The sequence below is a fragment of the Mycolicibacterium gadium genome (assembly GCF_010728925.1).
Classification (GTDB): Bacteria; Actinomycetota; Actinomycetes; order Mycobacteriales; family Mycobacteriaceae; genus Mycobacterium; species Mycobacterium gadium.
In genome coordinates this window covers 5,183,684-5,299,026 of sequence record NZ_AP022608.1, presented here as the reverse complement: position 1 = coordinate 5,299,026, position 115,343 = coordinate 5,183,684, and the positions used below count along the sequence as shown (strand labels likewise).

Here is a 115,343-nt window from a genome sequence, read left to right as displayed (position 1 = left end):
ACGTGGTGAAGAGCCAGGGTGACGGTTTCATGGTCGCGTTCGCCCAGCCGGATCAGGCGGTGCGATGCAGCCTCGATATCCAGCGCTCGCTTCGCAGAGAGTCCGAGAACATTCGGGTGCGAATCGGAATCCATGTGGGCAAGTCCGTGCGGCGTGGCGACGACCTGTTCGGGCGCAACGTCGCGATGGCCGCCCGAGTGGCGGGCGAGGCCGAGGGCGGTGAGGTACTGGTCAGCAAGGAGGTGCGCGACGCACTCGTTGACGGGTTCGAGTTCGACGGTGGCCGCGACGCCAGCCTCAAGGGTTTCAGTGGGACGTACCGCCTCTATGCCGTGGCGGCCTAGCTTTCGGTCTTGTCGGCTTCGGCCACGCGCTGGTGCAATCGCTCGCGAATGTCCTCTGGTGTGTACGCATTGCGCCGCCGTTGATCGCGCGCGACCAGCGCCCCGCCCGCCACGACACCGGCGACTCCGGCCAGTCCGACCCACTTCCAAATGCCACGCATACCGAGAGTCTGCCTAAGCTGCTCTCGTGAATCCAAGCTCCGTGTCGCTGGCCAAGGCGCTCGAAGAGACCCGGACCGGCGATCTCTGGCTGTTCCGGGGCACGTCGGGGCCCGACCGCGCCATTCAGACGATGAGCAACAGCCCGGTCAACCACGTCGGGATGACGATCGCCATCGAGGATTTGCCACCGCTGATCTGGCACGCCGAACTCGGCGACAAGCTCACCGACATGTGGACCGGCGGAAATCACCGGGGAGTTCAGCTCAACGATGCGCGCCAGGTCGTCGAGCGTTGGGTGCACAACTATCACCAGCGCTGCTGGATTCGTCAGATCACGCCGTACGCCACCCGCGAGCAGGAGGACCGCGCGCTGAAAGTGGTTGCCCGCATGGATGGCACACCCTTTCCCAGCACGGCGAGGCTCACCGGCCGGTGGTTTCGTGGCCGGGTGAACACCGCCGACTTCACGCGCGGACTTCCGTTCCTGCACCGGAAAGTCAGTGAAGCCACCCAGAAGAAGAAGCAGGCGAAGCTGCAAGGTGGTCTGGAGACCGCATACTGCGCCGAGACCGTCGCGATCACCTATGAGGAGATGGGATTGATGTCGACGGAAAAGAGCTACAACTGGTTCGACCCCGGCGTGTTTTGGAGCGGAGACGAGCTACCGCTGATGCCGGGTTACCAACTGGGCAAGGAAATCTCGGTCGTCGTCGACCCTCCGCGAGAGGGCTAGAGGCGCGCGAAGCACGGGTTGGCGTCCTCGTTGGGGATCGATGCGTTGTGGCTGGAGAACTTTCCGACGACTCCGGTGTCGGTCACGTCGACGCTGTCGGCATGGATCCCCAGCGGGTAATTGTCGTTCAGCTTCTTCGTCAATCCGTCCAGTGCGCCCTGCACGCCATCCTTCGGCAGCGGGCCTGTCACCTCGAGAACCTCCAGGTTCAAGTCACCGTCGGTGACGACGGGCCTGGCGGTGACGCGATTTTCGCCGGCGTCCAGGATCACCGTTCCCGCCGCGGCGTCGGTGCGCACGCCTGTGACGAGATTGCCTACGCCAGGTAGGTTTTCGGCCACGGTGTCCTTGATTCCGGCCGATGTCCAGCTGAGCGTCGCGTTGAGCGATCCGATCGTTCCTTTGGAATCTCCCGATTCGTGCAACCGCACGTCGGCGAGCGTGACTTCGGCCGTCATACCCTTGGCGCTCTGCACGCGGTTGCCGTCAGTGGTGACCGAGATGTTGGTGTAGTCGCCGGTGATGTACTGCCACAGGAAAGGCGGGTTCACGCCGAACGAAATGCCGGCGCCGTCCTCGACGACGCATTCGGCGACCTCGGCCAGAATCGTGTCCGCGCGGTGCCGGGCGTAGAGCTCGGCACCCGCGAGTCCGCCGGCAATCAGAGCAAGAACGATGACGGAAGTGAGGATCATTGTCTGAGGGTTGCGGCGGCGCGGACCGCGGGGGCGGTCGGTGAACGACGGCGGCGCCGCCACCGGCGGAATCACCTGCGTCGGCCTCGCATCGGCAGGTGACGGTGCCCGCCGGATGCGTGCGGTGAGCTGGGACCGGCGCGACGTCGGGAGCCTTTCGGTCGGCGGCTCAGGTCGTCCGGCCGACCGGAGCTTTTCGGTCGGCGGCTCCGCACGTGGGAGCCGCTGCGTCGCCGGATCAGGTGGCGGCGTGCGCCTGTCGCGCCAGTCGGGATGACCGGGACGTTGCGGCGGTGTCATTTGCGCGATTGTGCCCTAACCGGACCAGCCCAGGGGAAGTGCCGGGCGCGCCCTACGCCTGGCCCAGGGTGACCTCGGCCGTCTGATCCGCGCCGGACCGGTCGACGTAGCTGAGGGTGACAGTGTCACCGGGCGCCTTCGACCGCACCGCCGCGATCAAGGCCTCGGGGCCGTCGATCACCCGATCGTCGAGCTTGGTCACCACCACGCCGTCGGGCAGTCCCGCCTCGGCGGCGGGTCCCCCGGCGACGACCCGTGCGATGGCCGCGCCTGGACCGCCGGCGTCGCTGCTGAGCTGCACCCCCAGCGAGCCATGACTGGCCGTACCGTTCGATATCAGTTCCTGGGCGATGCGCCTGGCCTGATCCGAGGGGATCGCGAAGCCGAGGCCGATCGAACCGTTCGGCGCTCCGCCAGATTGCCCGCCGCCGCCACCGAGCGTCGCGATCGCGGAATTCACCCCGATCAGTTCACCGTTCATGTTCACCAGCGCGCCACCCGAGTTGCCCGGGTTGATGGCCGCGTCGGTCTGGATCGCGTCGAGCACCGTCGGCTGTTCGCCTCCGCCCGCGGAGACCGGTCGGTGCAGCGCGCTCACGATGCCGGTCGTCACTGTCCCCTGCAGACCCAGTGGCGAGCCGATGGCGACGACATTCTGCCCGACCTGGACGTCGGCGGACGATCCGATAGTGATCGGCGTGAGCCCGGAAACCCCCTGGGCGCGAACCACGGCGATGTCGCCTGCGGGGTCTGTCCCGACGACCTCGAAGGGCACGGTCTGACCATTGGAGAAGGAGACGGTGGCACGGGCGCCGCGCCCGTACCCCGACGCAGCCTCGGAGACCACGTGATTGTTGGTCAGGATCAGCCCGTCCGAGGTGAGGACGATGCCCGAACCTTCACCACTCGAGTTGCCCGTGTCGATCTGCAACTTGACGACACTCGGCATCACCTTGGCGGCGACCTCTTCTACCGAGCCTGCGGGCGCGCTCGCCGCGGGCCTGGTGGACGGCTCTTGAGTCACCGACTGTGCGACGGGCGCGGAGTCCGACTGACCCGCCACTACCGCCGCCCCGATCCCACCGCTGACCACGGCCACGGCGACGACTCCACCGATCGTCTTGACCCGACCATGCGAGCGACTTTTACGTTGGACCCGGATGGGGCCCGTAATCTCCTCACGCGCACTGTGATACGAATCATAGGGCTGCGTGATTACGGCTTGACCAGCGTAGCGCCAGTCATAGGGAGAGCGGTTCGTTCCTGTCGTGACGTCAGTCGGGTGCCCCTGTCCCCTAGCATGATCCGCATAAGGCGGACGGTAAGTATGTCGCGGGGCGCGCGGCGGGGTGTTGGTCATGACGTCTTAATCGCTCCTGAATCGTGGTATTGCGCAGTTGATTAGACCAGCGTGCCGTCGTCATCTGAGAGTGAACTGAGAGATACCTATGGAGAGTCGACGACTTTCCCTGTCCCGCAGCGGGGATCGAGTGAGGTCGCTCACGGGCCTGCGCGCGGTAGCGGCGCTGCTCATCGTGGGCACCCACGCGGCGTATGGCACGGGGCAGTTATCGAATAGTTATCTCGGAACACTCTATGCGCGTTTGGAAGTCGGCGTCTCCATCTTCTTTGTGCTTTCGGGTTTCCTGCTGTTCCGACCGTGGGTTCGGGCGGCCGCCGACGGAGCACCGCCACCGACGCTGCGCCGCTATGCATTTCGCCGAATTCGGCGCATCGTGCCTGCGTATCTCGTCGTGGCCCTGCTCGCGTATGCGGTGTACCAATTCCGGGACGCCGGGCCCAACCCGGGGCACACCTGGAAGGGTCTGCTGGAGCACCTCACCCTGACCCAGATCTACGAACCGGTCTACTTCTACGTTATGCATCAGGGCTTGACTCAGACCTGGAGTCTGGCAGTCGAATTCGCCTTCTATGCGGTGCTGCCGCTGCTGGCGGGGCTGCTGCTGAGGGTGCTCTGCAACGGGGCCTGGCGACCGCGGCTGGTACTGGCGGGACTTGGTTGCCTGGCTGCGGTCACACCGGCGTGGCTGTCGCTACAACACGGGACCGACTGGCTGCCGACCTCGGCGGGCATGTGGTTGCCCGCGCATCTGCTCTACTTCGCGGGCGGAATGACGCTGGCGGTGCTGCAGGTCATAGGAGCACGAGTGCCGCTGCTCATCGCCGGTGCAGTCGCGGTGGTCGGCTTCCTGATCGTCTGCACACCGACCGCCGGCGACGTCGCCACCGGCGAGGCCGCGCTGTTTCAGACCCTGGTAAAAGTCGCGCTGTACGCGGCCATCGCGTGCGCGGCCGTCGCGGCGCTGGTGCTCGGCGACGGCAACGGGTACGACCGACTATTAAATTCCGCTCCCCTCGTCTGGCTCGGCGAGATCTCCTACGAGGTCTTCCTGCTGCACGTGATCGCGATGGAGATCGTGATGGCGTCGGTACTGGATTGGCCGGTCTTCACAGGAGCGTGGGCCGTCGTCGTGGTGCTCACCGTGGCGATGACGGTTCCGGCGGCCTGGCTACTGCATCGCTGGACGCGGCCGGCCTGGGCTGGCCATAGCCGGGCCGCGAACACGCCGTCGTCGATCGCCGGCGAAGCTGTCCCCGCTTGATAGCGTCCGTGGCGATGGGCAGGGCGAACGCGTGACGATCGTGGTGATGGATGGCCCGACGGCATCCGCGCTGGCGCAGATCCTGCCATTGCTGCTGCTGACCCTGATCATCGAACTGCGTCGTACCGCGTTGCACCGCAAGGTGTCCCGTATCACTCTGGTGGCATTCTTCGTGTTGTTCGGCGTGATCGAGACAGTCTTGGTGCTGTCCATCGACGGTGAGCTCTACCCGTTCCAGTGGGGAGATCTACTGTCCGCGATCACCATCTTCGGGCTGCTCGCCGCGATTCTCGGTATCTCCCTCATGGAACCGCGCGAGTTCTGACTAGTCCAGCCCATCCCAGAACTCATTGAGTACCGCCGCGCTGCGGGCGGGATCCTCGACCATCCACCAGTGCCCCAATCCGTCGAGAACCTCGGTCCGCGCGCCGGCTCGGTCGGCTGCGCGACGGCGGATTTCGGCGGAGCCGACGTAGGTGTCCTCGGTGGCGAGAATGGACAGGCCCGGTCGTGCCGCCGCGTTCTCCAGCTCGCGACCGGCGAGCGCCAACGCCGGCTGCGCCGCCGAGCGGTACACCAGCAGGATGGCCTTGCCCAGGTCCGGGTCCTGGCCGGCAGCGATCTCGATCCCCACCTCGCTCGGCATACCGCCTAGGGCGTAGGCGGCTGCCCGATCTTCAGCAGTGCCGCCGAGGAAAGCCTCGACCATCTCCTCGCCCTCGCCGGGCGTCTGCCACACCTGCGCCAGGTCGTGCCACACGTAGTCGGAGTCGAACATCCCGACTACGTCGCTGACCCAGCTGCGGACGAGCTCGGGCCGATGCATCATCGCGTTGACCACGTGGATACCGCCGAAGTCGTGGCCGACGAGGTCGATCGGCTCGTCGATGCCCTCGAGCTGCTCCTCGAGCCAGTCGCGGTAAGCGAGGTAGGTCGCCGAGAATCCCTCGGGCAGCGGGACGCCGAACCCCGGCGGTGACAACCGCACCACGTCCTCGCGACCCAGGGCTGAGACGAGCGGGCCCCAAAGCGCTTCGGTCTCCGGATTGCCGTGCACCAGAACAATCGTCATGGGCGGCATCCTCGCACGCGCAGCGAGGCGTCCAACGCCGACATGAGCTGTGCCGAGCGGCTCTTGCCGGTGCGCGCAACGGGATACCTGCGCAGAACAGCGATCAGCGTCGGCGTCGCCGCGTCGCGGGCCTGGTCGATGTACCTGGCGCCAACATCGGGATCGTCGCCGGCCTCGATCTCGGCGATGCGGGCGGCGTTCGCCGCGGCACGAAGGATGTGCCCGACCTGGTGGTCCTGCGCAATCGGATGCAGGTAGGCGGCGGCCGCCGCGTCACCGGCGGCCTGCGCGGCCAATCGCGCAGTCTCGGTGGGAGCGGCACTCGCGGCGCGGTGGCCGTCCATGGCGGTCACGCGCTGCAGCCGACTTCTCGGCGCCCCGTTGATGAACTCCCATGCCGCCTCGATGGCCGCACGAGCACGATCATCGTCGGGCATGACACGCTCGAAATAGCGCAACACGCCTGCTGCCGACTCGGCCACGTAGCGCGCAACCTCACGCAGCTCGTCGTCAGAGAGCTCGAAATCGCCTGCCACACAACCGCCTGATTGCGATGTCGGAGCTGTCGGTCGTGGGCTCCCACTTCAAAATATGACAGACCCGGGGGCTTGCGGCAAGACCCCCTTAGTGCTGCAGACTCGTCCGACCAGACCAACCGACGGACGGAGAATGTCGTGCCAAACAGCCCGAAACCCTTTGAGCTACATGAGTCGGGCGCATTCCTGCACGGCACCAAGGCCGACCTTGCGGTCGGCGATCTGCTGGTGCCCGGGCATCGGATGAACTACGACGCGGGACGCAGCGCCAACCATGTCTATGTGACCCAGACACTCGACGCCGCCACGTGGGGAGCCGAGATGGCGGTCGGCGAGGGCCGGGGCCGCATATACCTCGTGGAACCGACGGGCCCCGTCGAGGACGATCCGAACGTGACGGACAAGCGACTCCCGGGAAACCCGACTCGCTCGTATCGCACCCGGGAGCCCGTCAGAATCGTCGGCGAGATCACCGACTGGGTGGGTCACTCCCCGGAACAGATTCAAGCCATGCGCGACACACTGGCCGACCTGGCGCAGCGCGGACTGGACGTGATCTACGACTAGAGGCGGATCCTGCAGACCGACCACGTCGCCGTCACTGACTCACGCGTTCACGATCGACCCATTTCGTCCAAGGCGACGCGCAGAGAAGTACTGGGGATCTTGACCAGCCCGCCGTAGGGCTGATCCATCTCGAGCATCATGAAGATCGGCCCGGCCAGTGCAATCGCAGCGACCAGCAATGCCGCGATCACGATTGCGTTCCGCGGTGCGAACAGCCCGAAAGTGGCAAAGATCACCGTGAGCCACCCTACGACAACAACGAAGAACGCCCATGGGAATCGGCTTCCGATTTGTTCGAAGGTCGTCCACCGCGACTGCGCAATCGTGTTGGTGCTCTCGAGCGCGTTGGAGCGCAGCCACTTCTGTCGTTCCGTCTGCGGTGAGAGTTCAAAGAGGTCCCGCTGAACCAAAATGATGCCAGGCCCACTGCCAAGCGGCGTGAGCGACACCGCACCGCCTTCCTCCGGCCAAATCTGACTTATGCGTTGTGCAAGCAGATCCTTGGCCAATGCTCGGATTGGGGCGGTCTCCGGCCCGTACTCGGCCAGAGTCCGATCAAGCATGATGAATTGTACTCCCGCACTTCGTAATTCACTCTCTTTCTCGGCGAGCGAGCTGATGGATGAGCCAGTGAGGAGCCCCAGCACCACCGCCGATAGCGTCCCGAGCGTGGCCATTATGGTTCTGATGGTGTCTCGTGACTCGCTGCTCATATGCGGGTCGGGAAGGATCTTTCCGAGGAACATCCCCAACAATGAGCCGCCGAAGATGATCGCGAAGACAACGATGCCGATCAAGATGTCTTTCACTTAGCCCCTCAACTCCCCACCGCGAGAACTCGAAGATCGTTTGCGGCCGCATTCAACGTACTGCGTGACATCCGGCGCATATCGATGATCGATGAGGTTGCCTTCTATGGCCTGGACGGTCACCCCAAGGCCCGTTACTCGGGCGGTGGCTTTGCCCCTAGACGTTGAACCGGAACTCCACCACGTCGCCGTCGGCCATCACGTAGTCCTTGCCCTCCATCCGGACCTTGCCGGCAGCCTTCGCGGCGGCCATCGATCCGGCCTCGATCAGGTCGTCGTACGAGACGATCTCGGCCTTGATGAAGCCCTTCTCGAAATCGGTGTGAATGACCCCGGCCGCCTTCGGCGCCGTGTCACCCTGGTGAATTGTCCACGCGCGCGCCTCTTTCGGGCCCGCCGTCAGATACGTCTGCAGCTTCAGGGTGTGAAAACCCGCCCGTGCCAACGCATCCAGACCGCGCTCGGTCTGGCCGATCGACTCCAACAACTCAGCGGCCGACTCCTCGTCGAGCTCCTGCAGTTCTGCTTCGATCTTGGCGTCGAGGAACACCGCATCCGCGGGCGCCACCATCTCCCGCAACTCCGCAACCCGCGCGTCATCGGTGAGCACACCCTCATCGGCGTTGAACACGTAGAGAAACGGCTTTGTGGTCAACAGGTTCAGCTCGCGCAACAGCGCTGAATCAAAACTTGCGCCGAACAACGTTGTGCCGCCGTTGAGAATCTCCTGCGCCGCCACCGCCGCGTCGTACACCGGGCGGCGGTCCTTGTGGGTCCGCGCTTCCTTCTCCAGGCGCGGCAGCGCGCGCTCCAGCGTCTGCATATCGGCGAGGATCAGCTCGGTTTCGATCACCTCGATGTCGGACTTCGGGTCGATGCGGCCGTCGACGTGCGCCACATCGTCGTCGGTGAAGACTCGGACCACCTGGCAGATCGCGTCGCTCTCGCGAATGTTGGCCAGGAACTTGTTTCCCAGACCCGCGCCCTCGGACGCGCCTTTGACTATTCCGGCGATGTCGACGAACGTGACCGGCGCATGGACGATCTTTTCCGAGCCGAACATCTTCGCGAGCTCCGTGAGCCTCGGATCGGGCAACGGGACGACACCCTCGTTCGGCTCGATCGTCGCGAACGGGTAGTTCGCCGCCAGCACGTCGTTTCGCGTCAACGCGTTGAACAGCGTCGACTTACCGACGTTCGGCAGTCCTACGATTCCGAGATTCAGGCTCACAGGGACGACAGTCTAGGAGACTGTGACGCGCTCGCCAGCAGCGCGCTCACAGCCTCGCTAAGCAATAGCCGGTACGGTCTACGTGTGTCAGCACAGCGCGCGAGGTCGGCCGTCGCGGCCGACCATCGTTCCGTGCACCCCAACATCCCGGGTGTCCCCTGGTGGGGTGCGGTGCTCATCGCCGCGACATTGATGGCGGTCGGGTTCGCCTACGACGCCGGCTCGGGCGCCAAAGAACTGACGTCGGTGTTTGCCGGCACCTATGTGGTCGGCTGTATCTTCGCGGTGCTCGCGGTGCGACAGTCCGGCGTCTTCACCGCCGTCATACAGCCGCCGCTGCTGCTGTTCGGCGCCGTCCCCAGCGCGTATTTCGTATTCACCGACAGCACGCTCTCGAATTTCAAAGACATGCTGATCAACTGCGCCTACCCGCTGATCGAACGCTTCCCGCTGATGTTCTTCACATCTGCTGTGGTGTTGCTTATAGGCATGGCCCGTTGGTACACCGGAATGTCCGCACGCCGGGGCGCGCCTGCCGCGACCGATAAGGACGAGACCAGCGAGGGCGGTTTGGGAGCCGCGTTGATTGCCAAGATGTCCACGCTGCTGGCCGGCCTCGGTTCCAAGACCAAAGCCGCCGACGCCGACGAACCGCCGCGCCGCCGAACCGCCGCAGAGCGCCCCAGCCGAGCATCGGGTCGCTCCGGCAGACCCGCAAGCCGCAACGCCCCACCGCGTTCCCGGCACGCCCGACCCCCCGAGCCGGACTACGAACCGGGAAACCGGCCGCGGCGCCCACGCCCGCGTCGACAGGCCGAGCCGCCCATGGAGCCGCCGCGCCGCAAGCCGCGGTCAGGGTCGAGCCAGCGCAGGGCGACGCCGCCGCCGGAACGACGCAGCGGATACGAGCGGCCCGAGCGTCGACGCCGCTACGACGACGACCCGCCGCTGCACGGCAGCAACGTCAGCGGCACGCATCACCCGGTGTCGCGGGTGCGCTACCGGGGATCAGAAGACGGCGACGACTATGCGCAGTACCGGCGGCCACCGCGTTCACGCGACCGGGCCGTCGAAAGCTGGGAGTACGACATCTGACCTAGACGCGGGCGGGCCGGATCTCTCTGGGCAGGGCGAAAACCAGCGTCTCGTTGGCTGTGGTGACCGGCTGCACCGTGTCGTAGCCATGCTCGGCGAGACGCTCGAGCACGCCCCGCACGAGCAGTTCCGGCACCGACGCACCCGATGTGACGCCGACGGTCGTCACCCCTTCGAGCCACGCCGGGTCGATGTCCTCGGCGTAGTCGACCAGATAGGCGGCATCGGAACCCGCGTTGAGCGCCACCTCCACCAACCGCACGGAGTTCGACGAGTTGCGTGACCCCACAACGATCACCAGCTGGCATTCCGGCGCCATGGCCTTGACCGCGACCTGGCGGTTCTGGGTGGCGTAGCAGATGTCGTCGCTGGGGGGATCCTGCAGCGTCGGGAAGCGTTCCCGCAGTCGGCGCACGGTCTCCATCGTCTCGTCCACGCTCAGCGTGGTCTGCGACAGCCAGATGATCTTGTTCTCGTCGCGGATCGTGACGTTGTCCACGGAATCGGGACCGTCTACCAACTGCACGTGATCGGGTGCCTCACCGGCGGTGCCGACCACCTCTTCGTGGCCTTCGTGACCGATCAGCAGAATGTCGTAGTCGTCCCGGGCGAAACGTTTGGCCTCGTTGTGCACCTTGGTGACCAGCGGGCAGGTGGCGTCGATGACCTTCAGATTGCGCTCGGCGGCGGTCTGATGCACCGTCGGGGCCACGCCGTGGGCGGAGAACACCACGATGGCCCCCTCGGGCACCTCGTCGGTTTCCTCGACGAAGATCGCGCCCGCCTTGGCCAGCGTCTCCACGACGTGCACGTTGTGGACGATCTCGTGGCGTACGTAGACCGGCGCGCCGTGCTTCTCCAGTGCGCGCTCCACGGTCTCGACGGCGCGGTCGACCCCGGCGCAGTAGCCGCGCGGCTCGGCCAGCAGCACCCGTTTGCCTGCGACGCCACCGGTGACCGAGCTCGAAGCGCCCGGGATCCCCATATTGATAGTCGGTGGCATGTTTCCAGGGTACTGACCCGCGGGGTAATCAGGCCAACCGTAGGGTGGAGGCCATGGCAACCGCACCATATGGGGTCCGTCTGCTGGTAGGGGCGGCAGTGACCGCCATCGAGGAAACCCGCAAGATTCCGCAGACGATACTCACGTACCCGATGACCGTGGCCAGTCAGCTTGCGCACCTCGTCATGAAAATGCAGCAGGACGTCGCTGACCTGGTGATCAAGGGCGACGAGGCACTCGAGTCGCTCTTTCCGCCGAAGGACGAGCAACCAGAGTGGGCCACCTTCGACGAGGACCTCGAGGACGCCCCTGCGACGCCGGTGGCCGACGGGGAACGCCTCACCGAGGGGCGATTCGCGCTCTTCACCGGCGGCGAACCCGCCACCGACAAGAAGTCCGAGCCCGAGCCGATCGTGCGGACGACGTCGGAGAGCGTGCCCGAGATCGTCGAGGAACTCGAATACGAGACGCTCACCCTGGCACAGCTGCGGGCACGTTTGACGACACTGCGGGTCGCGGACCTGGAGGCCCTGCTCGCGTACGAGGAAGCCTCCAAGGCTCGCGCACCCTTCCAGACGCTGCTTTCCAACAGGATCACTCGCGCGACCGCGAAGTGACGACCCCAGCCGCGCGGGAATATGACGGACGCCGAGCCGGGTAAGTCCCCCGACAACCCCTGGCCTGTTCGCGCGGTTTCCACCCGCGTCGCCAAGTACATCGACAAACTCGGCACCATTTGGGTCGAGGGCCAGATCGCCCAGCTGAACCTACGGCCCACCGTCGCGTTCATCATGCTTCGCGACCCGGCCGCTGACATGTCGCTGTCCGTGGTGTGCCCACGGGACCTGGTAGCGAACGCGCCGGTCCAACTGGCCGAGGGCGTGCAGGTCATCATGTTCGGCAAGTTGGCGTTTCACACCGCACGAGGCTCAGTCTCTTTGCGCGTCAGCGAGATTCGCGCTGTCGGCCTCGGTGAGCTGCTCGAGCGTATCGAACGATTACGCAAACTACTGGAGGCCGAGGGCCTGTTCGATCCGCGCCTCAAACGGCCGCTGCCCTTTCTGCCGCACACCATCGGACTGATCACCGGACGCGCCTCAGCCGCCGAACGCGACGTCGTCTCCGTCGCGCAAAGTCGTTGGCCCGCAGTGCGGTTTGCGATCCGCAACACGGCGGTACAGGGCCCCAGCACGGTGTCGCAGGTCGTGGAAGCGCTGCGTGAGCTAGATGCCGACCCCGACGTCGACGTCATCGTGATCGCGCGCGGCGGTGGTGACATCGACGCGCTGCTGCCCTTTTACGACGAAACGCTGTGCCGCGAGATCGCCAGGTGCACAACGCCGATCGTGAGCGCCATCGGTCACGAACCCGACAATCCGCTGTGCGATCTGGTCGCGGACGTACGCGCCGCCACACCGACCGACGCGGCCAAACGCATCGTTCCCGACGCCGCCGCCGAACAGGCCGGCATCCGGGATCTGTGCCGGCGCGGCGGTCGTGCACTGCGAAACTGGGTGCACCGTGAACAACACCACTTGGACCAGTTGCGCAGCCGGCCGGTGCTCGCCGCACCGCTGGCCGCAATCAACGCCCGCTCCGAGGAGGTACATCGCGCCCGTGCGGCGGCCCGCCGCGACATCGCCCGTCTGGTGGCTGCCGAAGCCGACCGGGTCGAGCACCTGTCGGCGCGACTGGCCACACTGGGACCCGCGGCGACCCTCGCCCGCGGCTACGCGGTGGTGCAGACTCTGCCGGATGCCAGGGTGCTGCGGACCACCGCCGACGCGCCGTCAGGCGTCCGGCTTCGGGTGCGGGTGGCCGACGGCGCGATCACAGCGGTCAGCGACGGCCCAGAAGGGGACATTGAATGAAGCCCATTAGTCAGCTGGGGTACGAAGAAGCCCGCGATGAGCTGATCGCCGTGGTGCAGCAGTTGGAGCAGGGCGGGCTCGACCTGGACACCTCGCTGAAGTTGTGGGAAAGGGGTGAGGAGCTGGCCAAACGATGCGAGGAGCACCTCGCGGGAGCGCGTAAGCGGGTGGAGGATGCGCTGGCGGCCAAGGACGCGGGAGAAAGTTGAGATCGGAACCATTTCCCGCATTGAGGGTCGAAACTGTAACACGTTTCAGTTATTCTGCTCGGCATGGGTGATTCAACGTTGACCACCGAACTCGGCCGCGTCCTCGTCACCGGTGGCTCCGGATTCGTCGGCGCCAACCTGGTGACCGAACTACTCGAGCGCGGACACGACGTCCGCTCGTTCGATCGCGCCCCCTCGCCGCTGCCCGCACAGCCGCGGCTCGAAGTCCTCGAGGGTGACATCTGCGACGAAGAGACCGTCGCCGCCGCCGTCGCCGGCGTGGACACCGTGTTCCACACCGCCGCGATCATCGACCTGATGGGCGGCGCGTCGGTCACCGAGGAATACCGCAGGCGCAGCTTCTCGGTCAACGTCACAGGCACCGAGAACCTGGTGCACGCGGCGCAGGCGGCCGGGGTGAAGCGCTTCGTCTACACCGCATCCAACAGCGTCGTGATGGGCGGCAAGAAGATCTCCGGCGGAGACGAAACCCTGCCCTACACCGAACGCTTCAACGACCTCTACACCGAGACGAAGGTGGTCGCGGAGAAGTTCGTGCTGTCGCAGAACGGTCAGGGCGGTCTGCTCACCTGCTCGATCCGGCCCAGCGGCATCTGGGGCCGCGGCGACCAGACGATGTTCCGCAAGGTTTTTGAAAGCGTGCTCGCCGGACACGTCAAGGTGCTCGTCGGCGGCAAGAACGTCAAGCTCGACAACTCCTACGTGCACAACCTGATTCACGGTTTCATCCTCGCCGCGCAGCATCTGGTGCCCGGCGGGAGCGCACCTGGGCAGGCGTACTTCATCAACGACGGCGACCCGATCAACATGTTCGAGTTCTCCCGGCCCGTCGTGGAGGCGTGCGGTCAGAAGTATCCGAAGATCCGCGTGCCTGGCCGGCTGGTGTGGTTCGCGATGACGGTGTGGCAGTGGTTCCACTTCAAGTTCGGCATCCCCAAGCCGATGATCGAACCCCTCGGCGTAGAGCGGCTGTACCTCGACAACTATTTCTCCATCGCCAAGGCGAAGCGCGACCTCGGATACGAGCCGCTGTTCACCACCGAGCAGGCGATGAAAGAGTGCCTGCCCTACTACGTGGACCTCTTCCACCAGATGAAGGCGGCGGGCAAGGAACCGGTGGTCTCCGCAGTCACTCCAGCAGTGCCGGAGGGATAGCCCCGCGGGCCGCGCCGCCTGTGCGCGCGCACATGAATATCTCCTGAGAAGCGCAGCTTTTCCAGCACGAATTGCCTTGAGACGGCATAGCGTTCGCCTTGGCCGCGCTGGAAGGAGTGCACTCATGCCGAATGGCAAACCCAACATCCTGGTCATCTGGGGCGATGACATCGGAATCAGCAACCTGAGCTGCTACAGCGACGGCCTGATGGGCTACCGCACCCCGAACATCGACCGCATCGCCGCCGAGGGCATGCGATTCACCGACTCGTACGGCGAGCAAAGCTGCACCGCAGGCCGTGCCGCTTTCATCAGTGGGCAAAGTGTCTACCGGACCGGCATGAGCAAGGTGGGCATACCCGGCGCGGACATCGGCTGGGCCGCCGAGGACCCGACGATCGCCGAACTGTTGAAGCCGCTGGGCTACGCCACGGGGCAGTTCGGCAAGAACCACTTCGGCGATCTCAACAAGTACCTGCCGACTGTGCACGGGTTCGATGAGTTCTACGGCAACCTCTACCACCTCAACGCCGAGGAGGAACCGGAGAGCTACGACTATCCGCACGAGGACCGCTACCCGCGTCTCTACAACCTCGCCAAACCCCGCGGTGTGATGAAGTGCCGGGCAATCGACGAGGTGTCGACGGAACCCGACGACCCGAAGTACGGGCCCGTTGGCAAGCAAACGATCGAGGACACCGGACCACTCGACACCAAACGGATGGAGACCATCGACGACGACATCGCCGACGCGACCGTCGACTACATCAAGCGCCAGCATGACGAGGGCAATCCGTTCTTCGTCTGGTGCAACTTCACCCACATGCACCTCTACACCCACCTCAAGCCGGAGAGCCGGGGACAGGCAGGGCTGTGGCAGTCCGAGTACCACGACGCGATGATCGACCACGACCGCAACGTCGGCACGGTGCTCGACGTCCTCGACGAACTCGGCATCGCCGAGGACACCATCGTCATCTATTCGACTGACAACGGTCCACACCGCAACACCTGGCCCGATGCAGGCACCACACCGTTCCGTAGCGAGAAGGACACCAACTGGGAGGGTGCGTTCCGGGTACCGGAACTGATCCGCTGGCCCGGCAAGATCGAGGCTGGCGCAGTGTCCAACGAGATTATCCAGCATCATGATTGGCTTCCCACCCTGCTGGCCGCGGCCGGCGATCCGGACATCAGTAACAAGCTGAAGAAGGGTTACACCATCGGGGACACCGAGTACAAGGTCCACGTCGACGGCTTCAACTTGCTGCCCTACCTGACCGGCGAAGCCGATGAGAGCCCGCGGCGCGGATTCTTCTACTTCTCCGACGACGGCGACCTGGTCGCCATGCGGTTCGAGAATTGGAAGATCGTCTTCATGGAACAGCGCTGTCAGGGCACGCTGCGGATCTGGGCGGAGCCGTTCACCCCGCTGCGGGTGCCCAAGCTGTTCAACCTGCGCACCGACCCCTTCGAGTACGCGGACATCACCTCGAACACCTACTACGAGTGGTTACTGCGTCACGACTACTTCGTGTTCTACGCGACTGCGATGGCGACGAAGTTCCTCGAGACGTTCAAAGAGTTCCGACCGCGGCACGCTCCGGCCAGCTTCAGCGTGGACCAGGCTGTCGAGAAGCTGCACGAATTTCTAGCGAAGGATTGAGACATACCCGATTCGAAACCGAACATTCTCGTCATTTGGGGCGACGACATCGGCATCCAAAACCTGAGCTGCTACAGCCGCGGCATGATGGGCTACTTCACGCCCAACATCGACCGGATCGCGGATGAAGGAATGCTCTTCACCGATTCGTACGGCGAACAGAGCTGCACGGCGGGGAGATCGTCGTTCATCACCGGACAGAGCGTGTACCGCACCGGTATGAGCAAGGTCGGCATGCCGGGTGTCGATGTCGGCTTGCAGAAAGAGGACCCGACGATCGCCGAGGTACTCAAACCGATGGGGTACGCCACCGGACAGTTCGGCAAGAACCACCTGGGCGACCTCAACAAGTTCTTGCCGACCGCCCACGGATTTGATGAATTCTTCGGAAACCTGTACCACCTCAACGCCGAAGAGGAACCCGAGCACGAGGACTATCCGACGGCCGAGGAGGCGCCACTCCTGCGCAAGGCACTACTGCCTCGCGGCGTCATCCACTCGTGGGCGACGGAGGAGGACTCGGGCGAGGTCGACGAGCGGTACGGCCCGGTGGGCAAGCAACGCATTGAGGACACCGGCCCGCTGACCAAAAAGCGGATGGAGACCGTCGACGACGAAACCACTACGGCGTGTGCCGATTTCATCCGACGTCAACACGAGGCGGATACCCCGTTCTTCGTCTGGATGAACATGACCCACATGCACTTCCGGACCCACACCAAGCCCGAGAGCCGCGGACAGGCCGGTCGCTGGCAATCGCCGTACCACGACACGATGATCGACCACGACCGCAACGTCGGCACACTGCTCGATCTCCTCGATGAGCTGGGCATCGCCGAGGACACCATCGTCATCTACAGCACCGACAATGGGCCACATGCCAACAGCTGGCCGGACGGTGCCACCACGCCATTCCGCAGCGAGAAGGCCACCAACTGGGAGGGCGCATTCCGCATTCCAGAAATGATTCGCTGGCCGGGAAAGATCAAGCCGGGTTCGGTGTCGAACGAGATTGTGCAACACCACGACTGGCTACCCACCTTCGCCGCCGCAGCGGGCGACCCCGACATCGTCGAGAAGCTGAAGAAGGGCCACAAGGCCGGCGCCGACGGAAACACCGAATACAAGGTGCACATCGACGGATACAACCTGCTGCCGTATCTCACCGGTGAAGTCGACGAGAGCCCGCGGCGCGGATTGATCTACTTCTCCGACGACGGCGATGTGCTGGGCATCCGGTTCGACAACTGGAAGATCGTCTTCATGGAACAGCGCTGCCCCGGCACGCTGCAGGTGTGGTTTGAACCCTTCACCAAACTCCGCGCACCGAAACTGTTCAATCTCCGGACTGATCCATTCGAACACGCGGACATCACGTCGAACACGTACTGGGACTGGATGATCGACCGCCTCTTCCTGATGTTCTACGGATCGGCCCTGGTGAACCGGTTCCTGGAGACGTTCAAGGAGTTTCCGCCGCGCCAGGAGCCGGCGTCCTTCACGATCAACAACGCCGTCGAGGAGCTGGAGAAGTTTCTCGCGTCTCGGGGCGGCTGATGCTCGACACGTGGACCGACGGACCCACGAAGTCGGCGATCGTCGACTTCGTGGGACGGGTCACCACCGAGGGCCCGAATTTCGTCGTACCCGAAGAGCGCGTCGCGGTCTTCGACAACGACGGCACGCTGTGGTGCGAGAAGCCGATGTACATCCAGCTCGACTTCATCGTGCGCCGGCTCGCGGAGAAAGCGGCGGCCGACGGGTCGTTGGCCGATCAGCAGCCGTACAAGGCGGCCGTCGCGGGTGATCTGCAATGGTTCGGCGGGGCCATCACCAAGCACTACCAGGGCGACGACACCGACCTGAAAGTGCTTGCGGGCGGGATCATGTCGTTGCATGCGTCGATGACGGTCGACGATCATGCGGCGCTGGTCGGCAAGTTCTACGCCGAGGCCAATCACCCCACCCTCGGTCGCCCATACCTGAACTGCACCTACACCCCCATGGTCGAACTGCTGCGATACCTCGAGACCAACGGGTTCACGTGCTACATCGTGTCGGGCGGCGGCCGAGATTTCATGCGCCCCGTCACCTCGCAGATTTACGGCATACCGCCTGAACGCGTCGTGGGCACCGCGCAGAATCTGAAGTTCGAGGGGGCGGACGGTCACGGTGAGCTGTTGATTCAACCGGCACTCGATGTGTTCGACGACGGACCCGAGAAGCCGGTTCGCATCTGGAGCCGGATCGGCCGCCGCCCCATCTTGTCGGCCGGCAACTCGAACGGCGACGACGAGATGCTGCACTATTCCGGTAAACCGGGAGCCGCGGCTATGCGACTGGTGGTGTTGCACGACGACGGCGAACGCGAGTTCGACTACACCGCGGGGGCAGAGCGCATCCTGGACCATGCCGATCAGTTCGGCTGGACCGTCGTGAGCATGAAGAACGACTGGACGACCGTCTTCGGTGACTGACGAACTCGTCTGGATTCCAGCGCAGACGGCAACGCTGGGCTCCGATCGTCATTATCCGGAGGAAGCGCCTGCGCGGTCCGTCGGTGTCGACGGCTTTTGGATCATGACGAAAGCCGTTACGAATGCTCAGTTCGCCGAGTTCGTCGATGCCACAGGATATCTCACGGTCGCTGAACGGCCCGTGAACGCCGCGGACTATCCGCAGGCACCGCCGGAGAATCTGCAGCCGGGATCGATGGTGTTCACCCGGACGACGGGACCTGTGGACCTCCGACACCTCAACCTGTGGTGGACCTGGACGCCGGGGGCGGCGTGGCGCCGTCCCGTCGGTCCGCTGTCTTCGATCGACAAGCGCGCAGATCACCCCGTGGTGCATGTCGCCTACGAAGACGCAGAAGCCTATGCGGGGTGGGCGGGCATGTCCCTGCCGACCGAGGCCGAATGGGAAACCGCCGCACGGGGTGGGCTGAGCGAGGCGGAATACACGTGGGGCGACGAGGCGGAATCGCCGGGCGAGCCGCTGGCGAACTACTGGCACGGCGATTTCCCCTGGCGGCCCGACAAAGGCTATGGCCGCACCGCACCGGTCGGCAGTTATCCACCCAACGGTTACGGACTTTTCGACATGGCCGGCAACGTGTGGGAGTGGACCAGTGATTGGTACGGCGAGACCCGTGACGATCAACCCTGTTGTGCTTCGGACAGTTACGACCCGAGGCAGCCGCAGTTTCAGGTGCCTCGCAAAGTGGTCAAGGGTGGCTCTTTTCTATGCGCCGACGTCTACTGCCTTCGCTATCGCCCCGCTGCGCGGCGTCCCCAAGCCGTCGATACCGGCATGAGCCACATCGGCTTTCGGTGCATCAAGCGCTAGTTTCCCCACGCTCGATCCATGCGCGCCCAGCGTCGACGGCGTCCTCCAACGCGCCGAAGACCTTGGTGCTCGCCGGTATCAGACCGTCCTGACCCACCACGTCCCCGATGCCCGCGCGCTGCATTACGTGTAGCGCGGCAGGGCTGAGCCCGGCGATGATCAGGCGGCCGCCGCGCGAGTGCAGGTCGGTGGCCCATTTGTTCAGTGCATGGACGACTTTCGATGACGGAACGTCGGGCAGGGCGGCCATGCTCAGCACCACGACCGCATTCCGCGACCCGGACACGTCGGGCCACTCCTCGTCGATGCGAGGTACTTCAGCGAACAGACCGACGCCCGCGTAATGCAGGACGGCGACCTCGTTGTTCGGTAGGGCGGCGGGTACCGGTGCCCGCTCCCATCCATACCCGACAGGCCGTAACGCGATCAACTGTGCCGACTGCGCGGCCTTTACGCAGTAGAGCACCAGCGACGTGATCGCTCCGATCAGGATCGCGGTGTGCAGAGGCAATTGCGTGGTAGCGGCGAAGGTGATCAGCATCGCCACTGCCGACAACGGTGCGGTGCGCAGCACCAGCACGATATCGTCCCGGCGCCCCATCACCAGCTCCAGCCCTATGACCAGGATCAGGCCACCAATGACCGGCATCGGTATCAGTTCTGCCAGGGAACCGGCAACCAATACCAGTGCGGCCAGCCATATTCCGGCGAAGATGCCCGTCCATCGGGTTTGGGCACCGGCGGAGACGGCCACTCCGGTTCTGGACAGCGAGCCGCCCGTCGGCAAGGCGCCGAAGAAGCCGCCGGCCAGGTTCGCCGCCCCTTGGGCGACGAAATCGCCGTTGGTACTGGGCCGGCGGCCGTCCGGATTCGGGACGGCCGCCGAGATACCGGCGGCTTGTGCGAGTCCGACAAGCGCGACGGCCAGCCCCCGGCCAACAGCTCAGGCATGGCGCCGAAGTTCGGCATCTGCACGGGCGGCAATGCATTTGGAATCGACGCGATATCGCCGACGGTCTCGACGTCGACGGCGATCACCGACACCACGGCGGTCACGACGACCAACGCGATCAGTGTCGCGAACGCCTCCAGCGCCTTGATGAAATAGAACACGGCCCAGACCGCGACCGTGCCGAGCGCCACCAGACATGGCGCCAACTGCCATGAGCCGAAGTGGATCAAGGCATCGACGAACTTGCCGACGGTGTTGTGACTGTCGGGCCGGTAGCCGGTGGCGTCGTGGATCACCCCGGCGATGATCTGCAGTGCGATACCGGTGGTGAAGCCGGTCATCACGGCGTTCGAAACGAAGTTCATCATCGCCCCGAAACGCAACAGACCGAACAGCAGCATGACGGCGCCCGCGACGAGCACCAGCGCCGCGATGTTGGAGGGATCGGTCGGGTCGAGTCCCGCTGCGCTCAACACGCTCTGCGAGGTCAGGGCCAGCGCGCTGGTCAGCGTCGTGACCATCAGGACCGTCCGGGCGAACATCGACCCGACGATCGTGGATACGACACCTGAGTAGAGACCGGCGACCGGGTTGAACCCGCCGATGCTGGCGTAAGCCATTCCTTCGGGAATCGAGAACAGCCCGGTGACCAACCCCGCGATCACGTCACGAAATCGTGGGCGCCCCCATGACCGAAACCGGCTCACTCATCACAGCCTGCCACCGCGGTGAGTTCTGTCAGCCGCTTTCAGCCGCCCTCTTGATTGCGGCGAGCGTGGCGGGGATGCCGCTCTCGGCCGCCGCCCGACGCTTCTCGATCTCGGCGTCAGCCTGATCACCGAACCGCTCGCGGAAACCCTCGATACCTGCGGGCAGGAAAATCCATTCCTCGGTGAGCAGCGAGCCCGCTCCGTAGGGCGCGAAGGTGAAGCACCAGTACACCCAGCCGTTGTTGACCTCCCATGCGAACCTGCGCCCGGGCTCGGCGGCCACTACCTGACTGCGGGTCTCCCAGGTCCGTTCCGGAGTCTCGTTGCGGCCCGTGAACCATGCGCCTTCGCGCGGGCCTGCGCCCTCGTCCCACCAGCATTCCCGGCAGACGGGACTCCACTCCCCCATCCGCGTCACATCGGACACCATCTCGTAGAGGTCCTCGGGTGTGGCTGCCACGTGGACTGTCTGCGACATATTGAGATCGCTCATGGGTCGAGTGTGTCAAAGAGCTAAGTTGGAACGCGTTCCACTGCGTCGAAAGGGCAACTGTATGAGCAACGGGCGAGTGGCTGTCGTGATCGGTGGTGCGTCCGGCATCGGCTGGGCCAGCGCACAGGCGCTCGCGGCCGACGGCTGCCGCGTCACGATCGCCGACCTCAACGCCGACGGCGCGCGAGAACGGGCCGCCGAACTCGGCGAGCCTCACACCGCTGCACAGGTCAACGTCACCGACGAGACCTCGGTGCAACGCCTATTCGAAGAGATCGGTCCGCTCGACGTCGTGGTGAACTGCGCGGGATTCGGCAGCCTCGGCCTGATCACCGACCTGTCGGTCGACGAGTTTCGCGGAGTCGTCGATGTATGCCTGAACGGATCGTTCATCGTCGCCAAATACGCCGGACAGAAGCTGCGAGCGGGCGGCTCACTCGTGTCGATCAGCTCGCTCAACGGTCGCCAGCCTGCCGTCGGGATGAGCGCCTACTGCTCGGCCAAGGCCGGGCTGTCGATGCTGACCCAGGTCGCGGCGCTGGAGTGGGGGCCGCGCGGCATCCGGGTCAATGCGGTGGCGCCCGGTTTCGTCGATACGCCGCTGACGGCGGGCTCGTCGCTCATCCCGGGCCTCGTCGAGGACTATGCGGAGAACACCGCGCTCGGGCGTGCGGGTAAGCCGGAGGAGATCGCGAACGCGGTGGTGTTCCTGTGTTCGCCGCAGAACTCGTGGCTCACCGGTGAGGTGCTTGATCTCAACGGCGGCGCACACCTGAAGAAGTACCCGGATGTGCTGGGGCACGTGATGAAACTGGCGGAGGCTCAGTGAGTTTCGCCGGCAAGCAGGCCATCGTCACGGGCGCCGGGTCGGGGATCGGCGCAGCGTTGTGCCGCGCGCTCGTCGGCGCAGGCGCGCATGTGGTGTGCACCGACATCGACGGTGAGGCCGCCGAGCGGACCGCCGCTGCACTGGGTGGCGGGGCCCGCGCAGCACGACTCGACGTCACGGACGCGGGGGCGGTGCAGGCCGTCGTCGACGACGTGGTCGACCGCGCCGGCCGACTCGACCTGATGTTCAACAACGCGGGAATCTGTTGGGGCGGCGACACCGAGTTGCTGACGCTGGACCAGTGGAACACGATCATCGACATCAACCTGCGCGGCGTCGTCCATGGCGTCGTGGCGGCCTATCCGCTGATGCTGCGCCAGGGCCACGGCCACATCGTCAACACCGCGTCGATGGCGGGCCTTGCCGCGGCGGGCCAGATCACCAGTTACGTGACGACCAAACATGCCGTCGTCGGGTTATCGATGGCGTTGCGCTCCGAAGCGGTCCCGCGCGGCGTCGGCGTGCTCGTGGTGTGCCCGGCCGCCGTCGAGACGCCGATCCTCGACAAGGGCGCCATCGGCGGATTCGTCGGCCGTGACTACTTCCTGCAAACTCAGGGCGGCAGGCCGTACGACGCCGACCGGTTGGCGCAGGACATCCTGCGCGCGGTCGAGAAGAACAAGGCGATCCTGGTGAAGCCGCGGATCGCGCGCGTTCAATGGTTGTTCGCCAGGATGGCCCCCACTCTGCTGAATCGCATGTCGATGCGGTTCATCGAGGGTCAACGGGCCAAACAGGTCGAGGCGCGAGCGAAAGTTCTGTAGAAATAGCGCGTGAACACCGAATTCACGCTGACACAGAAGCGTGCGCTTGCGGTCGCGACCGTCGTCGCGATCGCCTTCGGCGCGTACTTCCTGCGTGGGTATTTCATTCTGATCGTGGTCGCCGCGGTGGCGGCCTACCTGTTCCAGCCGCTCTACACACGGCTCAACAAGAAACTCGGCGCGGGATTGTCGGCGACGCTGACGCTACTGGCCGCCTTCGCCGCGGTGATCGTGCCGTTGAGCCTGTTCGTGTTCCTTGCGGTCATCCAGATCACCAACATGGTCGAGCGGGTCGCCGTCTGGGTCGAGAACACCGATCTGTCGGCCCTCGGCAACCGGTCGTTGGCGTTGGCCAACGAATTGCTGCACCGCGTGCCGTTTGTCGACTACACGATCACCCCTGAGTCACTACAGAATTCGATGACCACCGTCGCTCAGGAAGTGGGCAAGTGGTTGCTCGGCCTACTCCAGGGCGCCGCCGGCGGCGCATTCGGTGCGATCACGGCGGCCATCCTGTTCCTCTACGTGTTCCTGTCGCTGCTGACCAACCGGGATAAGGTGCTGCTGCTCATCCGGCGACTGAATCCGCTGGGCGAGGAGATCACCGACCTGTACATGTCGAAGATGGGCGCGATGGTCAAGGGCACCGTCATGGGCCAGTTCGTCATCGCCGTCTGCCAGGGCGTCGCAGGCGCCGGGTCGATCTACCTCGCCGGATTCCACCAGGGCTTCTTCCTGCTCGCCGTTCTACTGTCGGCGCTGTCGGTCATTCCGCTCGGAAGCGGCATCATCACGATCCCGTTCGGTGTCGGAATGATCCTGTTCGGCAATATCTACGGCGGCATATTCGTGATCCTGTTCCACCTCATCGTGGTGACGAACATCGACAACTTCCTGCGCCCCATACTGGTTCCCCGCGCTGCCCGCCTGGACTCGGCGCTGATGCTGCTGGCGGTGTTCGCCGGAATCGCGATGTTCGGCGCGTGGGGCATCGTGATCGGCCCGGTGCTGATGATCATCATCGTCACCACCATCAGCGTGTATCTGGCCGTTTACAAGGGTGTGCCGATGGATCAGCCCGACGAGAAAGACACCAAACCCAAGAAGCGAAACCCGGTGTGGCGGTTGGGCCGCCGCATCAAGCAGAAGCGTGAACAGGCCAAAGAAGAAGCCGAGACCGAGTCCGAGTCCGAGTCCGAGAAGGACGAAAAGTCGCCCGCGGCTACGTCAAGCGCTGATTGAAGAACTCGACGACGCGCTTCATCGCGTCGTCGGTGGGGTGGCCTTCCTGCTCGCGGCGCTCCAGGGTCAGCACGGAGTGCGCCATCTTGCCGAACCCGTGCTCGTTGCCCTTCTTCGAGTTGATCTCGATGACCTCGAACGCATCGCCGAGCCGGTCTTTGAGAGTCTTGAATCGTTCGGCAGGCACCAGCGGGTCCTCGCTGAAGCGCAATCCCAGCGCGCACAGTCCCTCGTTGGCAGCGCGCCGCTGCACGATCTTCAGCTCGGCTTCCGACAGGCCCGGGTCGCGCCGCTGTTTCGGCGTCAGCGGAAACGGCAGCGATGGCTGGCTGAGAACGGGCGCGAGCACGCTGTCGTCGACCGCAGCCGCCAGCGCGAAACCGCCGGTGAAGCACTGCCCGATCACGCCGACGCCCTTGCCCGGTGTCTTCTCATTGAGATCGCGGGCCAGCGCACGCAGGTAGTGCGCGACCGGACGGTCGGCGTTGGTCGCAAAACCCGCGAATTCCTTTGCCACACAACCACGCAACATGACCGGGACCGCGCCGGGACGCATCGCCGGCGCTCCGGGAGTGCCGAACAGCGACGGTATGGCCACCGTGAACCCGTTGTCCACCAGATGATTTCCCAGCGCGAACACGCCAGGATGGGCGCCGGGCATCTCCGGGATCAGCACCACTCCGGGACCCTCACCTCTGCGATACACGTCATGGGTGAAGCCCGCAGCGGCGAACGGCGAAACGGTCCAGCCGGTGAGGTCTGCTTCGAGCATGGCCATGACGTCTCCTACTTGGTAGGCAGTGGAGCGGCGGTCTGCGTCGCCGCAGCCAGCGTACGGAACTCGTCGGTCGTAGCGGCCCCGGTCAGCGCAACCTGCGCCGGCCCCGTCGGGCCGTTCAGCCGCGTCGTCCACAGGGGCTCGGCGGGCCGCCCCTCCCGATCTCCGCCCTCGTAAACCACCCACGTCACGCCGTCGACGTCCTCGGCGCCTGTCGGGCGCACGTCGGGTCGCAGCGAAGCGACGAGCTTGTCCTCGTCGGCGTTGCTCTGCGTCAGGCTCACGTACATGCCGCTAGGCGCCAGAAAACCGACCGTCGAGCTGACCGCTCGCAGGGTCTCCCCCGATGTCGGATCGATGCGGCCACCGTCGATGCCGTTCCTGCTGCCGGAGTTCGGTTGCCAGCCCTCGGGCAGCTGCGGCACCCTGATCGGGATCTTGAGGGCCTCCGCGTCGGCTTGAAGCGCGCCGGGTGCGTCGTAGGTCGGCACGGGACCCTCGGCGGGTCCGCTGGCCTGAAACGAGCACATCCCCAGCACCCCGGCCAGCACGACGCAGGCCACTATGAGCGGTGCGATCGACCAGAACATATCCCGGCCGTCCTGCAGTAGCCGCGACTTCGCTGGCCGCGGAGCCGGAGCCGGTTGGGTGGTCATGGTCGCCAGTATCCCAGGTCCCAAAGGGCGGGGGGCTAATGGGACAATCTGCCCATGACACCCGCGCGCGGTGAAGCACCCGACCGTAACCTCGCCCTTGAACTCGTGAGAGTCACCGAAGCCGGTGCGATGGCAGCAGGACGATGGGTAGGCCGCGGCGACAAGGAGGGCGGCGACGGGGCCGCCGTCGACGCAATGCGTGAGCTGGTCAACTCGGTATCGATGCGCGGTGTCGTCGTGATCGGCGAGGGCGAGAAGGACAACGCGCCCATGCTCTACAACGGCGAAGAGGTCGGCAACGGCGACGGGCCGGAGTGCGACTTCGCGGTCGACCCGGTCGACGGCACCACCCTGATGAGCAAGGGCATGCCCAACGCCATCTCGGTGCTCGCGGTCGCCGAGCGCGGCGCCATGTTCGATCCGTCGGCGGTCTTCTACATGAACAAGATCGCCGTCGGCCCCGAGGCGGTGAGCGCGATCGACATCACCGCGCCGATCGGCGAGAACGTCCGCGCCGTGGCCAAGGTGAAGGGACTGTCGGTGCGCGACGTCACCGTGTGCATCCTGGACCGGCCGCGCCACGAACAACTCATCGCCGACGTCCGCGAGTCGGGCGCCCGTATCCGGTTGATCTCCGACGGCGACGTCGCGGGTGCCATCTCCGCGTGCCGCCCCAATTCGGGTACCGACATGCTGGCCGGCATCGGCGGCACTCCCGAGGGCATCATCGCCGCCGCCGCGATCCGCTGTATGGGCGGCGCCATTCAGGCCGTGCTGGCACCCACCGACGACAACGAGCGTCAGAAGGCCATCGACGCGGGCCATGACGTCGACCGGGTGCTCGAGACCGAGGACCTGGTGTCCGGGGAGAACGTGTTCTTCTGCGCCACCGGCGTCACCGACGGGGACCTGCTGCAGGGCGTGCGCTACTCCGGCGGCGGTTGCACCACCCAGTCCATCGTGATGCGCAGCAAGTCCGGCACGGTGCGCATGATCGAGGCCTACCACCGCCTTTCCAAGCTCAACGAATACTCTGCGATCGATTTCACCGGCGACAGCAACGCGTTCTATCCGCTGCCGTAACCGCAAACACACCGAAGAACAGGGAGCACAAATGCCCGACAGCGCTGCGGAAAGCACCGAATACCGCATCGAGCACGACACTATGGGCGAGGTCCGGGTGCCGATCAACGCGCTCTGGCGGGCCCAGACCCAGCGTGCGGTGGAGAACTTCCCGATCTCCGGTCGTGGGCTCGAGCGCACCCAGATCCGCGCACTCGGCCTGCTGAAAGGCGCTTGCGCACAGGTCAACAAGGATCTCGGTCTGCTGGCGCCCGACAAGGCCGACGCGATCATCGCCGCCGCAGGCGAGATCGCCGACGGTCTGCACGACGACCAGTTCCCCATCGACGTCTTCCAAACCGGTTCGGGCACAAGCTCGAACATGAACACCAACGAGGTCATCGCAAGCGTCGCCGAGCGCAACGGCGTGAAGGTGCATCCCAACGATGACGTCAACATGTCGCAGTCGTCCAACGACACGTTTCCCACGGCAACGCATATCGCAGCCACCGAAGCCGCGGTACGCCACCTGATCCCGGCGCTCGAGGTCCTGCACGAGTCGCTCGACTCCAAGGCTCACCAGTGGCGCACGGTCGTCAAGTCCGGCCGTACCCACCTGATGGACGCCGTCCCGGTCACGCTGGGCCAGGAGTTCAGCGGCTACGCCCGCCAGGTGGAGGCCTCGATCGAGCGGGTGAAGTCGACGTTGCCGCGGCTGGGCGAACTGGCCATCGGCGGGACCGCGGTGGGCACTGGCCTCAATGCCCCCGATGATTTCGACCAGCGCGTCGTCGCCGTCCTCACGGAGCTGACCGGCCTGGCCGAACTGCGCGTCTGCGCAAACCATTTCGAGGCCCAGGCCGCCCGCGACGGGCTGGTCGAGGCGTCCGGAGCGCTACGCACCATCGCGGTGTCGCTGACGAAGATCGCCAATGACGTCCGGTGGATGGGCTCTGGTCCGCTGACCGGCCTCGGTGAGATCCAGCTCCCGGACCTGCAACCCGGCAGTTCGATCATGCCGGGCAAGGTCAATCCGGTGATTCCGGAGGCGATCACCCAGGTCGCCGCGCAGGTCATCGGGAATGATGCCGCGATCGCTTTTGGAGGCGCCTCGGGTGCTTTTGAACTCAACGTCTACATCCCGATGATGGCGCGCAACCTGCTCGAATCCTTCAAGATCCTGACCAACTCGTCCAAGCTGTTCGCGCAGCGCTGCATCGACGGTCTGGTCGCCAACGAAGACCGCCTGCGCGAGCTGGCCGAGTCCTCGCCGTCGATCGTGACGCCGCTGAACTCCGCGATCGGCTACGAGGAGGCCGCCGCGGTCGCCAAGCAGGCGCTCAAGGAGAAGAAGACCATCCGTCAGACCGTGATCGACCGCGGGCTGATCGGCGACAAGCTGTCCCTCGAGGAACTCGACAAGCGTCTCGACGTGCTGGCGATGGCGAAGGTCAAGGACGGCGAGCGCTAAGGGAGTACAACCGCTGCGTAGGGGGTACAGACACACTGCCACCGCCGCGACCTGGCCTGTCCTGGGCGTCGTGCGGTGCAGGGGTTGTGTCAGTTGTCTACGTGCCGGGAATTGTGGATGCCGGAGGTTGGTCTACGAGGCCGCCCGACGGAGGATCGTTCGGTCAAGACGTTCTTGACCTCGACGACCGTCGGGCCATCCGCGCTGCTAATCGAAGGCGAGCCGGGAATCGGCAAGACCACGCTGTGGTTGGCCACCCTCGAGGAGGCAGCGGCTCGAGGGTTCCGGGTGCTGTCCACGCGTGCCGCGGCCGCTGAATCCGTTCTTGCGTACACCGCCCTGGCGGACATGCTCGACGACGTCGACCCCCGCACGTGGGCGGACCTGCCCGCACCCCAGCTGCTCGCGGTGGATCAGGTGCTGTTGCGGGCAGGCTCGGGTGAGGTGACCGACCAACGCGCCGTCGCGGCCGCGTTCCTCGCCGTCATCGAGCGCTACGCCGAAACCGGCCCGTTGCTCTTGGCCATCGACGATCTGCAGTGGCTCGACCTGTCCAGCGTGCATGTGATCGCATTCGCCGCGCGGCGCCTCACCGGACCGGTCGGCATACTCGGCAGCGTGCGCACCGAGGTCCACGACGGCGCCAGCGCGGCATGGCTGCAGTTGCCGCACCCCGAAGCCCTGACCCGTATTCGCCTCAGCCCATTGAGTATTCGCGAACTGCACTCCGCGGTTTCGTCGCGCCTACAGCGGCCCTTCGCACGGCCCGTAATGGGGCGTATCCATCAGGTGTCCGGCGGAAATCCGTTCTATGCCATCGAATTGGCCAGGGCGCTGGACGACGTGGAGCGGCCGGCAAAGACGTTCCTGAGCTAAGCGACACCGCCAAGAAGTTCGAAATCCAGTCCCGCGAGGAAGCCGCCGCCTATCTAGCACACGAGGTCCTTGGTCCACGACTGCATCAATGTGCGCAGTTGGTCGTCCGGTCCGGAGCGGTCAACGCGAACACGCTGATGGGCGGCTTCCCCGACGACCGCAAGCTCAGATCGTCGATGACCTTGTTCGCGGAGGTAGCCAAGAACGGCGGGGACGACGCGGACTTCGTCGCGGTCATGCTCAAGTACTTCCGCGGCGAGCGGGACGCGAATACACTGCGGCTTTTACAATCGGCGTCGGCAGCAACGCCCGTCGAGCCGCAGAATCCGCCGACGCGAAAAGGCCGACGACGGTGGTGGCCATTCAGTCGCTGCACAGACTGATCGGCGCAAAGCTCCCTACACCTGCACAATCGCGCTCCGATCGAACCTGCACCTCCATGAACGGGTTACAAGACGGGCCCGGCAGCGCGACAGGCATTCTGTCGTCTTGGATCCAAGCCGCTGCCAGACCGCTACAACCGGTCGGCGCATCGAGACGGATTGCTTCACGCGGCTGCTTTCTGGCGGGGTCACCCGATAGCCTGACGGAGGCGCAAGGGGGGCAATGGCGGGCGAGAATGACCTATCAGATTTCCCGTTGAACCGGCTTGGGGTGTCAGCATGAGAATGTTGCTGCCTCGGCCCTTCGTTGAAGCCGCATTGAACGGGCGTCACGATAAGCCAGTGTGGGGCGACATCGGTGCTATCGAGAACGCCGAGTGGTGCCTGACAGTCAACTATCCCAAAGAAGTTGTCCAGTCAGCTCGCGACCAGATGGCACAGCAGACGAGTGAGCTGCGCGATCTTGTATTCACCGCACTCGACCCCAAGTCAGCGGCGGGTCGTGCGCGCACCGAGAATCGTTGAGATCGCTAGGGTACTGATGTCAGACCGGCTCGTCACTCCAACCAAGATCACTGCGTGGCTCGACTGCCCTCACTACCTAACGCTCCGCAACCAAGTCGAAGACGGGCAGCTACAAGCACCGCCTCCCACCTTCGGTTCGTTCGCGCGACTTGTTCAGCGCAAGGGCGAGATTCACGAACTGGACTGCTTGGCCGAGTATGAGCTCCAAGGAAAGCATGTTTATCCGGTTCCAGGTAGACGGACGAACGAACATGAATCGTTCGAAGCTTGGGTCAAGCGTGTAGGTAATCCGCTCGCCGATGGTCATGACGTCCTGTACCAGATGCCTTTTATCCACGACAGTATCCGCGGGATCGCTGACTTCGTCGAGCGGGTCGAAGACCCCGAAAGCGGCGATGTCTCGTATGAGCCGGTCGACGCGAAGTTGTCGCGTTCCGCCGCCAAACCAGGCCACGTATTACAGCTGTGCTTCTACGCCGACGCCATTAAGGCATTGACCGGAGCGGACCCTCGTCACATGCACATTTGGCTGGGATCGGGGCGACGGGAAACTCTGCGGGTCAATGAGTTCCGACCCTACTGGCGCCGCTTGCGTGCACAGCTTGCGGTGGCGATCTCCGCGGATGTCGCGGCAGACACGCATCCCGAGCCGTGTTCGCACTGCGAATTCTGCGAGTTCGCAGCTTTGTGTGATGCCCAATGGCGCGAGGAAGACTCGCTGACCTTCATTCCCGGCATTCGGCCGACGGAGCGCACGCTCCTGAGTGGATCCGGCGTGACGACAGTGGCGGAGCTGGGTGTGCTCAACCTGCAGCTATCTGGAATTCGTCCCGAACGACTGCATTGGCTTGTGCAACAAGCGGCCCTGCAGGTGGAAGCAAGGCTGAACGATCAAGCGACTCCGCCCTTCACGATGATCGATCTTGGCGAAAACCCCCTGAGAGATCACGGATTCGCGAATTTGCCTAAACCCGACGACGGCGATGTGTTCCTCGACTTCGAGGGGCACCCCTTCTGGCGGGCACACGCTGGACTCTTCTTCCTATTCGGACTCATCGAACAAAGGCAGCCAGGAGGCTGGGCCTACCGAGCGTGGTGGGCACATAATCCGGATGAAGAAGCACGAGCAGTTGTTTCGTTGATTCAGTACCTCACGATGCGCCGTTCCGATTATCCCGGCATGCACGTCTACCACTACAACCACACCGAGCGCTCCGCGCTGCAAGGGTTGACCGCCATCCACGGCGTCGCGGAGCAGGAGTTCGGTCGGTTGGTTCGGGCTGGGTTGTTCGTGGACCTCCTAGCAGTGGCCCGCAAATCGTTCCAAGTCGGTGTGGAGTCATACAGCCTCAAGTTTCTGGAACGCCTCACCGGCTATCAACGCAGCCACCTCATCGATAAGGGCGCTGGAGCAGTTGTCCAGTATGAAAAGTTCATGGCGACAAACGATCCCGACGATCTCACCAGCATCGCCGCGTACAACGAGGACGACGTGCGTGCGACGCGGGCGTTCCGCGACTGGCTTATCACGCAGCGGCCCGTGACGCTGCCGTGGCCGGAGCCCAACGAGAGCGACAACGATCTACTGGAGAAGATCGACGAGCAGATCGCGGAATTCCATGCGTTCGAGAAAGAGACGCCCGACCACCTGTTGGGTGATCTTCTTGGCTACTGGACCCGCGAGTGGTGGGCCTACCTTATGCCGAAACTCGCCGACCTCCAACGGGATCTCAGCTCGCAATTCGATGACCGCGAAATCATCGCGGCATTAAAGCCCTTGGGTCTGCGCCCCAGGACTGGAAAGAACGGGCAAGAGCTGGAGTCGCCTGCGATGCGCTTCTTGTTCCCGCCGCAGAGGGTCGACGGGTTCCCGCACGGCGATGAGAGTCTGCTGTACTCGCTGCCCGACGGAACCTGGAAAACGACAAGAATCGATCGGCTGGACCTCGAAGCCAGAGAAGTTGACTTGGTGTGGGCCGATCAACAAGCCGAATCCGAACACGTCCCTACAGCCGTCGTCCTCCATACGTGGATTCGTACAGAGCCAAAGCGTCTCGCCCTGTCAGACTTCGCATCACGGCTACTGGAGGGCGACAGGGCTAATCCCGCGACCGAGGCGCTCCTGCGGCGCGAACTGCCCCGATTCGCGGAATCGGGCGGCCCGCCCAACGCGTTATTCACCGACGACCTCGCCGAGATGAAGAACTGGGCACGGAATCTCGACAATAGCTACGTCGCAGTGCAGGGGCCGCCGGGCACCGGTAAGACGTACCGCGCAGCTCACATGGTGCACGCGCTGGTAAGTGCGGGCAAGCGCATCGGCATCACGGCGTTCAGTCACCGAGCGATCGAGAACCTGCTCCGCGAAATCGTGAAGGTGTTCGGTGAGTACGGCGATCTTGAACGACTGTGCGGCGTGCGAAATCAGACCGGTGACAAGATCGTTGGCTTCCGAAAGGGCAACGCAGGTGTCGCCGCGCAACTGAAATTCAACGTCGTGGCCGGAACGCCGTGGCTGTTCTCCAGCGAGAAGCTACGCGCTTCGCCGGTCGACGTGCTGATGATTGACGAGGCAGGGCAGCTTGCGTTGGCGGACGCGTTGGCGGCATCAACGTCCTCACGAAGCATGATCCTGCTCGGCGACCCGTCGCAGCTCCCGCAAGTTATGCAGGCGGTACACCCGGGCGGAGGCGGCCGTAGCGCGCTCGAGCATGTTCTGGGTGACGAAGTGACGATGCCAGCTGATCGGGGCCCTTTCCTCGCGGAGACTCGGCGTATGCATCCGGACATCTCGAATTTCATTTCCGAGGAGATCTACGGCGGACGGCTGACGTACCACGAGAATTGCCGGAAGCAGACGACCGTCGCGGGTACCGGACTGCGCTGGGTTGCAGCCGAGCATCTGGGCAACAGCACGTCTTCGGTCGAGGAAGCGGTACTAATAGCCGACGCAGTGACTCGACTGGTCGGGACGCCGTGGACCAACTTCAACGGTGAGATCAATCCGCTGACCGTGCGCGACTTCATGGTCGTAGCGCCGTACAACGACCAGGTCCGGACCATTAAGCGCCTGCTCGACAGCAACGCGCGCAGCGCCGGAGTGCCCGTTGGCACCGTGGACAAGTTTCAAGGCGGGCAGGCTGCGGTCGTGTTCTTCAGCATGGCCACCTCGTCAGGAGCGGACATGATCCGTAGCGCCGACTTCTTGTTTTCGCGCAACCGCCTGAATGTCGCTATCAGCCGGGCCCGGTGTTTGGCGTACCTCGTGTGCACAGAGGGACTGTTGAATGCTCGAGCTCGAACGGTGGAGGAGATGCGACTCATTTCGACACTCAATGCGTTCGTGGAGCGGGCTCAGCGGTAGACGAACTGGTCACCACGCCAATCGGCTCCTCAAAGACCTTGCGAGGCCTCGATCAGTCGCCGATAAATTCGAGCGGCATTCGGGTTATCCTCAGACCGCCACCCACGCAAAATGCGAAGGTGTCTACATGTACCCGCAGTGGAGTTACTTCCCTCGGAATACGCGCTCGCCGGAGTGGGGTTGGCAAGATCCTTTCCGTCGTCGGAGCCGCTGAGTCGACGATTTCCACGATCGACGCTGCGACCGGCTTCAAGAGCGACGACGTGCTGAAAGCGCTCGGCGCCGGGTTGGCGGAGCTCGGGTTCGCTGTCGAGACGGCTAAGACCAAGGACGCGAAGATACGGCGGCCAGTCCTTTTCGGCGAAAACGGTACGTCGAGGGTGGCGTACGAGATCGACGCATTCCACGACGAACTCGGAATAGCTGTCGAAGTCGAGGCCGGCCGAGGAGCCCACAACAATGCCGACTACCGGGACATAGTGAGAACATCCCTGATTCTCGACGCGAAGTTCCTCGCACTACTGATGCCGATTAATTACCGATACTCCTCTTCGGCCACACCCGCCTACCGAAACACGCTCGGCCAACTCGACGCGATCTATGCATCAGACAGGTTGAAGCTTCCCTTTCACGGAGTCCTTCTCGTCGGCTACTGATCCGTGCCTCGGGAACGAGCAACAGCAACCCGACCGCGTGGCAATCGCGCAGTGATGTCCCCCTCCCCAGCTATCGTTACAGCGTGGCGACGCCTCCATCCAACCCCCGCAAGCACACGGGGTACGGCGTGCGCCTGGTCCGAGGGCCATTCCTCAAGCTTCCGCCCCACCAAGAGCACACCGACGACGCCGAAGTCTTTCTCAAATATGCGAAGCGCCTCAAGCGCACGGGGGCGCCTTTGGCGGCTGATTTCTTCAGCGGTGCCGGCGGGCTCAGTCTCGGGTTGGAGCAGGCGGGGTTCAAGGTGATCTTGTCAGCTGACCACGAACCTTTTGCCATCCGGACCCACGCCCACCACTTCGGCGGGATGTCTGTCGACTGGGACCTGTCGGATCCCGATGTAGTCAAGCGGGTCGCCGAATTGGTCACGGCGGCTGGAGTGGATCTCGTCGCCGGTGGCCCGCCCTGTCAGCCATTCTCGAAGGCTGGGCGTTCGATGCTGCGATACCGGGTTCAAGAGGGCCTGCGTGATCCACACGACGAGCGGCGTGATCTTTGGCGCTCCTTTCTGGAGATCATCGACCGGTCGCGCCCGAAAGCAGTCTTGATGGAGAACGTGCCGGATATGGCACTCGACCGAGAGATGTTCATTCTCCGGAGCATGGTCGAGGAGCTGGAGCAGATTGGATACTCAGTCGAGGAACGGGTTGTAGATACCTGGCGGTATGGAGTGCCTCAGTTCCGCCAACGGCTGATTTTGGTGGCGCTGCGCGACAACATCGAGTTTCGGTTCCCCGAAGAGACGGAAGACAAGGTATCGGTCTGGACCGCCATCGGTGACCTGCCGGAGGTCGAGGGCGGCTGGCGCCCAGAGGGTGGCGAGTACGGCTGGGCCGAATATTCAGGGCCCGTGACCGATTTTCAGAAGGAAATGCGAAGCAAGGTTGCGCCGGCCGACGAGAACAAGGTATTCGACCACATAACTCGCCCGGTTCGTGAGGACGACCGCTTGGCATTCGAATCGATGACTCACGCATCGAAGTACACGGACCTCAGCAAGGAACATCAGCGCTACCGCGGCGACATCTTCGACGACAAGTACAACCGCCTCAACGAGAACGACCTTTCTAGGACTATCACCGCGCATATCGCGAAGGACGGATACTGGTACATCCATCCCCGCCAAAGCCGGACTCTGACAGTTCGCGAGGCGGCACGTCTTCAGACCTTCCCCGATCATTTCCGGTTCGACGGACCCCCTTCAGCGGCGTTCCGCCAGATCGGCAATGCCGTTCCACCCCGTCTTGGATACGTGATGGGAGCGGCAATTCGCGACTCGCTTGGCTCGCCGAAGGACGCCGGAATCAGTACGAGGGAGACGGCGGAGCGGCTCGCCAGATTCTGGCTCGATGGCGATCGCGAACAGGCGCTACCATGGCTTCGCTCATCATCCCGCTGGCTGCTGATAGCGGGCGAAGAACTGCTCGATCGCGCGCCTCGGAACCTCATGAAGCCTGTGTGGAAGCTTCTGCTGAGCAATGATCGCCCGTGGAAGTTGCGAAAGCGCCAACGGGATGAGTTCGCCGACGATCTGGCGCTCTTCATCAACGGTTCCGGTCGAGAACAACGGCTCGCACGAATTCTCGCCTTATTAGGTGAATTGTCGAAGACCCCTGAGGCGCTGGACGGACCAGCAGAAACTCTGCGCTCTGTCCTGGGCTTGGCTGAGTCGGTTGCGGACCTGGCGATACTCGCGACACCTCGTGAGTCAACAGCCGACCGAGACTCCGGGCCCGAAGAGCCAGTTCTGGTCACCAAGGGAGTGCTGCGGGTAGCGAGCCGTTTTCAGGAAAACGACGTCGATCGTAGGAACCGGCTCACCGATGGTCGCCTTGCCGTCGCCCGGATGATCGGGATGGGAGAACATTCCCGCAATGCGCACCTAGGACTGATCGAACTGGCGAATCTCTGGTGCCGCCCCGTCGATCCAGTGTGTCCCGAGTGCCCGATCAATGCGCACTGCCGCGATGGGCAACGCAGGCGCGACGACAAGCCGACGCTGTACGATTGAGTGTCAGAGCCCGAGGGATTTCGCGATCGCCGGCTCGGATTTCCTGAGCTCAGCGGCAATCTTCTTGAAGGCGCGAATCTCGCCCACTTCCAAGGCAGCGCCTTTCAACGCTAGGCCCACGTCGCTTCCCCCAGAGAAGCTGTCAGTAATCGACCGGTCACGTTCGTGCTTTGAATTCGTCGACTTTCTGTACAGATCGTCTGCGAGGCTACAGATCTCATTGATGGGTCGCTCGATCATCTGACGAAGTTGTCCTGGCACAGAAACGCGCATCTTGGCGACGTTGATGTTGAATGCCTCATCGAGGTCGGTGTCGAATTCGACACTCGCACGCGCCAGCTTCGTGTGTTCGTCGATGCTCCGGATTCCAGCCCAACCGCCCCATTGCACTAGCCGCCCAGCGCGATAGATATACAGCCCCTGCTGGCGATTCCATTTCAAAGGTCCGGAAAGCCGCTCGAACTCATTGATAGAACTGAACTTGTCGCGCCCAGGGAGCACAAAGCGTCGAAGCGTGACCGTGCCGGCGATTCCGCCGTTGTCGATCTCGAATCTCTGCTTGGGCAGCTCTCGAGTTTCCATCTCTCGCCGCGCATACGGATCCCACGGCTTGAGCTTCTGGCCGTTGACGGTGATTACGAGCCGCTCTCCCGATGCCTCGCCGCTGAGAAACTTGTGAAAAACCATGGCCAGATGCTCGATCACCTTCTGCGGCAACGTCTCAAATCGGCGCCTAGCCCATCCACCGCTGGCATTATTCGTTGGCAGGACGCGGTCCAACTTCTCCCAGATCACCACTGTGCCCGGTGCATCCTCCAAGAGGTTGCGCGCCCGTTCTATGGCGACGTTTCGGTCAGGTTCAATGATGAGCCAGTCGTCGTACTCGGCGACCAAGTCCAAGTCGAGCTGTCGAGCCTGGATCACTCGCCGGCCGTTCGATGTTCGAGTCACCACAGTAAGGCACCGCCCCTGCGACAACGAAGCCGTCTTGAGACCGAGCCCGTAGCGTCCTAAATCGCCCCTCCCGTATGAACGTCGACTTCCGAACCGCATCGCCTCCGTGAGACCGTTGAGCGTCATGCCATGGCCGTTGTCCGCGATGAAGACCTTCGACGACTCGCCCTCAAACTCGATGAGCACGTCTACTTCTGTCGCTCCAGCCGTGATGCTGTTGTCGACTAGGTCGGCCACCGCTGAGCTGAAGTCGTACCCGATATCGCGGAGCGAGTCAGTCAGGCGAGCGGCCGACGGAGTTACACACGTAGTACGGCGTGGCATCCGTCTCTCCCTTCGTTAGGAACAAAATCTCACGACGGTCTGTCATATTTCTTTTGACCCGCCGGAGGACTTAGGCGTTCCCTCCACTTTCGGTGGATCTCGGCCGCGGCCGCCGTAGGGTCCTCGTGTTCCCAGACGTGGATGGCAACCCATCCGATCTCTTCAAGCTCCCGATCCTTGCGTCGGTCACGCTCGACATTGCCAGCGAGTTTTGTCGCCCACCACGACGCGTTGTTCTTCGGAGCCGTCCCGTGTTGCGGGCAGCAATGCCAGAAACAGCCGTCGACAAAGACAGCAATCCGGGCCTTAGTAAGAGCGATATCCGGCGTCCCAGGCAGTCCGCGAAAGTTCACCCGAAACCGAACACCGAGTCGGTGCAACTCGCGGCGGAGGGCGATTTCGACGCCGGTGTCTCTACGAGGCATCGCACGCATCTGTCGCCTGACGACATCATTCAGCGGCGCTGGCACAGCCTTACTCGAGCCGTCAGTCTTCCCGAAGTTTCGCCGTGTAATCACCGAGATCCATTTTGCACCGCGAACACTGCATGCAGACCCGAGGAGTGCCCTTGTGCTCGAAGAACGTCTGTACCGGAATGATCTTGGACCCACGCTCAATCCGCCGCGCGCATCAGTAACGTTGACTATCGTTGCTGGAGAGGATGAGGTTACCGCCAGGGGCTGACCGGGTAACCGAGTTCTTTAGTCTTTGTGTGCTCGATCGGGTGGAAATCTTTTGGACTGGGAAATAGCTGAACCGAGTCCCGATGCGCTGGTGGAATCACTCCGCGCGTTCGGGTACTCGCCTGAGGCTGCAGTCGCCGACCTAATCGACAACAGCATCTCTGCAGGTGCGCGCGAGATAGACGTGCATTTTCACTGGAATGGCACGGCGTCAGCGGTGGCAATCCGCGACGACGGGCGAGGCATGGACGAGCGCACTCTATTCAATGCGATGCGTGCAGGGAGCACGAACCCGCTCGAGGAACGGGCCGAAGCAGATCTGGGCCGATTCGGCCTAGGGCTAAAGACGGCTTCCTTCTCGCAGGCTCGTGAACTGACCGTGCAGAGCCGGACCCGTGGATGCAAAACCACTGCTGTCCGTAGATGGGACTTGGATCTAATTGCGAAGACAAGTGAATGGCGCCTCCTGCTCACAGAGCCACCTGAAGTTTCAGTTCCTCAGCTGACAGGCCCCTCAGGGACCGTGGTCCTGTGGACGAAGTGCGACCGGCTCGTCGGCGATGCCGACCGCCACGAGTCGAAAGCGCATGCACGGTTCAACGCCACTATCGACCGCGTGGCGAACCACCTTTCCGCGGTATTCCACCGGTTCATGATCGGACGCGGCAAGGTTGCCATCGCAGTCAACGGTGTGAAGCTCCACCCATGGGATCCGTTTATGGAGGACAATGACGCGACGCAGCACCTAGGCGTTGAGCGGCTGACCCTCCGCGACTATCCGGTAAAGATCACTCCGTTCGTGCTCCCGCATCGATCGAAGTTGACAGCCGCCGAACAGGCAGTCGGCGCTGGGGCCGCCGGATGGAACCAACAGCAAGGTTTCTATATCTACCGCAGCAACCGTCTCTTGTTGCAGGGTGATTGGTTGAGTCTCGGGTTTTCGAAGGACGAACACACGAAGCTGGCACGGATAGCCGTGGAATTTCCGGCATCGCTCGATCATGACTGGCAGGTCGACGTCAAGAAATCGTCCGCGCGCGCCCCAGGCCCACTCCAGCAGGATCTGAAGCGAATTGCGACAGCAACACGGCGACAAGCCGAAGAGGTCTACCGACACCGCGGCAAGATCATCGCCAGGAAGGCGTCTAAAGACTTCGTGATGGCGTGGCATCAGATCAAGACACGTGACGGCGAAGTTAAGTACAAGATCAACCGGAAGCACCCAGTAATAGAGACACTGCTCCAGTCGAGTGGCGACAGACAAGAAACCGAGCGAGGGCTCCGCTTCATTGAAGAAACCATACCCACGACCCTCGTAGGCGTGGCGATTGCCGATGCACTCGACCAACAACCAGCCCCGTTCGGCCAGAGCCGTTCCGAGCTAAACAATATATTGCGCTTTGCGTTCGATGGGTTAGTTCAAACCGGCCTGAAACCGGGTGAGGCGCTCGACCGCATTGGCGCTGCCGAGCCGTTCATCCAGTATCCGGAGGTAGTGCAAGCATTCAGGGATGCCGCCGATGGATAGCGCGCTTCAAGATGTCCGCTCGATGACGATCGTGATGCTTGATCGTGCAGTTGAAACGAAAGAGCCGATCACTGAGGTGCTCGTTCGCAACTGGGTCTCGAAGTTCGCCGACATGCTGAAGGTGGATGTCAGCGACAACGGTCCGGCTATGCAACTCGTGGAGGAGCTGCTGCGCGACTACCGAACCCATGTCGGAGAATGGAATTCACTCGGAGACGACGCTAACCACGTCCCATGGCTCACGGAGCGAAAGGAGTCCGTCGTCGAGTGGCCGTTTTGGGACCGGTATGCACGGTATCTGCGTGACCACGTCGGCCTACCCTCTTCCGCAGTTCAAAACGTCAATGATGTCACGGATGACATTCTCAGTCGGCTCGAGGCACCTGACCGTCCAGGATTCTGGGACAGACGAGGTTTGGTGTCAGGGCAGGTGCAGTCCGGTAAGACAGCCAATTACACGGGACTTGTTGCGAAGGCGCTCGACAGTGGTTACAAGCTTGTCGTCGTGCTGGCCGGGGTCCACAACAGCCTCCGCAGCCAGACACAGTCACGAATCGACGCCGGCATCCTGGGTTTCGATACCCGAAATCAGTTGCGATTCGACCAGGGCACGGAGAACAGCCGCATCGGCGTAGGCCGGTTGGTCGGCCCCTTCCTGCCGGTAAGCTCGTTCACCTCGTCGAGGGACAACGGCGACTTCAAACTCAATGTCGCACAAAACGTCGGCGTCGTCCCAGGCGGCAGCGATCCGATCATCCTCGTCGTCAAGAAGTACAAGTCGATCCTCGAGAATCTGTACAAGTGGGCTACGGCGCTACGCATGGAGACCGATCCCGCGACCGGCAAACCCACTGTCCGCGACGTGCCGGTCCTGGTCATCGACGATGAGGCCGACCACGCGAGCGTCGACACCAGCACTAATAAGCAGGACCCAGAAGCTGCAGAGACCGATCCGACGACGATTAACAGGCTGATTCGCCAGTTTCTCAACACTTTTCAGAAATCGGCCTACGTCGGCTATACCGCAACTCCGTTCGCCAACATCTTCATCGACCCCGACGCATCGCATCGGCATGCCGGCGAAGATCTTTTTCCGCGAAGTTTCATCATCAACCTTCCGGCACCATCGACCTACGTCGGTCCGGCGCGCGTCTTCGGTCTGATGCAGGATTCCACCAACGCGATCGATCGCGTGGATCCTCTCCCTATCGTGCGCGAGATCATGGATAACCAAATATGGTTGCCCGACACCCACAAGTCGGACTTCGGGATTACGTCCCAGATTCCGCCCAGCCTCCGCAGAGCGATCGTCGCGTTTATCATCGCTGGCGCGGTTCGAAGTCTTCGAGGCCAAGCGTCGGTGCACAATTCCATGCTCATCCACGTCACACGGTTTACCCGTGTTCAGGCACAAGTGCGTGATCAGGTATCCGAAGTCTTGCAAGACATGACCGCCCGGCTGAAATACGGCGAAGGCGCGCAACCTGAGTTGTACAGCTTGGCGAAGAACATCTACATCGAAGACCATGTTCCGACGACAACGAAGATGTCAAGCAGGGCCGACGTCGCCGATCTCGTTGGGGCTTCACTGCCCTGGGAAATAGTCTGGTCCGAAATGAGCGACTTCGCCAGCCAGGTACGCGTTCACGCAGTGAACGGAACCTCAGCGGATGCGCTCAACTACATTGACCACCCTGAGGGCTTCAATGTGATCGCGATCGGCGGTGACAAACTCTCGCGAGGCCTCACCCTCGAAGGTCTCACCGTCAGCTACTACCTCCGCGCGAGCAAGATGTACGACACTCTCATGCAGATGGGACGGTGGTTCGGATACCGGACTGGCTACCTTGACGTATGCCGCCTCTACACCACGCCTCAATTATCGAAGTGGTACACAGCGATTACTGCGGCGGCTGCGGAGCTCCAGGCCGAGTTCGATGTCATGGCGATGTTGGGGCGCACTCCTGAGGACTTTGGACTCAGGGTCCGGCAACACCCAGACGGACTGCTGGTGACATCTCCGACGAAATTGCGTGGGTCCAAGTCGGTGGCGATCAGCTACTCGGCCACAACGACTTCCACGGTCACTTTCAGCCTAAAACACGTCCAACGGAACTGGGCTCAATTGGAATCGCTCCTCGAAGGATTGCCGGGCGACCCACACGACAGGCGCATCGGCTTGCAGATCTGGCAAGACGTACCACCAGAGGTGGTTCTCGATTTCCTAGAGGGCTACGGACCCGACGACGCAGCGATCCAGTCCAACCCGAACGCAATCTCGCGCTACATCGGTGACCGCCTCTCCGATGATGAGCTGACCTCCTGGACGGTAGCGCTAGCTGACATCCAGGGTGATGAACAGGCGCCGCCGTTCACCATTGCTGGCCGGAAGTTCTGTGCGACAAGGAGAAAGCGCATTCAAGCCGGCGACGGGCGGATGACGTTTCGTGTCATTACAACGCCGCGTCACGAGCTTGTCGATCTCGAAAAAGACTCTCCGAAGTGGCACAAGCTTCTCGAACAGACGGTGGCTGCTTGGGAACATAGCGCGCGAGTTAACAAATCCGCGAAACCGCCAACGATCCCAAGCGGTCTTCTCGAGCGTCAGGCGCGAGATCCGAGACGCGGCGTCTTGCTCCTCTATCCGATAGTGCCGCTCGGCATCGACGAAGGCCTCTGGAATGACGGACAAATGGACTCGACAACGCCCTTGGTGGGCTACGGCGTCGCTTTCCCAGGTTCGGACAAAGCAAAGCCAGTTGTCTACCAAGTCAATAAGGTCTTCCTTCAGCTCGAGTTCGGCGTGTCAGATGAGTGACCACTTTGAGATACCCACTCAGAGCTGGCAACTCACGCGTCGCGAGATTCCCGCGAACATCCACAACTCATCGAGGTAGTAACTGAAGCAATGTCGAAAACCGTTGAGAAGTTCCATGAGGATCTTCAGCAGTCCATCCTGTTGGTCGCGTCAGGCGAAGGCACAGAACAGACCCTCGCTTCAGCCTTCACCGACTACATGTTCGAAGTCCTCACGGACGCAGGGGAGGTGGAGGCCCCTCAAAGCGCGGCTTACGAGCGACGCGGCGCACGCGCGTCAGGATTTGAGATCAGCGATGACGGCACAACACTGCACCTATTCCTGACAGACTATTCCCCAACCGACCAAATCAGGGCACTTGGCAAGCCGGACGTCGCCAAGCACTTCAAACGGATGACCGAGTTCGTCACGCAGACCGCCGAGGGCCTATGGAAGAAGTTGGAAGAATCCGCACCGGCCTGGGAAATGGCTCGACAAATTCACGAATCATGGCGCGAGATTGTCGAACTCAGATTCACCGTCTTGACGAACGCGGAGCTCAAGACTGATATACCGTCGTTGGACTCCTTATCAAAACGCCGCGTGCAGACCGCCGTCTGGGACATCGACAGGTTGTACAAGCTCGACTCAAGTGGTCGGGCGCAAGAGCAGATTGAAGTCGACGTCGAGGAGATCTGGGGGGAGCCCCTCCCCTTCCTCGGGCCGCACGGTGCATCTGCCTCTTACGACGCCTATTTGCTCGCACTTCCAGGCGAATTCCTTGCAGAGGTCTATGAGCTGTACGGCCCTCGGCTGCTCGAGCTTAACGTCCGCTCATTCCTTCAAGCGCGCGGCAAAATCAACAAGGGGATCCAGCAGACAATAACCGAGGAGCCCGCCAACTTCTTTGCGTTCAACAACGGTGTCTCCATGACTGCCGCGAAGGTCGACATCGTCGCCCTCCCAGACGGGGCGAAGGGGATAGGAAAAATCTACGACCTCCAGATAGTGAACGGTGGCCAGACGACGGCTTCGCTCTATTACGCGATGGTCAAAAGTCGAGCAGACCTCTCTGATGTCGTTGTTCAAGCGAAGCTTTCAGTTATCACCCCTGCTAATCGCGACAGTTTCGTGTCGCAGATTAGCCTGTACGCAAACAGCCAAAACCGCGTGAATATGGCCGACTTCACATCGAACGATCCGTTCCATGTCGAGCTCGAACGCCTCTCACGCACCGTTTGGGCGCCGCCGCAAGGCAACAACAATCATATGACTAGGTGGTTCTACGAGCGCGCTCGCGGACAGTACGCGGACGCACATGCCCGCGAGCGCACCCCAGCAAAGCAGCGAGAATTCAAGAAGATCCATCCGTTGAACCAGAAGTTCACAAAGACCGATCTTGCTAAGTTCGAGAACACTTGGGACCAACTGCCGTGGCTCGTCGCGTACGGAGCAGAGAAGAACTTCCGTGAGTTCATGCTCAGGCTAGACAAGCGTGGCAGGTTCAAGCCGTCGCCAGAATATTTCGAAAAGCTTGTCGCTAAAGCGATTCTGTTTCGTTCAGCTGAAAAGCTCATAGGAAAGCTCGCCCTCGGTGGCTACCGCTCGCAGACAGTCACCTACACGTTGGCGAAGCTGTTTAATACCACTGGACAGAGGATCGATCTGCAGCCGATATGGAAGGCACAGGTGTTGCCCGACGCGGTAGCGGACGCGATCACTGACCTCGCTCCGCAGGTGCACGCCACTGCTTAAGGCGGCCGGCACGAGAAACATCAGTGAATTCGCCAAGAAAGAGGACTGTTGGAAGGCAGTCCTCGATGTCGAGTGGGCGCTCAACGCAGCGTTGGATCGTGAGCTCATAGCAGGTTCCGGGCCGCGCCCGAAAGCGATTGACAGCATCGGCGAGGTTCTGACTGAAGACGAGGAAGCCGCCAAAAGGCGCGTGGAGGATACTCCTGCCGAGACCTGGTTCGCACTCTCCAAGTGGGCCAAGCAGACCGACAACCTCCAAAGCTGGGAGCGCAGTCTCGCATTTAGTCTTGGTCGCAACGCTTCCCAAGGAAAGCCGCCATCGCGAAAGCAGGCCAACCACGGGGTCCGGATCCTCGACCAGGCTGAAGATCTCGGCTTCCGGGGGGCGCCCTAATGCAATGACATGGCGTAGCACTGCTGCTCGGCGACACGTCCGTTGTGGCGAATGAAGGCAATTTCCAGGAGGGCTGAACGAGTATGGACGACGCGATTCGCTATGCACTCAACAATTTTTCGAATCTGTTGAAGGAGGGACACAACCTCGAAAGCGCCCGCGACTTCCTCCTCCATAAGATTGGGATGAACGCAAGAGTCGTGACCGCGGCGATCGCCGAACACCACCGGTTGGCGCGCGGATATAGGGAGTTCTGGGAGCCACGCGTACTCGCCGACGGCACCGCGATCCCCGAACCTTGGTATAAGCCATCAGAAGACGACATTTTCTGGCCGGAGCTCTACGCCCATCTCAATGCGAAGGAGGGGTGGAATGGTGCGCCGTTGACGGCGTTGGACCAAGGGTCGTCGAAAGTCGTCTCCTACGTCCAACCACCCTACGCGGTGCCGATCAACACACGAGGTCTTGTAGTCGGCTATGTGCAGTCCGGCAAGACCTCCAACTTCACCGCCGTCATATCAAAGGCAGCAGACGCCGGATACCGCTTATTTATAGTGCTATCCGGACTACACAACAACCTGCGTCGCCAGACGCAGCTCCGCCTCGAGGAGCAATTGGTCAACCTCAACGAGCACCGCTGGCTTCCCCTGACCTCGGAGACCGGAGATTTCGGCGACCCAGTGAAGGCAACACCACTGCTGGCGCAAAAAGATCTCCGACTGCTCGCCGTCGTGAAGAAACATAGCCTCCGCCTCAACAACCTCATTGGCTGGCTGAATCGCGCACATGAAGCGCACGTCCTCAACAAGTGCCCGATATTGGTCATCGACGACGAGGCTGATCAAGCGAGCCCAAATACTCGCAAAGCTGAGCAGAAGCGTGCGGTTATCAACGAGTGCATCATCAAGCTGCTCAGCTTCCCGAAGGTCGCCTATGTCGGCTATACCGCCACACCGTTCGCGAACTTCTTCATCGACCCCACATTTCCTGAAGATCTCTACCCTCGGCACTTCATATGTGACCTGCCGATGTCGCCTGATTATTTCGGACCCGAGTCACTGTTTGGGCGTGAACCACGTACAGCGGACGAGCCCGAGGTAGCCACCTTGGACATGATCCGGCTCGTCGACCACAGCGAGCTAGCCGAGTTGGTGCCTCCCCGGAAGAAGGGCGCATCAACTACATTTCAGCCGGCGGTGACGGCCTCGCTTCGGCTCGCCTTAAGGTGGTTCCTTCTTGCCGCAACGGCACGCCGAATCCGTGCGGGCGAGCCGAAGCACACCACCATGCTGATCCACACAAGTGACCGCGTCCTGGCTCACAACGCCATGTGGCAACCGGTTGCCGACGAGTTGAAGTCACTCAAGCATTCGCTTCAGTCAGTCGACAAGACGGTGCTCACGGAACTGAGAGAGCAGTGGGAGAGCGAGAGCAAGAAGGTTGATGGCGCCGCTTGGGGTCATACGCCCATTCCGCCCAATCCCGTAATCGATGGCATGGCCGATACCATTGCACTCCTTGGTAATCTAGACGACCGCGATTCTGAGGAGTGCGGACTGGTCGTCGACAACTCTTACAGTTTCCGACGCCTAGTTTACGACGACGAGAAGCCGCTGCCGCTGATCGTTATTGGCGGCAATACGCTATCCCGCGGCTTGACCCTCGAGGGACTCGTTTCGAGCTTTTTTGTTAGAAGAGGGGCTACCTACGACACTCTCCTCCAGATGGGTCGCTGGTTCGGCTATCGTCGGGGCTACGAAGATTTGCCGCGGATGTGGGTCACGGCGGAACTGAAAAGACAGTTTCGTACACTAGCAACTGTCGAGGACCAGATACGCTCAGAAATCACACGTTACGAGGAACTGGGCCTCTTGCCCATCCAAGTTCCTGTCAGGGTGCGGAAGACCAAGGGACTAGCAATAACTGCGCTGAACAAGCGTTACTACACCAAATCACTCAAGATCTCTTACTCGGGCCAACGTCCGCAGACCATCCTCTTCAGCCCGGATACCGCTTGGCTGCAGCGAAACCTGAAAGCCACTCGAACACTTCTGAAGGCGTGCGTCGACGAACGTCGCGAAATGGCGGATCATGGCAACCGCGTGGTCATTCGCGACGTACCTGCCAGTGCCGTTCTCGAATTCTTCGATAAAGAGAGCGGGTACCAGTTCCATGAAGGAAGTACCGAGCTCAACACGGAGTCACTACTCAATTATGTTGCAGGACAGAACAAGCACGGTCAACTCGGCGTTTGGAACATCGCCGTTATCAGTCGCCATGAGCCGTTGCTAGACAATACGGATTGCAGTATCGAGCTGGGACTGAAACGAAAGATCAACCTCATCGGCCGATCCAAGCTCAGTGACGCATCAGACAGCACGACCGTGAATATCGGAGTTCTGACGAACCAAGTCGACTGGGTTGCCGACCTCGACGTCGTCGGCGGAGCCGCCTCGAAGTCTCTGTCTGAACTAAGGCAAATGCGAAATAATTCAGGTCGAGCAGTCCTATTGATATATCCAATCGCGAGAAATTCGCCAGCCAAGACAACATCACGCACCGACGACGAAAAAGTCCAGCTCGACGTCGATGAAGACGTGATCGGGGTATCGGTCGCTTTCCCGTGGGGAATTACGTCCGACGACGTCGACGACGGCTACGAGGTGGTCAAACTTCCAGAACATTCGCCAGATCTTTCAGCAGAGGGTGACGAAGAGGAGGACGAGGACGACGAACCGGGGTCCGAAACGGACGACGGGGAGGGCAACTTCGACGACACCGTGATCAAGTCATGAGGGGCTTGGATCTAGACCCACTCTGGCAAGTCGCCGAGGCGCAGCCGTCCTTGCCGGGCAGGGGCCGTGCACACGGAACCGACTTTTCAACTGCCTGCGGCGAGATCCTTATCGCGGTCAATGAAGATGGTTCGCGGGCAGTGCTTTTCCCGACAGAATCGGACGATGCGTTCGCATCGGACACAACGACCAAGGTCCAAGTGACTAAACGGACTCTTCGGTTCGACGGTGACGAGGCCGTATACGTCGCGGTCTCGTGCAGTGCCGATAGACTCAACGGAGTATTCACTACGCTCGCCGCTGAGATGATTCAAGCCTCCGAAGGTGTCAGTCGCCCTAGTGCGGTAATACTCGCCACCTTGGATGAATGGCGCGACCTTCTGTCCGGTGAAAAGAGTGAAATACTTACGGAATCCAAGCTCGTCGGTCTGGCGGCGGAACTCCTCACTCTACTGGCAGTTCTGTCAAGCGATCCGCATCGCGATGTGACGGTCTGGACAGGGCCTCAGGGCGCATTGCACGATATTCGCCGCGGGCCGGAAGCACTCGAGGTCAAAGGGACCTTGAGTCGAGAGGGACTATCGGTCGAGATTCACGGCCTACGTCAACTCGAACCTCCGACAGACGGCAGATTGCACCTAGTGGTGTTTCGCCTGGAGCGAGATGTAGAGCATGGCTTTTCAGTACCCGACCTCGTTAGGTCGATTCTCGACTTGGGAGTAAGCCGCCTAGAATTCGTGAAACGGCTTGGGCACGTTGGATACGACCAAGCCGATGAAGCTAACTATGCAGAATTGCGCTACGCCGTCGTCGATAGATACGTATACGCGGTAGACGGTACCTTCCCTCGAATCGTGCGGGCCTCGCTCGTCGCTGGCGATGCTCCAGCGGGGGTGACGCTGCTCCGTTACACCGTAGATCTCGCCGGCGCGACACCCACGCCTCTGTCGACAACGGAGGCGGATGCCGCAGTGCAAACAGTCGCAGGAGTCTCATGAAATCATTGGCGTGGTTTCCGGAACCGGTACCGGCTTGGGGGTCGTTCTCCGCCCAAGGGCTTCGTGGCGTACTCGGTCGTCCCCGGCTTCATCCGCTTGCGATTCTAGTACGTGAGACCGCTCAAAACTCCTGGGATGCAAGGCTCTCACGGAAGACGGTGAACTTTTCGATTCGGGGAATGGAGCTCAACTCCGACCAACGCGCTGCGCTCTCCGAGAAGGTTTTCGTTGAGAGGCCATCCCGAGGTTTAAAGCTTGCGAAACCTCTGGCTAAGAAAGATTTACGTGTTCTCGTAATCCGCGACACCAATACGGTCGGACTTGGAGGCCCAGTTCGAGCCGACAATGCCAAGGAGGGGTGCGCGAATCGCTGGGTTAGGTTCTTGCTTGACATCGGAGTCGCGGATCGCGTCAGGATCGACGGCGGCACTTATGGCTTCGGGAGATCAATCGCCTACAACGTCAGTTCGTTCAACACATTGCTCGTCTACAGCCGCACGCAGGACGAGCTTGCGACGGCCGAATCTCGGCTTATTGGGTCTGCGCTAGGTGCCCCTTTCAGCGCCGGCGGCAAACGGTACACTGGGCGGCACTGGTGGGGCCGCGAATCGAGGGGCGCCATTGAGCCGGTCACTGGGACCCAGGCCGATAAGCTTGCCACCGCAGTCGGTTTCGAACCGTTCTCGAGCGACGAGACTGGAACTGCAGTGATGATACTCGATCCGGTTTTGCGCTCGGCTGATCCAGAGCAAGCAATGCAATTCATCGCAGAGAGCATCACCTGGCATCTCTGGCCGAAAATGGTTCCCGTAAAACGGAGAAGACCAATGACCTTCTCGGTGAGCTGGAATGGCAGGGATATTCCGGTACCCGACCCAGGCAGACTTCAGCCACTCCCAGGTTTCATCAGGTCACTCCAGTTGCTGCGAGAGGATGCACCGGAGGGAGTCACGCCAGACGGCGTCGAAATCGTGACGATTGCCGCACAGCGACCGAAAACCACGCTCGGGAAGCTGGCACTCAGCAAGTTCGCTTATAGGACTCGACAACAATCTGCGTCGCACACTGACGACGATGCAGGAGATGCGATTCCCGTTCAGGCAAGCCCATTCACAGGTCAGTCTCATCACGTGGTGCTCCTGCGCAAGCCCGAACTAGTAGTTTCGTACATGCCTGGTCCCTCGTTGCCTGACGGCGATCTCCAATGGGGCGGCGTGTTTATGGCGGCGCTCGAACACAACGAAGCATTTTCCAGGGCCGAGCCGCCGACGCACGACTCGTGGGAGCCAGAAACTGTCGAAGATAGGACGCAGCGCCGAATCGTAAATATCGCACTGCGGCAAATCAGTTCACATGTCAATCAGGTGTATCGTCCTCCTGCCACTGAGACCAGCAGCAGTGGGAAATCCGTCGTCCGCGTAGCGAACGCACTCGCTCCGCTGTTCTCCGGCATATCCGGTCAAGGCGGCAGCAGTGGAAGCGGTGGTGGATCTAGCGGATCGCCTGCAGGTAGACGAGACCGTCCGAGGGTGCACATCGAGAGCGCTAAACCCCTGTTGCACAACGATGTCCGCGCATCCGAGATCCGATTCAAGGTAACCCCGAGCGCGAAGAGCTCGGTCACGATTGTCGATATCACGGTGGACGTTGCGGTAGGCGACCGAGGCGTCAACGAAGGCAAGAATCGCCCTGTCGGCGCACCGGTACCCAGCATTCTCGAGGTTGAAGGGCCGTTGACCGTTACGATTCACGATGCTGATGGTTGTCCGCTCACCAGTGCGGCTGGGGAACGCGCGATTACCCTCGTCATCGATTCAACTGAAGAGACGGAGTGGCGAGTTCTCTCGACAGCACCGAATGAAACCGCGGTGGCCTTCACTGTCGAGGCGGACCCAGAATCGCGGACTGCGTCAGCAGAGGCATCGCTATGAGAGCGTCCGTGACTCCTTTTGCAACGGCGGATGATCGCTGCGTGTGGTTCGCCAACGGTTGGATGGTCGTACGCGAAGGTGTTTCACAGATACTGGGAGAATTTCTCAGCGACTGGGATTACATGAGCTCACTGCACCTTGTGGCTGAGGTCGAAATCAACACCCACGCCACACGGAATAGTACTCACCAGGGCGACTCGGCGCGCTTCGCACTCGTTGTTACCGCGGCATCGAGCTCTACGCGTTTACGTGGACCCGTATGGCAGACCACAATCCCGGCGGTCGACAGCTCAACCTTCACCGTTGATATTGAGCTGGCAGGCTATGAGCTCGGGGGGCGGCTGGATTTAAGCACCAGTCTCACTCTCATCGAACCCGACCCCACCGATGCTATCGGCGCTTCGGAGCGCGGCGCGATCCTCTGGAGGAGTGTGTACTCCGTTGCGTTGGAAGGCGACGCGACGCAGTTTCCCACCGAGAGTGCGGATCTGTCCAAGTATCCGTACAACAGCCCCGCTACCGCTTGGAGGCTCGAAGCGGATACTGACGATTTAGATGCAATTGCGGCCGCAGCTATACGGTTACTGGTCAACCACACCCATCCCGTTATGGCGGCGGCGCTAGACGGTGTCGACTCCCGAGAGGTATCAATCGCGATACATGCTATGCGCTGGGATGTCACTCGCCAGCTTATCAATCTCGCCCTCGACAATTCAGAGTTCATTGAGCGCCACGGCTCTTTCGACGAGGACACCTTGGGCTGGACACTGTCAAACATCGTGCGGACCCACTTCCCTGACGAAACACCGTCGTCGCTGCGCACGATGCGTCAGGCACTCCCGAGCGCGTTCGAAGCCGCGCTACAGAACGCATCGAGGATTCTTGGATGACCCCTAGATTCTTCGCGCCGAGCGAACCCATTGGCTCGTACGTTTACCCACGCTTGCCGTGGAGCGCCGCCCAGGCGCTAATCGACGAACGTACCCACCTCAGTCGCACCGAACTCGAAGTGGCCAGCGCTACAAGCCATCCATCCGCGGCACCGGCGCGAATCGGGACTGTGGTGTCCGAGTCGACGCTAGCTACACTGCGCGATCGCGTCAGGTCTGCACTAAATGGCGTCCATCCTGGCTTCGCATGGCCGGTGTCTCGGACCCGAGTAGCAGAGTTCGACCGAATCCTCGGAGCGTGTCTGCTCGAGAACATGCGAATCGTGCCGTCCGACGCGGCCGCCGAGGGCGTGTGGTCCTTCTTGACGCTCGTCTTATTGCCAGAGGTAGGTCCCTGGCGCTTCCCAGACGCCGGCGCCAAACGATATCGAGGTGTCCACCGCAACGTGCTTCGTCGTACGTGGTGGCGAGCGTATGTGCTGGGGTCGGACCTGGGCGGGGCGACGAACACCTCCCCGCACCTCGGGGAAGACGAGCTTGTTCAAATTTTTGAGCGCTCGAGTCTCGCGGCGAATCACCATATCGCTCGCGCTATCGCTGCTGCAATTCACCGTAGCGCTGGCGATCTGCCCGTTGGCCGGTCGGATTTCGTAAGGGACCTCACAAGACGTCTATTACGACTGATGCCGTTTATGTCGTTCGACGCATTAGCGATAGAGGATTTCGAAATGGTGATTGACCAACAGATTAACGCAAGCCTCGCCGCGTTCGCTACAACGCGCGCTGGGCCTCAGTAAGGACGGGCGCAGCGCCAAGAGCGCCGCACTCGAACGTGTCCGTCGAAGAATTAGATCGGGTAGCTCCAGCGTTCCGTCAGAAAACGATGCTGGGTACCACTTCCGCTCTCTAGCTTCAATCATCCCTATAGGGGGATTCGATCGCAGGGCATGCTACATGTTGTCGATGCCTCTCAGAAGTTACTCGGATGTCCCGAACAGGATCGTGAGGTTGTTCCTTCAGGAAGCCGGGCGTCAGTACGACGCGAATCGTGGATACCCCCGCTTTGGATCAATGCCTAAGAGTCTCATCAATCGCTTCGCAGGCCAGTGCGCGTATTGCGGAGCCCCAGTCTCGAAGCCCATAGAAGAACACTTAGTGCCAATGAACCGCGTGTCGGTCGGCCTACACGCTTGGGGCAACGTCGTGCCTGCCTGCAAGCCGTGTAACGATGCGAAAGCAGACAACGCATGGGCCAGCCATCCTCGTCTTGACAACGACCGCCGCGCGATGATTCAGGCGTATATCGACGAGTTTGGGTATGCGCCGGTTGTCGATGAGCTCCGAGTGGTGATCGAAAAGCTCTACGAACTGGCCGATAGGCAAACCCGTGCATTGATCGAGTTTGGTTTGATAGCTTCCCAGCCTTACATCGCAGGTCTTCACGCGTCACCCCCCGGCAGTCGCGAGAACCGAATAGGGTAAGAGTCTTCGGTCGACTAGCGGTCGTTAATCCGACTCCGCGTCGCAGAGCGGCCGCCTTGGATGACTTGGTGCGCGCATTTACCGGTTACCTCACCTCCACCACAGCCAAGTGCAATGTGCATCGGTGTCCTGAGACATTGTTCCGATCCCACTCGTCGCGCATTGGTTTCGCACATCCGAGCACGCCAATGAATTAGCCGTCAATGCTGCGACTCGGCTCCTCCACCTGGGCAACGACGTGAAAAGCGCTAGCCGAACCGATTGGTGGGGGTTTGTTCTCGTGGCTTGGCGCATCCTCACCTGATTTGACCGAGACCCGAGCCCGACGATTTTCAAGTCCGGACCGCCTCACCGCCCGCGTCGGGACCATCACCCCCGCCTACCGTTGTCACTGCAATCGACGACAACACATGGCGTCCGATGGATGTCGCCGAACGAGCAGTCACAAGACCCGAAACCTCCTACATGACGCGCCCACGTCTCGGTACGCTGCGATGGTGGCAAAGGAGGACGTGACAAGGGGCGATGTGCTGGCAGCGCTCAGTGAATTCGACACCTTGCAGCAAAAAGCATTCCTCCAGAAGTACGGCATGAAGAAGGCCACTAAGTACTTCGTCAAGCACGACGGAAAGCTCTACGACTCGAAGGCCATACTGGCTGCCGCCCATGGACACCACCAAGATTACGCACCGTTGGTTTGGGAAGATTTCTCGGGCGGCAAGGCCGACGCGGTCAAGTTTCTGCAGGATCTAGGCTTCGAGGTGGCCGAAGCTCGCGACTTCAACTGGGCAAGAGACGAGCTAATCCTTGCCTGTGACCTGATGTGCGACAACGACTGGAAAGCCGTCCGGGCACACGACCCTCGAGCAGTTGAACTCTCAGAGTTGTTACGCCGCATGCCACTACACCCGGTGGAGCTCCGTAAGCCAGACTTCCGCAGCCCGAACAGTATCCAACAGAAGACCTTCAACATCGAGACCAGCTTTGGCAACGACGGCATGGGCGGCAAAAAGGCGACTAAGGGCGGTGCACTAGACCTCGTCGTTAGGAAGGAGTTTCAGGATGACGAGAAACATATGCGTGCCGCGGCGAAACTCATTCGCGACGGTCTGCTCTCCGGGATACTGGCCGGCGAGTCGCTCGGGCTGCCCGATTTAGACGAAATGGAAAGCACCGCAGTCGAGGGCCGACTACTTGAGCGGCGACATCTGTCACGCGAGAGGAGCCGTAAGCTACGGAAAAACAAGATCGCAAGCCACCTCAAATCACACGTAACCCTGGCATGCGAAGTTTGCAAATTTGATTTTTCCGCAAAGTATGGCCCACACGGCGACCGCTACATCGAATGTCATCATGTTATCCCCCTCGCCAAATCAGGCGCGAAAGAAACGAAGCTGCAAGACCTCATTCTAATCTGCGCCAATTGTCACCGAATGATCCACCGTCGTAGCCCTTGGCTGACTCCGGACGAACTCCGAAATCTCATCGCGGACAACGCGAATAAGAAGTGACAGTTTGGCGACCGATTGCTCGGTAGGTCTTCGCGAGCAAAGGAACCATTTAGCGAGCCTCCGCGAAGAGACGGGCTCATTCGTCGAACGCAGATACGAGGTCGAGGACGAAAGGAAGTTTATTTTTGGCAACCGAAATGCTACGTTCTGCGGTAGTGAAGGCTGCCATGGGCGGTAAGCAGGCGTCCGTGGCGGGGCTACGTCATCTGGTCGCAGGCAGTCACGAGCTCTTGGAGCTCCGCATAACGCAGAGGGCTGATGTGTGCCAGTTTGTTTCGGGCATCATGCAGCCGCCGCGCGGCCGATCGCAACTTGGGGTTGGTGCCACCGATGCGCGCATCAACTAGCAGTCGGAGTGGACCGACTTCGATTGAATCTAGATCCTCGATTGGCTGGTCTACGAACATATTCGTCGCCGCCTCGCGGAACCTGGCCCTCCCGAGCAGTTCGATCACGCGGTTTTGCAACATCAACCGCCTCTCCTCGATCCAAGGTAACAGAATGCGGGCCTGTGCTGCCCACACCATTCGGTCGATACCCCTTGGCACCGCAAGAGCGTGAGCCGTTACCGAATGCGTATTATGCCAACCGTCTACGCGATAAAGATCCCAATGACCTAGGGCAGCATCTGTAGGTTGGGCGCCGAGAGCGGCACTTCCATGCAGATTCGAATCATGAAAGTGAATAGGCATCAACTCCCGCTGCAGCGTTTCAGGATCTCCTGACCAGGCATCCGAAAGACGCTCGGCCAGGCCGAGGTCCCAGCGCGCCACCTCCACGATAGTCTCGGTTCGTATGTCTGCAAGCACGCGGGACCCCGAGGGCCGCGGATCAAATTGCGATATGTGTGCAGCCACATCCCATCGAGCTACACGCTTCCACCACCAAACCGTCGCAATGTTGACATCTGAATTCTCACCGCCTGCGAAGTTGGGGAGATGCTCGTGGCTACCAATCACGATAATCGTCAGGCGCTCATGGCTTGGGGTAGAACGTGACTCGGTGTTCAGGCGACGAAGAAACTCAGGAAGTTCCTTCTTATGAGTCTCGGGGTGGTCGGCAGCAACGATCACACCCGCCCATCCCCATGCGTCTCGATGCTGCATCAAGCCAGGGATCGTCACCGGTGGATGCTCGTCCCATATAATCGACCGTCCGATGGCCTCGACTAAGGTGCCCGATGCGGTATCCGCGACCACGTACTTGGCATCGACGGAATGACTCAGCTCGAAAATCAACTCACGTGCCAGCGCCGTGGTCAGGTTAGTATCCGATGCTAACTTTTGCGGTAGCACGATCACCACATGCCGGCCCCTGCCATGCTCACGCAGCGCATCCCATATCAGTGAGCGCGGTCCGGGTAGGCGCCAAACCCGTTCGTCCACAGTTACGTTGCGACCTTAGCGGCGGCGGTCAACACAATTCGATCGAGCTTCCAGCCATCGTTGTCCTTTGTCACCAAGTCAAGTGATTCGAGCGTATCGAGCACGGGCTCTGCGTCACGTCCGAGCGCTTCAGATAAGTCAGCCACGGAAACCGGCAGAGATTCAGTTAGTCCGTCCTTTTGCGATCTTGTTGTGAACCAAGTAACCCATGCGTTTGCAACCGCTCCATCGACCGCACTTTGCGTCACGAGCGTTTGGGCCGCTTCCGGCGCATCGAGATAACGAGCCAGCTCCATCAGCGCCGCGTCGGTTGAGCGACGGTCATTAACCAACCACATGACATGCTCAACGACTTTTGGCCATCCGGATGTAGCCCGAAAGAGCTTCTCACGCAACAGCGGTGAATCGAACGGAGATTCGGACCAAGCTCGGAGACCGTCCATCGACCACCGTCGCAAATAGACTACCGGCACATTGAGTGCGCCGACCGCCGATAACAGTCTAGGTCCTGCGATGATCGTTGCACTAAGATTGCGCCGGTTTAACAGCGGTTCTGTCAAGGGTGCGAGATCACCCCCACCGGCTAGGCGAGTCAAATCAACGACGAGATGTGCCCGCTTCCCATATCGCTGCGCAGCTAGGTCTGCAATGTCACTACCGTCGCTGCGAATGATCCGAATACCCTTTATTTCAGCTGCTTTCGCGATTACCGCAGCTGCACGCTCGATACCCAAGGCCTCGCTGCCGACCACAAAACGAATCCGATGCTGGTCGTCATCAGCCAGCAGTTGTGCGAGGTCGTGATCAGTCAACGGGGATCGCGGTGACCAGAAGCCTGCGGCGTCACCAATAACTTGTCGAGCCATGGTGGGGTTGTACTCAAAGGCCGATTCCAGGTGCAAGCTTGCGTCTTGGAGTTCCTGGTCAAGTGCGTCTTTACTGCCTAGCATCCGCACGATGTTCGGGCTGCGGAGCCCGAACAAGTCACCTTGGCGATGCAACACACCGAGGCCTACCATTTCGTTCAAGTAGCGTTCAAACTCTTTGCGGCTGAGCGTGTCTCGGCTAAATCCTTGTTGCCAGAAAGTCTCACAGTCCTCACGAAGGTCATCAATCGAGTAAGCTGAAGCGGGTTGATTTATTGCTCTGCTCCTCATCGCGACGACGAGTGCGATCACGCGATATCGACTGTCCAAGTTGATGGTCCAGCGGAAACGCTGCGCGATTAAGTCTTGGACCGCCTTCTTGTCGCAGACCGCACGCACATCGTTTTCGTCGACGAGAATTCGGCCACCGTCAGCTGGCAGAGGTCTTGCCTCGAGGTGGCGCACAAGCGCCTCGCACACGATTTGAACGAGACTCGCCTGATAGTTTGTAATTAGTAGCATCCGCCAGACCAGCTCTGGGTTATCGAACGCATAGCCCAAGGCGTTCATTGGATCCACGACCAGCGAATAAGCGTCACTACTCTTCAGCGGCCCAATCAGAATATCTTCTCCGCCGTGGGCTACTGGGGTGTTGGACGTGTCATGGAAGCGCTGCACTTGGTGCAGCCCGGCGAACACGGGCTTAAAGCGCCGTTTCGAGGACTCCATAAGGCCCTTGAGGGCCTGCAGCACTGGGAACGCCCCCCGCGTCGAGGACCCGCCCGCGTTTGAGTCAACGGTCAGGAAATTGTCCGCTTCGTCGAGGAGAAGAAGCAAGCGGTTATCAGGCTCGGCATCAAGCCAAGACATCACTTGGTTAGTGACATCGGCTGCGCTTGATGCACGGACAGTTTTTTCGCGAATCACTCCGGCCTTCTTGAGCCTCTCACCGAGCAGTGGCCACAACGCTGCTGGCTCTTGAGCCTCGCCGATGCCTGCAGCTTTCAAGTCTATGTACACGGCGACATTACCCACCCGCGGACCGTTTTCGCCGTCGTGGGGTGAACTATCATTAAATAGGCGCTCCACCCGCCTCAACAGCGCAGATTTGCCCAACTGTCTACCGCCGTATACAAACATCGATCCCGTCGGACTCTCGATCCGGCGGCGTTCCTCGTCTCGGCCAACGAACACTTCATCCGGGACCTCGCCACCGGCAAAGGGCGTGTACGGATTAAAGGTTGTGAAAGGCAACGTCACTCGCTGTGTGAAGCGCCACCCCGGTTCCGGTCGAGTCGACAGCCACGCGATGACGGCTTCATCAATTACGAGCGGTGAAAAGCCCTTTCCCCGCCCAGGCAGCGTAAGACTTCGCAGGGCTGCTCGGTCGCGAACGCTGAGCACACCGAAGTAGAAGATGACATTTGGCTGACTGCGGGCGCGCTCGTCGATGAAGTCGAACAGGCGGGCAGGCGTTACTTTATCCCAAACGAAAGTCACGTCGTAACTGCTGAGGGCCTGCGTCCCCAGTTCTGGAACATACGACCTATCGACTGGCGAAGCCTTTACCCGAAAGGTCGCATAGCCTGACCGTTGAATGCGGCTCATCTCTCTGATCCAGTCCGTCGAACGCGGAATCAGGCCCACCATCCTCAAAACCGAGGCGACACCGAGGCGAAATTCGTTGCGGTCGCGGCGCTGACCGCTCTTGATGGTCCGCCAGCCATCAAGTCCGTGACGCAGTTGGCGGTCATCAGGTTGCTTCGCCGCCGATAACGCCTTTCGCGCGGCTTTCAGCGAATCCTCGCCCTCGGCTTGCGCCTGCGCGGCGGCCTCGACGACTGCTGGATAGAATTCCATGAAGTCGTCTCCGTGATGGTTCTCAACATCCGGCAGCGGCTGGCCGGCCTCAACCATCGTTAGAAATTCGAGGGCAAGCACTTCGTCACCCTGCTTGAGCAGTTCAAGAATTCGAGCCTCGACCTCGTCAGGCGCTTCGGCAGCGCGAGCGCGAGCCTCTAGGTCGGTGCGCACGATGGAGAGCTCGTCTTCGGCCTGCACAGTGACTGACCTCAAATCGGCAATCGCCAAATCGAGCCGGTCGACTGGTGGTGTGTGCAGGGCGTCGATGCGGGAAGATAGTTCCCGCGCCAAGTCGTCCTTATACAAAGAACGTAGTCGGGCGGTGGCTCGTTCGGCCGCGGTCAGCGCATCGTTATAGCCCCGCTCAGACTCTCGGGTGGCTTGCAGTATGTCATCGTCGAACCCGTGCAAGCCATTCGCATCGATATAGAGGCGCGCGGCCGCGATGTCGCCCTTCGCTAAGTGGCCCGCCACGACATCCGAATGCGGGACTGCCCTTAGGAGCCTTGCGACTTCTCGTTGAGTTGGCACCCGAGCCGGGCGCCCATCCGCTGTGCGCGGTATCTCGAAGAGGGCCAGCAGCTCCCGGTCAAGGACCTCATCGAGTGATTCTGACATTGGAACGACGCTCGCCTCCTTGCGCCAAGTGATCAACCGTCGCAGTGCCGCTTCCCCGACGGTCTTCGCCGGCGCGTCAAACGCCGGCGCCTGTGCCATTGCGCGGTCTAGGTCCTGTGCGCTCTCCACTCCTTTGATGTCGTCGGCGCTGAGTATTGATCTCCTTGCAGCACGCACTCTTTCGAGGAAGCCACCCACTGCCGTGAGTTCGTCGTGCAACTGCGTCCTCGCCCCGGACTCGATTGGGTGGCGGCGTTGAGGGCCGGTGCTCACCTCACGTTCAGCTTTACTGATTAGGCGGTCTCGCTTGCCGTTGTCGAGAAGATCATCGGAAAGCCTCTCTACCTCTTCCCATTCGGGCCCAATCGCTCCGTCGATACCTCGCCCCGTTAACTCCACAATCTGCGCCAACACCCGGCCGACGGTTTCCGTCTCTCTTGCAAGGTGCTGAAGAACCTTTGACGACTTGTGATGCATCAGCTTGCGTAACCGAAGTCTGTCGGGCAATCCTTGGGCTTCTCGGCGGAGTTCGGCCCATAGGCTTGCGAGTTGCTCGCCCGCCGCTACAGACTGATCGTTCTCGCGGGTGCGGCCTCGCTGAACTGCATCAGCTAGCGCTTCCACAACCGAGCCGAGTCCACTGTCGCCGAGGTCGGCGCGGTCTATCAGCCCGGCGAAGCCCAGTGGTGGATAGCCGAGTCGCAGCCCGGCTCGAAGCGCTGCAGCTAGAAGTACTCTAATCTCGTCGACGCCGAAATTTTGGATCGTGGAGTCGTCCGGAATGAATTGCGGCAGTGTCACTTCGAGCGCCGGTATTGCACAGCGTGCAGCTGCACATGTCAGCTTGAGCAGGCGTTGCCGCTGCTCACTTTCATTGGTTGCCGCAGCGACATGACAAGCGAGCGCATAGCGGCTGTCGCTGATGAGATCGGCGATCAGAGGTGCGTTGCTGTCGTCCCATGGAAAATCTGGTAGACCGTCTTCGCGGGCACGCAGGTTGATCGAAATCTCATCTTCAAGTTCATCGGAGTCGGCAAACTTCGGCGCCTCGGTCTGAGGTGAGTCCGAAGCTATCGGCGACCTCGGCGTGCACCCGTCGGACGGGGGTTCACTCGCGTGCTCGGGCACAGCTGGTCCGTCAACTGACGTGCTTTCACCATCTTCGTCGCTCGAGCCGATTGCTCCCGGGTTCTCCGACGCCACGTCGGATACATCGCCAGAGACTCCTGGGGTAGCAACAGCGTCCGTTTCGCCATCGCCCGCCGCCGCTTCATCGACATCAGCCGCGCTCGCCGCGGCGTCGCCCCCTAGTTCTCCATATCCGAGTCTGGCGATCAACTCCGCCTCCTCAACCGATGCGAATCCCAACTCCTGAAGGGTTGAGGCGACAACACCGTCAAGGCCCTGACTGCGCAAATAGTCAATCGTTTCCAAGGCTTTACGAGCATCTGCGAGTCGCGTCGATTGAGCCTCCGCGGCCGAAGCGAGCGCATCGTGCAGAGCGTCAAGGTCGTCTGCGACAGCGAAAGTGACGGCCGACTCCAAGTGTGCGCGCACGGCAGTGGACCAGTGGTCGATGGCGTCCACCGAGTTCGTGGGCAACCCTGCCTCCGCGGCATCGGCCGCGGAACGCAGTTGAATGGCGAGGTCGACACCTTCTCGCCGCAATGTCAGAGTCCGTTCGATTAACTGCTGCAGGGCCGAAATTGGGTCGGGCACGGACGTTATGATCTCAGGCACCGTTTCACCGTCCTCGTCGGAATTGTCCTGTAGTGGCTGGGTCGCGAGCTCCGTCAGCTCATCCAGCCGCATCGCGATCTGGTCGCTGACGTCAAGATCGGACGCAGCTACGCACGCCAGCAGAGCCTGCGCGGCGGGAACACCCAAGTGATCGGCGGCAAGCTGGGTGCCGAGACCCACCTTGTCCTCTATTTCCTCAGCATTATCGAGAACGCGGTCGATGACGTTTGTCCAGTACATCGCCAGTTCCCGCGCGAGCGTCCGTGAATCGCGCAGCAGTTGCGCTTTGAGTGCCCTAGTGCCCCGGCTCGTTCCGCGCGCGAGTTCGAGCGGACTAATCTTTGCGGTTCTACCCCATGCTTCTGCCAAGCCACTAACCGCCCCAATCGCAGCTACGTCGCCCTCGTCGAGCGCGAGCAGTCGCCTTCGCGCTTCGCGATCTTCGCCTCTCACTTCGTCTCCCTGGGTCATTGCACTGCCCGACTTTATCGATGACGTCGCACAATGGAGTTGACTTCGCCACCAGAATCAGCTCGCAACATTTGGGTACCCGTTATCCGTCAGCGCACCGCCCATGTGACCAGCACGGCGCTCACAGCAACGATCGTGCGCCGACCTATGACAATTCATCATTCCGATGCCTTCCCATCGGATCATCGAGCTCACAATCGGGTGATCTTTCGCAAAGTCCGCTTCGGCCTGGAGAGCTTGAGACCCTAGTTCGTTAACTGCTCAGTTGTACTGACGCGTTGGCTGCACCTGACCCATATTGGCTCGGCTCTGGCCTCCGCGATCCTCTGTGGGGCTTTAGAAGGGTGGGCTGTAGCGCTGCGCGGGCTATCCAATTTGAGTACGTTCGGATGGCTAGCTCCGCTGCCAGTCCCCAGTCCTCTCATGCTGTGGCCGACCCCTTCAACCTCGACGGCTTCGTCTTGGCGGCCTGTCCAGGCACCCGCGACAACTACGAAGCAGCGATCAGAGAACTGCGCGCGGGGCGTCTATGTAGGTCACCCGGCTACGAACCCATCAGCACACGAGCGAGATTCCGATCTCTGGCCTTTAGATCCGCGGGACACGGAGCACTGGCTCAGTCATAATCGCGATCGTGACTGCCGACCCAGCCGGCCACGATGCCGAGCAGTTGATTCAAGCTTTCACGGCCGACCGCCCGACATTCGAGACACTGCGCGAAGAAGTGGAGTACATGCTCACGACCGCTGTCGGAGAGGCAGGGTTGAAGACAGATCGCATCGAAAGCAGAGTCAAAGCACCTAACAGCTTCCGGGACAAACTGCGGCGGAAAGACTATACCGATCCTCTCACAGACATGCCCGATATCGTCGGTGCCCGCGTAGTCTGTCTATTCCCCAGCGACCTAGGGATAGTCGACTCGATCATTCGCGATACTTTCGACGTTCTGCAGTGTGATGACAAGGCAAAAGAGTCACCACCGGAAATGTGGCGTTACGTCTCTGTCCATTACGATTGCGTGATCAAGGGAGAGCATCGAGGTCCTCGGTATGATCGAATCAAAAATCGGGTCTTTGAGATTCAAGTGCGCACGATCTTACAGCACGCTTGGTCTACCGTCGAGCACTATTTAGCCTACAAGGGTGCAAATAGTATTCCTTCAGAATTGAGGCGCGACTTTAGTGCTCTTGTCGGCCTTTTCCACGTCGCGGACAAGAGCTTCCAGCAGATCTACAACACGTCCATCGAACTCGACGAGCAGGCTCGACGCAACGTCCACGTCTTGAAGCTGGACAGCGGCGACACCTTCGAGCCCCGAGCTACAACCGATTGGCTACCCATTGATAGGAGCACGGTTAAGGCTCTGTGTCGTGAACTCTACCCCGACTGGGAGCCGTCGCCGGACTCCGCTTATTCAGAATTCGCGGAGGAACTGGCTGGCGTAGGGATCAATCGAATAAGTCAGCTAGAGACCCAATTGAGAAAAGGTCGTACGGAAGCGGAGTCGGAAGGTCAGCAGAACAGCCTCCGGACTTTCCTCGACGGTACCGGAGAATCTAGATATCGTGATGTTGAGTTGGCCCGAAAGACGCTAATGCTTACGGTGCCGAGATTTCGGGATCAGGCCAAACGAAGAATGGAACAGAACCAGTCTTCGAAGAAGTTCAAGCGGCTGGGCCGTCCTAGGCGTACGTAACACTGCATCAGAGGTATTCCGCGCAAGCGCACCGTTGGACTGATTCAAAATGAGGGGCGTTTGCAACAAAATGGCGACGTTGGGCGTACATCGCCTGCAGATAGACGGACCGGACAATCTCTTCTCCCGCGCCCTGCGCCGCGGATCCAGCGCTGCGAGCTGTTGCCGAAGCGACAACTTGCAGCCCCAAGTCTTGACAGAACTAGCACCACTCAGCCGGGCAGCTGGTCGATTCAGTCCGATTCCCCGTCGAAAGGTCCGCCATCGATCACGACGAGCGGGACACCTGGCTCCGGAAACCCCTGCAGGGCTGCAAGGTTGTTGGCTTTGTGGCGACGCTAGTTGCTGGCCCACCGTAGGCATTGGCGGTGGCCGTTGCGGCGCCGGCGGGGATGTCAATCATTCGAATTCCGTAGGTGGAGCGGAGGTGGGGTCCAGAGGGCACAGGTTTCGTTCATTCGTCGCACTAGCGCACTCAGCACCGAGGTTTCGTCACCGTGCGCCTCGTCTCTACCCAGCGCCTGCCAATAACCTGAGCGCAGCTCCTCGCGACAACCGCTCGTGCTCTCGTGAGTTCCGGTACGTCCGTATGCATCCATAGCACGACGTCTCCTCGCCACAGTCGCAGTTCGTGACCCGCTGTACCGCCGTCTTCAACACCGGTCCGATGTTCTCGGCGATGCGCTTGGCAGCACCAGCCCCACCAGGGACAGTGTCAAAGAGCACAAGGCTGCGCTGAAGATCGGTACTCCACGCCAGTGCGCCATCGATGTCGTCGCGGCTGATCTCTAGTGACTCGGAAGCTCCCTCGATCAACGCGTACAAAGCCGAGAGCCAGACCGATTCATCGACGACGCGCGGGGTGGTGCCACCGAAGGTGAACTCGGCGACGTCCGACTCGTACTGGTGGCCGAGCGACAGGATGTCGAGCGGCCCGCCGCAATCCTTCCCGTCCTCCGGGCGCTGGTGCTTACCGCGCCGGGGTGTGCGGTCGTTCAACTGCGCCCAGCCACACCACTGGCACACCTGGAAACCGGAGCCAATGCCATCGGATAGCACCGCCAACCGTGCCCGCGTCCCGGCCCGCGCGGTCACCGTCATGCCGCCCGCACCGGTCCACGTGTAGCTACCGATCTCGTCACCGACGCTCTCCACGTAGCTCGACCCGTGGCGGCGTCGCTCGGGTGGCGCGGTGCCAACGTCGCGCGTTTCGCGGTCGGCGATGAAGCCAAACTCCGGTCGCACCAACCGGCGTGCCGGCTTGAATGCGCTGCTGCATGTCGGGCACACGACCGAATCGTCCAGCACGTGACCGCTTTCGAACCGCTTGCACACCTCGCAGACCCGGTAGCTTAACGGCACCAGTTTGCGCCCAGGTACCTGGCGGATCCCCGCCGACGTCCACACCTTGCCTCCGGCGACCACCTGATTGCCGGGAGCATAGTCATAGATGGCCAGCCCAAGGTCACGACCGAGCTCGAGCTGACGTCCGATCGGCTCGGCGGCGTGCAGGGTGCGCAACTCGACGGTGTCGACGGGGAACCCGTACTTGGGAAGCACATTCTTGCCTGCGAGAAAGCCGAGCAGTTCCCGACTTTCGATGGTCCGCAGCGTCTCGGTAAGCCTCTTGCCGAGACCGAACTTGCGCTCCCGCGCCGCCGCATCGATCTGCTCGTTGTAGAGGTCGATGTCGAATCTGACTTCCGCTTCCACGCTCGCAAGGAGGTCGACGAGGACGTCAACCCAACTCCCGTCGTGTACGCCGAGCTCCACCTGCACCTCGGGCGGCAGCGCTATCCGCAATGCCTCCTCGACGGGGGCGGGTACGGGATCGAGGAAGTGCTTCACGCGCGCCGCGGGCGACTCCTGATCGGGGGCGGGTGGCGAGAAGAACGGGCCCGCATGCCGCCACGTTTCACCGTCACGCTCCGCGCGGTGCCGAAAATAGGCCGCCATTGCGATCGAATGTGCGTGCCTGCGGGCGATTCTCGCGTTGTCGACCGGCACCCACGGGATGCGCATGTGGCCGGCGATCATGGCTGCCGGCTCCTGGTACTTCGCCAGGTCGTGCGCCGTACGGTTGGCGTAGGTGACGACCAGCGCGGCTGACGCTGCCCGCCGACCAGCGCGGCCGGCCCGCTGGACATAGTTTGCCGTCCTGGGCGGCATGTTTCGCATCACGACGGACTGCAGGTCACCGACATCGACGCCGAGTTCGAACGTGGTCGAACAAGACAGCACGTTCACTTTGCCGTCGATGAACTGCCGCTGAATCTTCGCTGCCTCCTTGGCATCCCACTGCGCCGTATGTTCCTGGGCGGTCAACGGAGCTGAGTTCATGGTCTGGTACATCACTCGGTAGTGGTTCGTGTCGGCGTCAATCCCGGGCAGGTCGAATGGCCGCAAAGCACCGACGCACCGACTGTTCGGACAGACCCCGCGCACCGAGTACGCCGTGAGCGTCCGGCACGTGTCGCACAGGAACCACGCGCAGGACCACCCCTCGGTCAAGCTCAGTCTGGTGTGGTCCAGCTGGAACACCGGGCCCAGCACGCGGTCGGACTCCATGGTCAGGTACTCGCTGGATTCTAGGAGCTTCCAGCAGCCCTCGAGAATCGTCGCGGCGGGAGTCGGGTTACCCAGAGCCGTGAGTACCTTGTCCAGGAACACGATTCGGCTATTGGAGGTTCCCGGCCGGCCACTGGGATTCCAGCTGATGACCGACTTCTTGGCATCCGAGCCTGTCGAGCGCATGCGCACCACTGTGTTGCGCGGCGCGAATCGCTCATCCTTGATGTCCACGCGCTCCAGCGGACTCAACGCTCCCTGCATCCGTGCGGTCTTCACCAGGACGTTGAGCAGCGCCCACGCCTCATCCTCGTCGAGACCGAGCGCCGTGAACCCCCGCAGCGGCACCCGGGAGTCGCGCTTGAGCCCGACTGTCATCAACCCAAGTCCTTCGAGCGACTGGCGCGTTTCGGTGGTGATCAGCTCGCCCATCACCCACTGGTTGATCTCTTGCTTCGTCTCGATAGCGCCCATGGTGCGGGGGAAGGTCCCGGCGGCTTGAGCGCGTTCGCGCGTCAGGATGGCGAGGTCGCCGGTCGTGATCGGCTCCCCTCGTCCGGCGTCGCGAAGCGCCTGCGCCATATAGCGCCGCTCGAGTAGGCGGGCGTACGTCCGGTTGAGGTAGGGCGCCGCGAACGCCGCACCCTGCCGAGAGTCGGAGAACATCAGCAGTTTTCGGCCCGCCCCGACCTCGTCTGCCCTCTCGCCGACCGCCTCCGGTAGCTGCTGGTACAGCGCTGTCGTGACCACGGCGGGCGCCGCATTGGTATCCGTGCGTAGGCGGCGAATCCCCTGGCGCGACAGGGCGCCGCACTCCGTGCACCGGGTCATGATCTTCTTGGCTCGCGGATGCTCGCGGACCGTGAGCATCGGACCGCCCTTGCACTGCGCGGTATCACACCGGTCCATCCCGGCGACGCCCAGTTGCCCGCAGCCCGTGCACAATGTCCGCGTGGTTGGGTCTGATCCCTTGCCGTGCTCGTCGTCGAAGGTCGCCTCGTCCTCGTCGACGAACGCATCGACGTTCGCGTCGGCAAGCACTAGCCAGTTGACCGCACCCTCTGCCTTCTTGGTCGGGACGAAGTACTCCTGCCGACCACGCGCTTCGACCTCGCCCGAAAGGTGCACCGCTCCACAGCGACCGCACGTGCCGAACTCGAAGACCGCTCGACCCGTGTCGGGGTCAACTTCGTGACGACCCAGAAAGATTCGTGGCCCCCCTTCGGCAAAGCTGACGAACGCACCTTCGGTAGCCCGAACAAAGAGGTGGTAGCGAGCCGACAGCACGGGGTGCCCAGTGTCGTCCTGGGTTCTACTGCCGAGCAGCACCAGCGCATCCAGCTTCTCGGACGCCGCGGAGTCGCCCGGCCACAACTGTTCCTGCAGGACGCGCACGTCACGCGGTCCTCCGCTCAGTGCAGACTTCAATTCGATGATTGCCCGTTCGGTGTGCAGCGCCTCAGCGGCCGACGCTGCGTCTCCGAGCCGGGCAAGCTCGTCGTCGGCCGGCCGCACGGCGTGCTGGAGAATCTGCTCGCCGGTCAGTTGCCAGCTGGGCTGGTCGATGTGCTTCTTGCGCGTGGGCTTGACCAAGTCTTGCCGAGTGTTGTCGCTCTCGTCGTACTCGAATTGCGCGTCGAACAGGTTGCTTGCGAACTGCATTGCCTCGCCGATGGGGTCATTGCGCACGCTCCCAGTTAGTGACGCCGATGTCGCGATGCACTGAACGCTGGACTTTGGAGCGACGCGCTGCTTGAGCCGGCGCAGCAGCAGAGCGACTTCTGAGCCCTGTGCACCGTCGTACACGTGTGCCTCGTCCATGACGATGAATCGCCACGTGCCGGCATGTGGCCCGTCGAACAGATCGATGTCGGCGGGGCGGATCAACAGATACTCGAGCATCGCGTAGTTGGTCAACAGCAGGTTCGGGGGCGTCGACCGCATCTCCTCGCGGCTGAGAAGCTCATTCGGGAGCCGTCGATCCCCCGGATTGTTGTGCAGGAAATCGTTTTCCGCGTCGGTCGGCTTCATCAGAGTCTCGCCGGTGTACCGGCCGAAGGTGATGTCGGGGACGGATCGAAGTATCGAACGGAGTCGCTTGAGTTGGTCGTTGGCGAGTGCGTTCATCGGGTAGAGCAGTAAGGCGCGAACACCGGGGCCCAGCGTTCCGTTGGAGCGCTCCTCGAGTAGGGAGTTGAGGATCGGAACCAGGAAGCTCTCCGTCTTGCCTGATCCCGTTCCCGTGCTCACCACGAGGTTGCGGCCAGCGAGGAACTTGCGGATCGCGGCTTCCTGATGGACGTACAGCGGCTGGTCTGCGGGGATGCCCAACTGCGGAAAGTCCGGGTGGAGCACGCCTTGCTCGACCAAATCCCTTGGTGTCGAGCCAGTCTCGTAGGGTGGCGTCAGTTCGAGGAGCGGGCCCCTGGTGAGCATGCTGGTGGCGTCGATCTCGGCGTCGAAGGCCTCAGCGAGTTTGCCATCGCGAGGCGACAGGAGCGTCTTCAGATAGCGCTTGTAGCTCTCCTTGATCTGCCGCGACGTCTCGAGTGGATCGAGCCGGTCGGTCATAGTTCTCCTCCGATGAGGTTCCCCTTACGCTCAAAGAGCGTCAGCGCTTCTGCCATCAGAAGATCGGTGGCAACCATGGTCGGGCACAGTTCTGCAAAACGAGTCCAGACAGTGAGCAAGCCAGTGTCGAGATAGCTTCCATCAATACGGTTGCAGGCTTCGAGGCGTGCGAGGAACGCGAGCGTCATTGACTGCACCGACATGAGCATCCAAGGATGTTCCTCGACGTCGATGCCCTTTAGCCGCTCAAGGCGCAACGTGAGCGCTTCGTACGCGGTGGCAGACGCGCGCTTGATCGGCATCAGCGCCATGCCGAGCTGAGCAGCGAAGTTCTTCGACCATCCTGAGTCGAGCCATGCCCGTCGCCCCAGGAATGCCGCGTATACGCCGAGGCGACGCGTCTCGTATTCAAGCAGGGGCCGTGGAACAAGCGATCGCTCGCGAACGGTGGCGATGACCTTTCCGACAGGGGCCGAAGCCATCGCCAATACTGTCCCGTCGAAGGCGCCGTCCGCTGCGATGCTGGCTCGGCCGGTGCGAAGGATGTTGATCAGCGGCTGGCCCCCTTTGTCTGCGAGGTACGCGACGGTCTCCTTCCACTCATCAGGTGCTTCACGGCGCTTGTGGACGAGGATCGGGAGATCAGCCAGTTCGTTCATGCAACCGAACCAAGGGTCGACATGCAAATCATTGAGGGTGCAATCCGACGAGAACGATTTGTTGACGAGCTCACTGCGAATGAGCATTGCCATCTTGTCCTGCAACGCAATCGAACTGTTGCCTAGATTCGCTAGCGACGTTCGCGGATCGGCGACGAGTACGGGAACCAACCCTCCTACTCGCTCTAGTCGAGCATCGGCATGTACTTGAGCAAGCGCTGCCCACGCTTCCGGGACCGCTCCTACCGTCTGGTGGAGGCGTCCCACTCCAGCGAGAAACCGGGCCAGCCTGACCTCGACCGCACTGCCGTCTTCTCGCCAACCGATCTGATCGATGCGCAGGGCGTCGGCCGGAGCACGGCGCGGGGGCTCGACAATGACCCAAGGATCGTCCACGAACAACTGACAACGGAGCTGCCCGGCGTCGATCAGATGGTCAGGAAGCTGCGCGGCGCCCTTCTTGATGTGAAGGACATCCGGCGCTCGCCAGGGGGCAGTGCTCGACCACACATAGGCCGCCAGGCCTTCAATTTCTTCGGTAGAGCCGAAGTCCAAAATGTTGTCGCGAAGTACTACCCCGGCGCCGAGTCGTTTCGGCCGGATCAAGAGGGCAGTGACATCGATCGTGTGGTCGTCCGCGCGCAGCCTGGCGACGATTCGACCGGACTCGTTCAAGCGCGCAGCGTCCGCGAACTGCTGGGTACTGATCTCGAAGACATCACCCGGTTTGCGCCTATGCCGCGACCCCACCTGTATGCGATCACCGGTGTTACCCACGAACGCGAAGTCCTCGACCTCCGCCCCAGGAGCGCGCACAGCGACGAATCCGTCTTGCGTCAGGTCCTCGGCGGCGGAGAGCTGCGCAGCCACCCGCCACGGAACGGGCGAACCGGTCAACCCTGAACGCACTTCCGTGTACGGAGGTACCACGGAAAGCCGCTCTGAACGAATCCCGTCCGCGATGTCGACTAGCCGCTCGATCTGATTGCTGCTGTACTCCAGCACGCCGCTAGGCGACACTGTCAGCACATCGGTGCCGATCTCTGCTGAACAAGGCGTGAGACCGTCACCTTCGGGAATCCTTATGGTGCAGCTAGTTTCGACCCAGAGCCCTTCCGCTATGAAGAAGACGAGGTGAGCATCCGCGCCGAGCGGCCCTGTGACGACGACTTCGAATAGGCCGAGTTGAGGTTCTTCGGCGTCGTCGAACGGTTCGACAGCGGCTTCGTCCTCCGCGGCGTCCCAAGCGTCGTCAACGATCCAGTCGGCGCTGCCGAAGCGCCGTGTCCGCACTCGCCACGACGGGGGAGGATCGGACCGCGTCGCGGGTAGCAACACCCACGGCCGTGTCGCGAGGACTGGTCGGCCGTCGACGGAGCGAACGCCACGCACCGGCTCGCCCACTTCAAACCGCGGTCGTGCATCTTTGCGAACCTGCCGCTCAGTGCCGATCGGCTGTCCGTTCGATCGCAGTTGAAGGCCGTCGACTGACGTCAACTCGACAACAGCGCTCTTCCAGCCGAGCCAGCCTGCAGGACTGCCCTCGTTCTCGAGCGGAACCAGGTCACCTGTACTCGGGTCAACGAGCTCGTTGCCTTCTGGATAGATCACCCATACCGCATCCTTCAGGCCGTCTCGACGCGGGATCCATTCGCCACTCGTGGAGAAGGTGAGCAATGGGTCGTCGCGGTTGACCAGGCCGAGCACGCGGGTGACATCGGACGGTCCGTGCGTGACGACGAGTTCGCGGACTGGTCGATCGATGACAGCGCGGGTCAGTGACGCTTCGGCATTCGAGCCCCACTGCCGCATGCAGTGGACACTGCGGACGTCACCGTCAATCGACAGCCGCCACGGCTCCTCTGACCGTTTCGCTGGATAGGGCAGGTCGACCACGACTTGGTCGTCATCCGCGTTGTATCTGATTGCGATGCGCTTCGCGCCTGCGGATGCGCCCCCGCTCGACCTCGTCCATTTCAACGGCGTCTCGCGAAGTCTTGAGATGAGTTCGGCTAACAGGACCGTGGGCAGTCCGGTAGTCGAAGACTCGAGTTCCCGTTCCAGAAGCTCCGGATCGTCATTCGTGGCCAGGACGAACTCGATGATTCGATCGAGGATGTCAATGGCGAATTCGGCGCCGTATGCGAAGAAGTTCCTTACGGGGATGTCGAGGTTATTTGCGCGATATTCCTTCCCTGGCTCGTCGAGCCACGCCAGCAAGGCTGCACCACTAGCCTCACGTCCTTGGACGATGTGCTCATTGATGGTGCCGAGTAGATCGCCTAGGCAATGCACCGGAATGCCAGCGTGTAACGCAAGCACCATGACGTACTTGCGAGCTCTTTCGCGCTCCGCATCTGGGAAGCGCGCAAGCGAGAACTTGACCAGCATTTCGTCGATGCTGTGCCGCAGCACGCTCTCGAAGTCTTGGTCCCGAGCGAGACCGGTGTCAGTCCAGAAGTCGTCCCAGAATCGTCCTTCGACGTAGGACAACGACGCGTGACCGACCAGGGCCATGAGCGTCAGGGCTGGATAGCGTTTGACGATTTCGTAGTGGGTGTAATCGTGCTTTCGCAGTGCTCGAGCCGCGGCACCCCAGTACTTCTTGATTTGCGCCGTGTTGGCTGGCGTGAAATCTGTCTCAATGACCAAATTCACCGGCTTGAGCTTTTGCCGCCACTCGTACTCGGCGTCGCTCAGCCAGTCCTTCAACGATATTTGCCCCGCCATGCTCTCCCTGTTCTTGCTCACGGCACTCTAGGACAGCCGACCGACAAGCTCCTAGCAAACGTCGTGACGGGCCGACCATACACACCCCACCGCCCAGCCCTGTCTCTACGCCGTACCCATGTCACGCAAGACCGAACCCAACGGCGGCAAACGCGGCTTCCAGGACGATCTGAAGAATCAGCTTGATCTTCAGCAGATGCACCTGACGGCAGCCAAGGCGCCAGCGGGAAAGCAGCAAGCTTCTCACGGCCGGCCACGCGACAGAATCTGTCGTTGCCACGTGCTAGCTTCCAGCGATCCAGGCCGCGATTGAACGGCCGGATGCCTAGGGGGCAAAGATGCGATTCCTGACCTGGAACATTCAAGGTGGAGGCGGCAGCAGAGTTCCATCGATCGTGCATGAGATCGCACGGCTACGGCCTGATGTAGTGGGCCTCACGGAAGTTCGATTTGCCAACTTGGAGCCGCTGCGCCAAGCACTGAATCATGCGGGTTTCGATTACATCGAGACGACATGTTCGGCTGGCAATGCAAACAGCGTGTTACTGGCTTCCAAAATCGCATTGACGAGGATCGACAACCCGATTGCTCACGATCAAGAGCGTTGGCTACCCGTCGAGATCGAAAGCCGAGACGTCAAGGTGCTGTGCGTCCACATTCCAGGAGGAACTGACAACAAGTTCGGTGCAGATGGCGTTGGAATCTCAGGCAAGAAGCGAAAGGAGCTGCTTTGGGACGAGGTCATCCGCTTTGCGAGGCGGCACAAGAGCGAGAAGGCCGTGATACTAGGAGATTTCAACACGGGCCTTCCGGAGGACGCGCAGGGCACCCCGTTCGTGTTGTCGGACTATATCCGGATCCTGCGTTCGGAGAAGTACATCGACACTTGGCGTCAGCTCAACCCAAGCGCCCGGGAGTTCACTTGGTATACAAAGCGGAAAAGCAAGGAAACGTCTGAGTCTGAGGACTACAACGGATTCCGGCTTGACTACATCTACGTGTCACCGACTCTTCGCGAAGCGATTCGCGACTCTCGGCACATTCATGAGGTGCGGAGGAACAAGATATCCGACCACGCAATCGTCGTAACCGATCTCACCTTAGGGGCGTTACAGGACCAGCCTCGCTCCCTCCCTCAAGCACCGCCCCTCAGCGCGCACACGGCTAATCCCCGGACCCCCTCCCCGCAGGTACCTTCCCAATCTGGTCCGCCGGGAACTCCGTCCGGTCCACCGGATGCTGGCCGCGAGAGTCAGTCCGACTCGTTCGTCGCGGCGCTGATGAAGGCCCGAATCCCGGCCGAGAATCACGACTTCATCCGTAGGTTCACTACAGCGATTGGTATCGCAGAATTCCGGGCAGTAGAACGAGCCGACAAGCCCTACGTCATCGCCGTGCGACGCGACGGCCTCCCTGATCTGCACATCTTCTACGGCTACACGACAGGTTTCACTTCAAAGGAGGAGATCGTCGCTGTCGCCGGCGGCGGAGTGGGTTGTGCGCCCAGTTCAAGAAAGGGCACGTGGTACGTAAAGCACCCAATTAATCAGGTGCGGCCCAGCGGCAAGCGGTCGCAAAGCGTCACTCGAGAAGCAAAAATGTGCCATTGCGGGATGCAACTGTCGGTTACCGGAGTTTGCAGTAACTGTGATTAGAGCGGCGCGAGACGACGTCGGTTCGACGGTTGGCCCGTGCTCCGTCCATGGCTCCCATCATGTCGTGGCCTTCTTTCCGAGTGATTTGGTGGTCCTCACAGGGCTCACGACCAACACCACAAGCACCCAGGAACCCGCCGCGCCCTCGACTTCCTACGGAGCATGCGCCGCCAGGACACCATCGCCACCGGCAGCTCCATCACCCGCATCGCGTCGCGTCTCAAGGAGGTCGCCCTACGGGTCGACAACGATCCCCCTCGCATCCGCGAGCACATCGAAGCCGAAATCGCCGAGCTGCATGAGGAACTCGACCAACTCGACGCCGGCCAACGCGCCGCACCCGACGTCACCGGCTGCTACGACGAGGCCCGCCCCATCGCCCTGCAGATGGAACGCCTCATCATCGACATCAGCCAGTACGGAACCATGATCGAGCAGGCTACCGCCGCACTCGACGAACCCATCGACTCCAACTGCCCTCGGCGGACAAGGCAGTGGTGCGGCGCACCGAAGGTCAGAAGGCACATGACGCCATCTCTGGCATCACCGACAGAGACGACGACGCGACGCGCTTGACAACGACAACGACTTGCAGTCTGGCCGCAGCTGCGACAACCCGTGCCTGATCCTGGCGTCGCTGGCCCCGCGCACGGCCGCGCGTCCAGCCCGCCGCGGCATGAGCCGTCCTGCACCCGGCGGTCAGACGGACACCACACCGCCCGGTCCGACGCGCTGGCGACCAATTCTAGTGGGGTTCGCTACGTGCTTCGTCATGACGAGTCTCCTTCGGGCTAACAGTTGCTATCCGCCGCTGACTGCGCCACATCTCCCTCCTATTCGAAGGGCTGCGCAAACACGAAACCCCAAGCATCCCCGAATCCTTGATCCGCCACGCAAACTGAACCCCGCCACAAACCACACGTGAGACGCTGAACACCGTGGGCGAGCATCAGAACAAGTCGCGATGGGCGACGATGTGCGACGCCGTTGCAATGTGGCTCGGTGCGTGCGCACTCTGGTTCCGCGACAAGTACATCCTCCTGCTCATCACACTGATCGCGGCGGTCGCCATCGCCGTCGCGACCTTCGCGAAGGCGCCGGAGAACGTCTTCATGAGTACGTGGGCGCCGCGCGTCACCGTGATCGCAGCGATCCTGGCGGCGGTGTCCGCCGCCATCGATAAGTTCGCAGACCGTCACGCCAAGAAGCTCGAAGCGCGCTCCACCGAAGCCGAACGAAAAGCGGGGGCTCGGGCAGTGATCCGCCTGATGGCTTTCTTGGACTACATGGAGAAGGTGAGCAGATCGACGCCTGGAGCAGCTCGGCAGCAGATGCCGGCAGTGCGGCTCGCCGCGGCCGAGCTCGCCTCCCAGATCCCCAGCGCGCCTGATGTCCGCGCCAGCTTCTACCCACTCACCAAAGACGCTTCAGGGAACTACCAGATGACCGAGCCCGTCAGCCGGGGGCGCCCGGAGGACGCCACCACCGAGTTTCGGGCAGCAGACCATCCCACCCACTCGATTTGGCGGGAGCTCACCACCCCGGCCAAGAACTGCGAGATCCGGGACGCGCGCACACCCGTACCCGACCTCGACTGGGGCTCCAAACCGTACAAGACCTTCGTGACCGTGCCCGTTCGCGTGGGAAACGCGGTGTTCGGGATGCTGACCGCAAACGCCCTGAAGGTCGGCGACCTCACCGAGTTGGACCGGGTATCGCTGATTGTGGCCGCACGGATGCTCGCCCTCGCGGAGGCGGCGGCCGCCGGTGATGAACTTAAGACGCGCAACGACGTCACGACGCTGAAGTCACTGGGTCCCGGTACCATCGAAGGTGCCAGCTGATGGAAACGAGAGGTATCTGATGGCAACCTTCGATGCCGACCTCGACAAGGTCCTCGAGAACATCGCCGCGACGGTCGAGGAACTGGACGCGATCAGCAGCGCCAACCTGGACCTGGAGAGTCAGGCACCCAAGGCCGTCCGTGACCGGCACACCGAGAACGTCCTGCGTGCCGCAGCGGTCAGCTAACCACCCGACAACCTTCACTTGCCCCACATGTCCAGCTTGGCGCTACTTCTTCCGCACGCCCGTGGCAACAGCCAGGCCGATGGCGACGACCCCCAGCAGTCTTGTGTTTCCGATGTCAGCCAGGCCCTCGGCGCTGCCGGTGCGGGAGATCCCGTACGCACACAACGCGAGGTAAGCGAACCCGATCACGGATAGGACGGTGGTCATGATTATTGTCTTCACACCGATTCCTGATTGAACTCTGCGAGTTCACAGGGTCAGGAGTGCGACGACCGTCAGCGGTACGGGTTGGTTCCCGACACGTCGGTCTCGACCGCGTTGAGCAGCAGGCCAGCGGTGGTGGTCCAGGCGATCAACGCAGTACCGTCTCGGTGTTCCGCAGTCGAAATTTCCGGTGGGTGGCGGGTCGGCGTTGCGTCGCAACGGCCCTGACGATTTGATATTTTCAGGGCACACGACGGTCTCCGAGCCGGCCATCGTGTCGTCGAACGCCTCCGGCAGCGCAGCAGCGTCGTCGGCGAGGACGGACATCGACGACGTCGGCCCACCCGCATCGGAGTGCATCCCACACGACTCACAGCGCGAGCCCCGTCGTGACCGCCACCGAAACCGACGGCTCTCGCGTGCTTCCGGTCCGAGCCGACGGCACACCCGCCGTCCTCAAGATCGGCACCTCCGAATACGCCCACCTCGTGCTGCGACGCTGAAAACGGCAACGGTGCCGTCCGCCTGCTTCGCGCGGACCTGCACCGGCACGCACTGCTGCTGCTGGAACGACTGAGCACCGAAACCGTCCCAGCCCAATGATGACGCCTTCATCGTCATCGCCGGCCTCGCGCTGCGCCTCGATCTCGCCGCCGAACCCACCGACACCGTCCTGCACGGCAACCTGCACTACGGCAAAGTGCTTGCCGCGCAGCGCGAACCGTGGCTGGCGATCGCCCCGCACCCATTAACGGCGTTCCACATTACGAACTCGAGCCCATGCTATGGACCGGCTGGGACGGTAACCCGACCCGCGACGACGTCCGCCACCGCTTCTACACAGTCGTCGACGCCGCCGGCTTCGACGAAGACCGCGCCAAAGCATGGGCCCTCGTCCGCACCATCCGTGAAACCGCTCACTCGCTGGACAAAACCGATGCGCCGACCCGGCTGATCACCATCGCCAAGGCCATCCAGGCCTGACGACACACGCTTCAGCCACGCAAACACCCGTCGGCCCCGAGCTCCCATGAGCAACAACTTTCACTTCCGTCCCACCCCGTCTTTCGGCGAGCGCAGGGCTTTTAGCCCCCGCACATTCCGCTGACGTCGGCAAACCGTTCCGGTGAACAAAATCGCCCCGACACTCCCTTCGGCGCAAAGGAGATGTCGGCGCCGTGCCCTATGTTGGGGCCTCCGGACGAATTCAACTAGATAGAGGGATGGGTGGACAACAACGCAAGAGCAGCCGACCTCCTCGAGCTCAACCGCGACCTGCAAGGCTCCCGCGCGATCCGTCTACTCGCCACCACCAACCTCAGCCTCTACGCGACCTTGATGGAACGCCACCTCAACGACGGCGCCCTCCCCGAGACCGAGCTCGTCGTCCGGCTCGAACGCGACCTGAACGATCTCGACGACCCCCAGTCCGGCCTCGCCCTCATCAAGACCTGGGCAGCCCAAGGCTGGCTGCACCGCATCGTCGACGAACGCCACGAACAGAACGTCTGCTACCTCACCCAAGACGCCCGCCGTGCCCTGGACTTCCTAAGGTCCATGCGCCGCCAGGACACCATCGCCACCGGCGGCTCCATCACCGGCATCGCCTCGCGCCTCAAGCAGGTCGCCGTCAAAGTCGACAACGACCCCGCCCGCATCCGCAAGCACATCGAAGCCGAAATCGCTTCCCTGCATGAGGAACTCGACCAACTCGACGCCGGCCAGCGCCCGGCACCCGACGTCACCGACTGCTACGACGAGGCCCGTGCCATCGCCCTGCAGATGGAACGCCTCATCACCGACATCGGCCAATACGGCACCATGATCGAGCAGGCCACCGCGGCGCTGGACGAACCCATCGACTCCAACACGCAGTACCGCGACCGCCAGCGCCAGATGTACACCGACTACCAGGCCGCCTGGGACTCCCAGGGCCGCGACTCGCATCGCGCCTTCCTGCGCATGATCAACGACCCCGACCAACGCGCCGAGTTCGAGGCCGACGTCGCCGCCGTCGCCGACGCCCTGCCCGCGCTAGACCCCGCCCTGCGCAAGGTCATGGCCGGCTTCTTCGAACACGTCGGCCACCAGATCGACGAAGTCGAACGCATCCAGCAGCGCTGCGCCCAACGCGTCAAACGCTTCACCGCCTTCGGCACCATGGAGCAGAGCCGCGGCGTCGCCCGCCAACTCAACGACGCCATCGGCGCCGCCCGCGCCCTCCTCAAGACCAGCTTCACCGACTCCCGTCTCGACATTGACGTCCCCCTCGCGCGCCACACCATCAGTTCCGTTGGTGCCCTTGGCTTCAAGATCGGCGACCTCTCCAACCCCCAGCCCGCCAAACCCGCCGAAGGCGACGTCGACCTCACCAGCTTCGCCGCCCTCACCACCCAGGTCGACGCCCCCGCCATGTCCGACATGCTCAACCACGCCCTCCGCAACGGACCGGTGGCACTCCCCGACGCCGTCGCGATGCTCGATACCGCCTACCTCGGCCACGTCATCGTGCTGTGGTCCTGGGCGCTGACCCAGCCCAACCCGCCAGACACCGAGTCCACCACCGTCCGCTTCAAATCCCTCGACGGCCGCGACCGCGAAATCGCCGTCCCCCGTCTAACGTTCACCGAACCGATCACGACCCTCGCCAGCGCCGCATCATGACCTGCAGCCGCCAGGGTCACGTCCCGCGATCGAATCGAGTCCGCAACGTGAAGCGTTAAGCGACTACCAAATGCCCTGAGCTGCACGACTGCTGCCGTCACCGTGCCGCCTTCGAGTAGATCACCCGCGTTCGGAAGACGATGTCCTGCAACGACCTTCGCTGACGATCGACCACGACCCAGAGCAGGCCGATCGGGAAGAGCACACAGCAGATCGCCCGCAGAAACCCGACGACCAGGCTCACCCGCGGCGACCGTCGCCCGACCACCCGCAGACCCATCGTCACCGCACCCGCGGTCGACCCGGAGACCGTCCAGCATCCGGTCAGATACACCACCGCGACGGCAAACGTCGTCACCGTCGAGAACACCGCGTTCACCGACGGCAGACTGAACGCCGTCGGCGAATAGACCAGCCGCACCAACACCAGGCCGCCGTACAGCGCGCCGATGATCAGCAGCACCACCACCAGGTCGATGACCGCCGCCAAACCTCGCGTGATGATCCCGGCCGCCCGGCCAACCTCGGGTTCCGATGAGGTCACCGGATGTCCCGGTCACGCCCCAGCATGCGGTTGACGATCCCTGCCACGGCGTCGTCGGCCCGCTCACCCTGCGTGCGCACGTCCGTCATCACCTCGGCGGTCATCGAATTCGTCGATTCGCGGATGATGGCCGGCAGGTCGACACCTTCAATCACCTTGTCCGCCAAGGCGATCAGGTCGACCCGGTTGATCACCGCGTCGATGTCGAGATCGGCGGCGAGCGCGTCGATGTCCACTCGCTCGCGCACCAGCGCGTTCAGATCGATCTCGTCGAGCACCAGATCCACCAGACCGACCGCGACCGCGGCCACCAGGGCCTTGACTTGCTCGGCGCTCTGGGTCACCCACTGGTCGCCCCGCTCGGAGAGACCGACGACGCCGCGCCGCATCAGCGGCCCGAACACCGGCACCTTCTCCGCCACGCGATAGGCGACCCCCGCGGCTCCGACCGCCATCGCCGCCGTACCGACGGCAGCGGATACCACCGGGTGTTTCAGCAGGTCGACGTCGGTGCCCATCACCGCATGGTAGTTCTCGCGGTGCACCAATCCGCGAACCTCGGCGAACCCACTTGAGACTTAGCAAGCTGTAGCACTCTTCGCTACCGCAACGCGGACGACTTCGCGGGTCTCGAAGATCTGGTCCGGGTGGTCGCGGTGTGAGTTGACCGGTTCGCGCGCCACGCGCGTCCGACCTTACTCCAGCCCATCTCACCAAACCTGCTCCAGGTCGCCGAGGTCTGGTGTGCGCAGCGTTGGGTCGACTATCGAGCTGCCAAGCTCCGAGCGACACATTCGCTAAAGGTGGGACGAGCCGTAGTACTTGAGCGACAAATTCGCTGTGAGGCTGGCAACTCGGACAGTGCCCCGCCCGCGCGCCACAGCACATAAACGGGACCACGCGTCTGTAGCGATCCCCAGGACGTGCCAACCAAACAACATTTGCCTCACGTTTCACAGCAGCACCGCCCACCGCAAAGCCTTGCCAGCGCAGCCATTCGGCTGACGTCGGCAAACGGTGAACCGTCAAATTTCTCTGCCGACACGGCCCCGGCCGGAGCCCGACATGTCGGACCGGTGCCCTAAGTTGGGGCGTCCGACCAACTACAGAGCGAGGAACACACGTGACCACGGCCGAACAAGACGCCGACTTCGCTGCGTTTTCTGAACTCCCCCAGGTCGACCAACAAACCCGCACACCCGGCCAACGCCGCCCCCGCTTCGACGGCGACGTCTCCGAACTGCCCGACCGCGCCTGCTGGGCCCTGCAGCACCTGCTCACCCGCCGCTACATCAGCGCCGAAGCCGACGCCGACGTCTACAGCTGGGTCCTCGAATACCGCAAAGACCTCGCCACAAGACTCTCCGAACTCGACCTGCTCCTGCGCATCGTCGACGGCACCGAGGTCGCCTTCGTCGAACAGGCCCGCTACGAATCCGCCAGGGGCATCAAGCTTCTGCGCCGCGAACCGCTCGGCACCTACGACTCCATCCTCGCCCTGCACCTGTGCCAGATGTCACGCGCCTCCGGCGGCCAGGCCGTCGTCATCAGCCGCGACGAGATGCACGGCCTGTTCTCCGGCGTCCTCAACGACACCGACCGCGACGCCGTCACCTTCGCCGCCCGCATCGACGGCGCCATCGCCCGCCTCACCGGCCTGGAGATCCTGCGCAAAACCCACGACGACGAGGACAGCTACACCATCTCCCCCGTCATCACCGCCATCATGACCGCCTCGGTCATCACCGAACTCCAGCAGCAGTTCGAACAACTCCTCAACGGCGGCGCACCGGTGGAAGAACCCGAAGATGGCTGAGCAATTCCATCTCGCACGGCTGCAGGTCATCAACTGGGGCGTCTTCGACGGCTACCACTCGATCCCCTTCAGCTCCGGCGGCGCCCTGATCGCCGGCGCCTCGGGCAGCGGCAAATCCTCACTGCTGGACGCGATTTCGCTCGGCTTCCTGCCGTTCAACCGACGCAACTTCAACGCCTCCGGCGACAACACCGCCGCCGGCTCCAGCGCCGGCCGCCGCACCGTCGACAAATACGTCCGCGGCGCCTGGGGCCAGCGCAGCGACGGCGGCACCAGCCGCGTCATGTACCTGCGCGGCGACGGCACCGCCTGGTCGGCCGTCGCCGTCACCTACGCCAGCGACTCCGGCCGCACCGTCACCGGCCTGGTCCTCAAATGGCTCACCGGCGAATCCCGCAACGACTCGTCCAGCCGCTTCGTCCTCGGCGACGACGACCTCGACATCGAGGACGTCTGCAACCGCTGGGCCGCCGGCCGCTTCGACGCCAAGGTCTTCACCGACCACTGGCGCTTCTCCACCAAGGTCGAATCGCAATACCTCGCCCAGCTGTACGCCACCATCGGCATCCGCGCCTCCGACGCCGCCCAACAGCTCCTCGGCAAAGCCAAGTCACTGAAAAGCGTCGGCGGACTAGAGCAATTCGTCCGCGAGTTCATGCTCGACGAACCCGACAGCCTCGCCCGCCTCCCCGAAGCCCTCAAGCAGATCGACCCCCTCGTCGAGGCCCGCGAACTGCTGGCCGTCGCGCAGAAGAAACGCAAGATCCTCGGCGACATCGAGCAGATCCACCACCGCTACGCCTCCGAATCCTCGGACCTCGGCATCATCGACCTCGTCGACGCGCCCATGGTCCGCGCGTTCACCGACCACGTCCGCCTCGCCCAATGCCCCACCCAGATCACCACCCTCGACGGCACCATCGACCAGCTCGAGAACGAGTACGAGGACGTCACCCGCAGCCTCAATCTGGCCAAGGCCGAAGCGGATTCGCTCAACGCCCAGATCAGCGGCTCCAGCGCCAACCTCGCCCCGCTGCAGTCCCAGGTGACCGCCGCCGAAACCGAAGCCGAGCAGATCACCCGCCGCCGCGCCGCCTATGAAGACCTGCTCGCCGCCCAGGACATCGAGGTCCCCGACACCGCCGACGAGTTCTGGAACCTGCGCGAGGAACTGCTCACCCAGGCCACCGACCTGCTCGCCAAGGTCGAACGCCATCGCGAGGCCTCCACCGACGCCGAATACGCGCAGAAGTCCGCCCGCATCGCCCGCGACGCCGCCGCCAAGGAACTCAAGCGCGTCGAGCACGTCGGCTCCGCGCTGCCCGAGTTCGCGATCGCGATGCGCGACCACATCTGCGCCACCCTCAAACTCGACCCCACCGACCTCCCCTACATCGCCGAACTCCTCGACCTCAAACCCGACCAGACCCGCTGGCGCACCGCCGTCGAAAAAGTCCTCAGGGGCGCGGGCCTGCGGCTGCTCGTGCCCGACCAGCACTGGGAGAAGGTGCTGCGCTTCGTCAACGAGACCGACATGCGCGGTCGCCTCCAACTGCACCACGTCCGCGTCAAGTTCCTGGGCGCCGAGCCGGAAGAGCCCGAGCCGAACACGTTGGCGGGCAAGCTGTTCGCCGTCGATCCCAGGCATCCGTGCGCGGCCGAGGCCGTCGACGTCATCGCCAACGCCGGCGACCACATCTGCGTCGACACCCCCGACGTCTTCGCCCGCTTCCGCCGCGCGGTCACCGACACCGGGCTCTACAAGGACTCCGACCGGCTCGCCATCAAGGACGACCGCGGCCAGATCAGGCAGTCCGAATACCTGTACCAAGGCGACGTCACCGCCAAGATCAACGCGCTGACGCTGGAACTCGCCGCCGCCGAGGAGACCTACCAGAAGGCGCGCCGCAAGGCCGACGACATCGCCGCCCAGCGCCAGCAGTGGCGCGACCGCGCCGCCGCGTGCAAGGCGATCTGCGAACAGTACCCGCAGTGGAGCCAGATCGACACCGAGACCGCCGACGGGCACGCCGACCGGCTGCGCGAACAATACGAACTGCTGCTCGCCGAGAACCCCGACCTCGACGCACTCAACGCCCGCGCCGACGAATGCTGGTCGCAGATCCAGAAATTCATGACGCGGCGCGGCGCGATCCAGACCCGCCGCGACAGCCTCGACCACCGTCGCACCCAGCTGATGGACCTGCAGGAGCGGCTCTCGCCGGCATTCGTGTCCGAGCCGCTGACCGAACTGCTGCACCGCTACGCCGCGGCACTACCGGTCAGCCTCGAGCTGCTCGACCCGGAGCCGCATCGCGACGCGCTGTTCACGTCGATCAAGAAGGAACGCGAGCAGCTACGCGAGAGCCGGCGCCGCTCCTACGACGAGTTGGCCCGCATTCTCAACACCTTCGACACGTCGTTCCCCGACGCGATCCCCAACGACAGTGAGGATTTCGACGAGCGGGTGCACGACTACGTCGCGCTGTGCAAGCACATCGACGAGCGCGAGCTGCCCGAGGCCTACGAGCGGATGATGCGCCTGGTCACCGAGCAGGCGCCCGACGCGATCCTCACACTGCACCGCGTCGCCGAGCAGGAGACCCGGCGCATCGCCGAGCAGATCGACCGCGTCAACACCGGACTCGGCGCGGTGGAGTTCAACCGCGGCACCCGGCTCACACTGCGCGCCACCCCGCGGCAGCTGCCCGCGGTCGCCGAGCTCACCGAGATTGTGCGGTCCATCTCGCGACGCATCGCCGAGGTGGGGCTGGGCGACAAGCAGGCGATCCTCGACCAGTACGCCGACATCCTGCGGCTGCGTAACCGGCTGGCATCCACGGCGCCGGAGGACAAAGCGTGGACGCGCGACGCGCTGGATGTGCGCAACCGATTCACGTTCGACTGCGCGGAGTGGGCGGGTGACGAGTTGATCCGCACGCACAGCAACGCCGGCGACAACTCCGGCGGTGAGCAGGAGAAGTTGATGGCGTTCTGCCTGGCGGGGGCGCTGAGCTTCAACCTGGCGAGTCCCGAGAGCACGGACAACACACCGGTGTTCGCGCAGCTGATGCTCGACGAGGCGTTCTCGAAGTCCGACCCGCAGTTCGCGCAGCAGGCGCTGTCGGCGTTCCGCAAGTTCGGCTTCCAGCTGGTGATCGTCGCGACCGTGCAGAACGCGACGACGATCCAGCCCTACATCGACAGCGTGGTGATGGTGTCCAAGACCGAGGCGACGGGTCGCAATGTCCGCCCCGTCGCGACCGTCGCCACCCGGACCATCTCGGAGTTCACGTCGATCAAACAGGAGATGCGTAAGAGCGCGGCGCCGAGGGTGCGGATACATACTGCGGTTAATCGTGAGGCCTGGCACTCCAACGTTTCGCGGATGCTGGCCGATGACTCCCAGCTTCCTGGAGTCCATAGGGGCTGACGCAGGGAGTCGGCAGCTCCAGGTCGGCCAGGCTGGCTCCGGTGTGTCTACGGTCGACTACTCGACCGTCGCGAATTACAGCGTGGCTGGTCACCGGAAGTTGTTCGGTCCGGTGGGTGCAGGCCGGTTTCGGTTTACCCCCCGATAAGTGTAAAAGTGGCCGTTCCAACCGTGCCGGTCAGTTCATCTGTAATGGTGACGGTGTAGTCGCCCGCTTCTGTGATGCGTTCCGAGTTGAGTGCCCCGCTGAAACCCGAGTGCACTTCTTCCGAGCACTTCGCGCTCCGTTGGGCAGGGAAAGTCTGTGGCCCAGTAACCTCCATTCGAATTTGACAAGACTCTCCATCGACTTCGACACCGTCCGCTGTGCCGGTCCAGCCGTAACCCAAGCCGAAATCAAGATTGCGATCGAACGCGAAGGCACTCGGACCGACTTTGCGACCTTGAAGTGCCTCCAAGTAAACGTCGATCTTGTCCACTTGTGTAGCGATTGGCGTAGCGGACGGTGTGGTCGTAGTGATCGACGGGATCGTGGTCGTATTCGTGTTTGTGGTTGAGGTTACTGACGGAGTTGGACCTCCTGGGCCAGTTACACCGTCGCCTCCCGTGTTCGTCGGCGCTGAACTAGAGGGGATGACAAAGTAGGCAATTAAGCCCGCGACGCACGTCCCAAGAATCCATGGGACAGCACCCTTTGAGTTATTCGGCATGAAGTGAGCGCCCAAGAGGGTCGCCACAACGGCGACGACGGCGACGATCAAGCCAGCTTTAACAAAATCCATGAAGACGAATTCCCTCCCCTTGAGCGCCAGATTCACCCCGAACGACACTCTAAACTGCCCAGCGCCAGCAACTCTGCATACGATCACGCCAATGCCCCAAAATACGCCGAAGGATGCAGACACCGGGAGCACTCATCAGTGTCTACCTTGATGCAGAAGTTGCGACTTGCAACCTTCTCCAGGCTGGCCACGTGTTGCTTGTTTGAGCATTGGACGTCGGGGAGGCGGGAGATTAACTTCCGCCCGTACGACGTTTCGTAAACCTTTGAAACGTGCGATAGAGGTCGGCTCTCCCTTCGTCGTCTGCGCCGGCCATGGGCGTATGCCTTCGCTAGGGCTTCAGCCCCCGGCGCTTCAGTCTTCACAAAAGCGTGAGTGTTGACAGTGAGCACCGTGACTGAAGTCATTGGTCTGAGACTTGCGCGCCTGTTCTCTGTTCCGGGGACACCGATTCAAAGCGACGATAGCGGGGAGGGGGCCGCATGCCGTGATCGAGTCATTCCTCGAATCGATGCAGGCGGTAGAACTGCTCGACCGGCGGGCTGTGACAACTAATCGATGAATCGCTACCGCGCTCGTCGACTACAGCGAAGCGTTCTATAGCGCGATCCGACGCACTCAGCCGTTGACTACCGCACCGCCAACAAGCAGGAAGGACATCACGACAGTACCCACTCGGCTGGGTGACCACCCCGCCGAAGCGATCCAGCAGGTGGTAACGGGGCGACGAGAGTGAGGCTGGCACACCGCAAACCACTCCAGGCATGAAAAGCGACGCCCTCACGATCTGTACTCACGGCACTCGATCGGCTCAGCAAATAGGTCAATCCCTGAGCGCAGAATAGCTACGGTGGTTGCATGGATTTGGGGGCAGTCAGCAGGTGGTATCCGATTGGTTCGGTGGTCCAAGTCGTCCACGGTGGGGGCAGGATTGCGACCGGGCGGCTGGAGGCAATCGACTCCGGCAGCTTAGTGCTGATGATGGAGGGACGGCCGACCATGCTGTCGGCCCAAGTAATTGATTCGATCGAGATGGCCCAAGCCGGATCGGTCCAAGTTCCGGCCTCGGCCAAACCCGTTCTGGTGCAGGCGCTTGAACCTGTGCGATCGCCTCAGCACGCGACGCCTCGGGGGTCCGCGGCACGTCCAAATCTCAGCCCGCGCTGGAACCACCTCGCGGACGTGTACGCCGTTAGCGACGAGGACCTGAGGCTCAGCAACCCCACCTTCGAAGCTGACAGCTCAGCTGCTCCGGAGGGCAGGCTGATCGAGATCCAGACTAGGCTCAATAAAGTCAAGAACGGCATCGCGGCTGGGCGCCGACTCAACAACCCCGAGACGGTACGGCTCGCAATTCGCGAACTTGTGCGAGCGGCCCACGATCTGCACTATCCGCCGGGCTACAACCTGGCCGCGCTGCTATTGCTCGATCTCGGTGCAGGCCCGAGCGCAAAGCGGCAGGCCGAGGAGTGGGCCGCACTCGCCGCGCCGAGCGGCGCACGATACGCCTGGGATCATGCCGTCATGCTCTACCAAGGGGGACGAAACCGCGAGGCCGTTGCCGTGCTCGGCCAGGTGCTGGCGTCCGAGCCAGCCGACGACCCGGCTGACCTCCTCCTGTGCCTGTTCGTCTTGCTGGTCCTCCGCGAGTCGATGACCGAAGCGGCCGTCGCGGCGCTCAGCCCAGCCGTGTCTGCCAACGCAGAACGCCGGAGCGTGGCGATTGGCGCAGGCCTTTACTTAGTATTCAAGCTGACCCCTGAGCTGGCATACCCGCTGGAGCCAATACTTCTGGAGAAACGCAACTCGCCCAAAGACCTCAAATTGGTGTTGGACAGCCTGTTGCCGGGAGCCGCTCAGCGCATCGCTGCACCGCCTGAGTGTGGCTCTGCCGATCCAATCCCACCGGCTCCCGCCCCTCAAGCCGTCAAGGATCCCCGGCTGCAGATCGATGCGGCCCGCCGCCAGCTGGACTTTGGCCGTTTCGAGGCGGCGCTCGCCATGGCCCGTGCAGCGCTCGCGGAACATTCGGGCAACCAAGAATTGCTCGAGATCATCGACAACGCAGAGCGTGAGCAGTCGCTGAGCCGCAAGCCTGCACCCCCTCCGCGGATACTGCACGCGAGTTACTCAACCCGTACCCCTGACACCCCCTATGCCCAGGCACAGTACGCCGACACGAAGGAAAAGAATTGGGCGAAGGCCGAGAAGCTGTATCACCAGGCGATCGCGGCTGGTGACAACGCCGAGCGCGCCGTCCGCAGTCTGGCCTGGGGGCTGCACCGGAAAAAGCGCAGCGACGAGGCGCTCAAACTGCTACAAGAGCCGCCGGTAGAGGTCCATGATCGGCTGCCTCACCAGAACATGATCATCACAGTGCTGAGCGACCTGGGCCAGTTTTACGAGGCCGCCGAACTACTCGAAGAGCTATTGCTTGGCCCATATCCGAATCAAACCAAGACTGGCCTGTTGAAGCGCCTCATCGTTCTTTACCGCAAGCAGCGTGACGCGGACCGAGCCAAGGACGCAGCCGCCCGTCTCCTCAGCTCCGCGCCTAAAAACCCAGAGTTCCGCCGCATCGCAGAAGACGTCTCCAAGGCTGCTCGCACCGGTATCTGGGACAAGATTGATGTGCTTGCTGCCAAAGTGGCATACCGACCAGATCAGACTGGCTCGATCGGCCTAGTGCTGCAGTCCCGGTTGGAACGCTGCGAGTATGCCGGCGTCAATCCGCACCGTGTACAGGAGGGCGGGCTCTCAGAAAGTGACGTCCGCGATCTTGAAGCTCTGATTCACGACCTCGGCCCACAAAAATCATTGGACCGAGCCAAGTACAACCTGACTGCGGCACGCGTTCTGTGGGACCTCGGTCGCACAGAAGACAATCGCTTCCGCCAGTCCTTGCGTGCGTACTGCGCGGCGATGGGCGACTTGCTCAGCGCAGAGCGGCGTCCAGGTGAACTGATACGCACTTACTACGCCGAAGCGGTTTCGCTCGGCCCTTGGAACGACATGGCAGAACTGAAAGTTAAGCAGTTCATCGTCAGCTACCTCCCGCCCGAGCAGCAACAGCCGGGGCGTCGTCAGACTATTGAGCACTGCTTGGACGCGGTGTTGGAGCACGAAAACCTCCGGCGTCCGCTCCTTACCGGTTTGCTGACAGTCATCAATATGGCCGACAACAAAGTTGGTGCTGAGCTGATCTCACGCACCTGGAAAGTTCAGGCCCTGCGCGACACATTCTTCAATGAGCTTTGGGACTACCTCGGGAGGAACACCGCGACCGGGCAGAGTGACTACGCGCAGCTGTGGGCAGACGGCGTCAAGACACTGCACTACGAGCTGGAGGCGCAACGCCAGGAACTCCAACTGCCATCCCGCCGGCCCGATCCGCTGCTGACCGTCCGAGAGGACCAGCAGCTTCTAGAGGACGCCGACCGTCTCGCCCCTACCACCCCGCTCGACACGGACAGGATCAAGAAGACAATAGCCACCCTGGACGAGGTCCACGGATACCTGGAGCAAACCGCCTACCTGGAACGTGAGCGTCTGGAATCGAAGATCCGCACGGGGATCGCTGAGTTGGTTGAAACGATCGTGGAGTTCCCTACTCGGCTTAGCCTCGAGTATCTGGTGCCGTTGCTTAGAAAGCTGGACGCGGCCCTCGCTGGGCACTTCGCCCAAGTTCAGAGTGAGGCCGAGCCTAGCCAGCTGGAAGTTACGCCTGTTCTATCGGGATACGCGCCGAATGCGGCTTCCACGATTCAGGTGCAATTGAGCGTCACTAACCTGCCGCGCCGCAGTCCGGTCGGGGATGTTGTTATTCATGTTCTCGATAACGCAGCCGACTATCACGCCTTTCCCGACACTATCCCTGTCGCGCACAGCCTGCGCGACGAGCAGACCGAGACCTGTACGGTCGCTCTGACCGTGACGCCTCGGGCGATCGAACAGGAGGTGATCACCTTCCGATACCAGGTGCTATTCACCGTCAGGTCGGAGCGGCGGGTGGCATCGGAGCCGGAGACCCTGTCCCTGCGACTCAACCGGAACGAGGATTGGAAGCCGATCCGTAATCCCTACCTCGAGGGACCTCCGGTCAACGACAAAGACATGTTCTACGGCCGGGACACGCTCGTAGAGGTTCTGGTCAATTCGCTCGAGCACGTAGATACCAAATGCGTGGTGCTCTACGGCCAGAAGCGGGTGGGAAAATCTTCGGTGTTGATCCACCTAGAGAGGCGCCTGCGGCTTCCCCTTATCCCAGCCAGGCTAAGCCTGCAAGAGACCGTTCAAGACCTGAGGATGCTTAGCTGGGCGATTGCGGATGCGTTCTGGCGCAAATTCGAGGATCTTGAACTCGACGACGCCATGCCGCCGCTAGGGATACCGCGCCCGGAGCTCGGCCAATTCGCTGACCAGCCGCAGATCTCTTTCAACAACTACATGCGCGACATGAAGCGGGCAATGCGGCGCAACGAGGCCTACCGCTGTTGCCGCATGGTGCTGCTGCTTGACGAGTTCACGGTGCTGTACACGGCAATCGAGCGCGGCAAGCTCGGTCCCGACTTCATGAAAGTGTGGAAGGCGATGCTGGAGAGCAACCTCTTCAGCAGCGTGGTGGCCGGAAACGACCTGATGCCGCGCTTTCTTAAGAGGTTTCCTAACGAATTTCAAGTTGCGTCTCAGGAGCAAGTTTCCTACCTGGACGAGGAGTGGGCAACCAAGTTGATTTGGAAGCCGATCCCGCTTGACAACGGCGAGTCACGCTATCGCGGCGACGCCGTGCGGCGCATCCTCGAGCTGACCGCCCGCAACCCCTACTACATCCAGTTGTTTTGCAACCGCCTAGTGCAGCATATGAACGACGAGCGGCAACCGCTGATTGGTCCCGCTGATGTAGATCGCGTCACCGCAGCGCTGGTGTCCGGCGACCGGGCGCTACCACTTGAGCAGTTTGACAACTTGCTTACACCAGGCGACGCCGACGTCAGTGAAGTGTCCGGCGAAGACGCCCTTGACTTGTTGAAGGCCAGCCTATCCGGGCATCGAGGCGACTTATACCTCGACAATCGGAAGGCACTGGCTCGCCCAAACGGCCCGCAAATCATAGAGGATCTCTTACGCCGGGATGTGATCGTCCAAGGCACCGGCGACCGCTATCGCATCAAAGTCGGCTTATTCGCGGAATGGCTACACCAACGTAAGAGTTGGGAGATCGCGTGAGCCACAATCCTTTTGCGAGCGTTGGCCAGATTGTCCACGGCGGCAGCCACATCGGCCGAGAAAGGGACATCCGAGTTGTCACGGAACGGGTCCTCGCGCAGGCCACCGCAGGAGCGACTGCAATTATCGGGCCTCCGCGAATCGGCAAATCCAGCCTCGCGTATCAGGTATTTATGTCGGACCGCGCACGGGAGGCGAATCCGCATCTGCTACCCGTCTGGATGAATGTGCGCCTCGTAGGCGGTATCCAGGGCCTCCATACGCAACTGGTGGAGAAGGTTTGGGACTTAATGCAGCCACACCTCGACGAGATCGATCCGCGCCTGAAGCGTTCCTTTGATCGTGCCACGGCCGATGGCCTGGAATGGCTTGAGGTGCGGACTCGGACGGAGGAATTCTTGAGCCAAGTGCGAAAGCGCGGGCTGCGGGTCGTGCTGATCTTGGACGAGTTCGACGCCGCTCGCGAGGTTTTCAGGACACAGCCGGGCGCCTTCCAGGCGTTACGCGCCATCGCCTACAACCCCGAACCCAACGTTGGTTTGGTGACGACCTCACGGCGGGAATTGCGGGAGATAGTTGACATGGCGGATCCAGTCGAGTCGACATTTCCTGGCATTTTCCGCTCGGTTTACCTGACCTGCTTCGATAAGGAAGATTTGACCGCGCTCGCTGCGCGACTGGACTCGTGCGACGGTGCGCGGTTAGTGCCGCGACTCTTCGAGATGTCAGGCGGACACCCTTACCTCGCCAGCCATCTGCTAGACCGGCTATGGACGGAGACGCAAGGGGCTGTGCCGCTGCCGATGGATGTCGCCGTTCGAGCGCTACGAGAGCCCATGCCGCCTGAATTCCAGCAGTACTACGCGGACCTGCAGGACCTCATGAGAGCAGACGGCCGCCTGGAGGCTTTGCTGGAGATCGTACTTGGCCCACAGCTGACCGCAACGCAAGACGACGCAGAAAGTCTTCTCCAACAAGGGCTGATCCGGAAGTCCGGGCCTGGGTACACTGCTTTCTCCGACCATTTCATGCGATTTCTTACTTTGCTCAGCAGGGAACTTAGCCCCTGGGAGACTTGGAACGCCGTTGAGAACGGGGTGCGAGGCCTAGTCGAGCGCACCTTCCAGGCCAAGTATGGCGAAGACTGGCCATCGGCATGCCGCCGCAGTCATCCGGAGATCGGGGACATCATCGACCGCTGCACAGAGATGCGCGAATACGAGCAGCGCAACTTCGGCCGTCGCGCCTCGACTCGGCTGATCGACTTCACCTACCCAGGTGACCTGTTCGACTTAATGTCCTCCCATTGGGGTCTATTCGCTCCGATTATGAAGAAGAACAAACAGTATTGGCGGGAGCGCTTCGTTTTGCTAAAGAAGGTACGGAACCCGATGGCGCACAGCCGAGCACATTCCGTCGGCGCAGCTGATTTGAAACTATTTGATGTCTACTGCACTGAACTGCTCGAGCTGATCAAAGACTGACCGGGACCGACGTTGTTTCGCGTGTGAAACCGTCGTACATCCGTCGCCTGCGGCGATTCCGTGTTGGCCATCCATATGCGCTCGGCTGGCCCCCCGTCGCGTGGCCAAACGGGCGTTTGACCGGCATTGATACAGGCACCGAGTGCCGACCGTACACCCGTCCAGTTACTGCCATGTCGGGCGGAGGCGAAGTGCATCGTGATGAGCGCTACATCGGGGAGGTTAGGACTGCTTCCGTTCCGCGCTTCGTCTCGTCATATTCGGCGATGCAGTGGCGGATTAAAATGCTGCCGGACGGTTGGGAACGGTAATGCTATTTATTTCGTTCCCTGCATTTCTGCTTGACTGCCTTTAGCTACGTTCTTGCTCCCTGTAGACGGTGGTCATCGACGGCGTAGTCGACAGTTGACATGCCACACCCCTCCGCTGCGCCCCGCTTGAGAATGGGGTCCGTCATCAATTGGTCGGCCGCCTCTGCAACCTCGCCAGCCCCGAAAGCGCGGACAACACATCGGTGTTCGCGCAGTTGATGCTCGACGAAGCATTCTCCAGACCCGCAGTTCGCGCAGCAGGCGCTGTCGGCGTTCCGCAAGTTCGGTTTCCAGCTGGTGATCGTGGCGACCGTACAGAACGCGACGACGATCCAGCCCTACATCGACAGCGTGGTGATGGTGTCCAAGACGGAAGCCACCGGTCGCAATGTCCGCCCCCTTGCGACGGTCGCCACCCGGACGATCTCTGAGTTCACGTCGATCAAGCAGGAGATGCGCAAGTCGGCGGCCAAGGTGCCCGCCGGGGCCTGAGGCCGCCGAGCCGGTCGGTTCAGCCGTCCTTTGCCCGTTCGGCGGTGAACGACACCGTCACGGTGTCAACGACTTTCATCGATCCGAACATCATCGAGTATGGTTTGACACCGAACTCGGACTGGCGAACCTCAGCCTGGCACGACAGTCGCCACGTCTCACCGAGATCCTCGACGCGCAGGCCGATCTCGCGCTCCTGGGCCACACCATGGATCTCCAGCGTGCCGGTCAGCAGATAGCCGTCGTCAGACTTGTCGATATCGTTGGCCAGGAAGCGGATTTGCGGGAACCGTTGCGCGTCAAGGACTCCCAACGCATTCGACCGCGCCAGCGCTTTCTCCGGTCCCGACAGCGACTTCAAGCCGCCTTCACCCTTCACCACTTGAAGCGATTCCACCTCGACCGTCAGTTCTGCCTCCACCGGCTTGCTGCCGCTCCACCGCACCGTGGCCAGCCAGGTGGTCATCGCGATCGTCAACCGGTGGCCCACCTTGGCCGCCCTGCCCGTGACGCCGGTGTGCACGAACAGCTGACCGTCCGACGCATCCAGATTCCATACGGGCGAAGGAGTCATCCGGTGGCGCCGGGCGCGCGAATGACCATCGGCACAGCCGGGAAATAGGCCGCCATCTCTCCGCGCGCCTTCCGCAGGGCCGCCGTGCCGTAGCCGCGCTTTCGGTGCTCGGGAAGGATCCAGATCCGAACGTTCACCTCGCCGCCGATGTGCTCACCGAAGACCATTCCGACTGTCTGCGAATCATTTTCGACCACCAGCCACACAGCGTCCTCGTCGTGGATTCGCCCGACAGCTGAGCGGATCTCGTCATCGAGACTGCCCGCCGGGCCGCCGGAGCCGTCACCGGCTGCACCCATATCGGCAGTTCTGGATTCGAAAAGGCCGCGGTCAGCCTCGGCCGAGAACGGTCGCAGCACCAGATGCTGACCGGAGCTCGCCGGGCGCTCGATCAGCGTGAAAGTCAGCTGGCTGTTCAAGTCTTCGAGCTCGGCGGCGATCCGCCGGCGCGAGTCCTTGGTGAGGCGATGGAACGGCATCCCCAACACCGCTTGAGCGCCCGTCGGCGTCGTGCCGAGCAGTGCCGCCACCGCCTCGGCGGCCGCGGGCCGGTCCTCGGAATCCACGATCGCATCGAGCACGTCATGGCGGCGGTCGAGCGCGGCGATCAGCGCGTCGGTGATCTCGCGACGTGCCGCGGCGCGGTCGTGGTCGGCCATAGCGCTCAGCGTAGACGCCAGCCGGAGGTCCTGCCGGGGCTCACGTGACCGTCCGCGTGTGACCTCGACGCCGCTGTCAGCCCGGTAATTGGTCGAGCCAGTCCGTGTTCCCGTCGACAGGTGCGCCATCAACGACGACGGTCGGGACACCGGGCTCGGGAAACTGTCGCAGCAGCGCGAGGTTGTTGGCGGCGATGGCGCGGGAGTCGAAACCGATCGGCAGGCCCAGCCTGATGAGATCCTGGGCCGGTTGGGGTGCGCCGACGCGGTTGGCCAGATCGGCGAGCTGGTTGTTGTCGAGATCCGTGGGGCCGCCCTCTTGCGGCTGGTGCTCGGCCGAAAAGATCTGCTGCACAAAGTTCCACGCGACTCCACTCGATCGCGACTGATCAGCTACGACAAAGGCCGCGTACGTCGCTCGAATGTCGTACGTCTTACTGGCCGAGTACTTGTCGAGGAAGTTCACGAACCGAAGGTTGACCCGAAGCCTGCCGTCCTCAATGCGACGACCAATGTCGTCGCCCTGCTCTTGGACCATCTTCCCGCTGAACGGACACATCGGATCCACGTACAGATCGACCACCCCGAGTGCATGCGGATCACCGATGCCGATGGCGTCCCCTGCTGGCGCCGCAACGGCCGCCTGCGCAATCCCTGCAGTCGGTCCGCACATCAGCAGTGCCGCGACCACGCCGAGGACCGCCGCGAAGGCGCACACCGTCCGATTCGCCCGTCGTCTATGCACGAGTCCCATCATGAACCGCTTTCGCTGCTGGTTTTCCACGGGCCCGACGTGGGCATCCGGGCAGCATGAACAAGCTGACCCGGCTCCGGCGTGCAGAAAAACGGATCGTCAAAGCCCAGCGGCGCATCTGGCTCGCTCAGGCGTTGGCGTGGCCGACCGTGATCGCGGCCGGGGCGACGTCGGTGGGTGTACTGGTGTGGTTCCTCCGACGACCCTCGGCAGGTAATCGCCATGAGATGCCCGACCTGCCGGGCGCCCATGAGGAGGGCACCGTGCACGTCGAGCCAGACGGTCAGCTCACGCACACTTCAGCCGCGAGCGACGCGCGGGACACCATCTAGGCTCGCCGCTGATTCGCCCGCCCCGGCGCGAGGACGAAATAGGCGCCGCTGCGGCGTTTGGGCAGCGCTTGGCGGGTGAACACCCGAAGAGCATGATTGCAGCCCAAGAAAGGAATGATCATGACACTCGACGATGACGACATGACGACAGCAGGCGGTGGCGGCGGAGAAGGAACGGCCGACGGCGGCTCGAACCCCGAAGGCCACGACGGCGGCGCCGACGGAACCGCGGATGAGAAGGGCGGCGAAGGCACGGCCGACGGCGGCTCAAACCCCGAAGGCCACGACGGCGGTGCCGACGGAACCGCCTGAGGCCAGCATGCTGAGCCGGTGTGTGGCCACTGATACCGGTGCATTCGGCACCGACTATTGGGGCCGCCAACCCCTGCTCAGCCGCGCCAACGCGCTGCCCCGCGACTTCAGCGATCTCCTCTCACCCACCGCGGTTGACGAGCTGATCGCCGAGCGCGGGGTACGCGCGCCCTTCATCCGGATGGCCAAGACCGGCGACGTGCTCGCCCGCAGCTGCTACACCGGACCGGCCGGCTTCGGCGCCGAGATGCCCGACCAGGTCGACTCCGCCAAGGTGCTGGCCGAATTCGCCGCCGGCGCGACGATCGTCCTCCAGGGGCTGCACCGCCTGTGGCCCCCGCTGATCGACTTCGTCCGCGGCCTCACCGACGACCTCGGTCACCCCGTACAGGCCAACGCCTACGTCACCCCGCCGGACGCCCAGGGATTCGAGCACCACTACGACGTCCACGACGTGTTCGTCCTGCAAGTCGCCGGCGAGAAGCGCTGGACCGTGCACGAACCCGTGCACCGGCACCCGCTGGACTCACAGCCGTGGACCGAGCACCGCGAGGCCATCACCGCACGCATCGCCGACGCCCCGACCATCGACACCGTCCTGCAGGCGGGCGACGCGCTCTATCTGCCCCGCGGGTGGGTCCATTCCGCCCGATCCCTGGACACCACGTCGATCCACCTGACGATCGGAGTGTCGGCGCTGACATACCTCGACGTGGCACGCGCTGTCGTCGACACGCTCGCCGCCGACGAGGAGTTCAGGAAATCTCTACCCATGGGCATCGACGCCACCGACCGCAGCGAAATGGCCTCGACGACAAGCAAAGTCATGGCGCAGCTGGCCGACGTCCTACGCGATCGGGCCGCCGACCTCAGCGACAGCGCAGCCGCGCAGTTGTCGGACCGGCACGCCGAGCGGACCCGGCCCGTCGCCGTACGGCCCCTGGCGACTCTGGACGCCATCGACGCCGCAGGCGCACTGAGGGTGCGATGGCGCCACGGACTCATCGGCACGCTGGAGCACCTCGGCGAACAGGTTCGCCTCCGGCTGCCAGACAAGACCATCACGTTCCCCGACTCCTGCGCCACGGCGCTCGAGGCGCTGCAACACGGACTCGTCGCGGACGCCGAAGCACTGCCGGGCCTCGACCTCGCCGACTCCACCGTGCTCATTCGCCGCCTCCTCCGCGAGGCCGTCGTGGTCGCGGTCGAGGACGAAGATTGAGCCCCAAACGCACCCCGTGCAGCGACCAATCCCTGGCGCGCAACGACCCCATTTACGGCACGGCCGGCGCAGGACGGTCCTGGGCGATGCTCGAATTGTCCGGCGGCTGGGGGCAATCGGCCTTCCTCGACTCGCCCCTTCTCATCGGCCGCGAACTCGGGCGCAGCATCTGCCGCCGCATCGAAACCGAGGGCCTGCGCGTCACCGCGATCCGTCGGCCGGGACGCCGGGATGAGACGCCGCGCTGGCGATGGTTCATCGCGCACTGCGAGGAGGGCAGCGAGGCGCTCTACGCAGGAGAGGTCGACGACGCCCGCGGGTACCTGAACATCGCCCTGGACGGATCGGATGGCGAGCGGGTCGACGGCCCGCTGGTCGCGGTCTGCGCGCACGGCAAGCACGACCAGTGTTGCGCCGTGCGCGGACGCAGCGCGGCGTCGGCCATCGCGGCTGAGTACCCCGAAATTACCTGGGAATGTTCACATTTGGGCGGCGACCGGTTCGCCGCCACCATGCTCATCCTGCCCGAGGGCCTGTGCTACGGGCGCGTCGACTCGACCGACTCCGCCGGCCTGGTGGCCAAATACCTCGACGGCCGGCTGGACCACCGATATCTGCGCGGACGCACGTCGCTGCCCCACCCGGTGCAAGCCGCGCAGTACTTCGCGCGCGAGTCCCTGGACGAGGACCGCATCCACGCCCTGTCCCCGCTAAAGGTCGAACACGCCGAGCACCAGATCCGCATCGAGCTCCGCACCGACTCGGGATCGGTGAATGTCGTTCTCGCGGAGAAGATGTCGGAACCTCTGCTGTCCATGTGCCGCGCCACAGTGCCAGGCGCGGTGCGCACGTTCGAATTAGTGTCACTCTCGTCGGACTGAAAGGCTGTTCGCATGGCAGACATCATCGACCTGGTTTACGCCGACCATGACTGGTTTCGTCGTCAGTTCTTCCTGTTGGACGACGCGAAGTCCGACGCCGAGCTCGTCGCGATCTGGGACGCCCTCGGCGACCGCCTCGACGTCCACGCCGAAGCCGAGGAGGCCGTGTTCTACCCGGCGCTGCTCAAGCACGGCGGCAGCGAGGACCGCGGCAATCCCGAGGGTGACCCGGAAGACGAGACCGAAGACGCGATCACCGACCACAACGCGATCCGCGACGCGATTCGTCGCTCACGCGAATGCAAGCCGGGCACGGAGGAATGGTTCGACGCCGTGTTCGAGGCCCGCAAGCAGAACGGCGAACACCTCGACGAGGAAGAGCGCGAGGCGATGCCGGACTTCATCAAGAGCGCCTCGCTGGAGCTCCGGCATGAGTTGGCGTTGAAGTGGCTGCGGTTCTACGCCGATCGCGAGACGACGGTCAACGTCGACAACAGCGACAAGGACGCCGACGACTACATTGCCGAGCACTCCTGAGAGTGGCCGAAAAGTCGTCGACCGGACGCCCGACGAGGACACTATTCATTCGTGCACAAGGTCTGGATATTGCTACCGGTCGTTGGGGTCGTGGGTGCCATTGCGTTCGGGCTGCTGGCCGCCCTGAGCGATGACTACAAGGCCTACGGCGAGGTGCCCATCCCCGGCTCCGAGCGTCTACACCTGCCCGAGGGCGACGTGATGATCAGCTTCCACGCCATCATGCCTGACGTGCAAAACGACGAAAAACAAATGCCGCTCCCCCAAAACCTGGAACTGGTCATCACTGCACCGAGTGGGGCTGAGCAGCCCACCGTGAGCGAAGATCTCGGTAGCACCTTCGCTGGCGACAGCGAAGCGCACCGCCAGGTGAAAGTGGCCCACATCTTCGTTGCCGGCGACTACACGATCACCACGAACGGGACGGACAACCCGTCCGTGAGTCCGCGCCTATCGTTTGGTCACAGCAATCACTACAAATTGCTGCTCTGGATCTCCATAGGCCTGGCAGTCTTCGGTGGGGCGATCAGTACCCGGGCGATGAAGCGCCGAGCGCACACTGCATCCGACGCCGGCGGACGACCCGACGTATCGGTCGCTGGCGGACGACCCGAGGTATCGGTCGCCGACCTGCTTTCGTCCGGTCAGCGAGTCCGCGGAGTTCTGAGGGCGTTTCGCGACACCGGAGCAACCATGCGCAGCCAAGGCCTCACGCCTAGCCGACAGGAGTTCCTCGACTACCCCTACTACGCGTTGAAGGTGGAGCTTCGGTTACCCGACCGGGCTCCGGTGACAGGCCGCATCCAACAACCCGTACCACCCACCGAAGTGCCCAATCTGGCTGTCGGCAGGGAACTCAACTGTGCCGTGGACCCCGCCGACCCCAAACAACGGTTCGTCGTTGACTTCAGCACCCCGCCCGCGTGAGGCCGTACGCCGAGCACTCCTGAAGATCAGCCGCCGTCGTCGTCCATCGCGGAGCGCAGGAACGGCAGTATCCAGCCCGACAGCGGCCACACCGCCGCCAGCGCGAACGCGAACATCGCGCCGACGATCCCGGCGATCGCGCGGTGCTTGCGGCGACTCTCGTCAGCGAACGCGCCGCTACGCAGCAGCAGGAACGTGGTGGTCAGCCAGCCCGCCAAATAGAGGGCACCGAGCGCATATTTCATATGCCACCGTTGTACGCCCCCGCGGGGCAGGCGTCACTGCCGTTGGTCTACGGATCGGTACCGGCTGGCATCAGGCCGAATATCAGCGGAGGTAGGTCTGGCCATCCCGCGGATATCCGCCGCCGTCCGTCGCGATGTGAACATGGTCGAAATGGTTGGCTGTGTCTGAGCCGGCGTCCGACATCGCTCTTTTCGAGCCGTTGGGCCGATAGATGGTCTGCCTCCAGATCGCGTGATTCACGCCAAAGCGCTCCGCGTTGTTCAGGACGTACGCGAGCACACTGTCCCCGAGCGCTTTCCCGGCAGCCGAGCGAGCGTTCGGGATCATCACGTCGATCGCCAATCCATGCGGATGCCATTTCAAGGGATCCGACCGGACTCCGCCGATGTCGAGAATCTCGGGAAACTCCGCGCTGACCGAGCGTGCCGCCAAGATGGTTTTGACCTGGAGTCCGGTCTCCCGCGCAACGCTGGGGGGCAACGTGGGCGACACGGCCAAGCGGGCCGGTCCGGGACCGATCGGGGGCACCGCCACCAGCGCCGGTGTCGAAGTCGCGACTTCTGTGCAGCACGAGGCATCGTTACTGATCTGCGGATAACTGTCTGCCCCGACAGCCAACAATGTCGCGGCGGAGACGACGCCCGCAGTTACGGACGCCAGCGACCGTCGCGGCGTTTTGGCTAATCCGTGTCTTCCCATCGGACGCGCACCCTACCGACACGCCCGAGCCCGTTCAGCAACCGCCCAGAGAGCTTGTCGTCTGATGACCGAGATGCGCCGCTGCGCCCTCCCAGCCGTGAAATCGCAGTTCACAAGCGTCAGATCGGCGAATTCTTTACGACGCCCGACCGAGTGGCACCACCGAATCTAGTGGCGTGCGTTAAAGATCAGCTGATGGTGTGACATTCGACAAGTTCGTGCCTGAGCCACGAATCGGCAACATCTTCGACGCAGCGACCACCGCCTCGTATCGTGACCGAATGCAGAAGACCCGAGCCGCTCACGTCGCCCGGCAGGTCGGGGCGTTGGCCGTCGCGGCACTGACCGCCGCTTCGACACTGAACGGATATCGCCCACTGGCGCGAAAGGGATACCCGTCGATCTTTTCGTGGGCGTTCGGTCTCGTGGTGACCGAGTTCCCGTTGCAGACACTCGTGAGCCAGCTCGTCGGACTGCTACTGACCGCGCGCCGCCTCACGCGTCCGGTGCGCAGGACGGCGTGGATCGTGGCCGGCTTGTCCGCGTTGGGTCTGCTGAACTTCAACCGGGCCGGCCACCAGGCCTCCGCCCCACTGACCGCCGCCCTGGACGACGGCCTGGGGCCACATCGACGCACCAACTCGGATGGTTTGTGGCGTCGGCCGGCAGGCGACGGCACCGCCAAGAGACCCGGCGCCCTGCGGATGCTGCGGATCTATCGCGACTACGCCCACGACGGCAACATCAGCTACGGCGAATACGGTGGCGCCAATCATCTCGATATCTGGCGACGACCCGACCTCGACCGAAACAGCAAGGCGCCGGTGCTGTTCCAGATTCCCGGCGGTGCGTGGACCACCGGCAACAAACGCGGACAGGCGCATCCGTTGATGAGCCATCTTGCCGAGCTCGGCTGGGTCTGCGTGGCGATCAACTACCGGCACAGCCCACGCAACACGTGGCCCGACCACATCGTCGACGTCAAGCGCGCCCTCGCATGGGTGAAGGCACACATCGCCGAGTACGGCGGCGACCCCGATTTCGTCGCCATCACCGGTGGCTCGGCCGGTGGCCATCTGTCCTCGCTGGCCGCGCTGACGCCCAACAACCCTCGGTTCCAACCCGGGTTCGAAGACGCCGACACCCGTGTCCAGGCCGCGGTCCCGTTCTACGGCGTCTACGACTTCACCCGCTTCGAGGATGCGATGCATCCGTCGATGCCCGAACTGCTCGAGCAGATGGTCGTCAAACAAAGGCTTTCGACGAACCGACAGCCCTATGTCGACGCATCGCCGGTGACCTATGTCTCCGCCGACGCCCCGCCGTTCTTCGTCTTGCACGGCCGCAACGACTCGCTTGTTCCCGTCGAGCAGGGGCGGGGCTTCGTCGAAAGGCTGCGAGAAGTCAGCACACAACCGGTCGTGTACACCGAACTGCCGTTCACCCAGCATGCTTTCGATATTTTCGGTTCGGCCCGCGCCGCGCACGCAGCTGTTGCCGTCGAGCAATTCCTCGCCGAGATCTACGCGCGTCGTGCGCTCGACAACGTCGCGGTCTAGACGTCTTTCGACCGTGTGGCTGTGAACGACACGACACTCGCCATTTCTCGCTGAGACGCGCAGGTTGACCGTGTACTCGTTGCTCACGCCGTGGATCTACAGCCGGCCGGCGCACATCTAGGGCGGCGGAGGCGGTGGCGGCGGCCCCGGTGGCGGCGGGGGTGGCGGCGGCCCCGGGGGCGGTGGCGCGCCCGGTGGCGGTGGTGGTGGTCCCAAGATGATCGGCGGCAACCCCGGAATCTCGATGACCATCGGGTTGACTGCCGGCGGTGGTGGAGGCGCGCCGGGCGGCGGTGGGGGCGGCTCGACCGGCCGCGGCGGCGGTGCCGGCGCTACCCCGTTGCTGATGTTGATGGTGATGATCGACCCCGGAATCGTCTGACCGCTTGGCGTCGTCCCGACGACTGTTCCGTATCGAGCCGAACTGTTCACCGAGGACGGCTGGTCCGCCACCTGAAAGCCCGCCTCGCGCAACCGCTGACGCGCCGCATCGACCTTGAGGCCGGTGACGCTGGGCACCTTGCCACCCGGCGCGCCTTCGACATAGCGCGGATCCGTCGGCGGAAGGCGCACCTCGCCGAAGTCGGTGGCGATCGGCTTCATCGCAGTGAACCAAGCGCGAGCAGGCTCGTTGCCGCCAAACAAGTCCCCATTACCGCACTCGCGCAACGGAAATGAGCAGATGCCTGACGGCGTAGTGGAATCTGCGAAGATGTAGTTCGCCGCCGCGTACTGATTGGTGAAGCCGAGAAATCCCGCCGACCGATGCGACTCCGTCGTCCCCGTCTTGCCCGACAGCGGCAGCGACCACCCCGTCGACGCGGCCGCGGCTGCTGCGGTGCCCGGGCTCTGATCGTCCTTGCTCAGCGCATTGGCGAACGTGTTCGCGAGCCCCTCGGGCACCGCCTGGTCGCACGGCTGACTGTCGACCGTCACCTCATTGCCGTAACGGTCGAAGATCTTGTCGACCGGGTTCGGCGGGCACCACACACCGCCAGACGCCAGCGTCGCCGCCACATTCGCCAACTCGAGCGCGTTCAGCTGAAACGGTCCTAACGTGAACGACCCGATGTTCTGCCTCTTGATGAAGTCGGCCAAGCTTTCGTTACTCTTGGGGTCGTACGCCCGCGCCGTGCCGGGCAGCGCGTACGACCGCAGCCCCAGTCGCACCGCCATGTCGACGGCGCGCGGAACACCCACCTGCTGAATCAATCTCGCGAAGGCTGTGTTCGGTGACGTCGCCAGCGCGTCGGTGACATTCATCGAGCCGCGGTAATTCCCAGCGTTTTTCACACACCACGTCTCCTTCGGGCAGCCCGGAGTATCGCTACTGCCGAGGCCCCTGGCCTGGACTGAGCCCGGCACCTGCAACTGATTGTTGATGCCCATGCCCATTTCGAGCGCCGCCGCCGTGGTGAACACCTTGAAGATCGAGCCTGCGCCGTCGCCCACGAGTGAAAAAGGCTGTTGCTGCACCGTTTCGTGGGCGTCGCCGTTGAGTCCATAAGTGCGACTGCTGGCCATCGCCACGACGCGATGGGTGTCCTTGCCGGGCTTGATGACGCTCATCACGCTGGCCACCCCGTCGAGCGTCGGACTGGCGAACTCGTCGATCGCCGACTTGACCGAATCCTGCACCTTCGGGTCGAGAGTCGTGCGAATGACGTAACCGCCGCGTGCCACCTGCTCCTTGCTGATGCCTGCCTTGGCCAGGTAGTCGAGGACGTAGTCACAGAAGAAGCCGCGGTCCCCGGCGGCAACGCATCCGCCCGGCAGCTGGCGCGTCCGGGCCAGCACACCCAACGGTGCGACCTTGGCGGCACGCAGTTCGTCGGCCTGCGCAGGCAGATTCTCGATCATGGTGTCCAACACCACGCTTCGCCGTTCCATCGCGGCCTGGGGATTGTTGTACGGGTCGAAGATGCTGGTGGACTTCACCAGTCCCGCCAGCAGCGCGGCCTGCTGCCAGTTCAGGTCCGACGCATTGACGCCGAAGTACGTCTGCGCCGCATCCTGCACGCCGAATGCGCCGTTGCCGAAATACACCAGATTCAGATACCTGGTGAGGATCTCTTCCTTGGACAGCGTCTTGTCGAGCGCAAGCGCCAAGCGCATCTCACGCAGCTTGCGCGCGGGCGTCAACTCGACAGCGGCCCGCCGCTCGGCGTCGGTCTGAGCCGTCACCAGCAACCGGAAGTTCTTCACGTACTGCTGTTCGATGGTCGAGCCGCCGCGGGTGTTGATGTTTCCGGTGAGGTAGCCGGAAACACCGGTCAGCGTGCCTTGCCAGTCCACGCCGTTGTGCTCGGTGAAACGCTTGTCTTCGACCGAGACGATCGCCAGCTTCATCGTGTTGGCGATCCGATTGGAAGGCACTTCGAACCGGCGCTGTGAGTACAAGCGCGCGATCGGCTTCCCTGCCGCATCCACCATTGTCGTGACCAGTGGGACGTCGCCCTGCAGCAGCTGTGCCGAGCCGCTTGTGACGACGTCGGCAGCCCGGTTCGAAACCAGCCCCATACTGCCGACCAATGGAAACAGCAGTGCGGCTACCAGTGCACCGGCAGACAGACAACACAAGGTCAGTTTCACGACGGCGTCCCACACCGATCGGTGCTCCCCCATGCACACAGATTAGTGAGCCGCCGACCGCACGGCGCTCATATCGAAGACGAATCGTCACCACCGTCAACAAGTCGTTATACCGACGTTCATTCGCAATGCAGCCTGTATCGAACAGTGACCAATGCCGCGAGAAATGGCCGTAACGTTTTCGGCTTATTGCCGAAGCGAACCATGGGGGCAAGTTGGCTTTTCCGTGGGAACTGAACATCGATCAGCGTGATACAAAGCGTGTGCGACCGACTCGCCGGCCCCGCCGAGGGAGTCGTCGGGTGGCACGTCGGGGTGGCCATCACTGTGCCAAGCTCCGAGCGACAAAGTCGCTGTAGCCGGGAGGGCCCGTAGTACTTCAGCGACAACGTCGTTCGAAGGTTGGCACACCGCACAGTGGCTAGGCGGCCCCCGGCGCAGTGGCCGAATTGATGACTCACACCTCTAGACGCGGGCGTCGCTACTACCGTCGTTTCGAGTGAAGATGCCACGGTGGATCGCGACGCTGGCGATCGCGACGGCTGCCGGTGCCGTTCTTGTCCAGTGCGGCTCGACGCCGACTCGAGTTGAGTCGCCTCCTCCAGCTACGTCACCACCTTTTGTCGCCCGCGCGACACCGCCTACCACGCGCACGTCACCGCCCCCTGCCACCGTTCGCCCGGTCAGTGTCGCCGAACTCGGCCCAAGCTGGCGGCCCGACTGCCCCGTCGCTCCTGAGCAGCTGCGCCGGATCGACGTCAACTATTTCGGCTTCGACGCAAAAATTCACCGCGGGTCAGTGATCGTGCACGAAGAGCTAGCGGCGGAAGTCGTGGCGATCTTCGAGCAGCTGCTTCGACTGCGCTATCCGATCGAGAAGATGCGCACCGTGGACAACTATCCGGGCGCCGAGGATGAGTTGTCGATGCAAGACAACAACACCTCCGCGTTCAACTGTCGAGGCATCCCCGGGGCCAGTCGCTGGTCGGAACACGCCTTCGGTCGAGCCATCGATCTCAACCCCTTGCTCAATCCCGCCATCCATCAGTCGGGTCTCCTCGAACCGAAGACGGCCGCGCCCTACCTGGACCGCAGCCGCATAGTTCCGGGGCTGCTGCACGCTGGCGACCCGGCCGTACGCGTGTTCACCGACCGCGGTTGGCAGTGGGGTGGCGAGTGGCAAGACCCCGTCGACTATCAGCACTTCGAGCGCTGAGGCATTTCGCGGCCGAACGTCAGAGTCGCCCTTTGAGGATGAGATTCCAGTACATCTGCGGCAGGGCGTAGCGGTCGAACGCCCAGGCCGATCGGCGCGGCTTCAGCGGATCGAGAAACGACGGCAATGAGCTCCTCAGCGATCCCGTCCGGTCGAACTCGCCGAACATCAGCCGGCGTTCATCGGTCGCGATCGGCGCGACCGTGTACCCGTCATACTCCCGGAACCGACCACCGCTGCGCGCCGCCATCAGGTTGTCGACCAGGATCGCCGACTGCTGCCGGATCGCTCCGCCCGACGGATCCGTACGCACGTTCGCGGCGTCGCCCAGCGCCCACACATTGGCGTGGACGCGGTGCCTGAACGTCTTCGGGTCGATGTCGACCACTCCGTGCGCGTCACGGTCGGCCAGACCCGACTCCTCGATCCATCGCGGCCCGCGAAACGGCGGGACGAGATGCAACAGGTCATACGGCAGCTTCTGCTCGACACCGTCGCCCACACGGACCGCCAGCTTCCGTTCTGCGGCCTGCACTCCAGTCACGGTGGCGTTGTTCAGCACCTGTACGCCGATGTCCTCGAGACAGCGCCGCAGCCGGCCGTCGATCTCCGAGACGCCCAGCAGGTCCGGTCGATCGACGACCAGCGTGATGTCGATGTCATCGATGCACTCCATCCGCCGCCAATACGACGCCGCCAGGAACAGCGGCTTGAGCGTGGTACCGGTGCAGCTCACCGGCGGCCGCGGGACAGTGAACACGGCATGCCCCGCCACCATGGACTCCACCAGCTGCCACGTCTTCTCGGCGTGGTCGAGATAGTTACTCGCCACCGCTTCGGTGTCGAGGACGGTGAACACGTCGGCCAGCTCGGCCTCATCGGGGACGAGTCCGGGCGCGAGGACCAGGTCGGTGTAGCGATAGACGCGGCCACTCCTGCATCGAACCGTCTGCAGTTCGGTATCCACGCCGACCGCGGAGTCCTGCACCCACGTGCACCCATCCGGGATCACCGACTCTTGTGTGCGCTCGGCGCTGCTGCGCGACGCCTGCCCGCCGCCGACATACGACAACAGCGGCCGATAGGTGTGCACCGCAAGCGGTTCCACCACCCCGACGCTGACGACCCCGCGCCGCAGCAGACGAGCGGCCACGCTGAGCCCGGCGTTGCCGCCGCCGACGACCAGGACGTCGAAGGAACCCTCGCTGTGCTCCGGTGTGACCTCCATAGGCGAGCATTACCCGGTTCGGCGCCCGCCAATCGGCGCGAAATCTTACGACCGCACCATCGGTTTTCATGAAGGTACGAAGGGCACACTGTGATCGTGGTTCGTCCGGGGGCTCGAGCGAACGCGCTGCAAGGTTTGAGTGGGAGACCGTATGCGAAGTCGTCGAGGTCGAGGATCAGCGCCGCTGGGTGTGGAATGTGTTGGGCATCGAAGGCATTGCCGCGACATGGGGTTTCGAAGTCGAACCCGCCAGCGACGGCGTGCTCATTCGCCAGTGGGCCCGACTGGGACCGGGCACGTCCGGACTGACTATCGGGATCGCGAACCAACCCAACAAGGAGGCCCGCATCGTCGCGCGCCGACTGTCCGAGTGGCTGCAGAACATGCAGGCCAACCGCGAGTGGATCCGGTCGCACGTCGAGACAGTGACCGTCACCGCGCCCGCACCTGCGACCGTGACCATCACTCAACCCAAGGCCACCCCCGGCGTGAACATCGAGCCGATCAACGGTCCGTTCCAGTCGCCGTCGGGCAACATCCGCTGCACGACATTCGACTCCGACGGCCGCAACACCGTGCGCTGTGAGGTCGTCGAACATGTGTGGCAGGCCCCGCCCCGGTCCCCTGACTGCCAACTGAACTGGGGCGACCGGGTTGAGTTGACCGAGGACGGCGCCGCGGTCTTCAGCTGCTACGGCCAGAACCTTCCCGACCCGCAGGCCACCCTCGACTACGGCAAGGTCGCCACCTTCGGTTCCATCTCGTGCACCAGCGAGACCGTCGGAATCATGTGCCTGGACAACGACACCGGCCACTTCTTCAACGTGTCGCGCGACGCATATCAGGTCGGCTGATCCTGCTGCTGGTGAGCGTGCGGCCAGTAGCATCCACTCGGTGTCCACCGATTCCCCCGCTGAAACAGGCGATCGCCACGCGTCGGGGCTAGCCGCCGTGATGACGGTGGCCGCCATGGGCATCGGTTACGGCATCGCCATCGGCGACCCCACCACGCTGTCTGCCAACCTGCAGGTTGTTTCCGCTGGCCTGCACATCACGGGCACCACGTCCACGTTCGTCGCCAGCCTGGCCACGCTGACCATGGCCGCCACCGTGCTGAGCGCCGGCGCCCTCGGCGATCTCTACGGCATGCGCCGCATGTACCTGCTGGGCCTGTCGGGCGTGATCGTGTTCAGCGCGCTCGCCGCCGCCGCGCCGGTGGCAGCGGTTCTGATAGTTGCTCGCGCCGGCGTCGGCGTGGCGTTCGCGTTCCTGATCGGGTTGTCGCTTGCGCTCACCAATGCGGTGTTTCCGCCGGGAAAGCGGGCCGCGGCCATCGCGGCCTACTTCGGTGTGGGCTACGCCATCGCCACGCCGATGCCCGCGATCAGTGGTGCACTCGGACACGCCATCGGCTGGCGCGCATGCTTTCTCGTGGTGCCGATCATCGCGATCCTCGGACTGGCGATCACATGGCGATTCGTGCCCGAAACGCTGCGTGCCACCCGCCGCCTCGACCTGCCCGGCCTGTGACTGTTCGCCCTCGCGCTGCTGGGCCTCATCTTCGGTACGTCCCGAATGGAGACCGGCATCGACCTGACCGGTCTCGCCTCCGTCGCACTCGGTGTCGTGGCGGGCGTGGGGTTCGTGATTCGAGAACTGCGCACCCCCGACCCGGCGCTCGACATGCGGGTATTCCGCTCCGGTCGGTTCAACGCGGCGGTAACGGCCGGAGTCATGTTCAACATCGTGCTCGGCGGGTCCATGGTGCTGCTGGCCTTCTACCTCGTGACGATTCGCAAGGAATCCCACGAGCTGTTCGGCTTCCTACTCATCCCCGCCACCGCGATGGCCGCAGTGGCCGCCACCGCGGCCGGTCCGGTGATCAGAAGCATCGGTCCCCGCGCGGTCATGATCACCGGCCTTCTCACCATGCTGGCCGGCCTGCTCGTGCTGAGGTTGTTCGACCTGAACACCGGGCGCACAGTCGTTTTCGTCACCGCAGCGCTGATCGTCGTCGGCGGTGCACTGGTCACCACCCCGCAGGCGACGATCATGATGAGTAGCGCGCCCGACGATCTCGGCGGCGCGGTATCGGCTGTCAAGAGCGCGGTCAACGAGGGCGGATACTCACTCGGCCCAGCCCTGTTCGCGCTCATCGGAATCAACCTCTTCCTGACCGACAGCGTGCACGACTTGTCCAAATCCGGCATCAGCCGTGCGGAGACGCGCGAAGCGTTGGTGACGGCGCATGGCGGCCAGCAGGCTCACCTCGTCAATCCCGAGCAGGCGCGACTGGTGGTGGAACAAGCGCCGCACAATGCGATCGACGCGATTCACACGCTGAGTCTGATGATGGCCATCGGGCCGGTCGTGGCGATCATTCTGGCGCTCTGGCTCATCAAGCCCGCCGCCAAATCGTGACGCCCGAGACGGTGCTGACCGAACTGATCGACGTGCCCGGAGGCTCGTTCCGCATGGGCTCGAATGACTTCTATCCCGAAGAGGCGCCTGCCCACACCGCCACCGTCGACGGATTCGCGATCGAGCGCCACCCGGTGACCAACGCCCAATTCGCCCAGTTCGTCGACGACACCGGTTACGTCACGATCGCCGAAAAGCCCTTGGATCCAACCCAATTCCCCGACGTACCGCCGGAGGATCGGGCACCGGGAGCGTTGGTGTTCCAGCCGACCGCCGGTCCTGTCGACCTGCGCAACTGGCGGTTGTGGTGGACGTGGATGCCCGGCGCGTGCTGGCGGCACCCCCGCGGACCGGAGTCGTCGATCGAGGACCTCGACGAGCATCCTGTGGTCCAGATCGCCTACCCCGACGCCAACGCCTACGCGCAGTGGGCCGAGCGGCGGCTACCCACCGAAATCGAATGGGAGTACGCGGCGCGGGCGGGGTCGACGTCGGTGTACCCCTGGGGCGACGCCGCGCGACCGGGCGACGAATTGATGGCCAACACCTGGCAGGGCCGCTTCCCCTACCGCAACGACGGCGCCGACGGCTGGACCGGCACCTCGCCCGTCGGCACGTTCGCCGCCAACCCGTTCGGACTCGTTGACATGATCGGCAACGTCTGGGAATGGACGACCACCCACTACCAACCGCGGCACCGCCCCGGCCGGCCCGCCAAATCCTGCTGCACTCCGATGCTCTCGGCCGACCCCGCGGTGATGCAGACCCTCAAAGGCGGCTCACACCTGTGCGCGCCCGAGTACTGCCACCGCTACCGTGCGGCGGCGCGGTCGTCGCAATCGCAGGACACCGCCACGTCACACATCGGGTTTCGCTGCGTGGTCTGATTCCGACCGGCGAGCGATCAGTACGGCGTGACGGTCGTTCCGTCGATGGAGATGTTCATTCCGTGGACGCTCTTGACGTTCGTCAGACGCGTCCCTTCGGTCGTCAACAGCAGGGCCCAGCCGTGGAACCGGTACGGGTTGCCGTTGACCATCGCTATCTCCTGGCCGGAGGTCGGACCGATACCACCTTCGGCCCAAGTGACCTTCCCGGCGGCGTCCACTGATGCGACGCGACTGTTGAGCGGAGCCCCAGCGAATCCCCCGGGGTTTTCGCACGCGGCCGCCTCCGCGGTGACCACGCAGCGCACGTTTCCGGCGGTGCGGAGGTACTGGGCGACGGGGTTGTAAGCGCCCGGCTGCGCCGAGACCGTCGGGGCAATCCCACCCCCCATTACCGCTGCGACCACCCCCAGAACTGCAGCCGATTGTCGTTTCATGAGATTTCCTTCAGCGCGCAGGCATCGTCGTCTCGGTGATTGTGCGCCATTGACGCCCCATATTTGTGCCGATTGGCATCCGCGAAGCGTCCGGCTCCGAATACCTGGTGAAGCGCATGAGAGGAAACCAGTTGACCACTGCACAGGCCAACAGCAGGGCACCGTCGGTGCGATCATGGCGGTGGATCGCCGCGCTCTTGGCGCTCACTCAGCTCGCCGCCCCGGTGATCGCGAGTGCGGTGGCTCCCGACTTCCTGAAATCGGGAGCCACGAACCAGGCACTCATCACGCCCTCCGGATACGCCTTCAGCCTGTGGGGACTGATCACCGTGTTGAGCGCGGCGACGGCGTTGGCCGTCCTGCGCTACGGCCTTGGCTCGTGGTGGGAGACGAGCGTGCTCGTCGACGCCAGCGTGGCGTTCATCGGATTCAGCGTCTGGCTCCTCGTGGCCGCGCAGGACTGGCTATGGGTCAGCGTCGTGGTGTTCGCGGTGATGGTGTCGGCGCTTATCCACATCATGCGACTGCTGGTGCGGCGGCGCCATGACCTGACCTGCCCGTCCTGGGTCGCGCTCCTGGCCACCGTGACATTCGGGCTGTACCTCGGCTGGAGCAGCATCGCGGTGTTCGCGAATGTCGCTGCAGCGCTTATCCAGAGCGGTGTCTCAGCATCGACCGCCTGGTGGCAGTTCGTCGTCCTGGCCATCGCGGGTGTCTGCGCGCTGATCCTGACGACGATGCTGCGCGGCACCCCCGGCTACGCGGCCGGAGTGGTGTGGGCGCTGGTGGCGATCGCGATCGGTGCTGCCGGCCGAGGCAGTACGTTCCTATCCGTGACGGCCGTCGTGGCCACCGTGCTCGTCGTCATTGCGGCAGTCGCGGCGATGCTTCGTCATGGGGGCCATCGCGCACGTCCGACTCATTCCTCTGAGTAATCGACACTTAGCCACCGCTGCGGCCGCATCCGGATGAGCACCGAGGTCGGGGTCAGGTTCGCGTCGGTGAACTGGTTGCCCGCCTCCTCGCCGAGATAACGGACGGCGATCGGGCGCGCATCGGCGTCGGTCGCGGGGCTGATGTCGGTGACGTCACCCTCGGCGGTGACGTACTTGTACGGCGGCTGCTCATCCTGGGCGGTGATCGAGAACCGGCCGGCATCGCGGATCAGCCGATGCTTGAGTGAGTCGGACTCGGTCCACAGCAGCACGTCGCCGCCGGGCTCATACCCGTACCAGATCGGGACACTCAGCGGGGCACGGTCTTTACGTTCCACCGCGATCACCCCGACGTGCAGATCGGACAGGAACTTCTCGCGGTCATCGCTGCTCATCTTGGCCATATACGGCCAAACCGCGTCCCGCCAGATCGCATTCCCGGGAGCGTCAGTGCAGCGAGACGAGGTCGTGCACGGAGTCCTGGGGCAGCGGTCCGTCGACGACGGCCGTCACCTCCATGTTCTTCAACGTGATCGCGCCCTTGTGGTTGTCGAGAAAAGCGGTGTCGGCGGCGTCGCGTCCGGTGGCGATGCGCACCATGGACTGCCGCGGAGACAGGCACGTCGCATCGACGACGCGCCAGACTCCCTCCACGTACGCCTCGGCGACCGCATGGAAATCCATCGGCTCACAACCGGGGGCGTACACCGCGACCAACCGAGCGGGCACGTTCACGGCGCGCAGCAGTGCGACCACCAGATGGGCGTAGTCGCGGCACACGCCCTCGCCCGCCAACACCGTGTCGGCCGCGCCGTCGATCGGGTCGCTGGATCCCGGAACGTAGTTCAGCCTGGTGCCCACCCACGACGACACCTTCTCCAGCAGGGTCTCCGAGTCGGCATACTCCGCGAATTCCGTTGCTGCGAAACCGAAGAACTTGTCGGCCTCGGCGTAGCGGCTTGGCCGCAGATACGTGATCAGGTCGATATCGTGCACCGGCGCGGGGTCGGCCTGCCCGTAGACCGTCGCCGTGTAATCGGCGGTGACGGTGCCCTCGGGCGCGGCAAAGCGGTGAATCCGCGTGCCGTGCTTGCCGATGACCTCGTCGGGGGTGACGGGCTTGCCGTTGCAGGTGAAGGTGAGCGACTCGGTCACGCGGGCACCGGGATGATCGGCGATGGCGATCTGGAACTCGAGCATGGTGGGCGACGTGACGGCCACTTCGAGGTTGGCACCGACGTCGCGCTTGAGTTCGATCGTCGGTGCCTCGTCCGTCGCGTCCGCTGTTGATCGTCGCCACTCAGGCATCTCAGCCATCGCGCACCACTTCCGTCGGGAGGATGTAACCCTAACGGCGTTCGCGGAGGTCGGCAGCTCGAGAAAGTGCTACGAGCTCCCCGACCGCCCGGTCTGCTGCTGCAACTCGTCGATGAGCTCGGAAGCCTGCGCCTTGGTCAGGTCGTCGGGGACATCGCGTCCCGCTTCCTGGGCCAGGGTACCGAGGTAACTGCGCTGCGGGCCGGTCATGGGCTCGTCGCCGGTCACCCACTCGGAGGTGTCCTTCTCGGCGTTCTCCATCGGGGCTTGCTGAGTGTCGTTGGTCATGGCCGCAGAATTACCATCGCACATGCGTTCGAAACATGCCCGCGCACGCAACGGCGAGCCAGCAAACCCACCCTGCCATAGATGAATGCAAGGAACGTGCGCAAACCGCGCGCCGAAACGGACCGCAGCGGATCGGATCGCCGAAAATTGCTGCAGCCGCACCCATACAGATCTCCGTGACCAGCGCCGACACCGAGCAGCACCGTGTGGGCCGAAAATTGGCGCACAGGGGGTGCTCCGACCAGTGGTAATGTTTCAGCAAACATGGAAGCTGCTATCTCGAGGGTGGGGTTGTTCGACATGGGCAAGAATCTGGAGGTCGATCCGGTCGAGGTGCGGATGGCCGCCGATCACGTCGATGTGGCCGCCGACGGCCTGCGTTCGGACCACGGCGTCGCACAGGAACGCATCGGCACCGCCCGGGCCGGCTGGATCGGGAACAGCGGCGACGCGCTCGCCAAGGTCGCCACCAAGTGGGAAGCAGACACCACCCGCCACTACAACGAACTCATCGCGCACGTCGAGGATTTCAAGTCGGCGGCGGCGAGCTACGTCGGCACCGACAACCAGCAGTCCACCGAAATCGAGAATGCGGGTCGGGATCTGGGGCTGTAATCCGTGGGGATAACGCTTGCCGACGTCCAGAATTGGCAACCCGAGCAGATCGACGAAGTGTCACAGGCGGCGGCGCAACGTGCCCGCACCAGTGGCGAAGCCGCCGAAACGCTGCGCAACCTTTCGGTGTTCGGGACGTGGAAGGGCGAAGCCGGCGAGGCCGCGCAGCAGGCCATCAACCAATCGGCCACCACCCTGTCCCTGTCGCAGAAGGAGGCCTTCCTCGTCGCGATGGGCGCCGGGAAAGCCGCCGGTGACGTCCGCAAGGTCAAGAACGATCTCCAAAGCCTGCTCGATTACGCCAACGCCGCGCCGCACGTCCAGATCGACCTGGCCACCAACACGGTCACACCGCCGGACACCACCGGCTGGACCGAAGAACAGATCGCGGAGCTGAGAGCGAAGATCGAACAGGTCGAGAACCGGATGGTGGCCGTGCTGGCCGCCGCCGAGGAAGCCGACGCCGACCTGGCGCGGGTGCTCACCGCCGCGACGGGCGGCGACCCCGGGCTTCCCGGAGAGCAGGGCACCAACGACGGACAGTCGCTGCAGGACGGCCAACTCACACCGGAGGAAATGGCGCGCCTCGAGGAGAACACCACCCTGACGCCTGAGCAGCAGGAGGCGTTGGTCCGCGGCGACCTGGTGCTGCCCAGCAGCCAGATGGAGTACCTCAACAACCTGTCGCGGTCGCTGGATGGCAAGAGCCCGGCCGAGATTCGCTCGATGATCGACCAGATGAACGCCAACGGCCAGAACGGCGGCGCCGTCGCGGACGCGCTGCAACTGCTCGGCAACGAAAACATCACCACCGCAGGCGATCCCGCGGAGGGCGTGCCGACGCAAGGCGGCATGGCGAACCTGCCGTCGGGTATCCGCGAGACGTTCGAGCGTCCGACGCGTGGGATTGCCGTGCCTACTCAGGGCACAAACGAGCAGGGCAATCCGACCATCGAGATGCCCGATTACGAGCATCCGTTCCCCGAATTGGACAACTATCGCGATGTCGCGGCGATCGTGTCGGCGGGCGACGCCAACCTGCAGCATGGGACGGCGCTGGACAAGGCCCTGCTGGACAAATCGGAAGAGGTCCTGCACGGCACGCACAACCCGCCGTATTACCCGTGGGCCGAAAACGTCGAATGGACACAGGAACGCATCGACCCGGCGGTGCAGGACATGCTCAACGCCGCCGGACGAGACCAGATGGCCGTGCACGGCGAACTCGTCGGCACCGGTGGGCAGCCACCCAATACCGCGTTCATCGAAGACCTGTTCACCCATCAGTGGGCGGACGACGGCGCCGCGGCAGGCACGCTGCTCAACGGAAGCGGCGCGGTTCCGACCGACCTCACCGATCCCACCCAGCTGGAGCAGGCCATCCGCTCCGGGCAGATCATGCACGCAGTCGACTCGTATGTCGGCGGCGACAACACGCCGAAGCTGCTCGACATCCCTGGCACCGACGGGCAATCGGTCGGCCAGGTCAACCCCGAACTCATCCAGGCACTCGCGGAGGCCAACAAGCCCTACATCGACGACATGCTCGGTAATTCCCTGGACGACAGCCAGGGTTTCCTCCCGCTCGATGACATGAAGAACCCGGAGATGCCGATCATGCGCGATCTGTTCGCCGTGATCGACACCAATGCTGACGCCGCCACCACCCTCAACAGCCAGGCCTATCTCAACGGACTTCAGTACCAAGCCAACTTCGAGCAGTCCATCATCGACGGCGGCACGGTCAACACCGGCGATCTGCAATCAGCGGGCACGTTGCGTGGCGTGATCGATTCCGCGGCCAACATCGCCGACAACGACGCCATCGCCTACGGCGACCAGCAGGAGGTGTTGGCTTACGAAAGCCGCGGCATGTGGTTCGACGTCGCCAAGACGATCGGCGGAGAGATCCCCGGCGTCGGCACGATCCTGGCGTGGGGCGACAAGATTCCTGGCGATCCGCTGCACCAGATCTTCGTCGGCGACGCCCCCGCGGGCGCCGACCCGACCTACATCGCCCAGCAGAGTTCCGAAATGATGCAGTACGCCGTGGCACAGCGGTTGATCGACGCCAACCTCGGCGACCCGTCCGTCTTTCAGCAATTCGGTCTGATCGACCCCGAGACCAACCAACTCAAGCCGATCAAGCAGGACGAATTCGGCGACTTCCGCTCCGCGTTCACGGATTACTTCATGGGAATCAACCCGACGGTGAAGATCGGTATCGAGGACTACGAGGACGCCTACCGGGACGCGCTGCCCACGCCGACGGGGCACACGGGAGGATAGCGAGCGTGAAATTGATCGGGCGGTGCTGCGCGGTGTTGCTGTTGACCGTGGTGGGGCTGACGGGGTGCCGCGCCGAGCAGCCGCCCGCGCCGACCTTCGCGAACTGGCCGCAGAGTCTGGCCGACTTCCGGTTCCGATGGGCGGCCGAGCCGGGCATCGACCTCGCGTCGGGCCCGGCGGTGCCGTTGCGCGCGTATCTGGAGTCGTATCGGATCGGGCAACTCACCGGCG

94 protein-coding genes and 4 pseudogenes (2 of these 98 running past the window's edge) are annotated in these 115,343 nt (G+C 62.9%); 63 read left to right on the top strand and 35 right to left on the bottom strand.

What is annotated here, in order from left to right:
• On the top strand, nucleotides 1-344 hold the final stretch of the coding sequence (locus G6N36_RS26165; protein ID WP_163690921.1) for an adenylate/guanylate cyclase domain-containing protein. It extends 433 nt beyond the left edge of the window; the window shows 344 of its 777 coding nt (coding positions 434-777); the start codon falls outside the window, past its left edge; it ends in the stop codon at nucleotides 342-344.
• On the opposite strand, the gene G6N36_RS29475 is transcribed toward G6N36_RS26165, so the two are convergent.
• Nucleotides 341-505, bottom strand: coding sequence for a hypothetical protein (locus G6N36_RS29475; RefSeq protein ID WP_170311142.1), 165 nt, complete (start codon nucleotides 503-505; stop codon nucleotides 341-343). The genes G6N36_RS26165 and G6N36_RS29475 overlap by 4 nt on opposite strands.
• Nucleotides 506-546: 41 nt before the next feature.
• Between G6N36_RS29475 and G6N36_RS26160 the strand changes: the two genes are divergently transcribed.
• Entirely contained in the window at nucleotides 547-1,239 is a 693-nt protein-coding gene (locus G6N36_RS26160; protein ID WP_163690922.1) for a guanylate cyclase, read from the top strand.
• Here the strand turns inward: G6N36_RS26160 and G6N36_RS26155 are convergent.
• The gene (locus G6N36_RS26155) at nucleotides 1,236-2,234 is read right to left on the bottom strand and encodes an LmeA family phospholipid-binding protein (RefSeq protein WP_235690185.1); all 999 of its coding nucleotides are present in this window, start codon (nucleotides 2,232-2,234) and stop codon (nucleotides 1,236-1,238) included. The two genes, G6N36_RS26160 and G6N36_RS26155, sit on opposite strands and share 4 nt — an antisense overlap.
• Nucleotides 2,235-2,286: 52 nt before the next feature.
• Nucleotides 2,287-3,594: a S1C family serine protease gene (locus G6N36_RS26150; protein WP_163689617.1), complete on the bottom strand. Its 1,308-nt coding sequence runs from the start codon at nucleotides 3,592-3,594 to the stop codon at nucleotides 2,287-2,289.
• 88 nt (nucleotides 3,595-3,682) lie between these two features.
• On the opposite strand from G6N36_RS26150, the gene G6N36_RS26145 reads away from it, so the two are divergent.
• Together G6N36_RS26145 and G6N36_RS26140 are read left to right on the top strand one after the other, a co-directional pair.
• On the top strand, nucleotides 3,683-4,858 hold the full coding sequence (locus tag G6N36_RS26145) for an acyltransferase family protein (protein ID WP_163689616.1): 1,176 nt from the start codon (nucleotides 3,683-3,685) through the stop codon (nucleotides 4,856-4,858).
• Nucleotides 4,859-4,889: 31 nt separating this feature from the next.
• A complete protein-coding gene (locus G6N36_RS26140) occupies nucleotides 4,890-5,183 on the top strand; it encodes a hypothetical protein (RefSeq protein WP_179964874.1) in 294 nt (97 codons plus the stop codon).
• Here the strand turns inward: G6N36_RS26140 and G6N36_RS26135 are convergent, their stop codons facing one another.
• Nucleotides 5,184-5,930 carry an alpha/beta fold hydrolase gene (locus G6N36_RS26135; protein WP_163689615.1) on the bottom strand — a complete coding sequence of 249 codons (747 nt, stop codon included), beginning with the start codon at nucleotides 5,928-5,930 and terminating at the stop codon, nucleotides 5,184-5,186.
• Entirely contained in the window at nucleotides 5,927-6,466 is a 540-nt protein-coding gene (locus G6N36_RS26130; RefSeq protein WP_163689614.1) for a putative immunity protein, read from the bottom strand. The genes G6N36_RS26135 and G6N36_RS26130 overlap by 4 nt, the downstream gene beginning before the upstream one ends.
• 138 nt (nucleotides 6,467-6,604) lie before the next feature.
• On the opposite strand from G6N36_RS26130, the gene arr reads away from it, so the two are divergent.
• A complete protein-coding gene (arr, locus tag G6N36_RS26125; RefSeq protein WP_163689613.1) occupies nucleotides 6,605-7,033 on the top strand; it encodes an NAD(+)--rifampin ADP-ribosyltransferase in 429 nt (142 codons plus the stop codon).
• A gap of 47 nt (nucleotides 7,034-7,080) precedes the next feature.
• Here arr and G6N36_RS26120 read toward each other — a convergent pair whose 3' ends face one another.
• The gene (locus G6N36_RS26120; protein WP_163689612.1) at nucleotides 7,081-7,842 is read right to left on the bottom strand and encodes a bestrophin-like domain; all 762 of its coding nucleotides are present in this window, start codon (nucleotides 7,840-7,842) and stop codon (nucleotides 7,081-7,083) included.
• A 157-nt stretch (nucleotides 7,843-7,999) separates the two neighbouring features.
• A complete protein-coding gene (gene ychF / locus G6N36_RS26115) occupies nucleotides 8,000-9,073 on the bottom strand; it encodes a redox-regulated ATPase YchF (protein WP_163689611.1) in 1,074 nt (357 codons plus the stop codon).
• An 84-nt stretch (nucleotides 9,074-9,157) separates the two neighbouring features.
• On the opposite strand from ychF, the gene G6N36_RS26110 reads away from it, so the two are divergent.
• Nucleotides 9,158-10,168: a DUF6542 domain-containing protein gene (locus G6N36_RS26110; protein WP_163689610.1), complete on the top strand. Its 1,011-nt coding sequence runs from the start codon at nucleotides 9,158-9,160 to the stop codon at nucleotides 10,166-10,168.
• Nucleotide 10,169: 1 nt separating this feature from the next.
• Here the strand turns inward: G6N36_RS26110 and G6N36_RS26105 are convergent, their stop codons facing one another.
• Nucleotides 10,170-11,171, bottom strand: coding sequence for a 4-hydroxy-3-methylbut-2-enyl diphosphate reductase (locus G6N36_RS26105; protein ID WP_163689609.1), 1,002 nt, complete (start codon nucleotides 11,169-11,171; stop codon nucleotides 10,170-10,172).
• Nucleotides 11,172-11,224: 53 nt separating this feature from the next.
• Here G6N36_RS26105 and G6N36_RS26100 point away from each other — a divergent pair, with 53 nt between their 5' ends.
• The 8 genes from G6N36_RS26100 (at nucleotide 11,225) to G6N36_RS26065 (ending at nucleotide 19,441) form a co-directional block, all read left to right on the top strand.
• Nucleotides 11,225-11,788: a lipid droplet-associated protein gene (locus tag G6N36_RS26100; protein ID WP_163689608.1), complete on the top strand. Its 564-nt coding sequence runs from the start codon at nucleotides 11,225-11,227 to the stop codon at nucleotides 11,786-11,788.
• 21 nt (nucleotides 11,789-11,809) lie between these two features.
• On the top strand, nucleotides 11,810-13,042 hold the full coding sequence (xseA, locus tag G6N36_RS26095) for an exodeoxyribonuclease VII large subunit (protein ID WP_163689607.1): 1,233 nt from the start codon (nucleotides 11,810-11,812) through the stop codon (nucleotides 13,040-13,042).
• The gene (locus tag G6N36_RS26090; RefSeq protein ID WP_083126765.1) at nucleotides 13,039-13,251 is read left to right on the top strand and encodes an exodeoxyribonuclease VII small subunit; all 213 of its coding nucleotides are present in this window, start codon (nucleotides 13,039-13,041) and stop codon (nucleotides 13,249-13,251) included. Before xseA ends, G6N36_RS26090 begins: the two co-directional genes overlap by 4 nt.
• Before the next feature lie 63 nt (nucleotides 13,252-13,314).
• Nucleotides 13,315-14,427: a 3-beta-hydroxysteroid dehydrogenase gene (locus G6N36_RS26085; protein WP_163689606.1), complete on the top strand. Its 1,113-nt coding sequence runs from the start codon at nucleotides 13,315-13,317 to the stop codon at nucleotides 14,425-14,427.
• Nucleotides 14,428-14,551: 124 nt separating this feature from the next.
• Complete coding sequence (locus G6N36_RS26080; protein ID WP_163689605.1) at nucleotides 14,552-16,093, top strand: arylsulfatase; 1,542 nt, start codon at nucleotides 14,552-14,554, stop codon at nucleotides 16,091-16,093.
• A gap of 3 nt (nucleotides 16,094-16,096) precedes the next feature.
• A complete protein-coding gene (locus G6N36_RS26075; RefSeq protein ID WP_163690918.1) occupies nucleotides 16,097-17,650 on the top strand; it encodes an arylsulfatase in 1,554 nt (517 codons plus the stop codon).
• Nucleotides 17,650-18,570, top strand: coding sequence for an HAD family hydrolase (locus G6N36_RS26070; protein ID WP_163689604.1), 921 nt, complete (start codon nucleotides 17,650-17,652; stop codon nucleotides 18,568-18,570). Before G6N36_RS26075 ends, G6N36_RS26070 begins: the two co-directional genes overlap by 1 nt.
• Nucleotides 18,563-19,441, top strand: coding sequence for a formylglycine-generating enzyme family protein (locus G6N36_RS26065; protein WP_163689603.1), 879 nt, complete (start codon nucleotides 18,563-18,565; stop codon nucleotides 19,439-19,441). The genes G6N36_RS26070 and G6N36_RS26065 overlap by 8 nt, the downstream gene beginning before the upstream one ends.
• Here G6N36_RS26065 and G6N36_RS30165 read toward each other — a convergent pair.
• The 3 genes and pseudogenes from G6N36_RS30165 to G6N36_RS26055 all read right to left on the bottom strand — a co-directional run bounded on the left by G6N36_RS30165 (nucleotide 19,431) and on the right by G6N36_RS26055 (nucleotide 21,596).
• Nucleotides 19,431-20,330 carry a SulP family inorganic anion transporter gene (locus tag G6N36_RS30165; protein WP_264001349.1) on the bottom strand — a complete coding sequence of 300 codons (900 nt, stop codon included), beginning with the start codon at nucleotides 20,328-20,330 and terminating at the stop codon, nucleotides 19,431-19,433. The genes G6N36_RS26065 and G6N36_RS30165 overlap by 11 nt on opposite strands.
• Before the next feature lie 107 nt (nucleotides 20,331-20,437).
• A pseudogene (locus tag G6N36_RS30160) lies at nucleotides 20,438-21,013 on the bottom strand (SulP family inorganic anion transporter); the annotation flags it as partial.
• A gap of 118 nt (nucleotides 21,014-21,131) precedes the next feature.
• The gene (locus G6N36_RS26055; protein ID WP_163689602.1) at nucleotides 21,132-21,596 is read right to left on the bottom strand and encodes an SRPBCC family protein; all 465 of its coding nucleotides are present in this window, start codon (nucleotides 21,594-21,596) and stop codon (nucleotides 21,132-21,134) included.
• Between the two features lie 61 nt (nucleotides 21,597-21,657).
• Between G6N36_RS26055 and G6N36_RS26050 the strand changes: the two genes are divergently transcribed.
• The 3 genes from G6N36_RS26050 to G6N36_RS26040 are packed head-to-tail and all read left to right on the top strand — an operon-like array spanning nucleotide 21,658 to nucleotide 24,491.
• Nucleotides 21,658-22,425 (top strand): SDR family NAD(P)-dependent oxidoreductase, encoded by a 768-nt coding sequence (locus G6N36_RS26050; protein WP_163689601.1) that lies wholly within the window; start codon nucleotides 21,658-21,660, stop codon nucleotides 22,423-22,425.
• Nucleotides 22,422-23,249, top strand: a complete 828-nt coding sequence (locus G6N36_RS26045) for an SDR family NAD(P)-dependent oxidoreductase (protein WP_163689600.1) — start codon at nucleotides 22,422-22,424, stop codon at nucleotides 23,247-23,249. Before G6N36_RS26050 ends, G6N36_RS26045 begins: the two co-directional genes overlap by 4 nt.
• A gap of 9 nt (nucleotides 23,250-23,258) precedes the next feature.
• Nucleotides 23,259-24,491, top strand: a complete 1,233-nt coding sequence (locus G6N36_RS26040; protein WP_163689599.1) for an AI-2E family transporter — start codon at nucleotides 23,259-23,261, stop codon at nucleotides 24,489-24,491.
• Here G6N36_RS26040 and G6N36_RS26035 read toward each other — a convergent pair.
• Nucleotides 24,472-25,269 (bottom strand): dienelactone hydrolase family protein, encoded by a 798-nt coding sequence (locus tag G6N36_RS26035; RefSeq protein WP_163689598.1) that lies wholly within the window; start codon nucleotides 25,267-25,269, stop codon nucleotides 24,472-24,474. The two genes, G6N36_RS26040 and G6N36_RS26035, sit on opposite strands and share 20 nt — an antisense overlap.
• Nucleotides 25,270-25,277: 8 nt before the next feature.
• The gene (locus G6N36_RS26030) at nucleotides 25,278-25,925 is read right to left on the bottom strand and encodes a DUF4245 domain-containing protein (RefSeq protein ID WP_163689597.1); all 648 of its coding nucleotides are present in this window, start codon (nucleotides 25,923-25,925) and stop codon (nucleotides 25,278-25,280) included.
• Between the two features lie 54 nt (nucleotides 25,926-25,979).
• Between G6N36_RS26030 and glpX the strand changes: the two genes are divergently transcribed.
• The 8 genes from glpX (at nucleotide 25,980) to dcm (ending at nucleotide 36,334) form a co-directional block, all read left to right on the top strand.
• Entirely contained in the window at nucleotides 25,980-27,008 is a 1,029-nt protein-coding gene (gene glpX / locus G6N36_RS26025; RefSeq protein WP_163689596.1) for a class II fructose-bisphosphatase, read from the top strand.
• A gap of 31 nt (nucleotides 27,009-27,039) precedes the next feature.
• Nucleotides 27,040-28,458, top strand: a complete 1,419-nt coding sequence (locus G6N36_RS26020) for a class II fumarate hydratase (protein ID WP_163689595.1) — start codon at nucleotides 27,040-27,042, stop codon at nucleotides 28,456-28,458.
• A gap of 117 nt (nucleotides 28,459-28,575) precedes the next feature.
• Nucleotides 28,576-29,334, top strand: a complete 759-nt coding sequence (locus tag G6N36_RS26015; RefSeq protein ID WP_235690184.1) for an AAA family ATPase — start codon at nucleotides 28,576-28,578, stop codon at nucleotides 29,332-29,334.
• The gene (locus G6N36_RS30400) at nucleotides 29,280-29,717 is read left to right on the top strand and encodes a DUF1810 family protein (RefSeq protein ID WP_407938944.1); all 438 of its coding nucleotides are present in this window, start codon (nucleotides 29,280-29,282) and stop codon (nucleotides 29,715-29,717) included. Before G6N36_RS26015 ends, G6N36_RS30400 begins: the two co-directional genes overlap by 55 nt.
• A gap of 342 nt (nucleotides 29,718-30,059) precedes the next feature.
• Nucleotides 30,060-30,242 (top strand): hypothetical protein, encoded by a 183-nt coding sequence (locus G6N36_RS26005; protein WP_163689593.1) that lies wholly within the window; start codon nucleotides 30,060-30,062, stop codon nucleotides 30,240-30,242.
• Nucleotides 30,220-33,606: a TM0106 family RecB-like putative nuclease gene (locus G6N36_RS26000; protein WP_235690183.1), complete on the top strand. Its 3,387-nt coding sequence runs from the start codon at nucleotides 30,220-30,222 to the stop codon at nucleotides 33,604-33,606. Before G6N36_RS26005 ends, G6N36_RS26000 begins: the two co-directional genes overlap by 23 nt.
• A gap of 119 nt (nucleotides 33,607-33,725) precedes the next feature.
• Complete coding sequence (locus G6N36_RS25995) at nucleotides 33,726-34,262, top strand: hypothetical protein (RefSeq protein ID WP_163689592.1); 537 nt, start codon at nucleotides 33,726-33,728, stop codon at nucleotides 34,260-34,262.
• A gap of 83 nt (nucleotides 34,263-34,345) precedes the next feature.
• A complete protein-coding gene (gene dcm / locus G6N36_RS25990) occupies nucleotides 34,346-36,334 on the top strand; it encodes a DNA (cytosine-5-)-methyltransferase (protein WP_163689591.1) in 1,989 nt (662 codons plus the stop codon).
• Nucleotides 36,335-36,337: 3 nt separating this feature from the next.
• Here the strand turns inward: dcm and G6N36_RS25985 are convergent, their stop codons facing one another.
• Both G6N36_RS25985 and G6N36_RS25980 read right to left on the bottom strand, forming a co-directional pair.
• Nucleotides 36,338-37,612, bottom strand: a complete 1,275-nt coding sequence (locus tag G6N36_RS25985; RefSeq protein WP_163689590.1) for an ATP-binding protein — start codon at nucleotides 37,610-37,612, stop codon at nucleotides 36,338-36,340.
• 29 nt (nucleotides 37,613-37,641) lie between these two features.
• Nucleotides 37,642-38,046: a very short patch repair endonuclease gene (locus G6N36_RS25980; RefSeq protein ID WP_163690916.1), complete on the bottom strand. Its 405-nt coding sequence runs from the start codon at nucleotides 38,044-38,046 to the stop codon at nucleotides 37,642-37,644.
• Nucleotides 38,047-38,347: 301 nt separating this feature from the next.
• Between G6N36_RS25980 and G6N36_RS25975 the strand changes: the two genes are divergently transcribed.
• The 9 genes from G6N36_RS25975 (at nucleotide 38,348) to G6N36_RS25935 (ending at nucleotide 54,376) form a co-directional block, all read left to right on the top strand.
• Nucleotides 38,348-39,823: an ATP-binding protein gene (locus tag G6N36_RS25975; protein WP_163689589.1), complete on the top strand. Its 1,476-nt coding sequence runs from the start codon at nucleotides 38,348-38,350 to the stop codon at nucleotides 39,821-39,823.
• Nucleotides 39,807-42,641 (top strand): Z1 domain-containing protein, encoded by a 2,835-nt coding sequence (locus tag G6N36_RS25970; protein ID WP_220096932.1) that lies wholly within the window; start codon nucleotides 39,807-39,809, stop codon nucleotides 42,639-42,641. The genes G6N36_RS25975 and G6N36_RS25970 overlap by 17 nt, the downstream gene beginning before the upstream one ends.
• Nucleotides 42,642-42,731: 90 nt before the next feature.
• Complete coding sequence (locus G6N36_RS25965) at nucleotides 42,732-44,375, top strand: AIPR family protein (RefSeq protein ID WP_163689587.1); 1,644 nt, start codon at nucleotides 42,732-42,734, stop codon at nucleotides 44,373-44,375.
• Nucleotides 44,376-44,852: 477 nt separating this feature from the next.
• On the top strand, nucleotides 44,853-47,564 hold the full coding sequence (locus tag G6N36_RS25960; RefSeq protein WP_163689586.1) for a Z1 domain-containing protein: 2,712 nt from the start codon (nucleotides 44,853-44,855) through the stop codon (nucleotides 47,562-47,564).
• Complete coding sequence (locus G6N36_RS25955; protein WP_163689585.1) at nucleotides 47,561-48,562, top strand: PD-(D/E)XK motif protein; 1,002 nt, start codon at nucleotides 47,561-47,563, stop codon at nucleotides 48,560-48,562. Before G6N36_RS25960 ends, G6N36_RS25955 begins: the two co-directional genes overlap by 4 nt.
• 158 nt (nucleotides 48,563-48,720) lie before the next feature.
• Complete coding sequence (locus G6N36_RS25950) at nucleotides 48,721-50,493, top strand: hypothetical protein (protein ID WP_163689584.1); 1,773 nt, start codon at nucleotides 48,721-48,723, stop codon at nucleotides 50,491-50,493.
• Nucleotides 50,494-50,534: 41 nt separating this feature from the next.
• Entirely contained in the window at nucleotides 50,535-51,383 is an 849-nt protein-coding gene (locus G6N36_RS25945; RefSeq protein ID WP_163689583.1) for a hypothetical protein, read from the top strand.
• Between the two features lie 954 nt (nucleotides 51,384-52,337).
• Nucleotides 52,338-52,865, top strand: coding sequence for an HNH endonuclease (locus tag G6N36_RS25940; protein ID WP_179964873.1), 528 nt, complete (start codon nucleotides 52,338-52,340; stop codon nucleotides 52,863-52,865).
• Between the two features lie 497 nt (nucleotides 52,866-53,362).
• Nucleotides 53,363-54,376: an HNH endonuclease gene (locus G6N36_RS25935; protein ID WP_163689581.1), complete on the top strand. Its 1,014-nt coding sequence runs from the start codon at nucleotides 53,363-53,365 to the stop codon at nucleotides 54,374-54,376.
• 197 nt (nucleotides 54,377-54,573) lie between these two features.
• Here the strand turns inward: G6N36_RS25935 and G6N36_RS25930 are convergent, their stop codons facing one another.
• The gene (locus tag G6N36_RS25930; RefSeq protein ID WP_163689580.1) at nucleotides 54,574-55,761 is read right to left on the bottom strand and encodes a hypothetical protein; all 1,188 of its coding nucleotides are present in this window, start codon (nucleotides 55,759-55,761) and stop codon (nucleotides 54,574-54,576) included.
• Nucleotides 55,762-55,763: 2 nt separating this feature from the next.
• Nucleotides 55,764-61,301 carry a hypothetical protein gene (locus tag G6N36_RS25925; protein WP_163689579.1) on the bottom strand — a complete coding sequence of 1,846 codons (5,538 nt, stop codon included), beginning with the start codon at nucleotides 61,299-61,301 and terminating at the stop codon, nucleotides 55,764-55,766.
• Between the two features lie 652 nt (nucleotides 61,302-61,953).
• On the opposite strand from G6N36_RS25925, the gene G6N36_RS25920 reads away from it, so the two are divergent.
• Nucleotides 61,954-63,015 (top strand): GTP pyrophosphokinase, encoded by a 1,062-nt coding sequence (locus G6N36_RS25920; protein ID WP_163689578.1) that lies wholly within the window; start codon nucleotides 61,954-61,956, stop codon nucleotides 63,013-63,015.
• A gap of 510 nt (nucleotides 63,016-63,525) precedes the next feature.
• On the opposite strand, the gene G6N36_RS25915 is transcribed toward G6N36_RS25920, so the two are convergent.
• Both G6N36_RS25915 and G6N36_RS25910 read right to left on the bottom strand, forming a co-directional pair.
• Nucleotides 63,526-68,154, bottom strand: coding sequence for a DEAD/DEAH box helicase family protein (locus tag G6N36_RS25915; protein WP_163689577.1), 4,629 nt, complete (start codon nucleotides 68,152-68,154; stop codon nucleotides 63,526-63,528).
• Nucleotides 68,151-70,520 carry a hypothetical protein gene (locus G6N36_RS25910; protein WP_235690180.1) on the bottom strand — a complete coding sequence of 790 codons (2,370 nt, stop codon included), beginning with the start codon at nucleotides 70,518-70,520 and terminating at the stop codon, nucleotides 68,151-68,153. The genes G6N36_RS25915 and G6N36_RS25910 overlap by 4 nt, the downstream gene beginning before the upstream one ends.
• A 1,141-nt stretch (nucleotides 70,521-71,661) precedes the next feature.
• Here G6N36_RS25910 and G6N36_RS25905 point away from each other — a divergent pair.
• The 5 genes and pseudogenes from G6N36_RS25905 (at nucleotide 71,662) to G6N36_RS25885 (ending at nucleotide 75,229) form a co-directional block, all read left to right on the top strand.
• Nucleotides 71,662-71,856 carry a hypothetical protein gene (locus tag G6N36_RS25905; RefSeq protein ID WP_163689576.1) on the top strand — a complete coding sequence of 65 codons (195 nt, stop codon included), beginning with the start codon at nucleotides 71,662-71,664 and terminating at the stop codon, nucleotides 71,854-71,856.
• A gap of 25 nt (nucleotides 71,857-71,881) precedes the next feature.
• Complete coding sequence (locus G6N36_RS25900; protein ID WP_163689575.1) at nucleotides 71,882-73,198, top strand: endonuclease/exonuclease/phosphatase family protein; 1,317 nt, start codon at nucleotides 71,882-71,884, stop codon at nucleotides 73,196-73,198.
• A 132-nt stretch (nucleotides 73,199-73,330) separates the two neighbouring features.
• Nucleotides 73,331-73,693 (top strand): annotated as a pseudogene (locus tag G6N36_RS25895) (DUF3375 family protein); the annotation flags it as partial.
• A 443-nt stretch (nucleotides 73,694-74,136) separates the two neighbouring features.
• Nucleotides 74,137-75,042, top strand: coding sequence for a hypothetical protein (locus tag G6N36_RS25890; RefSeq protein WP_163689574.1), 906 nt, complete (start codon nucleotides 74,137-74,139; stop codon nucleotides 75,040-75,042).
• Between the two features lie 19 nt (nucleotides 75,043-75,061).
• Nucleotides 75,062-75,229: a hypothetical protein gene (locus G6N36_RS25885; protein WP_163689573.1), complete on the top strand. Its 168-nt coding sequence runs from the start codon at nucleotides 75,062-75,064 to the stop codon at nucleotides 75,227-75,229.
• Between the two features lie 42 nt (nucleotides 75,230-75,271).
• Here G6N36_RS25885 and G6N36_RS25880 read toward each other — a convergent pair whose 3' ends face one another.
• Together G6N36_RS25880 and G6N36_RS29630 are read right to left on the bottom strand one after the other, a co-directional pair.
• Complete coding sequence (locus G6N36_RS25880) at nucleotides 75,272-75,451, bottom strand: hypothetical protein (protein WP_163683912.1); 180 nt, start codon at nucleotides 75,449-75,451, stop codon at nucleotides 75,272-75,274.
• Nucleotides 75,452-75,478: 27 nt separating this feature from the next.
• The gene (locus G6N36_RS29630; RefSeq protein ID WP_220096930.1) at nucleotides 75,479-75,793 is read right to left on the bottom strand and encodes a hypothetical protein; all 315 of its coding nucleotides are present in this window, start codon (nucleotides 75,791-75,793) and stop codon (nucleotides 75,479-75,481) included.
• 363 nt (nucleotides 75,794-76,156) lie between these two features.
• On the opposite strand from G6N36_RS29630, the gene G6N36_RS30000 reads away from it, so the two are divergent.
• Nucleotides 76,157-76,417: a hypothetical protein gene (locus tag G6N36_RS30000; protein ID WP_235690179.1), complete on the top strand. Its 261-nt coding sequence runs from the start codon at nucleotides 76,157-76,159 to the stop codon at nucleotides 76,415-76,417.
• Nucleotides 76,418-76,660: 243 nt separating this feature from the next.
• Nucleotides 76,661-78,097: a DUF3375 domain-containing protein gene (locus G6N36_RS25870; protein ID WP_163689572.1), complete on the top strand. Its 1,437-nt coding sequence runs from the start codon at nucleotides 76,661-76,663 to the stop codon at nucleotides 78,095-78,097.
• Between the two features lie 97 nt (nucleotides 78,098-78,194).
• Here G6N36_RS25870 and G6N36_RS25865 read toward each other — a convergent pair whose 3' ends face one another.
• Together G6N36_RS25865 and G6N36_RS25860 are read right to left on the bottom strand one after the other, a co-directional pair.
• A complete protein-coding gene (locus tag G6N36_RS25865; protein ID WP_163689571.1) occupies nucleotides 78,195-78,641 on the bottom strand; it encodes an RDD family protein in 447 nt (148 codons plus the stop codon).
• Nucleotides 78,638-79,159, bottom strand: coding sequence for a hypothetical protein (locus G6N36_RS25860; RefSeq protein WP_179964872.1), 522 nt, complete (start codon nucleotides 79,157-79,159; stop codon nucleotides 78,638-78,640). The genes G6N36_RS25865 and G6N36_RS25860 overlap by 4 nt, the downstream gene beginning before the upstream one ends.
• Before the next feature lie 605 nt (nucleotides 79,160-79,764).
• Between G6N36_RS25860 and G6N36_RS25855 the strand changes: the two genes are divergently transcribed.
• On the top strand, nucleotides 79,765-80,457 hold the full coding sequence (locus G6N36_RS25855) for a DUF4194 domain-containing protein (RefSeq protein WP_163689570.1): 693 nt from the start codon (nucleotides 79,765-79,767) through the stop codon (nucleotides 80,455-80,457).
• A pseudogene (locus G6N36_RS25850) lies at nucleotides 80,450-83,782 on the top strand (ATP-binding protein); the annotation flags it as partial. The gene G6N36_RS25855 and the pseudogene G6N36_RS25850, both read left to right, overlap by 8 nt.
• A gap of 242 nt (nucleotides 83,783-84,024) precedes the next feature.
• Here the strand turns inward: G6N36_RS25850 and G6N36_RS25845 are convergent.
• On the bottom strand, nucleotides 84,025-84,795 hold the full coding sequence (locus G6N36_RS25845; RefSeq protein WP_163689569.1) for a hypothetical protein: 771 nt from the start codon (nucleotides 84,793-84,795) through the stop codon (nucleotides 84,025-84,027).
• Nucleotides 84,796-85,530: 735 nt separating this feature from the next.
• Here G6N36_RS25845 and G6N36_RS25840 point away from each other — a divergent pair.
• From G6N36_RS25840 to G6N36_RS25830, 3 genes and pseudogenes are all read left to right on the top strand, one after another.
• On the top strand, nucleotides 85,531-89,898 hold the full coding sequence (locus tag G6N36_RS25840) for a P-loop NTPase family protein (protein ID WP_197746618.1): 4,368 nt from the start codon (nucleotides 85,531-85,533) through the stop codon (nucleotides 89,896-89,898).
• Entirely contained in the window at nucleotides 89,895-91,382 is a 1,488-nt protein-coding gene (locus G6N36_RS25835) for an AAA family ATPase (RefSeq protein ID WP_197746617.1), read from the top strand. Before G6N36_RS25840 ends, G6N36_RS25835 begins: the two co-directional genes overlap by 4 nt.
• 478 nt (nucleotides 91,383-91,860) lie before the next feature.
• A pseudogene (locus G6N36_RS25830) lies at nucleotides 91,861-92,185 on the top strand (hypothetical protein); the annotation flags it as partial.
• A 19-nt stretch (nucleotides 92,186-92,204) separates the two neighbouring features.
• Here the strand turns inward: G6N36_RS25830 and G6N36_RS25825 are convergent.
• The 3 genes from G6N36_RS25825 to G6N36_RS25815 all read right to left on the bottom strand — a co-directional run bounded on the left by G6N36_RS25825 (nucleotide 92,205) and on the right by G6N36_RS25815 (nucleotide 94,172).
• Nucleotides 92,205-92,759, bottom strand: coding sequence for a YceI family protein (locus tag G6N36_RS25825; RefSeq protein ID WP_163689567.1), 555 nt, complete (start codon nucleotides 92,757-92,759; stop codon nucleotides 92,205-92,207).
• The gene (locus G6N36_RS25820; RefSeq protein ID WP_163689566.1) at nucleotides 92,756-93,418 is read right to left on the bottom strand and encodes a GNAT family N-acetyltransferase; all 663 of its coding nucleotides are present in this window, start codon (nucleotides 93,416-93,418) and stop codon (nucleotides 92,756-92,758) included. The genes G6N36_RS25825 and G6N36_RS25820 overlap by 4 nt, the downstream gene beginning before the upstream one ends.
• Before the next feature lie 76 nt (nucleotides 93,419-93,494).
• Nucleotides 93,495-94,172, bottom strand: a complete 678-nt coding sequence (locus G6N36_RS25815; protein WP_163690912.1) for a DsbA family protein — start codon at nucleotides 94,170-94,172, stop codon at nucleotides 93,495-93,497.
• Between the two features lie 56 nt (nucleotides 94,173-94,228).
• Between G6N36_RS25815 and G6N36_RS25810 the strand changes: the two genes are divergently transcribed.
• The 6 genes from G6N36_RS25810 (at nucleotide 94,229) to G6N36_RS25785 (ending at nucleotide 98,383) form a co-directional block, all read left to right on the top strand.
• A complete protein-coding gene (locus G6N36_RS25810) occupies nucleotides 94,229-94,504 on the top strand; it encodes a hypothetical protein (RefSeq protein ID WP_163689565.1) in 276 nt (91 codons plus the stop codon).
• 120 nt (nucleotides 94,505-94,624) lie between these two features.
• Nucleotides 94,625-94,816, top strand: a complete 192-nt coding sequence (locus tag G6N36_RS25805) for a hypothetical protein (RefSeq protein WP_163689564.1) — start codon at nucleotides 94,625-94,627, stop codon at nucleotides 94,814-94,816.
• 7 nt (nucleotides 94,817-94,823) lie between these two features.
• A complete protein-coding gene (locus G6N36_RS25800) occupies nucleotides 94,824-96,038 on the top strand; it encodes a cupin domain-containing protein (protein ID WP_163690911.1) in 1,215 nt (404 codons plus the stop codon).
• The gene (locus tag G6N36_RS25795; protein ID WP_163689563.1) at nucleotides 96,035-96,919 is read left to right on the top strand and encodes a ferredoxin family protein; all 885 of its coding nucleotides are present in this window, start codon (nucleotides 96,035-96,037) and stop codon (nucleotides 96,917-96,919) included. The genes G6N36_RS25800 and G6N36_RS25795 overlap by 4 nt, the downstream gene beginning before the upstream one ends.
• A 12-nt stretch (nucleotides 96,920-96,931) precedes the next feature.
• On the top strand, nucleotides 96,932-97,456 hold the full coding sequence (locus tag G6N36_RS25790; protein WP_163689562.1) for a hemerythrin domain-containing protein: 525 nt from the start codon (nucleotides 96,932-96,934) through the stop codon (nucleotides 97,454-97,456).
• A 51-nt stretch (nucleotides 97,457-97,507) separates the two neighbouring features.
• Nucleotides 97,508-98,383, top strand: a complete 876-nt coding sequence (locus tag G6N36_RS25785) for a hypothetical protein (protein WP_163689561.1) — start codon at nucleotides 97,508-97,510, stop codon at nucleotides 98,381-98,383.
• 26 nt (nucleotides 98,384-98,409) lie between these two features.
• Here the strand turns inward: G6N36_RS25785 and G6N36_RS25780 are convergent, their stop codons facing one another.
• Both G6N36_RS25780 and G6N36_RS29560 read right to left on the bottom strand, forming a co-directional pair.
• Nucleotides 98,410-98,628: a hypothetical protein gene (locus G6N36_RS25780; protein ID WP_163689560.1), complete on the bottom strand. Its 219-nt coding sequence runs from the start codon at nucleotides 98,626-98,628 to the stop codon at nucleotides 98,410-98,412.
• A gap of 82 nt (nucleotides 98,629-98,710) precedes the next feature.
• The gene (locus tag G6N36_RS29560) at nucleotides 98,711-99,328 is read right to left on the bottom strand and encodes a VldE C-terminal domain-containing protein (protein ID WP_179964871.1); all 618 of its coding nucleotides are present in this window, start codon (nucleotides 99,326-99,328) and stop codon (nucleotides 98,711-98,713) included.
• Between the two features lie 281 nt (nucleotides 99,329-99,609).
• Between G6N36_RS29560 and G6N36_RS25770 the strand changes: the two genes are divergently transcribed.
• On the top strand, nucleotides 99,610-100,887 hold the full coding sequence (locus tag G6N36_RS25770) for an alpha/beta hydrolase (protein WP_163689559.1): 1,278 nt from the start codon (nucleotides 99,610-99,612) through the stop codon (nucleotides 100,885-100,887).
• Nucleotides 100,888-101,004: 117 nt separating this feature from the next.
• Here the strand turns inward: G6N36_RS25770 and ponA2 are convergent, their stop codons facing one another.
• The gene (ponA2, locus tag G6N36_RS25765) at nucleotides 101,005-103,512 is read right to left on the bottom strand and encodes a transglycosylase/D,D-transpeptidase PonA2 (RefSeq protein WP_163689558.1); all 2,508 of its coding nucleotides are present in this window, start codon (nucleotides 103,510-103,512) and stop codon (nucleotides 101,005-101,007) included.
• 472 nt (nucleotides 103,513-103,984) lie between these two features.
• Here ponA2 and G6N36_RS25760 point away from each other — a divergent pair, with 472 nt between their 5' ends.
• The gene (locus G6N36_RS25760; RefSeq protein ID WP_163690909.1) at nucleotides 103,985-104,695 is read left to right on the top strand and encodes a M15 family metallopeptidase; all 711 of its coding nucleotides are present in this window, start codon (nucleotides 103,985-103,987) and stop codon (nucleotides 104,693-104,695) included.
• 19 nt (nucleotides 104,696-104,714) lie between these two features.
• Here the strand turns inward: G6N36_RS25760 and G6N36_RS25755 are convergent, their stop codons facing one another.
• A complete protein-coding gene (locus G6N36_RS25755; RefSeq protein ID WP_163689557.1) occupies nucleotides 104,715-105,923 on the bottom strand; it encodes an NAD(P)/FAD-dependent oxidoreductase in 1,209 nt (402 codons plus the stop codon).
• 68 nt (nucleotides 105,924-105,991) lie between these two features.
• Here G6N36_RS25755 and G6N36_RS29995 point away from each other — a divergent pair, with 68 nt between their 5' ends.
• From G6N36_RS29995 to G6N36_RS25740, 4 genes are read left to right on the top strand one after another with little or no spacing between them, the layout of a single operon-like run.
• On the top strand, nucleotides 105,992-106,777 hold the full coding sequence (locus G6N36_RS29995) for a DUF6636 domain-containing protein (RefSeq protein ID WP_235690177.1): 786 nt from the start codon (nucleotides 105,992-105,994) through the stop codon (nucleotides 106,775-106,777).
• Nucleotides 106,778-106,817: 40 nt separating this feature from the next.
• The gene (locus tag G6N36_RS29990; protein ID WP_235690176.1) at nucleotides 106,818-107,453 is read left to right on the top strand and encodes an MFS transporter; all 636 of its coding nucleotides are present in this window, start codon (nucleotides 106,818-106,820) and stop codon (nucleotides 107,451-107,453) included.
• 45 nt (nucleotides 107,454-107,498) lie between these two features.
• A complete protein-coding gene (locus G6N36_RS29985; protein WP_235690175.1) occupies nucleotides 107,499-108,344 on the top strand; it encodes an MFS transporter in 846 nt (281 codons plus the stop codon).
• 11 nt (nucleotides 108,345-108,355) lie between these two features.
• Nucleotides 108,356-109,231, top strand: a complete 876-nt coding sequence (locus tag G6N36_RS25740; RefSeq protein WP_163690908.1) for a formylglycine-generating enzyme family protein — start codon at nucleotides 108,356-108,358, stop codon at nucleotides 109,229-109,231.
• A gap of 17 nt (nucleotides 109,232-109,248) precedes the next feature.
• Here the strand turns inward: G6N36_RS25740 and G6N36_RS25735 are convergent, their stop codons facing one another.
• On the bottom strand, nucleotides 109,249-109,668 hold the full coding sequence (locus tag G6N36_RS25735) for a hypothetical protein (protein ID WP_163689556.1): 420 nt from the start codon (nucleotides 109,666-109,668) through the stop codon (nucleotides 109,249-109,251).
• 131 nt (nucleotides 109,669-109,799) lie between these two features.
• On the opposite strand from G6N36_RS25735, the gene G6N36_RS25730 reads away from it, so the two are divergent.
• Nucleotides 109,800-110,603, top strand: coding sequence for a TspO-related membrane protein (locus G6N36_RS25730; protein WP_235690174.1), 804 nt, complete (start codon nucleotides 109,800-109,802; stop codon nucleotides 110,601-110,603).
• On the opposite strand, the gene G6N36_RS25725 is transcribed toward G6N36_RS25730, so the two are convergent.
• The 3 genes from G6N36_RS25725 to G6N36_RS25715 form a co-directional block, all read right to left on the bottom strand.
• Nucleotides 110,588-111,007: a pyridoxamine 5'-phosphate oxidase family protein gene (locus G6N36_RS25725; protein WP_179964870.1), complete on the bottom strand. Its 420-nt coding sequence runs from the start codon at nucleotides 111,005-111,007 to the stop codon at nucleotides 110,588-110,590. The two genes, G6N36_RS25730 and G6N36_RS25725, sit on opposite strands and share 16 nt — an antisense overlap.
• 43 nt (nucleotides 111,008-111,050) lie before the next feature.
• Nucleotides 111,051-111,911 carry a transglutaminase-like domain-containing protein gene (locus G6N36_RS25720; protein ID WP_163690907.1) on the bottom strand — a complete coding sequence of 287 codons (861 nt, stop codon included), beginning with the start codon at nucleotides 111,909-111,911 and terminating at the stop codon, nucleotides 111,051-111,053.
• Nucleotides 111,912-111,989: 78 nt separating this feature from the next.
• Nucleotides 111,990-112,208, bottom strand: coding sequence for a DUF3072 domain-containing protein (locus G6N36_RS25715; protein ID WP_163689553.1), 219 nt, complete (start codon nucleotides 112,206-112,208; stop codon nucleotides 111,990-111,992).
• Between the two features lie 264 nt (nucleotides 112,209-112,472).
• Between G6N36_RS25715 and G6N36_RS25710 the strand changes: the two genes are divergently transcribed.
• The 3 genes in view from G6N36_RS25710 to G6N36_RS25700 are tightly spaced (at most 5 nt apart) and all read left to right on the top strand, a layout consistent with a single transcriptional unit that may run on beyond the window.
• On the top strand, nucleotides 112,473-112,823 hold the full coding sequence (locus G6N36_RS25710; protein ID WP_163689552.1) for a WXG100 family type VII secretion target: 351 nt from the start codon (nucleotides 112,473-112,475) through the stop codon (nucleotides 112,821-112,823).
• Between the two features lie 3 nt (nucleotides 112,824-112,826).
• Nucleotides 112,827-115,112, top strand: a complete 2,286-nt coding sequence (locus G6N36_RS25705; RefSeq protein ID WP_163689551.1) for a TPR repeat domain-containing protein — start codon at nucleotides 112,827-112,829, stop codon at nucleotides 115,110-115,112.
• Nucleotides 115,113-115,117: 5 nt separating this feature from the next.
• Nucleotides 115,118-115,343, top strand: the 5' end (the start) of a protein-coding gene (locus G6N36_RS25700; protein ID WP_163689550.1) for a hypothetical protein. It continues 632 nt past the right edge of the window; 226 of the gene's 858 nt are visible here — the first part of the coding sequence; it begins with the start codon at nucleotides 115,118-115,120; its stop codon lies beyond the right edge, outside the window.

Bases quoted from the DNA above. Each gene is read 5' to 3' on its own strand.
- G6N36_RS29475 (WP_170311142.1), bottom strand. From the start codon at position 505: ATGCGTGGCATTTGGAAGTGGGTCGGACTGGCCGGAGTCGCCGGTGTC.
- G6N36_RS26155 (WP_235690185.1), bottom strand. From the start codon at position 2,234: ATGACACCGCCGCAACGTCCCGGTCATCCCGACTGGCGCGACAGGCGC.
- G6N36_RS26150 (WP_163689617.1), bottom strand. From the start codon at position 3,594: ATGACCAACACCCCGCCGCGCGCCCCGCGACATACTTACCGTCCGCCT.
- G6N36_RS26145 (WP_163689616.1), top strand. From the start codon at position 3,683: ATGGAGAGTCGACGACTTTCCCTGTCCCGCAGCGGGGATCGAGTGAGG.
- G6N36_RS26135 (WP_163689615.1), bottom strand. From the start codon at position 5,930: ATGACGATTGTTCTGGTGCACGGCAATCCGGAGACCGAAGCGCTTTGG.
- G6N36_RS26105 (WP_163689609.1), bottom strand. From the start codon at position 11,171: ATGCCACCGACTATCAATATGGGGATCCCGGGCGCTTCGAGCTCGGTC.
- G6N36_RS26100 (WP_163689608.1), top strand. From the start codon at position 11,225: ATGGCAACCGCACCATATGGGGTCCGTCTGCTGGTAGGGGCGGCAGTG.
- xseA (WP_163689607.1), top strand. From the start codon at position 11,810: ATGACGGACGCCGAGCCGGGTAAGTCCCCCGACAACCCCTGGCCTGTT.
- G6N36_RS26090 (WP_083126765.1), top strand. From the start codon at position 13,039: ATGAAGCCCATTAGTCAGCTGGGGTACGAAGAAGCCCGCGATGAGCTG.
- G6N36_RS26085 (WP_163689606.1), top strand. From the start codon at position 13,315: ATGGGTGATTCAACGTTGACCACCGAACTCGGCCGCGTCCTCGTCACC.
- G6N36_RS26080 (WP_163689605.1), top strand. From the start codon at position 14,552: ATGCCGAATGGCAAACCCAACATCCTGGTCATCTGGGGCGATGACATC.
- G6N36_RS26070 (WP_163689604.1), top strand. From the start codon at position 17,650: ATGCTCGACACGTGGACCGACGGACCCACGAAGTCGGCGATCGTCGAC.
- G6N36_RS26055 (WP_163689602.1), bottom strand. From the start codon at position 21,596: ATGAGCGATCTCAATATGTCGCAGACAGTCCACGTGGCAGCCACACCC.
- G6N36_RS26050 (WP_163689601.1), top strand. From the start codon at position 21,658: ATGAGCAACGGGCGAGTGGCTGTCGTGATCGGTGGTGCGTCCGGCATC.
- G6N36_RS26035 (WP_163689598.1), bottom strand. From the start codon at position 25,269: ATGGCCATGCTCGAAGCAGACCTCACCGGCTGGACCGTTTCGCCGTTC.
- G6N36_RS26030 (WP_163689597.1), bottom strand. From the start codon at position 25,925: ATGACCACCCAACCGGCTCCGGCTCCGCGGCCAGCGAAGTCGCGGCTA.
- glpX (WP_163689596.1), top strand. From the start codon at position 25,980: ATGACACCCGCGCGCGGTGAAGCACCCGACCGTAACCTCGCCCTTGAA.
- G6N36_RS26020 (WP_163689595.1), top strand. From the start codon at position 27,040: ATGCCCGACAGCGCTGCGGAAAGCACCGAATACCGCATCGAGCACGAC.
- G6N36_RS26015 (WP_235690184.1), top strand. From the start codon at position 28,576: ATGCCGGAGGTTGGTCTACGAGGCCGCCCGACGGAGGATCGTTCGGTC.
- G6N36_RS25985 (WP_163689590.1), bottom strand. From the start codon at position 37,612: ATGCCACGCCGTACTACGTGTGTAACTCCGTCGGCCGCTCGCCTGACT.
- G6N36_RS25980 (WP_163690916.1), bottom strand. From the start codon at position 38,046: ATGCGTGCGATGCCTCGTAGAGACACCGGCGTCGAAATCGCCCTCCGC.
- G6N36_RS25970 (WP_220096932.1), top strand. From the start codon at position 39,807: ATGCCGCCGATGGATAGCGCGCTTCAAGATGTCCGCTCGATGACGATC.
- G6N36_RS25965 (WP_163689587.1), top strand. From the start codon at position 42,732: ATGTCGAAAACCGTTGAGAAGTTCCATGAGGATCTTCAGCAGTCCATC.
- G6N36_RS25960 (WP_163689586.1), top strand. From the start codon at position 44,853: ATGGACGACGCGATTCGCTATGCACTCAACAATTTTTCGAATCTGTTG.
- G6N36_RS25955 (WP_163689585.1), top strand. From the start codon at position 47,561: ATGAGGGGCTTGGATCTAGACCCACTCTGGCAAGTCGCCGAGGCGCAG.
- G6N36_RS25940 (WP_179964873.1), top strand. From the start codon at position 52,338: ATGTTGTCGATGCCTCTCAGAAGTTACTCGGATGTCCCGAACAGGATC.
- G6N36_RS25915 (WP_163689577.1), bottom strand. From the start codon at position 68,154: ATGACCGACCGGCTCGATCCACTCGAGACGTCGCGGCAGATCAAGGAG.
- G6N36_RS25905 (WP_163689576.1), top strand. From the start codon at position 71,662: ATGTCACGCAAGACCGAACCCAACGGCGGCAAACGCGGCTTCCAGGAC.
- G6N36_RS25900 (WP_163689575.1), top strand. From the start codon at position 71,882: ATGCGATTCCTGACCTGGAACATTCAAGGTGGAGGCGGCAGCAGAGTT.
- G6N36_RS25885 (WP_163689573.1), top strand. From the start codon at position 75,062: ATGGCAACCTTCGATGCCGACCTCGACAAGGTCCTCGAGAACATCGCC.
- G6N36_RS29630 (WP_220096930.1), bottom strand. From the start codon at position 75,793: ATGCACTCCGATGCGGGTGGGCCGACGTCGTCGATGTCCGTCCTCGCC.
- G6N36_RS25860 (WP_179964872.1), bottom strand. From the start codon at position 79,159: ATGGGCACCGACGTCGACCTGCTGAAACACCCGGTGGTATCCGCTGCC.
- G6N36_RS25840 (WP_197746618.1), top strand. From the start codon at position 85,531: ATGGATTTGGGGGCAGTCAGCAGGTGGTATCCGATTGGTTCGGTGGTC.
- G6N36_RS25825 (WP_163689567.1), bottom strand. From the start codon at position 92,759: ATGACTCCTTCGCCCGTATGGAATCTGGATGCGTCGGACGGTCAGCTG.
- G6N36_RS25820 (WP_163689566.1), bottom strand. From the start codon at position 93,418: ATGGCCGACCACGACCGCGCCGCGGCACGTCGCGAGATCACCGACGCG.
- G6N36_RS25815 (WP_163690912.1), bottom strand. From the start codon at position 94,172: ATGGGACTCGTGCATAGACGACGGGCGAATCGGACGGTGTGCGCCTTC.
- G6N36_RS25810 (WP_163689565.1), top strand. From the start codon at position 94,229: ATGAACAAGCTGACCCGGCTCCGGCGTGCAGAAAAACGGATCGTCAAA.
- G6N36_RS25805 (WP_163689564.1), top strand. From the start codon at position 94,625: ATGACACTCGACGATGACGACATGACGACAGCAGGCGGTGGCGGCGGA.
- G6N36_RS25800 (WP_163690911.1), top strand. From the start codon at position 94,824: ATGCTGAGCCGGTGTGTGGCCACTGATACCGGTGCATTCGGCACCGAC.
- G6N36_RS25790 (WP_163689562.1), top strand. From the start codon at position 96,932: ATGGCAGACATCATCGACCTGGTTTACGCCGACCATGACTGGTTTCGT.
- G6N36_RS25780 (WP_163689560.1), bottom strand. From the start codon at position 98,628: ATGAAATATGCGCTCGGTGCCCTCTATTTGGCGGGCTGGCTGACCACC.
- G6N36_RS29560 (WP_179964871.1), bottom strand. From the start codon at position 99,328: ATGGGAAGACACGGATTAGCCAAAACGCCGCGACGGTCGCTGGCGTCC.
- G6N36_RS25770 (WP_163689559.1), top strand. From the start codon at position 99,610: ATGCAGAAGACCCGAGCCGCTCACGTCGCCCGGCAGGTCGGGGCGTTG.
- ponA2 (WP_163689558.1), bottom strand. From the start codon at position 103,512: ATGGGGGAGCACCGATCGGTGTGGGACGCCGTCGTGAAACTGACCTTG.
- G6N36_RS25760 (WP_163690909.1), top strand. From the start codon at position 103,985: ATGCCACGGTGGATCGCGACGCTGGCGATCGCGACGGCTGCCGGTGCC.
- G6N36_RS25755 (WP_163689557.1), bottom strand. From the start codon at position 105,923: ATGGAGGTCACACCGGAGCACAGCGAGGGTTCCTTCGACGTCCTGGTC.
- G6N36_RS29995 (WP_235690177.1), top strand. From the start codon at position 105,992: ATGAAGGTACGAAGGGCACACTGTGATCGTGGTTCGTCCGGGGGCTCG.
- G6N36_RS29985 (WP_235690175.1), top strand. From the start codon at position 107,499: ATGGAGACCGGCATCGACCTGACCGGTCTCGCCTCCGTCGCACTCGGT.
- G6N36_RS25735 (WP_163689556.1), bottom strand. From the start codon at position 109,668: ATGAAACGACAATCGGCTGCAGTTCTGGGGGTGGTCGCAGCGGTAATG.
- G6N36_RS25725 (WP_179964870.1), bottom strand. From the start codon at position 111,007: ATGGCCAAGATGAGCAGCGATGACCGCGAGAAGTTCCTGTCCGATCTG.
- G6N36_RS25720 (WP_163690907.1), bottom strand. From the start codon at position 111,911: ATGCCTGAGTGGCGACGATCAACAGCGGACGCGACGGACGAGGCACCG.
- G6N36_RS25715 (WP_163689553.1), bottom strand. From the start codon at position 112,208: ATGACCAACGACACTCAGCAAGCCCCGATGGAGAACGCCGAGAAGGAC.
- G6N36_RS25710 (WP_163689552.1), top strand. From the start codon at position 112,473: ATGGAAGCTGCTATCTCGAGGGTGGGGTTGTTCGACATGGGCAAGAAT.